We start from the raw sequence: 113028 nt of genomic DNA, 5'->3' as shown, positions 1-113028 counted from the left end.
TCTGGCGGACAAATATAACGCGCTGACCTATTGCGACGAAGTCCATGCCGTCGGCATGTACGGCCCGCGCGGCGGTGGGATCACCGACCGCGACGAAGCCGCGAGCCGGGTGACGATCATCGAGGGCACGCTGGGCAAGGCGTTCGGCGTGATGGGCGGCTATATCGCCGCCGACAAGAATATCATCGACGTCATCCGCAGCTATGCGCCGGGCTTCATCTTCACGACCAGCCTGTCGCCGGTGCTCGTCGCCGGGGTGCTCGCGAGCGTCCGCCACCTGAAAGAATCGAGCGTCGAGCGCGAGGCGCAGCAGGCTGCGGCCGCCTATCTCAAGACGAGCTTCCGCGACGCCGGCCTGCCGGTGATGGATTCGACGACTCACATCGTGCCGCTGATGGTCGGCGACCCGGTGCGCGCCAAGAAGATCAGCGACATATTGCTCGCCGAATATGGCGTGTACGTCCAGCCGATCAATTTCCCGACCGTGCCGCGCGGCACCGAACGGCTGCGCTTCACCCCCGGCCCGGCGCATGACGAGGCGATGATGCGCGAGCTGACCAGCGCGCTCGTCGAAATCTGGGGCCGGCTGGAGCTGGGGCTGCAGAAGGCCGCGTGAGCGAGGCAGTCGGTTTTGACGAGGTCGTGCGCGGGCGCCGCTCGATCCGCGGCTTCCTCGACAAACCTGTCCCCAAAGACCTGATCGCCGAGATCATCGAGGTCGCGATGCGCGCGCCCTCGTCATTCAACAACCAGTGCTGGAATTTCTCGGTCGTCACCGGCGCGCCGCTCGACGCGATCCGCCGCGGCAACACCGACGGCATATTGGCGGGCACGCCCGACAGCCGCGAGTTTCGCCGCTTTACCACGATCCCCGACGAACATCGCGGCCGCCAGATCGAGGTCGCCAAGCAGTTGTTCGGCGCGATGGGCATCGACCGCGACGACAAGGACGGACGGCAGGATTGGGTGCTGCGCGGTTTCCGCCAGTTCGACGCGCCGGTCAGCATCGTCGTGACCTACGACCGCGTCCTGCTGGGTAGCGACATCGCGCCGTTCGATTGCGGCGCCGTCACCAACGCGCTGGTCAACGCCGCCTGGTCGCGCGGGCTGGGCTGCGTCATCAACAGCCAGGGCATCATGCAAAGCCCGGTGGTACGCAAGCACGCCAAAATTCCTGAAGATCAGGTGATCATGATCTGCGTCGCGATGGGTTGGCCCGACGATCGCTTCCCTGCCAATGCGGTGGTGTCGAATCGCAAAAGCGTCGAAGCGGCTGCGCGGTTCGTGGGGTTCGACGACTGATAACCGTCCCCGCGCAATGCGGCCCGTCCCGGGAGGGAAGTGGACGGACCGCACCTGTGCCGGGGGAAGGGGTCAGCCCGGCAGCAACACGCCATCGACGACATGGATCACGCCGTTCGACTGCCGGACATCGGCGATGGTGATCTGGGCCTTGCCGCCTTTGGCGTCGGTGACATACCATTTGCCATCCTTGCCCCACACGGTCAGCGTGGCGCCCTGAACCGTGGTCAGCACGGCCTTGCCACCATTGGCCTTGGCATTGGCGGCCAGATCGGCGGCAGTCAGCGTGCCGGGCACGACATGATAGGTCAGCACCGCGGTCAGCGTGCCCTTGTTCTCGGGCTTCAACAGCGTATCGACGGTGCCGGCGGGCAGCTTGCCGAACGCGGCGTTGGTCGGCGCAAAGACGGTGAACGGACCGGGGCTGGCAAGCGTATCGACCAGCCCGGCGGCCTGCACCGCCGCGACCAATGTGGTGTGATCCTTTGAATTGACGGCATTTTCGACGATGTTCTTGCTTTCGTACATCGCGGCCCCGCCGACCATCGGGTTGGCCAGCGCGGCGCCGCCCCCGGCAACCATTATCAAAACAGCGAGCGACGCGGAGAGTTTGGAAAGTTTCATCATACGATCCTCTGGTTTCTGGCACGCCGGAAATGCGGAGTGCGCCGCAGCTACGGCGGCGCCCCGGCGGCGGATGCAGACCGGCGTCAGATTGTGATGATTTTTCCCGACGCGACCGCGGCGCCGCTGGGTGCTGGATGCGGGGTCTTCGACACCGGCTCCATCGTGATCGCCAGCGTCGCACCTTCGGTCATCAACAGGCGGTGCGGCGGCGGCATCGTCATTTCGGCCTTGCCCGCATGGCCGATCTGCCCAAGCGAGACGGGCGCGCCGCCTTCGGGAATGACCCACAATTCGGGGGCTAACGTGCCGGGCTTAAAGCCATGGATGCGCAGCTGCATCAGCCCGTTGCTCTGGTCATAGCGCGCCAGCACCAGCGGTCCCGCCGCATCGCTTTCGATCCGCGCCACCGCGAGTTGCGGGGCGGCGGGCGCGGGCGTCGGCACCGGCTGGGTGATCAACACAAACGCAAGCGCCGCCGCGACGGCACCCGACAGCAGCGCCCCGGCACGCCAGCGGCGCAGTCGGGTCTCGATTGCCGTAACCTTGTCGGCGGGCGCATCCACCAGCTGCCGTTCGATCCCTGCCCAGACCGCTTCGCCGGGCTCGGCATCAGTCCATTCGCCGTGCAGCGGCGCCAGCTTTGCCTCCCACGCCGCAACCAGCGCCGCGAAGGTGGGATCGCTGAGCGACAGTCGCAGCGCATCGGCGCGCGCCTGCCCTTCGAGCAGGCCGAGCGCCAGTTCGGCGGCGAGCGCGTTGCGATCCTCGGCGGGCGTCAGATGGTCATCCATCGCCAAGACAATCCTTCAGGCGCAGCAACCCGCGCCGTATCCAACTTTTCATCGTCCCCAGCGGCACATTTTCACGTGCCGCCAGCTCGGCATAGGTCGAGCCGTCAAAGAACGCCGATCGGATACACGCGCGCGTGCGATCCTCAAGCTCGCCCAGGCAGCGGTGCAGCCGTTCGCCCTGCTCCGCCGCCACCAGCGACTGGTCGGCGCGCGGGGCATCGTCGGCCACCGCGAAGGCCGCCTGTTCGGGCAAGGTATCGCGTACCGCACGGCCAGCAACCGACCGCCGCCAGTCGATGGCGCCGTTGCGCGCGATCGTCGACAGCCAGGTGATCGGGCTGGCGCGCGTGGCATCGAACTGCCCCGCACGCTCCCACACCTTGATATAGACGGTCTGCAAAACATCCTCCGCGCTGGCCCTCTCGCCACAGATACGAAGGCAGATTCCAAATAGTTTCGCGGCGGTCATGTCATAGACCTCGCGCAGCGCGGCGTGATCGCCGCGCCCGACCGCGGTCAGCGCCGCCACCAGTCGGGTTCGCGCCTCGTCCGCGCTCGATGGCCATTGCATGTCGCTCACGATGCCAAGTCGTAGAGCGGTGACGGGATTATACAAGCCGCGGCCCAGAACCGCGCCGTCACTATCGGCTGCCTAAAGGCTTAGCGCGGGCGCTTTGCAGCCGCAGCGACCAGGCGTAATCGCGATAAAGCCGCGTCACCGCCAGTTGCCCGCCAATGTCGTTCGCGACCTCGCGTGCCGCCTCGACCAGCAACGACCGCGGCGCAACATGAAAACGCGCCAGCCAGCCGAACAATGCAGCGCGAAACCATATGGGCAGTTCGTCTTGCTGGCCGAAATCGACGATGTGCAAGGCGCCCGCTGGCGTCAGGTGACGCACCGCCTCGCGGATTGCGCCCTGCCAGTCGGGGATCATCGACAACGTGTAGCTTTGAAAAATGCGCTCGAAGCCGCCGACACGGAACAGGGCCTGCGGATCGAAGCCCGTCGCATCGCCCGGCGCGACATGAACCCGTCGGTTCAGCCCGGCGCGCGCGATCGCTGCGCGCGCGGTTTTGAGCATCTCTTCGGAAATATCGATGCCATAGAAATGGGCGCCAGGCCAGCAACGCGCCGCGGCGATCAGGTTTCGCCCGGTACCGCAGCCTATCTCGAGGACATGGCCGCCCACCGGCGGCGCCAGTTCATCGATCAGCCGGTCGCGCCCAAGCAGATAATATTTGCGCGTCAGATCATAGATATGCCGCTGCCCGCGGTAGACGCCGTCCATCCGCGCCGCATGCCCCTCCCCCGCCGTCATCGTCAGTCTTTCAGGATGTAGAGGTGAACCCCGCCGTAAATGGCCGACCGGTCGCGGCGCGTGTAGTCCTGCGAGTCGGCGGCGCGATAATCCCACCGCCCCAGCAGGGCATCGGGAAGCCGCCCGGGCAGCAGCGTCGGCTCGGCCGCCGTCCGGAACAGCACGCGCGCGCCGGGCCGCGCCGTCCGGGTAACCTCACTCCACAACCGGATCAGCTGCGCGTCACTCATCCAGTCCTGCGCGTCGAGAAAGATATAGCGGTCAAAGCTCGCCGGTTCGGCTGCGGCCAGCATGTCGGTCATGTTGGCGTGCAGCATCGCCACCCGCCCGGCGCGCGCCTTGACGACTTCATAATTGTCAGCCTGCAGATAAGGCGGCAGCGATGCCGCCCGGCCCTTGCCATAGCCGCGCCCGAACGCCTGCCAGGCGAAATAATTCTCTTCCAGGGGGAAGTCGCAAGCGAGTTTTTCGAGCCGCCCACGCAGCACGTCGGCCATCGGCCTGCCGCCGGCCAACGCATCATATTGCGCCGGCGGAATCCCCAGTCCGAACAGCGATGAACGTTGATCGGTGACCCAGCGAATGAATTTGCGGTCGAAAAAGGGTGCAAATTTCGTCTCGAAGATCGTTCGCTGCTCCTCGATCGTCTTTGCTTCGAGAAATTGCCGCAGGTCGATGCGGTGCATCCGCGCCACCAGATGGGCAAGGCCGATGAAGCTGCCGAGCAGCCCACGCTTGTACAGGCCATGGGCAAAGCCGTTGATCCGGCGCCGCCCGACAAGATCGCGGCCTTCCCAATAGCGCCGGCTGACCTCGTCGAGATGCGGGCGGACATATTCGTGATAGGCGGCAATATTGGCGCTGTTGTCCGCCTCGGCAAAAAATCGGCGAAGGCTGTCGTGGTCGGGAAGCCGCTGGATCGCCGCACGCTTGAGATGATTCAGCGCGACATGCGCGGTGTTTAGGTCAACCGCGACGATCTCGGCAGGTTCCGCGACGAGGTAGGAAAAGACGTTGCAGCCGCCGCTCGCGATGGTGGCGATCCGATTGCCCGGCTCGATCGCCAGCGCCTCCATATCGACCACTGGGTCTTCCCAGATCTGGGCATAGACCAGACCCTTGAACGCAAATGCAAAAGCGCGGTCGAGCAGGCGCTGCTTCTGTTCGGCATCTTCACGGACAACGGCGGCGGCGATCTTGTGATTGGGCTGGCTGGCCATCGGCAGGTCTCCCGGGTCAAGGTGGATCCCGGTCGCCCATGGCAGTGCTTCGTGCGATTTTAGCGAAACATCGGTGACAATCCGACGACAGAGTCAAATAAACCGCCGCCGGATTGCTGCCATCAATCGCGGCAATAGCCTTCGCCATCCTTGACCTTCAGGCAATCCTTTTTGCCCGCCAGATATTCGAGGCCCGTCGCATCGCCGGTCGATGCGGCCAGCGTCAGCGTTTCAGCGCCGCGCTTGAACATGATGCCGCCCTCGCTGTCGCTGCCGTCATAGGTGCCCTTGGTGTCGAGGTCCGACTGCATCTCCAGCTTGTACTTCCCCGGCTCGGCGGTCGTGATCGTGACATACATGCCCTCGACCCCCGTCCATTTGCCCGCCCAGGGGGCGAAGCGATGCGGAGCGATTGCCGCGCCGGCCGTTTCTGTCGGCGTTGATTCGTCGGGCACTTCGGTTGTCGTCGTGTCGGCGGGCGCAGGCGCCTCCGCCTTTTCGCAGCCGCTCAGCAACACCAGTGCCGCGGCGCCGATCAGAAAGCTCTTTTGCATCACGCTTCTCCTTCCCCGTCCCAACGCACCGGCGCCGATAAGTATCCGCTTACCCCGCCAGAATCTCCGCATAATGCTGCGGGTCGACATTGCCGCCCGACAGCGTGACCAAAGTCGCCTCGCCCAGCACAACCTTGCCCGCCAGCACCGCCGCCAGCGCCGCCGCGCCGCCCGGTTCGAGCACCAGATGCAGCCGCTCGAACGCGGCGCGCATCGCATGCCGTACCTCGTCGCGCGTCACCACGACACCGCGCACCCCGCGTGCCTGCAGCACCGCGAAATTGATCGGCCACGTCTGCGGCGTCTGGAGCGCATCGCATTCGGTCGGATAGGCCAGATCCTCGACCGACAGGATTTCGCCCGCGGCCAGACTGCGCGTCACATCGTCCCAGCCCTCGGGCTCGACCGCGATGATCTCGGCATCGCCGCAGGCCAGCGCCAGTCCCGCCGACAGGCCGCCACCGCCGCAACAGGCGATCACTTTATCCGGTCCCGATATGCCGCGCGCCGCCAGCTGCGCCCGCGCTTCGATCCCCGCGCTCCCCTGCCCCTCGATGATCCACGGGTCGCCATAAGCATGGACGAGCGTTCCGCCGCGTTCGTCCAGCAGCTGCGCCGCCACCGCATCGCGCGATTCGGTCACGCGGTCGTACAGCACGACCTCGGCCCCCAGCGCGCGCGTCGCCGCCAGTTTCATCTTGGGCGCGTTGCTGGGCATCACGATCGTCGCGGGAATGCCAAGTCGTTTCGCCGCCCAAGCGACGCCCTGCGCATGATTACCGCTCGACACCCCGACGACGCCCGCCGCCGCCTGCTCGGGCGTCAGGTCGGTCAGCCGGTGCCAAGCGCCGCGAATCTTGAACGCGCCGACGGGTTGCAGGCATTCGGCCTTGCACCAGATCGTCCGTCCGTCGATTTCCATCGGCAGCAGCGGCGTCAGCGGCAGCAGTTCGGCGACCTTGGCGGCGGCGCGTTCGACCCCCGCCAGCGTCGGCGCACGGGCGGGGTTGAGGAGGGGATCGGGGCTTTGCTGTGTCATCGCTTCGTCCTATAGCGCCCGGCATACAAGACAAGGCGGCAAAGGTCCGCGACAGGAGATTTTCGATGAGCAAGGTTCTGGTGATCGGCGCAGGCGGCGTCGGTTCGGTCGCGGTGCACAAAATGGCGATGAACGCCGACATCTTTCCCGACATCACGCTGGCCAGCCGCCGCAAGTTCAAGTGCGACGCGGTCGCCGAATCGGTGAAGGCGCGCACCGGCGTCACGATCAAGACCGCCGAGGTCGACGCCGACCATATCGACGCCACCGCGGCGCTGATCCGCGACATCGGCGCGACGCATGTCGTGAACCTCGCGCTGCCCTATCAGGATTTGACGATCATGGAGGCGTGCCTCTCGACCGGCGCCCATTATATGGACACCGCCAATTACGAACCGCGCGACGAGGCGAAGTTCGAATATCACTGGCAATGGGCGTATCACGATCGCTTCAAGGATGCCGGGCTGATGGCGCTGCTGGGGTCAGGCTTCGACCCCGGCGTCACCAGCGTGTTCACCACCTGGCTGAAAAAACATCATTTCGACCGCATCGACACGCTCGACATTCTCGATTGCAACGGCGGCGATCACGGCCAGCATTTCGCGACCAACTTCAATCCCGAAATCAACATCCGCGAAGTGACCGCGGTCGCGCGCCATTGGGAAAATGGTGACTGGGTCGAAACCCCGCCGATGTCGGTCAAGCAGCAGTTCGACTTCGAAGCCGTCGGGCCAAAGACGATGTACCTCATGTATCATGAGGAGATCGAAAGCCTGAAAACCCACCTGCCCGAAATCAAGCGCATCCGCTTCTGGATGACCTTTGGCGAGGCCTATATCACCCACCTCAACGTACTCCAGAATGTCGGCATGACGCGGATCGACCCGGTGATCTACGAAGGCCGCGAGATCATTCCGCTGCAATTCCTGAAAGCCGTGTTGCCCGAACCGTCGAGCCTGGGCGAGACGACCAAGGGCAAGACCAACATCGGCGTCATCGCGACCGGCCTGGCCAAGGATGGCACCGAAAAGACGCTCTACCTCTACAATATCTGCGACCATGAGGACGCGTTTGCCGAAACCGGCAACCAGGCGGTCAGCTACACCACCGGCGTGCCCGCGATGATCGGCGCCGCGATGATGGTGACGAACACTTGGGTTGGCGACGGGGTGTTCAACATGGAACAGATGAACCCCGATCCCTTCATGGAGATGCTGAACCGGCACGGCCTGCCGTGGCAGGTGAAGGAACTCGACGGGCCGCTGAACTTCTAAAAGTCCCGTGCCCCTGCGAAGGCAGGGGCGCGGCAACCGTTGGTGGGGAGGCGCAATGACCGCCTATCTCGCGCCCATCGCGCTCCTCATCGTCTCGAACATCTTCGTGACCCTCGTCCGATATGGACGTCCCGGTGATATATGCAGCCGCTTTGGCTCGCGGCGCTGATCGCGGCGGGAGCGTTTTTCATCTGCAAGGGACCGATTGCGGCCTGACGATCGCCCCGCTAGCCTTCCGATCAGGAGGATGGGCGATGACAACAGATGACATGGGTATTTCGCGGCGGGCCTTTGGCGCCGGCGCGGCGGGACTGGCTACGCTCGGCGCGGTGCAGGCATCGGCGAAACCTGCAAAATCGAAAGCGATTCCAACCGGTAAGCCCTTCATCCTGACCACTTGGGATTTTGGCCCTGGCGCCAACGCGATCGGCTGGCCGATGCTTGCGGGCGGAGGCTCGGCGCTCGATGTCGTCGAAGCCGCGATCAACCATGTCGAGCTGCTCGGCGACTATTGGGTCGGCGCCGGGGGCGTTCCGAACGAGGTCGGCGAAACGACGCTCGATGCGATGATCATGTGGGGGCCGACTCACGATGCCGGTGCGGTCGGTTGCCTGAAACGCGTCAAGAAAGCGATTTCGGTCGCGCGCAAGGTGATGGAAGAGACGCAGCACAGCCTGATCGTTGGCGACGATGCCACGCGCTTTGCGGCGCGCATGGGGTTCGCCGAAACCTCGCTCACTAGCGTCGTGTCGCAGCAGGCATGGGACAAATGGGCCGCGAAGGGCGAGAAAACGAACGCGTTCGACCCCGAACCGATCGGCAAGGATCCCAAGCTGGCGGGCCATGACACCGTCGGCAGCATCGCGCTCGATGCCGCGGGCAATCTGTGCGTCGGCTGCTCGACCAACGGCCGCGAATTCAAGATTCCGGGCCGCGTCGGCGATTCGCCGATCATCGGCGCGGGCGCCTATGTCGACCAGGCGGTCGGCGCCGCGGTTGCGACCGGCAACGGCGACGTGATGATGCGCTTTCTGCCCACCTATCACACCGTCGAACTGATGCGCGGCGGCATGGAGCCGCAGGCAGCCGCCGAGGCGACGATCAAGCGGATCGCAGACGCGGGTTACAGGATCGACGGCGGCATCGCGGTGATCCGCCGCGACGGCGTGCATGGCGGCGCCAAGACGGGCTGGGCCGACACGCCCTTCAGCTATTCGGTCCACACCGCGGCGGGCAATGTAAAGGTGCCAGTGGCATAGTATCGCGGCTTTAGCGGAGGATTCGGACCGGACCGGCGCCGCCCCCTTCCTTCACAGCCCCAAACCGCCTACATGCGCGCGCATGGAAACCAGAGCCGGCGACCCCGGGGCCTTTGCCCATTTCGACCTCACCCGTGTCCCCTCGCCCGCATTCGTCGTCGATGCGGCAAAGGTACGCGCGAACCTGGCGCTGCTGCGCCACATCGGCGACGCCTCCGGCGCGCGAGTCCTCGCGGCGCTCAAGGCGTTTTCGATGTGGTCGCTGGGGCCGACGGTCGCCGACTATCTCGACGGCGTCTGCGCTTCGGGCCTCTATGAGGCAAAGCTCGGCCGTGAGGAATATGGCGGCCCCGACGGCACCAAAGAGGTCGCCACCTATTGCGCGGGATACAAGGAAGCCGACCTACCCGAAATCGCGCGGCTGTCGGATCATCTGATCTTCAATTCGCCGGGGCAGATCGCCCGCTTTCGCCCGCTGCTCGACGATCTTCGCGCGCAAGGCGTGCCGTTCGACATCGGGCTGCGCATCAACCCGATGCACAGCGAGGGCGAGACCGCGAAATACGATCCCGCCGCGCCGTGCAGTCGCCTCGGCTTTCCGGTTACCCAGCTGTTGCCCGACCATATGGAGGGCATCGACGGCATCCATATGCACAGCCTGTGCGAACAGGATTTCCCGCCGCTGCAGCGGACCTGGGAAGCCGTTCAGCCGATGCTGCGGCCCTTCTTTGGCCAGCTCAAATGGATCAATTTCGGCGGTGGCCACCACGTCACCCGCGCCGACTACCAGATCGATGACCTGATCGCTTTCCTGAAACAGGTGCGCGCCGCGACCGACTGTGACGTGATGATCGAACCCGGCGAAGCGATCGCGCTTGATGCCGGCATTCTCGTCGGCGAAATCCTCGACCTGTTCGACAATGGCATGCCGATCGGTATCACCGACATTTCGGCGACCTGCCACATGCCCGACGTGATCGAGGCGCCCTATCGTCCTGCAATGCTCGATGAGGGCAGCGAAGGCATCACCGTCCGTCTCGGCGGTCCCTCGTGCCTCGCGGGCGACGTCATCGGCGATTATCGCGTGCCCGGCGGCGCACGCATCGGCGAGCGTTTCGCCTTCCTCGATCAGGCGCATTATTCGATGGTCAAGACGAACACATTCAACGGCGTGCCGCTGCCGTCGATCTGGTTATGGGACAGCGAAACCGACGCGCTGGAACTGGTCCGGGCGTTTGGATATGAGGACTTCAAGACGCGGCTGAGCTAAGCGCACGGCACGCCGGGCGAGGGAGATGCACAATTGGAACGGCGATATTTTCTGCGCGCTAGCGCCGGAATCGCCTTGGCGCCGACCATATGGGGCTGCGCTGATGCCGGTAACGGCATGACCAACCCGAACATACGCTATGAAATGCCGCTGGAATCGGATCCGCATGAACGGACGCTCATGCAATGGCCGGTCAATCGGAACATTTATGACCGGCGCTCGCTAGCACGCGTACAACGCGCTATTGCGCGCATTGCCAACCGCATCGCGGAATATGAACCCGTCGCGATGCTGGTTGCGGCGACCGACGCTGCGCATGCACGCACCTTGTTGTCCGGCGACATCGAGCTTTGGGACATTCCGACCGACGATCTATGGTGCCGCGATTCCGGGCCGACCTTTGTCCACGACCCCGCGGGCAAGCTCGCCATCGCCCACATCCGTTTCAATGGCTGGGGGAATAAGCAACCACACGCCAAAGATGCACAAATTGCTGCGCGCGTAGCAGCGCGGCTTGTCCTCCCCCTGATTGATACCGGGCTGGTCGGGGAGCAAGGCGGGGTCGAACATGACGGCGCGGGGACGCTGCTCGCGCACGCCAGCTGCTGGGCAAATGTCAATCGCAACCGGATGAGCCGGGATGAAATCGGCCGAAAGTTGTTGCGGGCGCTGGGCGGCAAGAAGATGATCTGGGCTCCCGGCATCGCAGGGAAAGACATCACCGATTACCATATCGACGCGCTCGCCCGCTTCGTCGGGCCGGGCAAGCTGCTGATCCAGCTGGGCGACACGATCGATCCCGAAGACCCCTGGTCGGTATCGGGGCATGAGACGCTGGACATCTTGCGACAATCGACCGATGCAAGCGGGCGAAAGCTCGAGATCGTTCGCCTGCCCGACCCGGTGGACATCCGGTCTGCCGAACCCGACTTCGTTGCCAGCTATGTCAACTACTATGTCTGCAACGATGCGGTCATCGCGGCCCAGTTCGGCGACCAGACGGCCGACGGCCATGCGCGCGAAATGCTTCAGTCGCTCTATCCCGGGCGGACGGTGGAAATGCTCGAAATCGACGCGATCGGTGAATCGGGTGGCGGCATCCACTGCGCCACGCAGCAACAACCAAAAGCACTCGCAAGATGAGGAACTGGCTCGGCCACCGTTGCGAAGGCTTTGTCGCGGCCTATCCGACCGTCAATTCAACCTCCGCCAGCGCCTGGTGGATGTCGCTGACCACCACCGATCCCTCGCCGACCGACGACGCGACGCGCTTCACCGACCCTTTGCGGACATCGCCGATCGCATAGATGCGCGGCCAGCTGGTTTCATAACGGCTTGGCATGCGGTCGAGCGACCAGCCTGCCTTCACCAGCTCGATCGGTGCGATGTCGGTGCCGGTCTTCACGAAGCCGCGCTCGTCGCACACCATTTCCTTGGGTAGCCAGCCGGTGTTCGGACTGGCGCCCAGAAACAGGAACAGAAAGCGGCAGTCGCAACTGCTTTCGGCCCCTGTGTCGCGGCAGCGATAGGTGATGCCGTCGAGCCAGCCGCCCGCCGCATCGGCGCCGTGCAGCGCGACGACGTCGGTCATCGCGTGCAGTTCGATGTTCGGGTGTTCCTCCAGCCGCTTGACCAGATATTCGGACATCGTTTCGCGCAGCGACGGGCGGCGGAAAACGACATGCACCTTGCGCGCCGCGTTGGCGAGGTAGATCGCCCCCTGCCCCGCCGAATTGCCGGCGCCGACGACGGTCACCTCGGCATTGCCGCACAGCTGCGCCTCCATCGGGGTGGCGCCGTAAAAGATGCCGCGGCCTTCATAATCTTCGATGCCGTCGATCGGCAGCCGTTGATATTGCGCGCCGCTGGCGATCACCACCGCGCGGCTGCGCAATTTGCGGCCGTCGGCAAGCTTCAGGCAATAGGCCTCGCCGTCACGGTCGATCGCCGCGCCGCGCACCGGCGCGACCAGCCGCGCGCCGAATTTCTGCGCCTGCACCGTCGCCCGCCGCGCCAGCTCATTGCCCGAAATGCCGGTCGGAAAGCCCAGGTAGTTTTCGATCTTTGATGACGTCCCCGCCTGTCCGCCCGGCGCGAGCGCGTCGATCGCGATCACCGTCAGCCCTTCGGACGCGGCATAGACCGCCGCCGCCAGCCCGCCGGGGCCGCTGCCGACGACGATGACGTCGGCGGTCGCGCCGTCGGGCAGCAGGTCGAGACCAAGACTGGCGGCAAGCTGTTCGGGAGTCGGCTGAACGAGCACGTCGGCGGCGCCCAGGATCACCGCGGGCAGCTGATCTTCGGCGAGCCCGCGCTCGGTCATCAGATGCGCCGCAACCGGGCCATCGGCGGGATCGAACCAGCGATGCGCGACGCCATGCTTCGCTAGCAGGTCGCGCAGCGCATAAACGCTGCGGTCCATCGCCGCCCCGATCACGATCACCGCCGCAAAGCCGCGACGGCTGCTGAACTCGCGCCGCGCCGCGAAAATGCGGACGAATATGTCCGAATAATGCGAATTGCCCGCGATCAGTCGCTGGAAATCGCCATGCACGATCCGCAAAATCTCGCCATCGACGCCCATTTCGACGCGCGACAGGTGGCGCTGCCCGGTCAGCACCGACAGGTCGCCGGCAAACTGCCCGCGCTCCATCCAGCCAACGCGCTTCGGCCCATCGTCGGTCGATGCGAAAATGTCGGTGTGGCCCGACAGGGTGACGATGCAATCGGGCGCCATCGTCCCTTCGGCGACGAGCAATTCGCCGGCGCGATGCGACTCGACGGTGCCGAAGGCGCGCAGCTCGTCGAGTTCGGCGTCGCTAAACGTGTGATTCACATCGGTGGGAGAGACCATAAATTGCCAGCTTTCACTTCCGCGTCATCCCGGCGAACGCCGGGGTGATGACTCAAATTCGACCCTAGCGCGGCCCCACCACCTTGTCGCGGCCTGCCCCGCTCGGCGCGCATCAGCCCCGCTTTGCCTATAGTGTTACCGCACTATTACAAAATTGCGCGCAAGGGTCTTTACAGGGGGGGCACCCCTCCATATATGCGCTCTCCGCTGCCCCAGGGGGACTTCCAATAACCGCAAGGCAGCCTTGTCGTTTACCGTTATATTTTTGGGGGTCCCTTGCGTTGCACCAGCATCATAGCGCCCACGGGCTGATTCAGGCACTTTCGCCGGTCGAACCTGTTACGCTCGTCCGCCCGCACGCCGCGCGGCGCGCGGCGCGTTTCTTCATCGACCGGTTTCCCGGCACGACCATGTATGCGGTCAAGGCGAATCCGTCGCCCGACCTGCTGCGCGTGCTGTGGGATTCGGGCGTCACCCATTATGACGTCGCCTCGATCGCCGAGGTGCGCCTCGCCGCACGCACGTTGCCCGAAGCGACTTTGTGCTTCATGCATCCGGTGAAGGCCGAGGAAGCGATTTCCGAAGCCTATTGGAAGCATGGCGTCCGCACCTTCTCGCTCGACACGCTCGACGAGCTCGAGAAAATCGTGCGCGCGACCGAAGGCGCGGCCGACCTCAACCTGCTCGTGCGCCTGCGCGTCTCGTCGGACCATTCGAAGCTCAGCCTCGCTGCCAAATTCGGTGCCGAAGCCGACGAGGTCGTCGAATTGCTGATGGCGACCCGCCAAGCGGCCGACGCGCTCGGCATCTGCTTCCATGTCGGCAGCCAGGCGATGACGCCGCACGCTTATGCCCAGGCGATGGAACGCGTCCGCGCCGCGATCGTCGCGGCGTCGGTCACCGTCGACATCGTCGATGTCGGTGGGGGCTTTCCGTCATCCTATCCTGGCATGGAGCCGCCGCCGCTCGATGCCTATTTCGACACGATCCACCGCAGCTTTGAAAGCCTGCCGATCAGCTATTCGGCGGAACTGTGGTGCGAACCCGGCCGCGCGCTGTCGGCCGAGTACAGCTCGCTGATCGTGCGGGTCGAAAAGCGCCGCGGCGAAGAACTGTACATCAACGACGGCGCTTATGGCGCGCTGTTCGACGCCGCGCATGTCGGCTGGCGCTTTCCGGTTTCGCTGCTCCGCGACGGCGGCAGCGATGCCGAACTGGTGCCGTTCAGCTTCTATGGCCCGACCTGCGACGACCTCGACCATATGGCCGGGCCGTTCTTCCTGCCCGCCGACATCAAGGCGGGCGATTTCATCGAAATCGGCATGCTCGGCGCCTATGGCTGCGCGATGCGGACCAAGTTCAACGGCTTTGGCGCCGACGAGACCCATGTCGTCAGCGACGAACCGATGACCAGCCTCTACACCGGCGAAGTCGAACAGGAACGCCGCAGCGCGACGGTGACCAAATTGTTCTGATCGCCACCGATCAGACGGAAAAAAAAGGGTTGGCGCAGCGATGCGACCAGCCCTTTTTCTTTTGCGAGCACAAAGAAGCCCGCCGGGTTGAGCCGACGGGCCTGAAGAGAACAGGATGGTCTTTAACGGACCACCCTGCCCTTGGGTCGCACCCGATCCATGCCCGATACGGCGCGCGCTTTCGCTACCCATCCGGGTAGGGAAACGCATTTTTTGCGCTTTTCAGGCAGGATATTGGTGTATCGCGGTCAAGGTACGGATCGATAAGCCGCCTGCTGGGGAAGCGTGTGCCGAATGATGTTCCGATCTTTGCGCCGGGTCACAACCAACCCGCCGAATGGGAAACGCTGAACGCGCTGATCGGGCTTATCTATGATTCGGTGCTCCAGCCCGAACGGTGGAACGACACGCTCGCCCGCATCACCGGTGCCCTGTGCCCGCTCAGCTGGGAAGCAGCGTTCATCCTGTGGGAGGGCAGCAACCCACCCCGCGCCCGCTTTGTCGCGGCGACCGGGCTCGCCGCCGGGGTGCAGGAAATCTATACCGCGGTCTATGCCGGCAACCATCCCTGGTCGCGCAAGCTGATGCGCTATGGCAATGGCAGCGTCGTCGACAGCAACGACATCATGACCCGCGAGGAGTTTGCTCAGTCGGCCTTTTTCCAGAATTTCCTAGCGCCGTGGGGCATCGACCGGCTGGTCTGCGTCCTGCTCGACCGGCGCGGCGGCGAGCGGCTGGGGCTGATGCTGCCCGGTCCCGGCGACCGCGACGTCGAAACGCTCAAGCGCGGGCTGCGCGTGCTGGCGCCGCATATCCAGCGCGCGATGCGGATCAGCGACCGCATCGCGTCGCTCGAACTTGCTGTCGGCGCGGCGCGTGCGGCGGCCGATGTCGCGCCCTTCGCGATCTTCAGTCTCGACGATCAGCTGAACATCCTCGCTGCGAACAGCCGCGCCGGCCAATATGAGGCGGCGGGAGTGATCCACCTCGCCCAGGACCGCTTCGCCTTTGCCCACCCGGCCAGCCAGAAAAAACTGCTGGGCCTGCTCCACAGCCAGGACTCCGCCGGGCTTGCGTTTCAGGCGGTGGGCAAATCGGGCATCGAATGCCCGGTACTCGTCGCGCGAATATCGCCGCAGGCCGCGCAGCAGATCGGCGGCTTCAGCGCGGGCGCGTCGCTGATCGTCACGCTGGGCAGCGCGCCGGGCGAAACCCCAGTGGTCGAAATCGACCGGGTTGCGCAATGGTTTGCGCTGACCCCGGCGGAAGCACGGCTCGCGGTCGCGCTCGCTGCCGGACAGTCGCTGCAAAGCTATGCGGCGCTGCGCGCGGTCAGCCTGAACGCGGTGCGTTTCCTGCTCAAAGGCATCTTCAGAAAGACCGGCGCGAGCAGCCAGGCGCAGCTGGTCGCACTGCTCGCGCGCCTCCCGGCCGCCGGAGAAAGCTAAATACGCGCCCCGCCGTCTTTTCTGTCCCCACCGTTCATGCTAGCCACCCGCCGGGGCGGCATCGCAACGCACCACGATGTGCGTCAGACAGAATGCCATGGTTATGCAGCCCTTCCACCATCTCCTGGTCAACAACCTCGTCGCCAACATCACCAATTTCACGGTGTGGTTTGCGATCACCTTCTGGATTTTCCTCGAAACCCAGTCGGTGTTCGCGACGGGAATGATCGCGGGCATCTATCTGGTGCTCACCTCGATGCTCGGCATCTGGTTCGGCAGCCTGGTCGATCATCACCGCAAGCGCAGCATGATGCTCGTCTCCAGCCTGGTGTCGCTCGCGATCTACGCCGCCGCGCTGGGCGCCTATGCGCTCGATCCCGCTATCCGTATCGCCACGACCACCAGCCTGACCCTGTGGCTATTCGTCCTGCTGACGATGGTCGGCGTGATCGTCGGCAATATTCGCATGATCGCGCTGCCGACGCTCGTCACCCTGCTGGTGCCCGAAGGTCGCCGTGACAAGGCGAACGGGCTGGTCGGCATGGTCAGCGGCATCGGTTTCCTGACCACCTCGGCAATCAGCGGCTTCCTGGTCGCGTGGGGCGGGATGGTCGCGACCCTGGCGTTCGCGATCCTGTTCTCGCTTCTCGCCGCGCTGCACCTGCTGTTCGTCCCCGTCGATGAGCCGCGCGACATCGGCGAACATGATGCGCCGCGCCGCGTCGACCTCGCCGGCACCTTTCGCATCGTCACCGCGATTCCGGGGCTGTTCGCGCTCATCCTGTTCGCCGCGTTCAACAATCTGCTCGGCGGGGTCTATATGGCGCTGATGGACGCCTATGGCCTCTCGCTGATGAAGGTCGAGCAATGGGGACTGCTCTGGGCCTTTGTCTCCTGCGCCTTCATCCTCTCGGGCCTGGTGATTGCCCGCACGGGGCTGGGCGCCAATCCCGTGCGCACGCTGTTGCTGGTCAATCTGATCTCGTGGGCGGTGGCGGTCGTTTTCACCATCCAGTCGTCGATCATCTTGCTCGCGGTCGGCTGCATCGTCTGGATGTTCTTCGGCCCTTATGCCGAGGCGGCGGAGCAGACGACCCTGCAAAAGGTGGTGCCGTTCGAACGGCAGGGGCGCGTGTTCGGCTTTGCCCAGTCGGTTGAACAGGCCGCCTCACCACTCACCGCTTTCCTCATCGCGCCGCTGACCCAGTTCGTCTTCGTCCCGCTGATGACCGACGGCGCCGGGGCCGACATGATCGGCGACTGGTACGGACGCGGCGCCGAACGCGGCATCGCGATCGTGTTCACGATCACCGGCCTGCTCGGCGTAATCGCCACGCTGGCGGCCCTCCGTTCGCGATCTTATCGCCAGATCTCGGCCGCCTATGCCGCGGGCAACGCCGAAACAGCGGGGAACGCCTCCCCTCAATATTAGCAGGCGATCCCCTCTTCCGTTTCACTTCGAAATCATTCTATCCTTCGCCAAAGCGCAAAGCGCAAAGCGAAGGGATGCCGAATGGCCGTTGTGATTCGTCGAAAAGCGGTAACGCCAGCATGACCATCTTGTCCGGCATTCGCATCATCGACCTGACGACGGTGATTTTCGGCCCCTATGCGACGCAAATGCTCGCCGATCTGGGCGCCGAGGTGATCAAGGTCGAAACCCCCGGGCTCGGCGACATCTCCCGCTATCTGGGCAGCGGGGCACCCGATCCGACGATGGGATCGATCCATCTGACGGTCAATCGCGGCAAACGCTCGATCGCGCTCGACCTGAAGAGGCCCGAAGATGCCGCAGTGCTCCGCGACTTGGTCGCCGGCGCCGACGTGTTTTTCCACAATGTCCGCGGCAAGGCGATCGCCAAGCTGGGGTTCGACTATGCCGGCTGCAAGGCGATCAAGGACGACATCATCTATGTCCATGGCACCGGCTTCGGGCAGGACGGCCCCTACGCCGACCTGCAAGCCTATGACGATGTCATCCAGGCGGCGACCGGCACCACCAGCCTGCTGCCACGTGTCGATGGCGACCCGCGGCCGCGCTATTTCCCGTCGCTGATCGCCGACAAGATCGCGGGCCAGTTCGGCGCGCAGGCGATCCTGGCGGCGCTGATCCACAAACTGCGCACTGGCGAGGGGCAAGCTGTCGAGGTGCCGATGTTCGAATGTTTCGCATCCTTCATGCTGACCGAACATCTGCGCGATGCGGCGCTCGACCCGCCACTCGGCCCCGCCGGCTATCCGCGCCAGCTCGACCCGACCCGCCAGCCCTTCCCGACCCGCGACGGCCATCTGGCGATCGTCCCCTACACCCCCGAATCGACGGCGCGGCTGATGGCGTTGCTCGGCAGCGAGGGGCTGACCGAAACCCCCGAATTCGAAGCCGCCAAGGCGGCGGGGCAGCATATGCCAATCGTATATAGCGAGATCGCCCGCAAGACCCCCGCCAAGACCACCGCCGAATGGCTTGCGCTGTTTGCCGCCAATGACATTCCCGCCATGGCCGCGCGCGACCTGCAAGACGTCAAAGAGGATCCGCATTTCGTCGCGACCGGTTTCTTCCGCCACCGCACCCATCCCGATGTCGGCGCCTTCCACGAAATGCAGCCGCCGGTGAAATATGGCGCCGCGCCCGCGCGCGACCTGGGGTTTGCGCCCAGGGTCGACGGCGACGGCGCCGCGATCCGCGCCGAACTTGCCGAGCGCCGCGGCTGAATATCGATCATTGCATTGTCGTCCGCGCGCCCTAGCATCGCGCGAAAATAAAAAGGGGGAACGCTATGCCTGAAAACCTGCTCGCGCCCGGCGCGGTTCTTGCGCTGTGGACGCTGATCATGCTCATTTGGGTCGCCGCGACGCGCTTTCCGGCGATGGCAAAGGCCGGGATCGACGTGAAGGCCGCGCCGCCGGGCGGCCGCGGCGCCGATCTGGAGGCCGTGCTGCCGCCGCTCACCAACTGGAAATCGCACAATTATACGCATCTGCTCGAACAACCGACCTTGTTCTATGCGATCATCGTCTTTCTGCATCTGTCGGGCGGCAGCACCGATCTGACGCGCGGGCTGGCGTGGACCTATGTCGCGCTGCGCATCGTCCATAGCCTGTGGCAGGCGACGGTGAACCGCGTCCCGGTACGCTTTGCCATTTTCGCGCTCGCGACTTTTTGCCTATTCGCACTGGCGGTGCTGGCGGTAATCGCCACTTTGGGTTGAGGGGGGAAATATCATGGAAACCAATGCTATTCTGGGGCCGGTCGCAACGCTGGCGCTATGGTCGATGATCATTTGGGTGTGGATGTACGCGACGCGCATCCCGGCAATGCAGCGCGCCAAGATCGACGCGGCCAGGATGGTCGGCGGCACCGGCAAGAGCCTCGACGAAGTGCTGCCGCCCGAAGTGCAGTGGAAGGCGCATAATTATAACCATCTGATGGAACAGCCGACGATCTTCTACGCCGTCGCGCTGGCGCTGGCGGTCGGCGGCATGGGCGGCGGGCTGAACACCCAGCTCGCCTGGGCCTATGTCGGCTTGCGGATCCTCCACAGCCTGATCCAGGTGACGGTCAACCGCGTGTTGTGGCGCTTTGGCGTGTTCGCGCTGGCCAGCCTCGCGCTGCTCGCGCTGTGCGTGCATGCGTTCATGGGGTTTGTGCTGCATTGACAAAATGGCGTCGTCCCCGCGAAGGCGGGGGCGACGGCTACCGCGAAAACCGCCCTGCCAGCTCGACATGCGTCGACCAGCGGAACTGCCCGACCGGCTGCACCCAATCGAGCGTGTAACCGCCATCGACCAGCCGCTTCGCATCGCGCGCAAAGCTGGCGGGGTTGCAGCTGACATAGGCGATCACCGGCGCGTCCGAGGCCGCCAATTGCGCCACCTGTTCCTCGGCGCCCGCGCGCGGCGGATCGAGGATCACCGCGCCGAAGCGATTCAATTCCGCCGGGATCAACGGCCGCCGGAACAGGTCGCGATGCTCGGTGGCGACCAGCGCGCGGGCGCGGTTGGCCGCCGCCTTCAGCGCCGCAATCGCATCGCGCGCGCCTTCGGCGGCATAGATTTTCCGCCCCTTCTGAAGCGACAATGCAAACGTCCCGACCCCCGCGAACAGATCGGCAATCGCCCCGGCGTCGCCGACCGCGCGCGTCACGGCGTCGACCAGCGCCGCCTGCCCCGCGGTCGTCGCCTGCAGAAACGAGAATGCCGGCACCTCGACCGTCACATCGCCAAAGCGGACGGTCGGCGGTTCGGGCTGCCACAATGTTTCCAGCCCCTGCCCCTGATCGACGGCAAAGCGTGCCAGCTTATGCGCGCCGGCGAAATCCTGGAGCGCCATCGCAGCGTCGAGCCCCTCTGCCTTGACGCCCTCCAGCACCACCTCGACCCCCTGGTCGAGCATCTGGAGCTTGACCTTCACCGGGCGCCGTTGCTGCGCGATCATCGCCAGCAGCTCGCGCAGCGGCGCGATCAGCGCGAACAGTTCGGGCAGCAGCAGCGGGCATTGCCGCATATCGACGATCTGGTTGCTCTGCGCGGCGTTGAACCCGATGGCGACCTGCTTGCCGGTGCGCAGCGCGGTGAGCGCCGCGCGGCGGCGGCTCTGCGGCGGCGACAACTGGGCGGGCAGCACCGCGACCGCCGCAACATCCTGCGCCGCCAGCGCGCCGAGAACGCGGTCGCGGACAAAGTCGGCGAGCGCGCCTTCGGCGACATGCTGCAATTCACACCCGCCGCATTTGCCGAAATGACGGCACAGCGGCTCGGCGCGGTTCGGCCCCGGGATGATGATCCCGTCCTCGCGCACCCGGTCGCCCGGCACCGCGCCCGCGACATGGCGGCCATCGTCGGTGACACCGTCGCCGCGCGCGGCAATGCGGGTAATCAAGGCGGTTTCGGTCACATCATGCTTTCACGAGATCGTCGACGACCAGATCGTCGGCGACAAGGCCGGGGCCTATACGCGCGGCCTGCGCGATATGCCACCCCACCGCCGCCACCGCGGCGTCAAACGCATCGCCGCCGCGCGCCAGCATCGCCCCGCACGCTCCCGCCAGCACATCGCCCGTCCCCGCGGTCGCCAGCCACGGATTGCCCGGCCAGGCCGCGACGACGCGGCCGTCGGGCGCCGCGATGACGGTATCGGCGCCCTTATAGACGACAACCGCCCCCGTGCGCATCGCTGCCGCCTTCGCCCGGTCGATCTTGCTGCCATATAATTCGGGGAAGGTGTGCGCGAATTCGCCCTCGTGAGGGGTCAGTATTGCCTTGCCCGGCATCTCGCAAAGGCGCGGCAGCGCGGCGGCGATCGCCGCGGCGTCGAGCACCAGTGGCTTGCCCGAATCGAGCGCCGCCTCGACATCGAACAACAGGTCGTCGCTCGCCGGAAAGCCTGGCCCGATCACCACCGCGCCGACGCGCGGGTCGCTCAGCCGCTCGCCGAAACGCGCATCGCTTTCGGTGATGATCGCGGCCAGCGGCGCGCGCGCGCTGCCCTCCAGCACGACATAACCCGCCCCAGCGCGCAGCGCCGCCGCGGCGGCGAGCCCTGCAGCGCCCGGCATCGGCCCGGCGAACACCAGCACCATGCCGCGGCTGAACTTGTGCGCTGCCGCAGAGGGCGTTGCGACTTTCGCCGATGGCAGTGTCCGCATCGTACCGCGCGCGGCAATCCCGATCGGTGCCAGCAGCACGCGGCCGCAGGCGGGCGCGGTCGGCAGCAAGACATGCGCGGGTTTCAGCGCGCCAAGCGCCAGCGTGACGTCGGCGACCAGCGGCGGCTGCCAGTCGGCGCTACCGTCGCTGCCGATCCCGCTCGGCACATCGACCGCCAGCACGCGATGGTCGGCAAACCGCCGCAACGTCAAAGCGAGATCGTCGGCCAGCGGCCGCGACAGCCCCACGCCGAACAACGCATCGACGATCACCGGCGCCGGGGCCAGTCTGGCGTCGATCGGTTCGACCGGCCCGCTCCACCCCGCACGCGCTGCCTTCGCCAGATCGGTGGTGGGCTCGCCCAAAGCCGCCACCCGCACCGCCGCACCGCGGCCCGCCAGCAACCGCGCCGCGACATAGCCGTCGCCGCCATTGTTGCCGGGCCCGCACAGGATCAGCACCGGCGCCCCCGCCGTCATCCGCCACGCGGTGTCGGCCACCGCGGCCCCGGCGCGCTCCATCAATTCGGTGAGCGAAGTTCCCTGCACCGCACAGGCGGCCTCGGCCTCGCGCATCGCGGCGCTGGTCAGGATCGGGGCATCAGCGGGAACGAACATGGCGCTGAGACTATCACGGCCAGTGAAAAAGTCGCGGTGGGAGTGAGAAACCCAGAATCCAGATTCCCAATACCGTTCGTGCTGAGCTTGTCGAAGCACCGTTCTATTTTTGCGACGTCGAAAATGAAGAACGGCCCTTCGACAAGCTCAGGGCGAACGGTGTGGGAGTTGGACCGCTATTTCGCGCCGCCGGTGTTCGCGGGCAACCGATAGCGATCGCTGCCGATCGCGACCTCGATGATCCCGTCGCCAACGATCGTTACTTTCGCCTGCTCGGCCCCGTCGGCCGACACCACGCCGCGCCCGTCGGTCGTGATCTGCAACCGGCGATACCCGACATTGGCGCGCCCGACGACCAGGATCGCGCCGTCCTGGCCGCTCATCTCTTCGACGGTGCAGGTGCGGTCGAACAATTTGGCGCCTTCCAGCGCGCATTCGATACGGCCGTTCTCCGCCGCTTCGCGCGACCCCCGCGCTTCGGCTTCGGCCAGGTCGCCATTGTCGGGTGCGCCGCCGCATGCCGTCAGCAGCAGAAACCCGGCAACACCCCCCAGTCTTTTCATCATTTGCCCTTCAGCTGCGACAGGTCGCGCACCGCGCCTCTGGCGGCACTCGTCGTCATCGCGGCATAGGCCTGAAGTGCTACCGAAATCTTGCGCGGACGCGACTTGGCCGGTTGCCACGCGGCATCGCCCTTGGCTTCCATCGCCGCGCGCCGCCCGGCCAGCTCGGCATCGGGCACGGCAAGGTTGATCGTGCGGTTCGGAATATCGATCTCGATCAGGTCGCCATCCTCGACCAGCCCGATCAAGCCGCCCTCGGCAGCTTCGGGCGAAGCATGGCCGATCGACAGTCCCGACGTGCCGCCCGAGAAACGCCCGTCGGTGACCAGCGCGCACGCCGCGCCCAGTCCTTTCGACTTCAGATAGCTCGTCGGATACAGCATTTCCTGCATCCCCGGCCCGCCTTTCGGTCCTTCGTAACGGATGACCACCACATCGCCCGCGACGACCTGCCCGGTCAGGATGCCCGCAACCGACGCATCCTGGCTTTCGAACACCTTCGCCGGCCCCGAAAATTTCAGGATCGATTCGTCGACCCCCGCGGTCTTCACGATGCAGCCATCGACCGCCAGATTGCCCGACAGCACCGCCAGCCCACCGTCCTGGCTGAACGCATGCGATGCCGACCGGATCACGCCGGTTTCGCGGTCGAGGTCGAGCGAGTCCCAGCGCCGCTCCTGGCTGAACGCAACCTGCGTCGGCACGCCGCCCGGCGCCGCCATGAAGAATTTCTGCACCTCAGGATCGTTGGTCCGCGAAATGTCCCATTTGTTCAGCGCGTCACCCAGCGTCGCGCTGTGGACTGTCGGCAAATGCGCGTGGAGCAGGCCCGCGCGCTCGAGCTGGCCAAGGATCGCCATGATCCCGCCGGCGCGGTGAACATCCTCCATATGGACGTCGCTCTTGGCGGGCGCGACCTTCGACAGGCAGGGCACGCGGCGCGACAAGCGGTCGATGTCGGTCATGGTGAAATCGACCCCGGCCTCGAACGCCGCGGCGAGCAGGTGCAGCACCGTGTTGGTCGATCCGCCCATCGCGATGTCGAGGCTCATCGCATTTTCAAACGCTTCAAAGGTCGCGATATTGCGCGGCAACACGCTGTCATCGTCTTCTTCATAATGGCGGCGGCACATCGCGACGACGATCCGCCCGGCGCGCAGGAACAGCTCCTTGCGGTCGGCGTGGGTCGCGAGCGTCGATCCGTTGCCCGGCAGCGACAGCCCCAGCGCCTCGGTCAGGCAGTTCATCGAATTGGCGGTGAACATCCCCGAGCATGACCCGCAGGTCGGGCACGCCGCCTGCTCGATCGCGGTGACTTCCTCGTCGGTATAGCTTTCGTCGGCGGCGGCGACCATCGCATCGACCAGATCGAGCGCGACCGTCTTGCCCTTCAGCACGACCTTGCCCGCCTCCATCGGTCCGCCCGACACAAAGACGACGGGAATATTGATGCGCAGCGCCGCCATCAGCATCCCCGGTGTGATCTTGTCGCAGTTGGAGATGCACACCATCGCATCGGCGCAATGCGCGTTGACCATATATTCGACGCTGTCGGCGATCAGGTCGCGCGACGGCAGCGAATAGAGCATGCCGTCATGCCCCATCGCGATGCCGTCATCGACCGCGATCGTGTTGAATTCCTTGGCCACCCCGCCGACCGCCTCGATCTCGCGCGCGACCATCTGGCCCAGGTCTTTCAGATGGACGTGACCGGGGACGAACTGGGTAAAGCTGTTGACCACCGCGATGATCGGCTTGCCGAAATCGCTGTCCTTCATCCCCGTCGCGCGCCACAGGCCGCGGGCTCCGGCCATATTGCGGCCGTGGGTGGTGGTGCGCGAACGATATGAAGGCATTCCAAACAGTCCTGATAATTTTATTTCAAAAATAAGCGAAGAGACGCGCCTCTACACGCCTATTTGGCCAGATTCAATGCAACTTTGCTGCACATGCGAGAAAGCCGCTCGGCGAACAGCGCCTGCCCCGCCGCATCGCCGACCAGATCCTGCCGCATCTCGATCCCGACATAGGGAATGCCGCTACCTTCGGCATGGCGGTTCATCGTCGCGTTGAGCAGTTTGCCCGAATAGGGTTGCTGGTCGCCGACGTTCAGCCCCTCGGCTTCCAAAGCCGCAATTGCCGCCTCCGCCAACCGGTCGTCTTCATTATACAGCACCCCGACGTGCCACGGCCGCGCCTGATCGGGATGCGCCGCCAGCGCCGGGGTAAAACTGTGCAGCGACAGGATCATCGCGGGGCGATGCGCCGCGATCGTCGCCGCGATATGCACGTGATAGGGGCGAAAGAACCGTGCCAGCCGTGCCTCGCGGTCTGCATCGTCCAGCGCATTGCCCGGTACCGCATGCCCATCGCTGGCGATTGGCAGCACCCCCGGCGCCTCTTCCTCGCGATTGCAATCGACCACCAGCCGCGACACCCCGCCGAGGATCGCGGCATCGACCGCGCCGTCTTGGACCAGCAGCGCCACGACCTCGGCCACCCCGATGTCGATCGCGATATGATTGGTCAGCAGCGCCGGATCGATGCCAAGGTCGATGTCGGCGGGAACATGGTTCGACGCATGATCGGCGATCAGCAGGATGCCGCCCGCGCGCGGCGTTCCCAGCTGGCGCCACGCTTCACTCATCCCGCTGCTCATCGCAGCGCGCCCGCCAGCTGCCACCAGTGCGGATGGCTTTGCGCCAGGCGCGCCGCCGCCGCGTCGCGTTCGGCCAGCGCGTCGAACAGCGCAAAACACGTCGCCCCCGAACCCGACATCCGCGCCAGCCAGGGGCCGAGCGCGCCCAGTTCGGTCAGGACATCGACGATGGCGGGACATTGCGCGATCGCCGCGCGCTGCAAATCGTTGCGCGCCGCCAGCAGCTGCGCCCGCCCCGCCGGATCGCCATATAGCGGCCCGCGGTCGATCCCGTCCCACGCGGCAAACACCGGTCCCGTCGCGACCGGCTGGCGCGGGTTGACCAGCAGCACCGGGGTGCCCGCCAGCCGCAGGTCGGGCACCGCGCGCAATTCTTCGCCGACCCCGACCCCCAGGCAGGTCGCGCTCGCGACGCACGCGGCAATATCCGCGCCGAGCGGGCTGACGATCCGCGCCAGCGTCGCATCGCCAAGCTCGGGCAGAAAATGGCGCCGCACCAGCCGCGCCGTCGCCGCGGCATCGGCCGACCCGCCGCCGATGCCCGCCGCCACCGGCAACCGCTTGGTCAGCACCGCCGCCAGCGGCGGCACCCGGTCGGCGCCGTAGCGCGCGCGCAGCAGCGCCAGCACTTGCAACACCAGATTGTCGGCGCCCGTGCTCAAGCCCTCGGCGAACTCGCCAACGATCGCCAGGCTGTCCGCGTCGGCGACCTCGGCGACGATGCCGTCGCCGCTGTCGACGAACGCAAACAAGGTTTCGATGTCGTGATAACCGTCGCTGCGCCGACCGCGCACGTGCAGGGCCAGGTTGATCTTGGCCCAGCCGGTTTCCTGTAACGCCTCGGTCATGGCGCAGTCGTCGCCGCGGTCAGCCCGTCGCGCAGCTTCGCCGCCAGCCGCGTCGCCATCTCCGCCTCGGCGAGCAGCGCCGCGGCGCGCCAAGTGTAGCGCGCCTGGAATTTGCGCCCCGCCTGCCAATAGGCGTCGCCCAGATGTTCGACGATCACCGCATTGGCCGGCTCGCCGCGCTGCGCTTTCTCCAGCAGCGCCACCGCATCGTCGGTGCGTCCGGTCAGGAAATAGGCCCAGCCGAGCGAGTCGGTGATGCTGGCATTCTGCGGCTCCTGTGCCCACGCCGCCTCGATCCGCGCCAGCGATTGCTTGACATCCTTGCGCCGTTCGAGCGCCGAATAGCCCGCGAAATTGAGCACCGCCGCGTCGCCCGGCCGCAGCGCCACCGCCTTTTCCATCAGCGGCGCCGCGGCGTCCCATTGATCCGCCTGCAACAGCAATTCGGCGCGCGCGATCAGCAACGTGCCGCGCAGCGCGCGATCGTCGGCACCGTCGGCCAGCGTGCCCTCCAGCCGTTCATAGGCGCGCGCCGCGGCCTTGGGATCGTTCGAGCGCCCCGCGATGCCGGCGAGCCGGACGAGCAGGCTGCGCGGCGCATCGCCCGCGGCCGCTGCCTCTGCCAGCTTCGCGGCGCCCGGCAGGTCGCCGGCATCGGCGACCAGTTCGGCGCGGCGCATCGCCAGCACCGGCGGCAGCGCTGCGCGATCGTTGTCCAGCAGCACCATCGCATCGCCGCGCTGGCCATTGCGATCGAGCGCTTCGACCAGCGTCGCGCGCACCGCCCAATCCTGATCGTTCAGCCAAAAGGCGGCGCGCGAGAACAGCAGCGGCACCTTACTATTGCCGTTCGGGGTACGCGCCAGCCCGTCGGCGAGCAGCCCAAGCCACTGGGCAACCCCCGCACGCGGGGTCGATACCGGCTGGTCGGGTAACAACAGCATCGGATCTTCGCGCTGCCCCGACGCCAGCGCGATCTTGCCGCGCAGCCGGGTGGCAGTATCGCGCTGCCCCGCCCGGTCCAGCGTCGCCGCGAGGCGCAGCCCGACCAGCTGGCTCGTCCGATCGGTCAGCACCGTGTCGTCGGCCAGCGCAACGGCGTGGGCGGTGCGCGCCGTCGCCAGCTGCACCAGCGCCACCTGCAACGCCAGCGCCGGTTCGGGGCGGGTGCGGTTGTTCGCCGCCAGCAAATGCCGTTCGGGCAGCTTTTCGCGCGCCCCGACGTCGATCCACGCATTGCCCGTCGGCAGGATCAGCCGCGCGATCGTGTCGGCGCCGGTCTTGTCGCCGCGCCCCGCCATGATGTCGCGTGCCGCCTTCCAGTCTGATCGCCGCATCGCATCGACCATCAGCACCAGCTGGGCATCGAAACGGCGGTCGCCCGCGGTCCACAGCCGCAGCGCCGCGGTGCGCGCCGCGGCCAGATCGCCGGCCTGGATCGCCTGTTCCAATATCCGCCCGCGCACCCCGGGCAGGCCCGGCGCCAGGCTCGACACATCGGTCAGCGCCGCCAGCGCCGCCGCGGGTTCGCCGCCCTCCTCGGCCAGCCGCGCCCGCACCAGCGCGTTCAGCGCCGCGCCGCCATCGTCGGCAGCCTGCACGGGCGCCGTCGCCGCGAGCGCGCCGACGGCCAGAAAAACCCGCGCGAGCTTACATGTTCGGGTAATTGGGGCCTCCGCCGCCTTCGGGGGTGACCCAGTTGATATTCTGGGTCGGATCCTTGATGTCGCACGTCTTGCAATGGACGCAATTCTGCGCGTTGATCACGAATTTGGGGTCGCCCTCGGCCTCGCCGACGATCTCGTAAACCCCCGCCGGGCAATAGCGCTGCGCGGGCTCGTCATACATTGGCAGGTTGTACGCCACCGGGATCGACGGGTCTTTCAGCTGCAAATGGACCGGCTGATCCTCCTCATGGTTGGTGTTCGACACGAACACCGAGGACAGGCGGTCAAAGGTCAGCACCCCGTCGGGCTTCGGATAATCGGGCTTCGGCATCATGTCGGCGCGGTACAGGCTCTCATTGTCCGGATGATGCTTCATCGTGAACGGAACTTTGATCTTGAGCGTTTCGAGCCACATCGTGATCCCCGACAGGATCGTCCCGCCCAGATCGCCCCATTTTTCGACGAGCGGCAGCACGTTGCGCACCACGCTCAGCTCTTTCTTGACCCAGCTGGCGTCATAGGCCGCCTGATAGGCATCGAGCACATCGCCGCTCCGCCCGGCGATCACCGCCGCAAACGCCGCCTCCGCCGCCATCATCCCCGATTTCATCGCGGTGTGGGTGCCCTTGATCCGCGGGACGTTGAGGAAACCGGCGCTGTCGCCGATCAGCGCGCCACCCGGAAACGTTAGCTTCGGCACCGACTGATAGCCGCCGTCGCTGATCGCGCGCGCGCCATAGGACACGCGCTTGCCGCCCTTCAGGATCGCGGCGATCGCGGGATGGGTCTTCCACTTCTGCATTTCCTGAAACGGCGAGATGTGCGGATTGCGGTAATTGAGCCAGGTGACGAAGCCCAGCGCGACCTGTCCGTTCGCCTGATGATAGAGGAACCCGCCGCCATTGGCGTTCTCGTCGAGCGGCCAGCCCTGGGTGTGGATCACCCGGCCCGGCGCGTGGTTTTCGGGATCGATGTCCCACAATTCCTTGACCCCCAAGCCGTAAACCTGCGGCTCGCAATCACTGTCGAGCGCGAATTGCGGCTTGAGCATCTTGGTCAGGTGCCCGCGCACCCCTTCGCCGAAAAAGGTATATTTTGCATGGAGTTCCAGCCCCGGTGCATAATCGCCCTTGTGGCTGCCGTCGCGCGCGACGCCCATGTCGCCGGTCGCGACGCCTTTGACCGAGCCATCGTCGTTGTAGAGGATTTCGGCCGCCGGGAAGCCGGGGAAAATCTCGACCCCCAGCCCCTCGGCCTGCTCGGCGAGCCAGCGGCACAGATTGCCCAGACTGCCGGTATAGGTGCCGACATTGTGCATGAACGGCGGGGTGATGAATTCGGGCATGCCGAACTTCTTGGTCTTGGTCAGCACCCAATGCTGGTTGTCGTTCACTGGCACCTCGGCCATCGGGCAGCCCTGCGTCCGCCATTCGGGGAGCAGTTCATCGAGCGACTTGGGATCGATCACCGCCCCCGACAGGATATGCGCGCCGACCTCGGACCCTTTTTCCAGGATGCAGACCGACAATTCGCTGCCCGTCTCGTTCGCCAGCTGTTTGAGGCGGATCGCCGCCGAAAGCCCCGCCGGACCTGCGCCGACGATGACCACGTCATAGGGCATCGATTCCCGTTCGCTCACCGCAAATACCTTTCTGCCGTCCCCGCGCCGACGTTCATCGCGTCGGGCGCTCATTCTGTCACGAATTGCGATGCCCGCCAATTGACGGGTCCGTCAACTGCCTGTTTGAAGATTTCATATGGGTGGGTCACAATCAGCCGCGCTGGCGGAAAGCATTTGCGACTGGTGGTCGCTGGCGGGCGTCGATGCGCTGGTCGGCGAGGAACCGGCGGGTTGGCTCGTCCTGCCGCCCGCGAATGACGCCGCGGCACCCAGGCCCAAAACGGCCGCCGCATCCGAACCCGAGCTGGCGCCGCTGCCCGCCGCGCTGCAGCGCAAGGAAGCCCCGCAACCCGCTGAAACGAAAGGCCCCGTGGTCTTTCCCGACGACTGGGACGATTTCCAGCAATGGCTGGCGACCGGCGCCGACGTGCCGGGCAGCCAGTGGGATGCGCGCCGTGTGCTGCCGGTCGGACGGGCGGGCGCCCCGCTGATGCTGCTCACCGCCTGGCCCGAAATCGACGACCAGCGCGATGCCGCGCTGTTCACCGGCGCCGCGGGACAGCTGCTCGACGCAATGCTGCTCGCGATCGGAACCGCGCGCGCCGACTGCTATGTCGCCAGCCTTGCGGTCACCCGCCCCGCGGGCGGCCGCTGCGACGGCGACGAGGCGGCCGAACTCGACCGGTTGCTGTGGCACCATCTGCGGCTGGCGAACCCGGGACGGCTGCTGCTGATCGGCGGCGACATCGTCCGCATGGCCGCAGCAAGCGAATTGCCCGACACGCGCGGGAAGTTACTCGATATTAACCAAGAAGGCGGCAAGGTGGCGACAGTGGCAGTGGCGCATCCCGCGATGCTCCTGGCCCGGCCCGCGCAAAAGGCGGCGGCCTGGGACAGCCTGAAACTGTTCAACCGGGGACGTTGACAGATGAAAATGATGACCAAGACCTTCATTTCAGGCGCGATATTGGCAGCCGCCGTCGGCGCGATGCCCGCATGGGCCGCCGATGCCAGCAGCCGTGATCTGGCGTCGGCGCCACAAACGGTGCCTGACATTTTGTCGTCGAAACAGAAACAGCTTTACACGCAGGTGCTGACCGCGATCCGCGGCCAGCGCTGGACCGACGCAAAGGCGCTGCTCGACGGCGCCGACGCCGACGCAAAGGGGGGCCCGCTTGCCGACTTCCTGCGCGCCGAGCTGCTCACCGCGGCGGGCAGCCCGCGCGCCGAGGTCGCCGACATCGTGCCAATCCTGTCGCGCTCGCCCTATTTGCCGCAGGCCGCACAGCTCGGCCGCCTCGCGGCCAAACGCGGCGCGACCGACCTGCCAAGCCTGCCGCTGCAAGCCCGCCTCGCCTGGGCCGGCAGCGCGCCGCGCCGCCTCGGCGCCGATGCGGTCAGCAGCGACCCTGCCGCCGCAGCGCTCACCCGCACCATCCCCGACCGGATCAAGAACGACGATCCCGCAGGCGCCGAAGCTTTGCTCAATGCGGTCGCCGACCGGCTGACCCCCGAAGCGCGCGACGAATGGCGCCAGAAGGTTGCCTGGTCCTATTATATCGAAAATGACGACGCCAACGCGCTGCGCCTCGCCGCCGAATGTTCGGGCGGCCGCAGCGCCTGGTCGACGCAGGGCGCATGGGTCCAGGGGCTCGCCGCGTGGCGCACCCGCGATTATCGCACTGCGCTGACCGCCTTCGACCGGGTCGCGCGCGAAGCCCCCGACAGCGAATTGCGCGCCGCCGCTTATTATTGGTCGGCGCGCGCCGCGATCGCTGCCGGCGAACCTGCATCGGTGCAATCGCGCCTGCGCGCTGCCGCCGCCAACGAAGAAACCTTCTACGGCCTGCTCGCGGTCGAAACGCTGGGGGTCGAAACGAACAGCCAGCGCGAGAGCCTGCGCGCCGATCGCAGCGCGTGGCGCGCGCTCGCCGACCTGCCGAATGTCCGCACCGCGATGGCGCTGTCGGAAATTGGCGAGGATAAATATGCCGACGCGGTGCTGCGCCATCAGGCGCGGATCGGTGACGCGCGCCAGCACGAGCAATTGCTCGGCATCGCCGGGGCGCTCAGCCTGCCCGAAACCCAGCTCTACCTCGCCCATAACACCCCACAGGGACGCAAGCCCGCGGCGCAGGCGCGCTACCCGCAGCCCAAATGGGAACCCAATGGCGGGTGGAAGGTCGATCCGGCGCTCGTCTTTGCCCACACGCTTCAGGAATCGCGCTTCCAGCGCACCGCGGTCAGCCCGGCGGGCGCCACCGGGCTGATGCAGGTCCGCCCGGGCACCGCATCCGATCTGGCGCGCTGGGGTGGCGACGGACGCGGCCCCGGCGACCTCAAGACCCCCGCGGTCAACATGGATTTCGGCCAGCGCTATCTGCAATATCTCAGCAAGGACAGCTCGACCGGCGGCCAATTGCTCAAGGTCATTGCCGCCTATAACGCCGGCCCGACGCCGATCGCGCGCTGGCAGTCGGAAATCCGCGATGGCGGCGACCCCCTGCTTTACATGGAATCGATCCCTTATTGGGAAACGCGCGGCTATGTCGGCATCGTGCTGCGCAATTACTGGATGTACGAGGCGCAGCAGGGCAAACCGTCGGACAGCCGCGCCGCGCTGGCGCAGGGCAAAATGCCGCGCTTCCCCGACGGCAAGGATCGCATCCGCCTGACCTGGGCGGGCGGCCTCGCCAATGCCGATTGACGAAAGCCTCCCTTTCAAACCAGTTCGCATCGCGCTGCTGACGATTTCGGACAGCCGCAGCGCCGCCGAGGATCGCTCGGGCGACAAGCTCGCAGACCTGCTGACCGCCGCGGGGCATATCCTCGCCGCGCGCGCGATCATCCGCGACGAAACCGACCTGATCGTCTCGCGCCTCCACAACTGGATCGACGATCCCGAGGTTGACGTCGTCATCACCACCGGCGGCACCGGCCTCACTGGCCGCGATGTGACCCCCGAGGCGCTGCACCGGCTCGACGGCAAGGACATTCCGGGGTTCGGCGAACTGTTCCGCTGGCTCAGCTACCAGACGATCGGCACCTCGACGATCCAGTCGCGCGCCTGCGCCATCGTCGCCCGCGGCACCTACATCTTCGCGCTTCCGGGTTCGACCGGGGCGGTGACCGACGCGTGGGAGGGGATACTCTCGACCCAGCTCGACAGCCGCCACAAGCCCTGCAATTTCGTCGAACTGATGCCGCGGTTGATGGAATAATCTTTATATTCGTCATCCCGGCGAAGAATTAATGTTCTTTATTTGTTCCGCTTGGAGGGCTAACACCGCTCGGTGGAACAAGCCAAGCCCCTCCCCCCGATCTCTGGCCGCGGCGCCCCCGCCAACCCGCGCCCGACCCGCACCGGATCGCTCGACCGCGAAGCCGACGGCGACTGGCTCGACACCGCCGAACTGGTCGACGGCGCCCCGCCGCCGCTGCGCACCACGGTCACCGTCGAACACCCCAAGACGATCATCGCGCGCAACAACTCGCCCGACATCGGTTTCGACCGCTCGATCAACCCCTATCGCGGCTGCGAGCATGGCTGCATCTATTGCTACGCGCGCCCGACCCACGCCTTCCACGACCTGTCCCCCGGCCTCGATTTCGAAAGCCGCCTGTTCGCCAAACCCGACGCGGCAAAGCTGCTGCGCGCCGAGCTGGCGAAGCGCGGTTACAGCGCCGCCCCTCTCGCGATCGGCACCAACACCGACGGCTACCAGCCGATCGAGCGCGAATGGGGCATCACCCGGTCGGTGATCGAGGTGCTCGCCGAAACGCGCCACCCGCTGCTCATCACCACCAAATCCGACCGGCTGCTGCGCGACATCGATCTGCTCGCAGCGATGGCGCGCGACAATCTGGTCGGGGTCGCGATTTCGGTCACGACGCTCGACCCCGCCCTCGCGCGCACCCTCGAACCCCGCGCGCCGCACCCCAAACGCCGCCTCGCCGCGATCCGCCAGCTGATCGATGCCGGGGTGCCGACACAGGTCAATATCTCGCCGATCATTCCCGCGATCACCGATCACGAGATTGAAGCGATCATGGCCGGCGCGGCACAGGCCGGCGCGATCCGCGCCTCCTACATCCTGATGCGCCTGCCGTTCGAGGTCGCGCCGCTGTTCCGCGCCTGGCTCGCCGCCCATTATCCCGACCGCGCCGACAAGGTGATGCACATGGTCCAGGACATCCGCCGCGGCCGCGACAATGACGCGGGGTTCTTTACGCGGATGAAGGGCCAGGGCGTCTGGGCCCAGCTGATCCGCACCCGCGTCAAACGCGCCGCAAGCGAACATGGCATGGACCGCCGCTTCCCGCCGCTACGGTCGGATTTGTTCAAACCGCCCGAGCGGGACGGACAGATGGAGCTGTTTTAGGCCTCGGCCAACGACTTCAGCTTATAATCCTTGTAATCATCGCGGATCTGCCGCTTCAAAATCTTGCCTGTCGCGGTGTGCGGCAACTCGTCGACGAACACGACCTCGTCGGGCAGCCACCATTTGGCGATCTTGTCCTTCAGGTATTCGACGACGCTCGCTTCGCTCACCTCGGCGCCCGGTTTCTTGACGATCAGCAGGATCGGCCGTTCGTCCCATTTGGGGTGATAGACCCCGACCGCCGCCGCTTCCTGCACCCCCGGCGCGCCGACCGCGGCATTTTCCAGTTCGATCGAGCTGATCCATTCGCCGCCCGACTTGATCACATCCTTCGCGCGGTCGGTGATCTGCATGACCCCGTCGGGGTGGATTACCGACACGTCGCCGGTGTCGAACCAGCCGTCGGCATCCGCGGCGTCGCTATCCGCCCGGAAATAGCGTTGGATGATCCACGGCCCGCGGCATTGCAGCCGCCCGCTCGTCACCCCGTCGCGCGGCAGTTCATTATCTTCATCATCGACGATGCGCAGCTCGACGCCAAACGGCGGGCATCCCTGCCGCGCGACGACATCGACGCGTTCGTCAAAGCTCATCTCGTCCCAGTTCCACGGGCGCTTGCCCATCGTCCCGATCGGGCTGGTTTCGGTCATCCCCCAGGCATGGCCGACGTCGATCCCGGCGCACATGAAGCGTTCGATCATCGCGCGCGGGCACGCCGACCCACCGATGATGACGCGGTGCAGCTTGCCATAATCGATGCCGGTCGCGTCCATATGCGCGAACATCGCGATCCACACCGTCGGCACCCCGGCGCTGTGCGTCACGCCTTCGCCGTGCATCAGGTCGCACAGCACCGCGGCATCGTTGGTGGCCGAAAAGACCAGCTTCGCCCCCACCGTCGCCGCGGCAAAGGGGATGCCCCAGCTGTTGGCGTGGAACATCGGCACGATCGGCAGGATCACGCTGCGGTTCGACATGTCGAACACGTCGGGCTGAATCTCGGTAATCGCATGGATGACGTTCGAGCGATGCTCGTACAGCACGCCCTTGGGATTGCCCGTCGTGCCGCTGGTGTAGCACAGCCCGACCGGGTCGCGCTCGTCGAGCTCGACCCACTGAAAGCTGCCATCCTCGGCATCGATCAGGTCGCGATACGACTTATAGTCGCCCTGTGCCGGGGCATCGAACAGGATGAAATGCTCGACCGAGGTCAACTCGCCGCGCAGCCGCTCGACGATCGGCAGGAACATCGCGTCGAACAGCAGCACGCGGTCCTCAGCATGGTTGATGATATAGACCAGCTGCTCGTCGAACAATCGCGGGTTCACCGTGTGCAGCACCCCGCCGATGCCCGCGCTGCCGTACCAGCTGACCAGGTGATGGCCGTGGTTCATCGCCAGCGTCGCGATGCGGTCGCCCTTGGTCATGCCCAGCCGCGCCATCGCCGCAGCAAAGCGGCGCGCATCATGCCCGACCTCGCCCCAGTTCGATCGGGTCACGCTGCCGTCGGCCCAGCGCGACACGATTTCGCGTCCCGCATGTTCGCGCGCGGCGTGATCGATCAGGCTGGTGACCAGCAGCGGCTGGCTTTGCATTCCGGACATCTGAACATTCCTCTCATATTTTTTTCGAGGAATAAGGCGAGGAACGCATGTCGCGCAAGCGCGAAGCGGGATTAGCGCGTCCGAAAATCGCGCGGCGTGACCAGTGACAGCGCGGCTTCGGTGATCCCCGCGACCGTCTCGAGCCGCGCGACGACATCGGGGCCCAACGCAAAGCCGCGACCCAGATTGATGCGAATGTCATCACCGGTCGCCGCATCTTCCGTCACGATAATCACCCGTCCGCGCGCGTCGTCGCGCCTTTCCAGCAGGCGCGCCATCTCGGCGATCGCCTCGGGCAGCGCGACGCGGCAGGTCAGCTCCAGCGCTGCGGTCGCCGCAATCTCCGCCAGCGGCTGCGCCCCGCGCACCGTGACGCGCGGCGTTTCTTCGCCTTCGAGCAGGTCGAGCTCGACCGACAGGATCGCGCAGCCGCCATCGACGGCCAGCGTTTCCAGTAACTTGCACGTCTGCTCGTCGAAACAGCTCGACTGAAATTGCCCGCTGCGGTCAGACAGCGTCAGGTTCAGGAACCGGTTGCCGCGCTGCGACACCCGCGCTTTGGCGTTTTCGACCATTCCCGCCATGATCATCGGGATGCGTGTTCCCGGCGACATTTCGACCTGGCTACAGATGTCGCCATAGGTCCGCGCCCCGCGCGCCGCGACGATCGCTTCATATTGCTCGACCGGGTGCGACGAAAAATAGAATCCGAACGCTTCCTTTTCGCGCGTCATCCGCTCGGCCAGCGTCCAGGGCTCGGCGGTCGGCAATTGCAACACCGGCGCGACGTCGACGTCGCCGCCGAACAGCCCGCCCTGCCCGGTCGACCGCTCGTGCGCCGACGAATTGGCGCAGGCGAGCAGGCCTTCGGCCCCGGCATAGGCGCGCGGACGGTTCGGCTCGATCGCGTCGAACGCCCCCGCCCCCGCCAGCGCCTCGATCTGGCGCCGGTTGAGCAGCTTGGGGTCGATCCGGTTCGCAAAGTCATCAAGGCTGGCAAAATCGCCGCGCGCGCGCCGCTCGGCGACCAGCGCTTCCATCGCCCGTTCGCCAACGCCTTTCAACGCCCCGAGCGCGAAGCGCACCGCCAGTTCGTCGCCGCTCTGCCCGACCGAAAAATCGGCCTCGCTCTCGTTGATCGATGGCGGCGCGACCGCGATGCTCGACCGGCGCATGTCGTCGATAAAGATCGACAATTTGTCGGTCTGGTGGCTGTCGAACGACATCGATGCCGCGAAAAACTCGTGCGGATGATGCGCCTTCAACCACGCCGTCTGATACGACAGCAAGGCATAGGCGGCGGCGTGGCTCTTGTTGAAGCCATAGCCTGCGAACTTGTCGATCAAATCGAACAGCTCGTTCGCCACCTTCGCGTCGATCTGGTTATGCTCGCCGCACCCTTTGACAAAGGTGTCGCGCTGCGCGTCCATTTCGGCCTGGACCTTCTTGCCCATCGCGCGGCGCAGCAAGTCGGCGCCGCCGAGGCTGTAGCCGGCCAGGATCTGCGCCGCCTGCATCACCTGTTCCTGATAGACGAAGATGCCATAGGTTTCGGCAAGAATGCCTTCGAGCAGCGGGTGCGGATAGGCGATCGGCTCGCGCCCGTTCTTGCGCGCGCCGAACAGCGGGATATTGTCCATCGGCCCCGGACGGTACAGGGCGACGAGCGCGATGATGTCGCCGAAATTGGTCGGTTTCACCGCCGACAGCGTCCGCCGCATCCCTTCGGATTCCAGCTGGAACACCCCGACCGTCTCACCGCGTTGGAGCAGCTCATAGACCTTCGGCGTCGCCGCCTCATCCTCCCACGGCAGCGCGTCGAGATCGACGTCGATACCGCGCAGCGCGAGCAGCCGCTTCGCCTCCTTCAGCACGGAGAGCGTTTTCAACCCGAGGAAGTCAAACTTCACCAGCCCCGCGGTCTCGACATATTTCATGTCGAACTGCGTCACTGGCATATCCGAGCGCGGGTCGCGATAGAGCGGGACAAGCTGGTCGAGCGGGCGGTCGCCGATCACCACGCCCGCGGCGTGGGTCGAACTGTGGCGTGGCAGGCCTTCCAATTGGCGCGCCATGTCGAACAGGCGGCGCACCCCGTCGTCCTGCTTATATTCGGTCATCAGCTCGCTGACGCCGTTGAGTGCGCGTTCGAGCGTCCACGGATCGGTCGGATGGTTGGGTACCAGCTTCGCCAGCCGGTCGACCTGGCCATAGCTCATCTGCAGCACGCGCCCGGTGTCCTTCAGCACCGCGCGCGCCTTCAGTTTTCCGAAGGTGATGATCTGCGCGACGGTGTCGCGGCCGTATTTTTCCTGCACATAGCGGATCACCTCGCCGCGCCGCGTTTCGCAGAAATCGATGTCGAAGTCGGGCATCGACACGCGCTCGGGATTGAGGAAGCGTTCGAACAGCAGCCCGAGTTTCAGCGGATCGAGGTCGGTGATCGTCAGCGCCCAGGCGACGACGCTGCCCGCGCCCGAACCACGCCCCGGACCGACCGGAATATCGTGCGCCTTCGCCCATTTGATGAAGTCGGCAACGATCAGGAAGTAGCCGGGAAAGCCCATCTGGGTGATGACGTCGACCTCGAAGTCGAGCCGCGCCACATAGGCTTGCCGATCGTCATCGCCTAGGTCCGGATAGAGCGCCAGTCGCGCCGCCAGCCCGGCATGCGCATCGGCCTTCAGCTGCGCCGCCTCACCCTCGCGGTCGCCCGCCAGGCTCGGCAGGATCGGCGCGCGCTTCGGCGCCATGAACGCACAGCGCTGCGCGATGGTCAGGCTGTTGCGCATCGCTTCGGGCAGGTCCGAAAACGCATCCTCCATTGCCTCGGCGGGCTTCAGCCACGCCTCGGGGCTCGACACCCGGCGATCTTCGCTTTCGACATAGGCCGATTGCGCGATGCACAGCATCGCATCATGCGCGGGATGGAATTGCGGCTCGACGAAATTGGCCGGATTGGTCGCAACGATCGGCAACGCACGCGTATAGGCCAGGTCGATCAGCGCATTTTCGGCCGCCATTTCGACCTGATCGCCGCGCCGCGACAATTCGATATAGAGACGCCCGCCGAACAGCGCTTCGAGTTGCTCGACATAATCCTCCGCCGCGCTCTGCTGCTCGCCCGCCAGCAACCGGGCGAGCGCGCCTTCGCCGCCGCCGGTCAGGCAGATCAGCCCGTCGGTCTTGCCCGCCATGTCGGACAGCAATACATGCGGTTCCTGCTCGACCGGCCGCCCGAGATGCGCCGCCGACACCAGGGCACACAGATTATTGTAACCCGCCTCGTCCTGCGCAAACAGCGCCAGCCAGTCGATCAGCGGCGCGCCGTTCGCCAGCCGCTGCCCCGGCCGTGCGACGCTGAGCAGCGCGCCGACGATCGGCTGCACCCCCGCCGCCTTGCACGCCTCGCCAAACGCCATCGCGCCGTACAGCCCGTTGCGGTCGCAGATCGCAATCGCCGGAAACCCACGCTCACGCGCGGCCTTGGCAATCGCTTTCGGCTCGATCGCCCCCTCCAGCATCGTATAGCTGGAAAAGACGCGCAGGGGGACAAAGGGGCTGTAGGCCATGGCGGGGACGCTAGGCATATGTGACGATTCGGGGAAGGCTTCATTACGCCCTCCCCTTCAGGGGAGGGCCGCGAGACTTGGCAGCTTGCTGCTTAGTCGCAGCGGGTGGGGTTTCGCGGCCTTGGGCCAACCCGACAGACCCCACCCCAACCCCTCCCCTGAAGGGGAGGGGCTTTTAGAAATCAACCCAGCAATTCCTCAATCTCTTTCCGCAACTGCTCAGGCTTCGTTGTCGGCGCATGCCGCGACACCACCTTGCCGTCGCGCCCGACCAGGAACTTGGTGAAATTCCACTTGATCCCGCTGCCTAGCAGCCCTGTCTTTTCCTGCTTCAGATGTTTGAAGATCGGGTCGGCGCCGTCGCCATTGACCTCGATCTTCGCCATCACCGGAAAGCTGACGTCATAGGTCAGCGAACAGAAATTCGCGATCTCGGCCGCATCGCCCGGCTCCTGCGCCCCGAACTGGTTGCACGGAAAGGCCAGCACTTCGAACCCGCGATCCTTGTAATCGCGGTATAGCTCCTCCAATCCTTCATATTGCGGCGTAAACCCGCACTTCGACGCGGTGTTGACGATCAGCAGCACCTTGCCGCGATAATCCGCCATCGACTGGCTCGCCCCGCCGGGCAGCGGCGCCGAAAAATCATATATACTCATGGTCGTTTCTCCCCCGCTTTTTGCGGTCTGTAGATAAAATCGAAACTGGTCGCCCATGTCAGGCCATGGTCGGTCGATTGCTCGCCATGCTGGCGCACCGATCCATCGGGCTGCTTGCTATAGGTCATGCGGATCAGCCCGTCCTGCCCCTTGGCGACGACATTCGCCCAATGGCCGGTCAGTATCATCGCGCCGCCCGCCGGGCCGCCATCGAAATCGACCCGCGCGCCGCTGCTGTCGACCCACATCTGGCGCCAGTGCCGCCGCTCGCCGTCATAATGGCTGAACGATCCGCCGCCGCCGCCGTTCAGCGGTTTCCACGTCTCACGGATCGCACAGCCCGTAAACATCGCCTCGATGCTGCTCGTCGCCACCCGCGTTGCGGCACCGTTGGGATAAACGTCCCATTCGCCGACCCAGAAGTCAAACGCACGATACTCCGGCGCTGCGCAGGCCGGCTGCACCGGCGGGGGCGGCGGCGCCATCGGCGGCGGCGGGGGAGGCGCGGGTGACGCCGGCATCGGCAGCGGTGGCGGGGGTGGCGGCGGCGATTGGGCAGACACCGGCGGCGCGGCGACGGTCAGCGACAGCATGATCAGCGAAAACAGTCTGTACCCGATCATGCGCGCTCCCCTGCCCGCGCCCAGCCTACGCCGCTATCCGTCCGTCATGCAAGCGCAGCACGCGGTCCATCCGCGCCGCGAGCCGTTCGTTGTGCGTCGCGACCAGCGCTGCCGATCCATGATCGCGCACCAGCGAAACGAACTGGTCGAACACCCGGTCGGCGGTCGCCTCGTCCAGATTGCCCGTCGGTTCGTCGGCCAGCACCAGCAGCGGCCGGTTCGCCAGCGCGCGCGCCACCGCGACGCGCTGTTGCTCGCCGCCCGACAGCTTGCTCGGCTTGTGATGCAACCGCTCGCCCAGCCCCAGCCGCCCGAGCAGGTCGGCGGCGCGTTCCTCGGCGTCGGCCTGCGCCGTCCCGCGGATCAGCTGCGGCAGCACGACATTCTCGATCGCGTTGAAATCGGGGAGCAGATGGTGGAACTGATAGACGAAGCCGATCTTCTCGCGCCGCGTCCTGGTTCGCTCGCCCTGATCATAATCGGTGACGTCATGGCCGTCGATACGGATGCTGCCCTGAAACCCGCCTTCGAGCAGCCCGACCGCCTGGAGCATCGTCGACTTGCCCGACCCCGACGGGCCGAGCAACGCGACGATCTCGCCGCGTTTCAGGTGGGCGTCGACCCCGCGCAGCACCTCGATCATGATATCGCCCTGCGTAAAACTGCGCTTGAGCGCGGTCAGTTCGAGGATCATGTCACTCATAACGCAGCACCTGCACCGGGTCGGTGTTCGCCGCCTTGAACGCGGGATAGAGCGTCGCGAGGAAGCTGAAAACGATGACCATCGTGGCGATGCCGATAATTTCGAACGGATCCGGCTTTGCTGGCAATTCGGTGAGGAAACGGATCGACGGATCCCAAAGGGGCTGACCCGTGAGATATTCAATTCCGCGCTGCACCGGCTGGCGGAAATAGAGGATCCCGAAACCGAACATCATGCCGACGACGGTTCCGGTCACGCCGATCGATAGCCCGATAGCGATAAATATGCGCATGACTGCATCGCGCGGTGCGCCCATCGTCCGCAATATCGCCATGTCACGCGTCTTGGCGCGAACGAGCATAATCAACGACGAAACGATATTGAAGCTGGCGACGAGGATGATCAGCGACAGGATAAGGAACATTGCCGCGCGCTCGATCGACAGCGCCTCGAACAGCGCACTGTTCATCGACCGCCAGTCGGATACGACCGCCTGCGCCGCAACCTTCTCGGTCAGGGGCCGCAATATCTCGCCGACCCTGTCGGGGTCGGTAACCTTCACCTCGATCATCCCGATCTGGTCACCCGATAGCAGCAGCAATTGCGCATCCTCCATCGGCATTACCACGTACATTTTGTCGAAATCATAGACCCCGATCTCGAATACCGCGGTCACGCGGTAACTGATCTCGCGCGGCACCGTGCCGAACGGCGTCGGCCGCCCTTGCGGATTGATGATCGTCAGGTTCGACCCCACCGACGCGCCGAGGTTGCGCGCGAGTTCGCTGCCGATCGCGACATTGCCGGCATTGGGCGTGAGCGTGTCGAGATTGCCCTGCAACACCTTGCCGCCCAGCGTCTGGTTGTTGCGGATGTCGGGCACCGTCATGCCGCGCACCAATATACCCTCGACCCGCCCGCCAAAGGTCGCGAGCAACGGCTGTTCGATCAGCGGGGTCGCCGACACGACGCCGGGCGTCGCCTTCGCGTGCTTCAGCACATCGCGCCAGTCGTCGAGCCGCCCGCCAAAGCCCTGCACCACCGCATGACCATTAAGCCCGACGATCTTGTCGAACAGGTCGGCGCGCACGCCGTTCATCACGCTCATCACGATCACCAGCGTCGCAACGCCGAGCATGACGGCCGTAAAGCTGAACGCCGCCGCCACGAAGATAAACCCTTCGCCGCGATGGGGCAGCAGATAGCGTTTGAAGATGGTGCGTTCGTAAGGACGCAGGATCATGGGGCGGTGGGCCTTTGCGGCGCATGGGGAATGACACGCATGCCGCCGCTTTACGCAGCACTGACTGCGCTGGCAATGGGCGCGGGCCTGCGCGTTTTTTGCGAGCGAGTCGCAGAATATGTTGCACATCGGCCACAGCGAGGGTCAAAAGCGCCGCCCAATGGCTTGCGCAGCGTGACAAACCGCGCCCTTGCGCCTAGCCCGATGACTTCTGGATCAAGCGGCCCCAAGGCCCGGTTCCAGGGAGTGCAGGCCTTTCGCCGGGCCTGCAACAAAGGGGGATGGCGTGTGTTCGTCACAGGCGCCCGGGTTTCGCAAAGCGAGGCCCGGGCGTTGTGATTCAGGCGCGAAGCGTCGCCCCCCGCGAAGGCGGGGGTCGCTGGAGGCCTGATCCGGTATCGGTAGCGTAAACCGACAGCGGCCGCGTTCAGAGGCACGTGACTCTGAAACGCCCTTCGCGGGGGCGACCTGCCCGCCCTACCCCTCGCTCTCGCTAATATCCTCGAGCATATCGGTATCGAGCACCCGCACCCGCCCCTGCTCGAGCGAGATCACCCCCGATTCCTCCCAGCTGCGCAGCTGGCGGTTGATATGTTCGCGGCTCATCCCCGCAAAATTGCCGAGTTCGGTCTGGCTCAGCTCGACGCGATGCGACGCCTCGACATCCTTGCGGATCAGCCGTTTCAGATAGCGCGCCAGCCGCGGCCCCGACGCATAGGCGCGGTCGCTTTCGATCGTCTGGTCGGCGGTGCGCAGCCGCCGCGCGAGCTGCTGCATCAACGACCAGGCAAATTCGGGATGGCTCGCGGCAAAATCCTTGAGCGCGTTGCGGCCGAGTTGCAGAGCGCTCCCGGCGCTCGTCGCGGTCACCGATGCGGTACGTTCGCCGCCGTCGAGCAGCGCGATCTCGCCCAGCACCGCGCCGGGCTCGGCATAGGCGAGCACGATTTCGCGCCCGCCGCCGGTCAGCATCGACACGCGCGCAGTGCCCTGCGTCAGGATCAACATCATGTCGCCCGGATCGCCCTGGACGAGCAATTCCTTGCCCTTGACGAAATTGACCTGCACCGCGCGGCTGGCGATTTCGGCCCAATCTTCGACCGACAGGCCGGAAAAGATGCTGTCGGGGCCCTGCAACTCGGCGAGTCTTGCGTGATCCATGCCCCTAAACCCCTTTGTCGAACCGTTAAACCAGCCGGCTCTGCTTCACCGCCGCTTCGATGAAACCCGCGAACAAGGGATGCGGGTCGAACGGCTTCGATTTGAGCTCGGGATGGAACTGGACCCCGATAAACCACGGATGGTCGGGCCGCTCAACGATTTCCGGCAGCATGCCGTCGGGCGACATGCCCGAAAACACCAGCCCGCCCTTCTCCAGCCGGTCGCGATAGGCGCCGTTGACCTCGTAACGGTGGCGGTGGCGCTCGCTGATGTCGCTCGCGCCATAGACCGCCGCGACATGGCTGTTCGGCGACAGTTTCGCTTCATAAGCGCCCAGCCGCATCGTGCCGCCCATGTCGGTATCGGCGCCGCGCTTTTGCAGTCCTTCGGCGCTCATCCATTCGGTGATCATGCCGACGACGGGCTCGTCGGTGCGCCCGAATTCGGTGCTCGACGCATCCGCAATGCCGCTGGTGTTCCGCGCGCCCTCGATGCACGCCATCTGCATCCCCAAACAGATGCCAAAGAACGGCACGCCGCGTTCGCGCGCAAAACGCACGCTCGAAATCTTGCCCTCGGACCCGCGCTCGCCGAACCCGCCGGGCACCAAAATGCCGTGCAGCGGCTCGAGGTTCGCGGCCAGATCCTCGTCGCGCTCGAACATTTCGGCATCGAGCCAGCGGATATTGACCTTGACCCGGTGCGCCATGCCGCCGTGGACCAGCGCCTCGTTCAGCGACTTATAGGCATCGGGCAACGACACATATTTGCCGACGACGCCGATCGTGACCTCGCCCTCGGGATGCTGCTTGCGGTCCATGATGTCGTACCAGCGCGACAGGTCGGGCGCGGGGGCGTCGTGGATGCCGAAATGCCGCAACACTTCATTGTCGAGCCCTTCGCCATGATATTGCACGGGCACCGAATAGATGCTGTCGGCGTCGAGCGCCGGGATCACCGCTTCTTTGCGCACGTTGCAGAATTGCGCAATCTTGGCGCGCTCGCCCTCGGGCAGCGGCCGTTCGCAGCGGCAGAGCAGGATCTCGGGCTGCACGCCCAGCGAGGCGAGTTCGCGCACGCTATGCTGGGTCGGCTTGGTCTTCAATTCACCCGCCGCCGCGATATAGGGCACCAAAGTGACGTGGACCGACAAGGTCTTGTCGCGCCCCTCTTCGTTACGCAGCTGGCGGATCGCCTCGATGAACGGCAGCGATTCGATGTCGCCCACCGTGCCGCCGATTTCGCACAGCACGAAATCCAGGTCGTCGAGTTCGGCGCGCGCGAATGCCTTGATCGCGTCGGTGACGTGCGGGACGACCTGCACCGTCGCGCCCAGATAATCGCCGCGGCGTTCCTTGGTGATGATCTGCTGATAGATGCGGCCGGAGGTGATGTTGTCGCTCTGCCGCGCCGCAACCCCGGTAAACCGTTCGTAATGGCCCAGATCAAGGTCGGTTTCGGCGCCGTCGTCGGTCACATAGACCTCGCCATGCTGGTACGGCGACATCGTGCCGGGGTCGACGTTCAGATAGGGATCGAACTTGCGGATACGGACACGATAGCCACGCGCCTGCAACAAGGCCGCGAGGCTAGCCGCCATCAAACCTTTGCCAAGCGAGGAGACCACGCCGCCGGTGATAAAAATGAACCGCGCCATGGGAGGAAAGACTTACTCAACGGGAGGGGGACGGCGCAAGCCGTCGAATCGCTTGCCGCGGAATTTATTTCCGCAGCGCGGGCTGCTGTATCGACCGGGGCCGAGGGTTATTTTTTGGCGGGCGCCTGCGCCGGTGCCGGAGCGGCTTCCTGCGTCGCGGCTGCCGCGGCCGCTGCCGCCAGCGGATCGTCGCTCGCGGGCGCCGGTGCGGCGGTCGCGGGCGCCTGACCGCTGGGCGCAGGCTGCGCCGGGCCGGTCAGCGACGAGGTCGGCGCGGCGCCGCTGGTCTGTGCGGTCTTCGACAGCGAGGTGTCGATCGTCGAACCGCTGCGGCCGACCGAGGCCATCGCCGCAAGGACGATCGACAGGCCGACGAACAGCGTCGCCAGAATGGTGGTCGCCCGGGTCATGAAATCCGCTGCGCCGCGCGCCGAGAGCAACCCCGCGGGGCTGCCGCCGACGCCAAGACCGCCACCTTCGGACTTCTGCATCAAGATGACGCCGATCATCGCCGCGGCAACCAGCGCCTGCAGGACGAGGATGAAGGTGAAAAGGCTGGACATCATATTTTCCCGAACTTGCGCGGCCTCACACGGACCGCGCCCGCGGCGCACATAGAGACGAAGCGGCTTAGCTTCAAGCCATACATGGCTTGATGCGACCTACGATCCCCGTTCGTGTCGAGCGAAGACCGCTATCGCCGCGAGCCCCACCCGTCGCCCCCGCGAAGGCGGGGGCCGTTGGCGCCCTTGTCCAGCGCAGCTGCGTAAACCTCCAGCGGCCCCCGCCTTCGCGGGGGCGACGGATCACAGCGCCGCAGCAGCAGCCACGATCGGCACAAATTTCGCCGCCGTCAGGCTCGCGCCGCCGACCAGCGCGCCATCGACGTCGCCCGCATCGAGCAACTCGGCGGCGTTGTCACCATTGACCGACCCGCCGTACAGGATTCGCATATCCTGCGCCGCCCCTCCGAACCGCACCGCCAACGCACCGCGGATCGCGCCGTGCATCGCCGCGACATCGGCGACCGTCGGCACCAGCCCGGTGCCGATCGCCCAGATCGGTTCATACGCAATCGCCAGCCGGTCGGCGGCAAAATCATCGGGCACCGATCCCGCAATCTGCGCCAGCACATAATCGATTGCGCCGCCCGATTCGCGCACTTCGTGCGGTTCGCCGACGCACAGGATGACCGCCAGCCTCGCGGCCAGCGCCGCCTCGGCCTTGGCGCGGACATCGGCATCGCTCTCGCCGCATCCTTCGCGCCGCTCGCTATGCCCGACGATCACCAGCGTCGCACCGGCATCGGCCAGCATCGGCGCCGCGACCGACCCGGTAAACGCGCCCGATGCGGCGCTATGGCAATCCTGCCCGCCGACCGCCGCGCCCGGCGCCGCGGCGACCAGCGCACCGATCAGCGTGAACGGCGGACAGATCGCGACATCGACCCCGCCATGATCCGCCGCGGCCGCAAAAATCGCCTGGGCATCGGCGACCGCCGCCGACAGCCCGTTCATTTTCCAGTTGCCCACCACATATTTGCGCCGTGCCATTGCCGCGTCTCTCCCAATGTTCGAACATTGGGTTTGCCCTAGCGGCGGGCGGGGGCGATAGGCAAGCCGCCTCGCGCCGCCATCAAAAGCCCGTTTCGCGCCTTGATGCACCGCCGCCGCGCCTCTAAAGCATCGCCGAGCCGCGCATCCCCGCGCCCCGCCGAAAGACTGACCATTTCATGATCACCGCCATCCGCCGCATGTTTTCCTCGACGCTCGGCAAGATCCTCGCGCTCGGCTTTGTTGCCTTTATCGGCGTGGCTTTTGCGCTGAGCGACGTCACCGGAAATTCGACCTTTGGCGGCATCGGCGGCGCCAATGTCGCGAAAGTCGGCGGCGAGGAAATCGGCGTCGGCGAGCTGCGCGATCGCGTTCGCATGGCCTATAACCAGGCGCGGCAGAACCAGCCGGGGATGACGATGGCGGCGTTCGTCGAATCGGGCGGTCTCGACCAGGTGCTCGACCAGTTGGTCGAGGGGCTGGCGTTCGAACAGTTCGCGACCGAAATGGGTTTTGGCGTCAGCAAGCGGCTGGTCGATGGCCGCATCGCCGACATCCCCGCCTTTGCCGGCGTGTCGGGCAGTTTTGACCAGACGGCGTTCGAGCGGTTCCTGCGCGATAACGGGATGACCGAGACCCAGCTGCGCCGCGACCTTCGGCAACAGCTGCTGATCGAACAGATTGCGGCGCCGATCGCGACGATGCCGCGCGTCGGGCTTGGCATGGCCCAGCCCTATGCCGCGCTGCTGCTCGAACAGCGCCGCGGTCAGGCGACCTTCATCCCCGCCAGCCCCTTTGCGCCGACCGCCGACCCCGGCGACGCCGCGCTCCAGACCTATCTGACCCAGAATGTCGCGCGCTTCACCATCCCCGAACGGCGCGTCATCCAATATGCGCTGTTCGATCGCACCGCGGTGCCGGTCCCCGCGGTCACCGACGCCGAAATCGCCAAAATCTATAAGGACAATGCCGCGCGCTACGCCGCCAGCGAGACGCGCCGCTTTGCGCAGGTGATCGTCCCCGATCAGGCCACCGCCAACAGCCTGGCCGCCAAGGTGCGCAGCGGCACCGCGCTCACCGCCGCGGCGCAGGCCGCGGGTCTGTCGGCATCGACCACCGGCGACCTTACCCAGTCGGCCTATGCCGCCACTAGCACCGCCGCCGCCGCCAAGGCCGCCTTTGCCGCCAAACGCGGCGACCTGATCGGACCGATCCAGACCGGCCTTGGCTGGACCGTCGCGCGCGTCGAGGACGTCACCACGCGTCCGGCCCAAAGCCTCGCCGACGCCAGCGCCGAAATCCGCACCGAACTTGCGAAGAACAAGGCGAACGAGTCGATCGTCGATTATTACAATGCGATTCAGGACGCGGTGAACGGCGGCGCGTCGATCGACGAAATCGCCGCCGACCGCAAACTCGCGCTCGCCACGACCCCGGCCTTGCTGCCCAGCGGCCGCGTCCCCGGCCAGCCCGCCTATGCGCTGGCGCCCGAGCTCGCACCGCTGGTCGCGCAGGCGTTCCAGGGTGGGTCCGAAGGCGAAGGCCAGCTCGCGACACTCGTCGAGAACGAGAAATTCGCCGTCTATGCGGTGAAATCGATCATCGCCGCGGCGCCGCCGCCACTGGCGCAGATCCGCGGCGACCTGCTCGGCGACTGGCGCCTCGCGCAGGGTCAGAAAATCGCCCGCGACAAGGCGCGCGCGATCGCCAAGGCGGTCGAAACCGGCAAGAGCCTGGCCGACGCGGTCGCCGCCGCCGGCCCGAACATCGGCAACGTCCAGACGATCGGCGGCCGCCGCGCCGAACTCGGCGCCGGGGGCAAGCCCGTGCCCCCCGAACTCGCCCTGCTATTTTCGATGGCCAAGAACAGTGTCAAGACGCTCGAAATCCCCGGCAATCGCGGCTGGATGGTGATCGCGCTCGCCGACGTCCAGCGCCCCGATCCCAAGACGATCGAACCCGCTCGCGTTGCCGGCATCGCGCAGCCGCTCGCGCCCGCCTTTGGCAACGAGCTGATCGAACAGCTGTCGGCCGAGGCGAAGCGCCGCGTCGGGGTGACGATCAACAAGGAACTGGTCGAACAGCTTCGCAAAGAACTCACCGGCACCGCGCCGGTCGCCGAATAGGGGTGAGCCTGGAGGGCAGAGCTGCGGCGCTCGAGGCGCTGGCGCAGGGGCGCGGCGCTGTCGTCTGGCAGCGGCTGATTGCCGACGTCGAAACGCCGGTATCGGCGGCGCTCAAACTGATGGAGCCGGGGCGCGGCGACTGGGTGCTCGAATCGGTCGAAAGCGGCGAAACGCGCGGGCGCTACAGCCTGCTCGGGCTCGACCCCGACCTGATGTTCGAGGTGACCGGCGACGCGGCGCGGATCAATCGGCGCTGGCAGCATGATCGCGCGGCATTCCAGCCGCTCGAAACCGGCGCATTGCAGGCGCTGCGCGATCTCGTCGCCGAATGCCGCTTCGACGTGCCCGACGGGCTGCCCAAGGCGCTGGCGACGCTCGTCGGCTTTTTCGCTTATGAAACGATCGGGCTGGTCGAACGCATCCCGCGCGCGCCGGGCGCCGGGCTCGGCCTGCCCGACATGGTGTTCGTGCGCCCGACGACAATCCTGGTGTTCGACCGCCTCGCCGACGAACTGTTCCTCATCGCGCCGATCTGGCCCGATCCCGATGGCGCGATCGACCGCATGCTGGGCGATGCGCAGGATCGGCTCGATACCATCGCCGCGCGCCTGGCGCGTAGCAGCGCGCACCCCGACCGCGCGGTCACCGCGGCGCTGCCCACCGACGTCGGCCCCAATGCCGCGACAACCCCTGCGCAATTCGCCGCGATGGTCGCCGCGGCGAAAGATTATATCGCGGCGGGCGACATTTTTCAGGTCGTGCTGTCGCAACGCTTCTCGACCCCCTTCGACCTGCCGCCCTTTGACCTTTATCGCGCGCTGCGCCGCATCAACCCGTCGCCCTTTCTCTATTTCCTCGACCTCCCCGGCTTTGCGCTGATCGGTTCGTCGCCCGAAATATTGGTGCGTGTGCGCGACGGCGAAATCACCATCCGCCCCATCGCCGGCACCCGTCCGCGCGGCCGCACCAGCGCCGAGGATGTCGAGAACCGCGACAGCCTGCTCGCCGATCCCAAGGAACGCGCTGAACATCTGATGCTGCTCGACCTCGGCCGCAACGACGTCGGCCGCGCCGCGGTGGGTGGCAGCGTCACCGTCACCGACAGCTATACGGTCGAATTTTACAGCCACGTCATGCACATCGTGTCGAACGTCATCGGCCGCATCGCGCCCGGCAAGGACGCGATCGACGCGCTGTTTGCGGGCTTCCCCGCCGGCACCGTCAGCGGCGCGCCCAAGGTCCGCGCCTGCCAGATCATCGCCGAACTTGAGGCCGATGCGCGCGGGCCGTACGCGGGCGGCGTCGGCTATTTTGCGCCCGACGGCAATATGGACAGCTGCATCGTGCTGCGCACCGCGATCGTCAAGGACGGCGAAATGCACGTCCAGGCCGGCGCCGGCATCGTCGCCGACAGCGACCCCGCCTATGAACAGCGCGAGTGCGAGGCGAAGGCCGGGGCGCTGTTTGCCGCGGCGCGCGAGGCAGTGCGACTGGCGGGCACGCCGGGCTACGGGCAATAGCACTTAAAACCCCTCCCCTTCAGGGGAGGGGCAGCGAGACTTGCGAACTTGTTCGCTAGTCGCAGCGGGGTGGGCTTCAAAGCCTGCGCCAGACTGATGGCCCCACCCCAACCCCTCCCCTGGAGGGGAGGGGCTTATCACCGCACAACAAACCCGCTAGCGTCGCGTCATGCGCAAAACCCTTGCCCCGCTCGCCCTGCTGCTCGCCAGCATCAGCCCTGCCCACGCCCAGGCACCGGTCCCCGCAGGCGCAACCGAAGCCGACGCGATCCTCAAAGATTTCACCTTCGCGACCGGCGAAAAACTGCCCGAACTCAAGCTGCATTATACAACGCTCGGCACGCCGCAGCGCGATAAAAAGGGCCATGTCACCAACGCGGTGATGATCCTCCACGGCACCGGCGGCACCGGGAAGCAATTCTTCCAGCCGCAATTTGCCAGCGAATTATTCGGTCCCGGCCAGCTGCTCGATACCGCGAAATATTACATCATCTTGCCCGACAATATCGGTCATGGCGGCTCGTCGAAACCCAGCGACGGCCTCCGGATGAAATTCCCCCAATATGATTATGACGACATGGTCAGCGCGCAGCACCGAATGCTCACCGAAAAGCTGGGGGTGCACAAACTCAAGCTGATCCTCGGCACCTCGATGGGCTGCATGCATGCCTTCATCTGGGGCACCAAGCGCCCCGGCTTTGCCGAAAAGCTCGCGCCTTTCGCCTGCCTGCCGGTCGAGATCGCGGGGCAGAACCGGATGTGGCGCACCCTGACGATCGACGCGATCAAGGCCGACCCGCTGTGGCTGGACGGCAATTACGCCACCCCGCCCGCCGCGGGCCTGCGCACCGCCGCCTCGCTCAGCATGATCGCGGGCGCCAACCCCTATGCGCTGCAGGCCCAATATCCGACCCGCGCCGCCGCCGAGAAATTCAAGGACGAGGCCTTCGCCCGCATGTTCGGCCGCAACGACGCCAATGACACGATTTATCAAATCGATAGCTCGCGAACCTATAATCCGTGGCCGCTACTCGAAAAGATAGACGTGCCGACCCTGTGGATCAACAGCGCCGACGATTTCATCAACCCGCCCGCTTACGGCATCACCGAAAAGGCCGCGGCGCGGATGAAGACGACGAAATTCATCCTGATCGCCGCCAGCCCCGAAACCAAGGGTCACAGCACCCACACCTGGGCGAAATTCTGGAAAGACGATCTGGCAAAGCTGATGGCGGAGTGACCGACATGCAGGCCTTTCTTCTCAACCGTTACGGCGGCCCCGAGGCGACCGAGCTTGCCGACGTGCCGCGTCCCGTGCCCGGCCCCGACGACGTGCTCGTCCGCGTCCATGCCGCGGGGCTCAACCCGGTCGATTTCAAAACGCGCGATGGCATGCTCAAGGTCGTTCAGCGCTATGACCTGCCTGTCATCATGGGCAATGAGCTCGCCGGCACAGTCGAAAGCTGCGGCGCGAACGTGACGGCGTTCAAGTCCGGCGACCGCATCTTTGCGCGCGTGCCGAAGGATCGCATGGGCGCTTTCGCCGAATATGCGGCGGTGCCCGCCCGCCATATCGCGGTCCTGCCGCCGTCACTCGATTTCGAAACCGCGGCGGGCGTGCCGCTTGCGGGACTCACCGCGCTTCAGGCGCTCCGCGACGAACTGCAGCTGAAACCCGGCAGCCGCGTCTTCATCCCGGGCGGCGCGGGCGGCGTGGGCACCTTCGCGATCCAGATCGCAAAATGGCTGGGGGCCGACGTCACAACGACCGCGTCGCCGCGCGGCCGCGCCCTCGTCGAACGGCTCGGTGCCGACCGCGTGATCGACTATATGACGCAGCGCTTCGAGGATGAAGTGCGCGATATGGACGGCGCCTTCGACCTGATTGGCGGCGACACGCTCGAAAAATGCTTCGGCGTGGTGAAGCCGGGCGCGACGGTGGTGTCGGTGGCCGGGATGCCGGAACCGTTGACCGCCCGAAAGGATCTCAGCCGCGGCCCGCTGCTTGCCGCAATCTTCTGGCTCGCGAGCTTCGGATTGCGCGCCAAGGCGCGTCGGCACGGCGTCACCTACCGCTATCTCTTCATGCACCCCAGCGGCAGCGAACTGGCCGAACTTGCACAGCTGATCGAAGACAAGAGGCTCGAACCGGTGATCGACCGAATTTTCCCCTTTTCCGAGATCGGCGAAGCGATCGCCTATCTCGAATCCGGCCGCGCAAAGGGCAAGGTCATCGTGCGCATGGCACGCTAGCGATCGCAAAAGCCTGTATTGCCCGCCCGATAGCTTCTATCCCTTCCCCAATCTTCGCAAAACCGATAGTGGGCCGCCATGATCCTCGTCATCGACAATTATGACAGCTTCACCTTCAACCTCGTTCATTATCTGATCGAGCTGGGTGCCGACGTGCGCGTCGAGCGCAACGACGCGCTGACCGCTGCCGAGGCGCTGGCGACCGGCGCCGATGCCATCCTCATCTCGCCCGGTCCGTGCACCCCGAACGAGGCCGGGATCAGTCTCGATCTCGTCGCTGCCTGCGCCGACGCGCGGCGGCCGCTGCTCGGGGTGTGCCTCGGCCATCAGGCGATCGGTCAGCATTTCGGCGGCACCGTCCAGCGCGGCCATCTGATGCATGGCAAGACCTCGCCGGTGTGCCACGACGGCACCGGGCTGTACGCCGGCCTGCCCTCGCCGTTCCAGGCGACGCGTTATCACAGCCTCGAGGTCGTCGACATTCCCGCCAGCCTGGTCATCAACGCGACCAGCGACGACGGCGCGGTCATGGGCTTCCGCCATGTCGACCTGCCGATCCACGGCGTGCAATTCCACCCCGAAAGCATCGCAACCGAACATGGTCATGCGATGCTCGCCAATTTCATGGCGGTCGCCGGGCTCGCGGTCGGCACGCGGCAGGCGGCATGAGCCGATTCGGGCCGCTTCCCGATCCGGCCGGCCGGCTGGACCATGACGAGGCCGCCGCGGCCTTTGCAACGATGCTCGACGGCGGCGCCAGCGATGACAATATCGCCGAATTTCTGACCGCGCTGTCCGATCGCGGCGAAACGATGGTCGAAATCGCCGCCGCGGCGCAGGCGATGCGCGACCGGCTGATCCCGATCGATGCCCCCGCGGGCGCCATCGATGTCTGCGGCACCGGCGGCGACGGCCATCACACGCTCAACGTCTCGACCGCGGTCGCGATCGTCGTCGCGGCGTGCGAGGTTCCGGTCGCAAAGCACGGAAATCGTGCAGCTTCTTCCAAATCCGGTGCCGCCGATACGCTCGAAGTCCTCGGCCTCGACATGGAGCGCGCCGGGCGCCTCGCCGAAGCGACGCTGGCCGATCTTGGCATCTGCTTCCTGTTCGCCGCCAACCATCACCCGGCGATGAAGCGGATCCAGCCGATCCGGACGCGGCTGGGCCGTCGCACGATCTTCAACCTGATGGGGCCGCTCGCCAACCCCGCGCGCGTCACCCGCCAATTGATCGGCATCGCGCGGCCCGCCTATGTCCCCGTCTATGCCGAGGCGCTGCACCGGCTCGGCACCGACCATTCGCGCGTGATTTCGGGCGACGAGGGCATCGATGAACTCTCGCTTGCGGGCGGCAACGAGGTCGCCGTCGTCACCCCCGACGGCGTGCTGATGCAGCGCAGCGTCGCCGCCGACGCGGGGCTCCCCACCCACCCGATCGCGGCGATCCGCGGCGGCGATGCCGCGCACAACGCCCGCGCGCTGCAAGCGCTGCTCCAGGGCGAACCGGGCGCGTATCGCGATGCGGTGCTCTACAACACCGCCGCGGCGCTGATGGTCGCCGGCGCCGCCGCGACGCTGGCCGAGGGGGTCGAGGAGGCCGCAGAGGCGATCGACAAGGGACTCGCCAACGCGCTGCTCAACTGCTGGATCGCCTATCAATGAACAAGCTGACCCAAATCCTGGCCACCAAGGCCGACGAAGTGACGGCCCGCCGCGCCTTGCGCTCGCTCGCCGACCTCGACGCCATCGATGCCGGGCCGGTGCGCGGTTTCCACGCCGCATTGCAGGCAAAGATCACCGCGGGCGGTTTCGCCCTGATTGCCGAAATCAAGAAAGCGTCGCCGTCCAAGGGATTGATAAGGGAAGATTTTGATCCCGCCGATCACGCCCGCGCCTATGCCGCGGGCGGCGCGGCGTGCCTGTCGGTGCTGACCGACGCGCCCTGGTTTCAGGGGCATGAGGATTATCTGATCGCCGCGCGCGCCGCCTGCCCGCTGCCCGCGCTGCGTAAGGATTTCATGGTCGACCCCTGGCAGGTCGCCGAAGCACGCGCGATCGGCGCCGACGCGATCCTGATCATCGTCGCCGCGCTCGACGACGGCGCGATGCAAGAGATCGAGGCCGCGGCGATCGAGCGCGCCATGGACGTGCTGGTCGAGGTCCACGACGAGGCCGAACTCGACCGCGCGCTGACCAGGCTGAAATCGCGCCTGATCGGGGTCAACAACCGCGACCTTCGCACCTTCGAGACCGATCTCGGCGTCACGCAGCGCCTTGCAAAGCTTGTTCCCGCCGACACCTTGCTGGTCGGCGAAAGCGGCATCGCCACCCACGCCGACTGCGAAAAACTCGCCCAAAGCGGCGTTCGCGCCTTCCTCGTCGGCGAAAGCCTGATGCGCCAGACCGACGTCACGGCGGCAACGCGGGCTTTGCTCGAAGGCTGATGCACTTCTGGCCTTTCAGTCCGCCGCGGCAAAATGCGCCATCTGATCCGCGTGCGCCTTCACAAACGCAGGGCGAGTAACAGCGCGGGATAGATAATCTCTGCACGCGGGATACTCTGCCAGTCCATCGAAGCGATCGACGAGGCGCAAAACATCCGACATGGCAATATCGGCGATGGAGAAGACCGCGGCCAGCCATTCACGCGCAGATAGGACGCCGTCCATATGCCGAAGCCTTGATTGCAGAAACCCGTCCAGCATCTGTCGGCCCGGCGTATCGGCGTTGTCGCCGGAAAATTTGAAGAGCGACCACGGCACACTCGGCATCTCAACGGAATTCAGCGCCGCGAACAGCCACTCGATGGCCTCGATGCGCCCTAGCGGATCTGCCGGGATCAGCGCTTCACTGCGCTCTCCCAGGTAAAGTAGGATCGCACCGCTTTCAAAGATCGTGACGTCACCGTCGGTCAGCCACGGCACCTGCCCAAACGGATGACGCGAAAAATGCCCCGCATCCCGATTGCGGAAGGGCGTCGTATCGACCCGATAGGAGAACCCCGCTTCCTCAAGTGCCCAGCGTATGCGCAAGTCGCGCACAAAACCCCGCGGAATTTCAGGAACCCAGTCATAGGTCGTGAGAGTAAATTCGGTCATTACAATGTCCTTCATGGCGATCGAAATATGTGACGCTTCGGTCATGCGGGGAAGTACGTCACAGGTAATGATACGATCGGCCTGCCCCTTCATGTCCGGGATTCGCCGAAAAAGGAGGGGCGATCGCCCTCATTGCTTGCCTTTCTCCGTCGCCCTTGCTTGGCTCGCGCGATGACCCTCAAACCGACTCATCTCGACGACACCGGCGCCGCGCATATGGTCGACGTCGGCGCCAAACCCGCCACCCAGCGCCGCGCGGTCGCCACTGGCCGCATCACCATGTCCGCGGGCGCGCTTAAAGCCATCCGCAGCGGCAATGCCCCCAAGGGCGACGTCCTCTCGACCGCGCGGATCGCCGGGATCATGGCGGCCAAGCGCACGGCGGACCTCATCCCGCTCTGCCATCCGCTCGCGCTGACCAAGGTCGGCGTGGACTTTGAATGGGAAGACAATGGCATCGCGGTCACCGCCACCGCCGCGACTACCGGGCCGACCGGGGTCGAGATGGAGGCGCTGACCGCGGCGTCGGTCGCGCTGCTCACCCTTTACGACATGGCCAAGGCGCTCGACCGCGCGATGATACTCGGCGACATTCGCCTGCTCGAAAAAAGCGGCGGCCGTTCGGGCGACTGGCGCGCCTGATGGCGGCGCTGCTGCCGGTCGAGGAGGCGCAGGCCCGACTACTGGCGCTGCGCGACCCGTTGCCTTCCGAAAATACTGCCTTTTCCGAATGTTTTGGTCGCTACCTTTCAGACGACATCGTTGCGCAACGCAATCAGCCCGCCGCGCCGCTGTCGGCGATGGACGGCTATGCTATTCGGTTCGGCGACCTGCCCGGGCCGTGGACCATCGTCGGCGAAAGCGCCGCCGGTGCCGCGCCCGATCGCGCGATCGGCGCGGGCGAGGCGATGCGGATTTTCACCGGCGCGATCGTTCCCGCGGGCGCCGATACCGTCATCGTGCAGGAGGATGTCGTCGCCATCGGGACTGCGCTCACGCTGACCGGCGACGGGCCCGGCGCGCGCGGCCGCCATATCCGCGGCCGTGCCGGCGATTTCGCCGCGGGCGATCGCCTGCTGCCCGCGGGGACGCGCCTGACCCCCGGCGCAATCGCCGCCGCGGCGATGAGCGGCGCCGGCCAGCTCGCGGTCGGGCGCCGCCCGCGCGTCGCGATCCTGACCACCGGCGACGAACTCGTCCAGGCGGGGCGCGCCCTCGCCGCCGGGCAGATCCCCGACAGCAACAGCCCGATGCTGACCGCGATGCTCGCAGCCGAGCCCGCGCTGGTCAGCCTGCCGCATCATGTCCGCGATGATCGAGAGATACTTGGCAAGCTTTTGAAGGATTTGGCGCGACGTCACGACGTCATCGTCACCGTCGGCGGCGCCTCGGTCGGCGACCATGACCATGTCCGCGGCGCGCTTGCCGACGCTGGGGGCCAAATCGATTTCTGGAAAATCGCGATGCGTCCGGGCAAGCCGCTGATCGCCGGGACGATCGGCGACGCGATCTTGCTCGGCCTGCCCGGCAATCCCTCATCGGCGTTCGTCACCGCGACCCTGTTCCTGCTCCCGCTCGTCCGTCACCTTGCCGGCGCGCGCGCGCCGCTGCCGCCGGTTCATCAGGCACCGCTCGCAACCGCGCTGGACGGCGGCGGCGGGCGCCGCGACTATCTGCGCGCGCGACTCGAAAACGGGCGCTTGACCCCGCTGATCGGGCAGGACAGCGGCATGACGATGCCGCTTGCCGCGGCGAACGCGCTGCTGATCCGCGAGATCGGCGCCCCGCCGCGCGCCGTGGGGGCAATCGCCGACTATATCGTCATCGCTTGACAAGTTCCGCTCTGTTCCACTATCGTTCTCATTATGTCCGGTTCTGGTCCTGACGGAGGATGATCGATGTTGACCGCCAAGCAGCATGAACTGCTTCACTTCATTCAGCAAAAGCTCGACGCCAGCGGCATTTCGCCGTCGTTCGAGGAGATGAAGGAAGCGCTGGGGCTGAAATCGAAATCGGGCATCCACCGCCTGATAAGCGCCCTGGAAGAAAGAGGCTTCCTCCGCCGCCTGCCCAACCGCGCGCGCGCGCTCGAAGTCATCAAGGTGCCCGAGGCCGCGAAGTCCGCGGTGCGCAATGATCGCGACAATGTCGTCCCGCTGCGCAAGCCCGCTCCCGCGATGCGGCCGATTGCCGCGAACGACATCATCGAGGTGCCGCTGCACGGCAAGATCGCCGCTGGTGTGCCGATCGAAGCGTTCGAGGAGCATAACAACCTCGCCGTCCCCGCGGCGTTGCTCGGTTCGGGCGAACATTATGCGCTCGAAGTGTCCGGCGACTCGATGGTCGAGGCGGGCATTTTCGACGGCGATTATGCGCTGATCCAGAAAGCCAGCACCGCGCGCGAGGGCGACATTGTCGTCGCGCTCGTCGACGGGCAGGACGCGACGCTCAAATATTTCCGCCGCGAAGGCCCGATGATCCGGCTCGATCCCGCGAACAGCGCTTATGAGCCGCAGCGCTACCCTGCCGACCGCGTCATCGTGCAAGGGCGCCTGTCGGGATTGCTTCGTCGTTACCACTAAGCTGCTGCGGCTGCCGCCACGGATGCGCGTCCCCAGCGCGCAGCGTGGCGACCGCCGCGGGCCGCTCGCCCAGATAGAGCGCCAGCCCGCCGGTTTCGGCCAGGGTGTCGCGATCGATCGTCAGCCAGCGCCCGGCGCATTCGCGCGGTAACCAGCGGTCGCTGATCACGACATCGGCGGCGGCGCAGGCGGCGGCCATATCGCTGCCCTCGATCCGGTCCCGCCCGCGCGACGCCAGAATGATCCGGCGGGCGCCCCCTTGGCCATGGCTCCAGCGACAAAAATCGCGGTTGCATTCGACATGGTCGAGCCCGGCGAGCGCCGCCAGCGGGGTATCGACGCCCGCGGCTTCGGATAGCGTATCGCGGATATAATCGCCCGCGCGGTCGCGCAGCAGCGCATAGCTGCCATCGGGCATTGCCGCGGCGATATGGCGGCCATCGCCGGTCACCAATAGGTCGGGGCGCGGCTGGGCGAGCAGCGCGGCCATGCCGACGGCCAGCGGCACCGCCCCCAGACGGCGCCAGCGCGTCTGCCACAGCAGGAGCCACAACCCGCCGAATATCGCCAGAGCAAAGCCCCAGCGCGGAAACACCGGCAACGTCGCGACCGCGCCGGGCGCATCGGCAACCGCATGCGCCAGCGCAATCAGCCCCTTCAGCGCCTGTTCGGCGACCCACCAGAAGGGCGCGCCCAGTCCGACCGAATCGAACAGCAATGCCAGCGCCTCCATCGGCATGATCACAAAAGTGGTCAGCGGGATCGCGACGACATTGGCGAGCGCCCCGTACAAGCCTGCCTTGTGGAAGTGAAACAATGCGATCGGCGCCAGCGCGACCTCGACGACCAGCCCCGTCGCCAGCAACCCTACGATCGCGCGCCCGAACCGGAACACCCACGGCTCCTCCCGCCGCGCCAGAAAAGCGCGCATCGGGCGGCTTTCGTGCAGCGCGATGATCGCGGTGATCGCGGCGAAGCTCAGCTGGAAACTCGGCCCGGCGAGCGATTCGGGCCGCCACAACAGCACGATCAACGCCCCCGCGGCGACCAGCCGCAGCGTCAGCGCCTCGCGCCCCATCAAAAACGCCACCAGCACCAGCAGCGCCGCGATGAAAGAACGCAGCGTCGGCACCTCGGCGCCGGCGAGCAGCGTGTAGGCGCCCCCGGCGATCGCCCCCGCCGCCGCGGCAAGCGGCAGGACCGTGCCCGCCAACGCGATCCGGCGGCTCAGCGCGAACAGCCGCGCCGTCAGCAAAAACGCAAAGCCGACCACCGCGGTCACATGCAGCCCGCTGATCGACAACAGATGCGCCAGGCCGCTGCGCCGCATCGCCTCCTCGTCGGCTTCGCTGATCGCGCCGCGGTCGCCGGTGACCAGCGCCGCCGCGATGCCCCCCGCCGATCCGTCGACCTGCCCGTGAATATGCGCGCTCAGCCGCGCGCGCAGCGGCGGTGCGGCATCCCCGGCGCCCGGCGCGCGCGACACCTCGCCCAGCACCGTGCCGACCGCGCCGATGCGGTCGAACCATGCGCGCTGCGCAAAATCATAGCCGCCGGGCAGACTCGCGGTCGGCGGCGGCATCAACCGCGCCCGCACCCCGATCGTCTCGCCCCCGGCGAGCCCCGCCGCCTGTTCGCTGCGCAAGGTCAGGCGGACCCGCGGCGGCAGGTCGGCGCGCTGTTGCGGCTGCGCGATGATGCGCACCTGTCCTTTCGCGGGCAGTGCCTCGACGCGCTCGATCACTGCCGCAAAGCTGGTGCTGACCGGCGCGGCGAGTACCGGCGCCGCGACCCACAACGCCCGCGCCCAGATCAGCAGCATCCCCGCGGCCATCACCGCGCACCCGATTGCGGCCATGCGCCCGATCCGGCTGTGCCAGCCGATCAGCAACCCGGCGAGCAATCCTCCCGCCAGCAGTAGCAGCAGGCCGATCCAGTATGTCGCGGCGGGCAGCGCAAACCACGCGGCAATCCCGGCGCCGAGCGCAACCGGCAGCCATAGCCCGATCCGCTCGCGCTCGCCCTCCAGCCGCACGTCCAACGCAGCGGCCAGCCCGCGCGCAAGCCGCGCCCAGCGCCCGGAAATCGGCGTTTGAAGCTGCCTTGTCGCCATGCTAGGGGCTGCCCCCGATCCCCGTCCCGCCAGCCTTTGCTGGCGCCGGCAAGTTGAGTGAAAGAGGCCTTGGTGGCAACCGATATTGAAACCAGTTTGACCGCAGCGACCGCCGAAGCGACGGGCGCCGCCGTGGTGACACGCTTTGCCCCCTCGCCGACCGGTTTCCTGCACATCGGCGGCGCGCGCACCGCGCTGTTCAACTGGCTATTCGCGCGCCATCACGGCGGCAAATTCCTGCTGCGGATCGAGGATACCGACCGCGCGCGGTCGACCGACGCCGCGATCGACGCGATTATCGACGGCATGCGCTGGCTCGATCTCGACTGGGACAGCGAAACGGTGTTCCAGTTCGCCCGCGCCGATCGCCACGCCGCGGTCGCGGCCGAGCTGTTGGCCAAGGGCGAGGCCTATCGCTGCTATCTGACCCAGGACGAACTCGCCGCAATGCGTGCCGAGGCGCAGGAAAAGCGCCTGCCCTTCCGCGTTCGCAGCCCCTGGCGCGACCGAAATGACGGCGACCCGGCCGCCCCGCACGTCGTCCGCCTGCGCGCGCCGCAGGATGGCGCCGCGACGATCACCGACAAGGTGCAGGGCGACGTCACCGTCCAGAATGCCGAACTCGATGATTTCGTCCTGCTGCGCAGCGACGGCACGCCGACCTATATGCTCAGCGTCGTCGTCGACGATAACGACATGGGCGTCACCCACGTGATCCGCGGCGACGACCATCTCAACAACGCCTTTCGCCAACTCGCGCTCATCCGTTCGATGAACTGGCGCGAGCCGGTCTATGCCCATGTCCCGCTGATCCATGGTGCCGACGGCGCAAAACTGTCGAAACGCCACGGCGCGCTCGGTGTCGACGCGTACCGCGACGAAATGGGGTATCTGCCCGAAGCGGTGAACAATTATCTGCTCCGCCTCGGCTGGGGCCACGGCGACGACGAAATCATCAGCCGCGCGCAGGCGACCGAGTGGTTCGACCTTGCCCATGTCGGGCGCTCGCCGTCGCGTTTCGACTTCAAAAAGCTCGAAAATCTCAACGGCCATTATCTCCGCGAAGCCGATGATGCGCGGCTCGCCGGTCTGGTCGCGCCGCGCGTCGAAACGCTCGTCGGCCGCGCCCTCAGCGATACCGAACACGCCACGCTGACGCGCGCGATGGAATCGCTCAAACCCCGCGCCAAGACGCTGGACGAAATCGCCGACGGCGCGATGTTCCTGTTCCAGGCCGATCCGTTGCCGGTGGACGAAAAGGCTGCCGAGGTGCTAAAGGCCGCACCCGAAGGCTTGCTGGCTGCCGTGACGCAGCGGCTGCGCGGGCTGGACCAATGGACGATAGAAGAGCTGGACGCCGCCGTGCGGGCCGAGGCCGAAGCCGCCGAACTGGGGCTCGGCAAATTGGCCGGGCCGCTACGCGCTGCGCTAACCGGCCGAACCGTTTCCCCAGGGATTTTCGACGTGCTGTTATTGCTCGGGCGTGATGTCAGTCTGGCCCGACTTGACGCAGCGCAACATTATCCGGCAGGGGCGTAGCCACGCTCTCTCCTCGCCGCCAGAACAGGGAAAAATATATGACCGACCAGCCCGCAAAAATCACCCTGGGCGACAAGACTGTCGAAAGTCCCATTTTGTCGGGCACCGTCGGTCCCGACGTTGTCGACATCCGCAAATTCTATGCCCAGACGGGCGCCTTCACCTACGATCCGGGCTTCACCTCGACCGCAAGCTGCGAATCGCAGATCACCTATATCGACGGCGACGAGGGCGTACTGCTCCACCGCGGCTATGCGATCGGCGACCTCGCCGAAAATTCCAGCTTCATGGAAACCTGCTACTTGCTGCTCAACGGCGAACTGCCGAACGCCGCCGAACTCGCCGATTTCGACAACACGATCACCCGCCACACGATGCTGCACGAACAGCTCGCGACCTTTTACCGCGGCTTCCGCCGCGACGCGCATCCGATGGCGATCATGTGCGGTGTCGTCGGCGCGCTCAGCGCCTTCTACCATGATTCGACCGAGATCCACGATCCGCACCAGCGGATGATCGCCAGCCACCGGCTGATCGCGAAGATGCCGACGATCGCGGCGATGGCGTATAAATATTCGGTGGGTCAGCCGTTCGTCTATCCCGACAATTCGTTGAGCTACACCGGCAATTTCCTGCGCATGACCTTTGGCGTGCCGGCCGAGCCCTATGAGGTGAACCCGGTCGTCGAACGCGCGCTCGACCGCATTTTCATCCTCCACGCCGATCACGAACAGAACGCGTCGACCTCGACCGTCCGCCTCGCCGGTTCGTCGGGCGCCAATCCGTTCGCGTGCATCGCGGCGGGCATCGCCTGCCTGTGGGGCCCGGCGCATGGCGGCGCCAACGAAGCGGCGCTCAACATGCTGCGCGAAATCGGCCGTCCCGAACGCATTCCCGAATATATCGCGCGCGCCAAGGACAAGGATGATCCGTTCCGCCTGATGGGCTTTGGCCACCGCGTCTATAAAAACTACGACCCGCGCGCGACGGTGATGCAGAAAACCGTCCGCGAAGTGTTCGACGCGCTCAAGGTCAACGACCCGGTGTTCGAAGTCGCGCTCCAACTGGAAGAAATGGCGCTCAGCGACCCCTATTTCGTCGAGAAAAAGCTGTTCCCGAACGTCGATTTCTATTCGGGCGTTATCCTGTCGGCGATCGGCTTCCCGACGACGATGTTCACCGCCCTGTTCGCTCTCGCGCGCACCGTCGGCTGGGTGGCGCAGTGGAACGAAATGATCTCCGACCCCGCGCAAAAGATCGGCCGCCCGCGCCAGCTGTACACCGGCCCAACGCAGCGCGACTATGTGCCGGTGGCGAAGCGCTGATCGGCCCCCAAGACTAAGAACGAAAAAGGGGCTCTAAACAGCCCCTTTTTTGTTGGCCGGTTACGACCGAAACTAGACGTCGCCCCCGCGAAGGCGGGGGCCGCCGTCGGTTTACGCTTCGCCGCTGTGTAAGGCGGCCAGCGGCCCCCGCCTTCGCGGGGGCGACGGATGTGGAAACGTCCGCTTCCCACCCCAAAGCAGACACCGCCGCCTACCCAACATCCCGCGCCGGCAAACTCAGCGTAAACCGCGCGCCCTGCCCCGGGGCGCTGTCGACGGTCAGGTCGCCGTCCATCGCTCGCGCCAGTCGCCGTGCGATATACAGCCCGAGGCCCGAACCGCCGCTGTCGGTGCGGCCCAGCCGCTCGAATTTCTCGAACACCACCGCCTGTTGTTCGGCGTCGATCCCCTGCCCCTGGTCGGCGACGGTTACCATCGCCCGGTCATCTTCGCGATCGACGCGGATCCAGATTTGCGAATTGTCGGGCGAATAGCGGATCGCATTGCCCAGCAGGTTGAGCAGCACCTGCAACACGCGGCGGAACTCGCCCGTCGCGGGCGCCTTGTCGTCGGTGCGCGGGGCGTCAATGCGGATGCCCTTTTCCTCGGCCTTCATGCCGAGCAGGCCGACCGCGCGGCGCGCCAGGTCGCCCAGGTCGATTTCGTCGGCGGCCGCCTTGAACCCCGGCCGCTCGATATTCTGCAGATCGGCCAGATCGTCGACCAGCCCCAGCAAATGCCGCCCGGCATGCGCGATGTCGCCGGCATAGCGCGCGTAATCGGCACGGATCGGGCCGTCGAACTGGCCCGAAATCGTCTCGGCGGTCGCGATGATCCGGCTGAGCGGGCCGCGCAGCGCCCCGTCGATCCGCCGCCCGAATTGCGGGTCGGACAGCGGCAGCGACCCGAACGCGGGATCGACCAGCGTCGCCGCGGGGATGGAATCGGCGGCCGCGTCGTCCTCCGCCACCGCGGCCGAACCGCGAAACCCGGTAAAGCGCCCGACCGCGTCGAACAGCGCGTCGCCCGACAGCGTCATCGCCAATCGCCCGGCGGCGACCCCCGCCTGGACGTGCTGGCCCTCAAAGCGCGATTGCCGTGCCAGCGCGCGCAGCACCGGAAAACGGCCGTCGCCATCGGGTTGCAGCTCGAACAATTCGGACAGCGAGCGCCCTTCCCAATCGGCCGGAACTGGCGGCGCATCGGCCGCCGCGCGCAGCGCCACCATCCGCAACTGCTGGTCGCACTCCCACGTCCAGCCGTGCGGCACCATGATATTGTCGGCGATCGCCGGAATCTGCGGCGGCACGATCGGCCGGGTGCGCCAGTCGCTGATCTCCAGACTGGCGCCATCGGCGTCGGGGATGATCCGCACCAGCGCGTGAATGTCGCTATGATCGTCGGCGGCGTGCAGCGGCCGGCTGATGTCGCGGTGCAGCCGCTGCGCCAGCGCGACCAGCCGCGCCAGATGCGGCAGCGCCAGTGGTTTGCCCAGCCCCGCGCCCGCGCGCTGTTGCAAACGCAGCAGCGGCGCATCGGCGCTGACCAGCGCGCCCGACCGGTCGATCCGGCCGCGGACGATCCGGTCGCTCATTGCGCCTCGCGCCCCTGCCCCGATAGCGTGCCGTGGTCGCGCGCACCGTCGCCCGCGACCGCCCGCGACGGCAGCATCGCCAGCGACGCCTCCAGCGGCGCCAACGCGGTGCGATCGAGGTGCAGCGGCGCGAGCAGCGGCGGCAGCGCCGCGGTCTCGGCGGTGAGCAGCGCCAGCGCCATATCGTCATAGCTGCGGCGATGCGCGGCGGCGGCGAGCGCGATCAGCGTCGGCCAGTCGTGCCGCGCGATCGCCTGCCCCGCCGCCTCGGGCAGCGCCGCACCCAACAGGTCGTGATACGCCGTCCCGGCTTGCGCGATGCCTGTTTCACCAGCGTGGCGCTCGGTCGCCCGCCGCACCGCCTCGCCCAGTTCGGCGGCACGCGCCTGATCCTGACTGACTTCGGCCAGCCGCCATGCGGCAATGTCGAACAGCAGGGCGCGAAAGACGTCGCCGTCCAGATCGGCGACTGCGAGCGCGGGATGTCCCAGCACGTCGAAGCGGCGGCGATCGGCGATCTGCAGCGCCAGATAGGCGCGGTCGATGGTGGACAGCGGCGCGCTGACCGTCGGCGCTTCGGCGTCCGCCTGATCGGTTTCGGGCAGGATCGGCGGCGGGCTGCTGCGCTGCGCCGACAGGTCGCGCCAGCGATGCTCCTCGGCGCGAACGAAACAGAGGCGCGCCAGCCGTTCGGCGCCCGGCAAACCGCCGCGCAGCCATTCGCGCCACAATGCGTCGGTATCGATGCCGCGATCGAGCCGCCCCGCGACATCGGCGACCAGCCGCCGCGCGATCCCCAGCGACAGCGCGCGCTGCTCCTCGGTCAGCCGCGCGATCGCGGGCGCCGCCAGATAATCGGCAAGCTCGCGCAAACGCGCGGACAGCGGATCGATGCCGGACGAGGAGGCGGAGTCAGTCATGCACGATCGCGGATAGCAGGATGGCGTTAATACGCGCTAAACCTTGAAGCGCTTTGTATTAGCGCGCTTCCGGGCGCCGCGCCAAGCGCAGCCAGAGCAGAATCTGGAGCAGCGCGAGCAGCGGCAGGACCGCGAACATCAACGACGCAAAATCGAACAGCAACGCCGGCGCCAGCATGATCCACGCCTGGTCGGCGTCGGGCAGCAGCCAGTGAAAGCGCCGCCGCTCGCCCGAATCCTCGTACAGCGACCGCGCGAGCAGGATCGTCGCGGCCAGGCACGGCGCCAGCGCGGCTTCGGAAAACAGCGGCATCCGATGCCCCGGCCCCGCCAGCGCAACCAACCACGGGAAAACCGCGAGCAACACCCATGCAAAGGTGCGGATCACGTCGCGCACCCGGTCCTGCGCCGCGCTTTCGGCGCGAAAGGCCGACAGAAAACGCATCGCGGTCAGCCCCAGCCCGCCGAGGATCGCGACCAGCGCCCCCGCCGCCGCCAGCCCGCTCGCCGCCAGCGCCGCCACCGCGATCCACAGCGAAGCCGTGACATAAGGCAAGGTGCGCGCCGTCGTCGGCGATTTGACCAGCAACGGCCCCGCGAGCCGGATCATCGGCATCATGATCGCCGACCGGCCGAATCCCATGCCGCCATATTCGACCTGCTGCAGGCTCGATTGCTCGATCAGCGCCGCGGTCGGTCGGTCGGTGACGATCGCGATCTCGCCCTGTTCGAACAGCGCCGGTTCGCAATAGAGCCGCCGCGCCCCCGACTGCACCGCCAGCCGCAACAGGGTGAGCATCATGTCCCATTCGCCCGGCATCGCCGCGAGTTCGGCGACCATCGGCTCCGAAATGCTCGCCAGCCCGCCCCAGCGCCGCGTCGCGTCGATGCGCTCGAACCCCTGCGTCAGCGGCGTGTCGCCGGTGACCAGGATCGCGGGCGCCCCGGGCTTGGCGATCGCGGCATAATGCGTCCCGCCGGCGCGCAGCCCGTCGGCGACCAGGATGATGCGGTCGTCGCCCTGCACCAGCCCCATCAGGTCGGCGGCGGCGCGCACCGGGGTGACTTTCAGCCCGCGGCGGCGGATCCGGTCGCACGTCGCCAGCAGATCGGCGGGGACCGCCGCGACCGCCACCGCGATATGCGTCACCCCCACGTCCGCCAGCCGAGCCGCCTGCCGCTCGATCAGCGTTTCGCCGGCGACGGTCACGAGCGCGCGCAGCCCGCCGTCGGACAAGACTTCGCTGGCGCCGATCAGCGCGATCAGAGCCATCGGCGGGCACGAAGAAGCGATATGGTCACGGCCCACCGTCATATGGCGCCGCACCGGTTTGGCAAGCATCGCTTGTCGCGCCGCGGCGGCGCATGATAATCCGCCCGCGTGACAGATCGCGGATCGGCCATCATCATCGGCGCTTCGGGCGGGATCGGCGCCGCGCTCGCCGATGCGCTGCACGCCGATGGACGCCATGACGTCATCCACCGTTTTGCCCGCGCATTCCCCGCCCCGCATCATATCGACGTTACCGACGAAGCATCGGTCGCCGCCGCCGCTGCCCTCGTGCGCGACGGCGACCAGCCGCCGCGGCTGGTGATCGTCGCCACCGGCCTGCTCCACGCGGAGGAGCATCAGCCCGAGCGAAAACTTGCCGACATTGATCCCGACTGGATGGCGCGCAATTTCGCCGTCAATGCGATCGGCCCTGCGCTGATCGCCAAATATTTCCTGCCGCTGCTGCCGCGCCGCGGGCGCACCGTTTTCGCGATGCTGTCGGCGCGCGTCGGCAGCATCGGCGATAACCGCAGCGGCGGCTGGTACAGCTACCGCGCCTCGAAAGCCGCGCTCAACCAGCTCGCGCGCGGCTTCGCGATTGCCGAGGCGCGCCGCAACCCCGACGCATTGGTCGTCGCGCTGCACCCCGGTACCGTCGATACCGGCCTATCGGCGCCGTTCCAGCGCGGCGTACCCGCCGAAAGCCTGACCGCGCCGCCCGCCGCGGCAGCCAATCTGCTGCGTGTGTTGGGCACGCTGACGCCCGCCCAAACCGGCCGGATTTTCGCGTGGGACGGCAGCGAAATCATTCCCTGAAAACCCACCGAATCGCTGGCATTTCCCGCCACCGTCGGCTAGGTAAAAGCCACCTCCCGAAAAGCAGAAAAAAGGCCGGGTCTTGACCGAAGAAAATACGCCGACGCCGCCGTCCGAGGACGGCATTTCGCCGATCAACATCGTCGACGAAATGAAGACCAGCTACCTCGATTACGCGATGAGCGTGATCGTCAGCCGCGCGCTGCCCGACGTGCGCGACGGCCTGAAACCCGTGCACCGCCGCATCCTCTATTCGGCGTTCGAAAGCGGCTATGTCGCGGGCCGCCCTTACCGCAAATCGGCGCGTATCGTCGGCGACGTCATGGGTAAATATCACCCGCACGGCGACAGCTCGATCTACGACGCGCTCGCGCGCATGACGCAGGACTGGTCGATGAGCGTCCCGCTCGTCGACGGTCAGGGCAATTTCGGATCGATGGATCCCGATCCGCCGGCGGCGATGCGCTACACCGAATCGCGTCTGGCCAAGGTCGCGAACACCCTGCTCGGCGATCTCGACAAGGACACCGTCGATTTCCAGCCCAACTATGACGGCTCCGAATCCGAGCCCACCGTCCTGCCCGCGCGCTACCCCAATCTGCTCGTCAACGGCGCCGGCGGCATCGCGGTCGGCATGGCGACCAATATTCCGCCGCACAACCTCGGCGAAGTGATCAACGCGACGCTCGCGACGATCGACAATCCCGAAATTACCCTCGACGAACTGATGGCGATCATCCCCGGCCCCGATTTCCCGACCGGCGCGCTGATGCTGGGCCAGGGCGGCGCGCGCAACGCCTATGCCACCGGCCGCGGTTCGATCATGATGCGCGCGACGCACATCATCGAAGAAGGCAGGAACGATCGCCAGTCGATTGTATTGACGTCGATTCCTTTCCAGGTCGGCAAGTCGGGCCTGGTCGAGAAGATCGCCGAAGCGGCGCGGGACAAACGCATCGAAGGCGTGTCCGACATCCGCGACGAATCGAACCGCGAGGGCGTCCGCGTCGTCATCGAGCTGAAGCGCGACGCGACCGCAGAGGTCGTGCTCAACCAGTTGTGGCGCCACACCCCGGCGCAGTCGAGCTTCCCCGCCAACATGCTCGCGATCCGCGGCGGCCGCCCCGAAATGATGGGGCTCAAGACGATCCTGTCGGCGTTCATCGACTTCCGCGAGGAAGTGATCACCCGCCGCTGCAAGTTCGAGCTCGGCAAGGCGCGCGACCGCGCTCACATCTTGCTCGGCCTCGTCGTCGCGGTCAGCAATCTCGACGAAGTCGTCCGCATCATCCGCGGCTCGTCCAGCCCCGCGGCGGCGCGCGAAGCGCTGCTCGCGCGCGAATGGCCGATCGGCGACATCGCGCCCTATATCCGCCTGGTCGAAGCGATCGACGGCGAGATGGACGACAGTTCGAGCTACCGCCTGTCCGAAGTGCAGGTAAAGGCGATCCTCGACCTCCGCCTGCACCGCCTGACCGCACTCGGCCGCGATGAAATCGGCAAGGAACTCAAGGAGCTGGCGGACGAGATTGAGGAGCTGCTGAGCATCCTCGCCAACCGCGACAAGCTGATTGCCGTCATGCGCGAAGAGCTGATCGCGGTGCGCGACGAATTCGCCAAGCCGCGCCGCACCCTCCTCGCCCCCGCCGCCGACGGCATCGACGACGAGGATCTGATCGAGCGCGAAGAGATGGTCGTGACCGTCACCATGGACGGTTATATCAAGCGCACCACCCTCGACACCTTCCGCGCCCAGCGCCGCGGCGGCAAGGGCCGCGCCGGCATGGCGACCAAGGACGAGGATGTCGTCACCGAAATGTTCGTCACCTCGACGCACACCCCGGTGCTGTTCTTCTCGACCCTCGGCAAGGTGTACCGCATGAAGGTATGGCGCCTACCCGAAGGCGGCCCCGCCACCCGCGGCCGCCCGATGGTCAATCTGTTGCCGCTGGGCGCGGGCGAGACGATCTCGACCGTCCTGCCGCTGCCCGAAGACGAAACCGAATGGGGCAAGCTGCACGTCATGTTCGCCACGGCGAAGGGCAGCGTGCGCCGCAACAGCATGGATGCGTTCACCAACGTGCCCTCGAACGGCAAGATCGCGATGAAGTTCGAGGGTGAGGACGAAGACGACCGGTTGATCGGGGTCGCGTTGCTCGACGAAAGCGACGATGTGCTGCTCGCCACGCGCCAGGGCAAGGCGATCCGCTTTGCCGGTGACGATGTCCGCGAATTCCAGAGCCGCAATTCGACCGGGGTGCGCGGGATGCGCCTGACGGACGGCGACGAGGTGATCTCGCTGTCGATCCTCCACAAGGTCGGCACGACCAGCGACGAACGCGAAGCCTATCTGCGCGCCGCGCCGTGGAAGGATAATGAAAACGAGCCGACCCTCCTCGCCGACCGCATGGACGAATTGGCGGCGCGCGAGGAATTCATCCTGACCGTGTGCGCCAACGGCTATGGCAAGCTGTCGTCGGCCTATGAATATCGCCGCACCGGCCGCGGTGGTCAGGGGATCACCAATATCGACAATATCGCGCGCAACGGCCTGGTCGTCGCCAGCTTCCCCGCCACCAAGGCGCATCAGTTGATGCTGGTCACCGACCAGGCGAAACTGATCCGCATGGGGCTCGATTCGATGCGCGTCATCGGCCGCGGCTCGGCGGGCGTCCGCCTGTTCGACGTCGCCAAGGACGAGCATGTCGTGTCGGCGGCGCTGATCGAGGACGGCGACGAGGAAGAGGCCGAAGGCGAAGCCGCGGCCGCCGCAGCCCCGGAAACGGAAGCCCCCTCGGAATGACCGCGTCGACCGCCTTCAAGGTGCTGACCCAGCAGCAATGGGCCGATTTCGAACGCGAACGCGTCTTCCGCGGCGCCCCGGTCGACATCGCCGACGGCTATATCCACCTGTCGACCGGCGAGCAGCTCGAAAGCACGATCGCCAAGCATTTCGCGGGCCAGTCGCAGCTGATGATCGCCGAGGTCGACCTGCTCCTGCTCGGCGACGCGATCCGCTGGGAAGCCGCGCGCGGCGGCGACCTGTTCCCGCATCTTTATGCCGAACTGCCGATCCATGCGGTGGTGAGCTTGCAGAAGCGGGATTGACCAAAATCCGATCTTCTTCGTCACCCCGGGCTTGACCCGGGGCCTGCCTTATTCCTCATCCAATACTGGAAACAATAAGAGCGGATCCCGGGTCAAGCCCGGGATGACGGTCGTAAAGTCCGCTGCCGGTCGGAACCCGATCAGCGGCGCTTCGCCTTCCACGCGCGCACCGCTGCCATCGTCCGTTCGACATGCGCCTGCGGCTTGGGGTCGGTGTAGCTCAGCAATATGGTGCCGTTCGGCGCGATGACATAGGACGTCCGGCTCGACAGCATGGCCTGGTTGGCGCCGCGCACCGCGGTGTCATATTTTGCCGCAACCCTGGCGCCGGGGTCGGCCGCCACGGCAAATTTGTCGCGGCATTCGGACTTGGAGAATTCGGCTACGCGGTCGATATTGCCCGCGGTCACCCCGACGACGCGCGCGCCCAGCCGGCCGAAATCGTCGCTCGCTTCGGCGAACAGATGCGCTTCCAGCGTGCAGCCGGGGGTGAAGGCGGCGGGGAAGAAATAGAGGACGACCGGCCCCTTCTTCAGCGTCTGTTTCAGCGACAGGCTGAACGGCTTGCCGCCCTGCGCGGCGTTCAGCGTGAAATCGGGCGCCTTCGCACCTTGTTGCAGCGCGGCGATTCCCGGGACCGAGAGCGACGCGAGCAACAGGCCAACGCCCAGCGGCATCGCAATCTTGATCAGGCTTTTCATCGTCTGTCCTCCACGCGGTGAGCCACCAGAATGAGGAAAAAAGCGGGGCGCGTCTAGGGCCAGTACCGCATTGCCGCAATTGACGCCGCCGCCCAACCGGCGCAGCATCTCGTCATGACCCTCGCCATCACCCCCAGCGGCCAATCCTGCGGCGCGCGCGTCACCGGCGTCGACCTCACCCGGCCGCTCGCCCCCGAAACCATCGTCACCATCCGCGCCGCGTGGCTCGACCACCACGTCCTCGCCTTCCCCGATCAAAAGCTGAGCGACGATGATCTTGAGCGCTTCACCCAATATTTCGGCGGTTTCGGCGACGATCCGTTCATCCGCCCGATCCCCGGCCGCGATCATATCATCGCGGTCAGGCGCCGCGCCGACGAAACCGCGCCGCTGTTCGCCGAAAACTGGCACAGCGACTGGAGTTTTCAGGCGCGGCCGCCCGCGGGCACCTGTCTTTACGGCATCACCATCCCGCCCGTCGGCGGCAACACCGAATTTGCCAACCAGCACGCCGCGCTCGACGCGATGCCGGATGCGCTCAGGGCGAAAATCGACGGTCGCAACGCGATCCACAGCGCGCGTGGCGGCTATGCGCCCTCGGGCATGTATGGCGCGAACGACAAGGATCGCAGCATGGACATCCGCTCGGGTGACGAAGCGCTCGCCACCCAGACCCATGCCTTCATCCGTCGCCACCCCGAAACCGGCCGCGAAGGCCTGTTCGGCTGCGCCGGTTACATCATGGGTATCGAGGGCATGGACGATGCCGAGGCGCTGCCGCTGCTCTATGAACTGCTGCAATGGCAGGGCCGCGAGGAATTCCGCTACAGCCATGTTTGGGAGCCCGACATGCTGATCCTGTGGGACAATCGCTCGCTGCTCCACCGCGCCACCGGCGGCTACGACGGCCACGACCGCCTGCTTCACCGCACGACGATCGCGGCGTGGGACGGGTAAGGGTCGACCGGTGAAGCGGCTGCTTTGGGGGTGGGAAGCGGACGTAGCGAAACAATCGCGCCCTCTCCTTCAGGGGAGGGCAGCGAGACTTACGAACTTGTTCGTTAGTCGCAGCGGGTGGGGGCCAGCGGCCTTGCGCAAGGCCGCTGGCCCCCACCCCAACCCCTCCCCTGAAGGGGAGGGGCTTACCGACCAATTCCGGTCGCTACCCGCCAAACCTACCCCAGCACCCAGCTCCGCCGCGGATACCCCTGCGCCCACAGCAGCGCAGTCAAATCATGGTGCCGCACCACCGCCGCCGCCGCCTCGCCCGCCGCGGGGTGCGGGTAATAGCCGATCCCCAGCCCGGCCGCGGTGATCATCGGGATGTCGTTGGCGCCGTCGCCGACCGCCAGCGTCTCGGCCAGCGGCAGGCCATGCTTCGCGGCCTCGGCCTTCAGCGTTTCCAGCTTGGCGTGGCTGTCGACGATCGGCTCGATCACCTTGCCGGTCAGCTTGCCGCCTTTGATCTCCAGTTCGTTCGCCAATATCCTGTCGAACCCGATCGCCTCGCCGACCGGCCCGGCGAACGGCATAAAGCCCCCCGATACCAGCACCGAAAACGCGCCATGCGCCTTCATCGTCTGTACCAGCGTGCGCGCGCCGCGCGTCAGCTTCACGCGCTCCATCCGGCAATCGACCAGCGTCGCTTCGGGCATCCCGGCCAGCAAGGCGACGCGCTCGATCAGCGCGGCGCGGAAATCGAGTTCGCCGCGCATCGCGCGTTCGGTGATCGCCGCGATCTCGGGCTTCAGCCCCGCATAATCCGCCAGTTCGTCGATACACTCGACGGTGATCATCGTCGAATCCATGTCGGCGATGATCAGTTTTTTGGTCCGGTCGCCCAGCGGCTGGACGATCGTGTCGAGCGCGCCATGGTCCATCAGCGCCAATTCCTTGCGCGCACTGACCAGGCTGCCGTGAAAGACGATGTCGGCGGCGTCGCCGACATCCAGCCAGTGCGGTGCGCCGACATCATGCCCCGTCGCGTCGAGCCGGTCGATCGCTTCGCGAACCACCTCGTCGGTCAGCTTTCCGGCTGCTATCAGCGTCGCGACGAACATGGCATCTCCTTCATCATCCTTTCGGCGCCCACCTTTTCCGGCACGCCCGCCTGTCGCACTTATTGCTGGCCCCACCGCCAGCGGCAAGAGTGCATTGGCGGTACGGCTGGCAAAAGCGCTCGGCAACGCGCGGGTCGTCAACGCCGACGCCAGCCAGGTCTATGCCGACCTTGCTATCCTGTCGGCGCGCCCGACCGCTGCCGAGATGGACGGCGTCCCCCACCGATTATTTGGCCATATCGACGCGGCGGAGGCGCATAACGCCGCACGCTGGGCCGATGAAGCGCGCGCCGCGATCGCCGCCGCGCACGCCGCGGGCGACGTCCCGGTCCTGGTCGGCGGCACCGGCCTCTACATCCGCACCTTGTTGTACGGCATCGCCCCGGTGCCCGACATCGCCCCCGATATTCGCGCCGCGGTTCGCGCGCTGCCCGTCGCCGATGCCCATGCCGCGCTGACCCGCGCCGATCCCGCGGCGGCGGCGCGGCTCAACCCCGCCGATGCGACCCGCGTCTCGCGCGCGCTCGAGGTGATCCGCGCGACCGGCCGCCCGCTTAGCCACTGGCAGGAATCGCGCCAAGGCAGCATCGCCGACGCCATCACCCTCGCCCCCTTGGTCCTCCTCCCGCCGCGCGAGTGGCTGCGCGATCGCTGCGACGAGCGCCTTGTTCAGATGTTCGATGGCGGCGGCGTCGAAGAGACCGCAACCTTGCTCGCGCGCCATCTCGACCCCGATCTTCCCGCGATGCGCGCGATCGGCGTGCCGCAGATCGCGCAATATCTGTCGGGCACCATCGATCGCGCGGCGGCACTCACCCTCGCGCAGGCAGCCACCCGCCAATATGCCAAGCGCCAATTTACGTGGTTTCGTCACCAGCCCCCCGCCGATTGGCCGCGCCACACCGAGTCACTAAACAACGATTCTGTTGATGAATTAGCAATAATATTACGTGAAAGACTGTTGACAGGATAGAATCATATACCTATTGCCCGCAACCCTGTTGCAGCGCACAAGCGCCGCAATCGCGATAAGTGAAAGGAGTTTCGTCGTGACGGAAATGAGTGGTGCCGACATGGTGGTTCAGGCGCTGGTCGACCTTGGGGTCGACACGGTGTTCGGCTATCCGGGCGGTGCGGTCCTTCCGATCTATGACGCGCTCTATAAGCACCCGACGATCAAGCATATTCTGGTGCGCCACGAACAGGCGGCAACCCACGCGGCCGAGGGCTATGCCCGCGCGACCGGCAAGCCCGGCGTCGTGCTCGTCACCTCGGGCCCCGGGGCGACCAACGCGGTCACCGGCATCACCGATGCCCTGATGGATTCGATCCCGATGGTCGTCCTGACCGGGCAGGTGCCGACGACGCTGATCGGCACCGATGCGTTCCAGGAATGCGACACCGTCGGCATCACGCGCCACTGCACCAAGCATAATTATCTGGTCATGGATCCCGCCCGCCTCGGCGCGATCATGCACGAGGCCTTTTATATCGCCACCAACGGCCGCCCCGGCCCGGTGGTCATCGACATCCCCAAAAATGTTCAGGTCGCCACCGGCACCTACAGCGTGCCCGAAATGATCGAGCATAAAAGCTATCGCCCGCAGGTCGAACCCGACGCCGACGCGATTGCTGCCGCCGTCGCGATGATCGCCGCGGCCGAGCGGCCGATCTTCTATACCGGCGGCGGCGTCATCAACGCCGGCCCCGACGCGAGTGCCGCTTTGCGCCAGCTCGTCGCGCTCACCGGCGCGCCGGTCACCTCGACCCTCATGGGCCTCGGCGCTTTCCCCGCCGACAATGACAAATGGCTCGGCATGCTCGGCATGCACGGCACGTTCGAGGCCAATATGGCGATGAACCGCGCCGATCTGATCATCGCGGTCGGCGCGCGCTTCGACGACCGTGTCACCGGCCGCCTCGACGCCTTCTCGCCCGATTCCAAAAAGATCCACATCGACATCGACCGCAGCTCGATCAACAAGATCATCCCCGTCGACCTCGCCATCGTCGGCGACGCCGGGCGCGCGCTCGACGCGATCATCGCGGGGTGGCAGGACGCGGGGCACACGCCGCGCGATCTGGGCGAATGGTGGCGCCGCGTCGACGGCTGGCGCGCGACGCGCTGCCTCGACTTCCCCGAAAAGAAAGAGGACGGCGCCGAAATCATGCCGCAGCGCGCGGTCAAGGCGCTGTTCGACGCGACCCGCGGCATGGACCCGATCATCACGACCGAGGTCGGCCAGCACCAGATGTGGGCGGCGCAGCATTTCCATTTCGACAGCCCCAACCGCTGGCTGACCAGCGGCGGGCTCGGCACGATGGGCTATGGCTTTCCCGCCGCGGTCGGCGCGCAGATCGCCAAGCCCGACCGCCTCGTCATCTGCATCGCGGGCGAAGCCTCGCTCCAGATGAACATCCAGGAAATGGGCACCGTCGCGCAATATCGCCTGCCGGTGAAGATCTTCATCCTCAACAACCAGTGGATGGGGATGGTCCGCCAGTGGCAGGAACTGACCTACGAAAGCCGCTATTCGAACAGCTATTCGGACAGCCTGCCCGATTTCGTGAAGCTCGCCGACGCCTATGGCTGGACCGGCCTGCGCATTGACACGCTGGGCCAGCTCGAGGGCGGCATTGCCAAGATGATCGAAACCCCCGGCCCGGTGATCGTCGACTGCCGCGTCGCGCAGCTCGCCAATTGCTTCCCGATGATCCCCTCGGGCGCCGCGCACACCGACATGATCCTCCAGCCGAACGACATCACCGGCACGATGGACGACGAAGCCAAGGCCCTGGTGTGATGCGGCATTTCGGACAAATCTTCTCCCCCCCGGCGGGGGAGAAAAGACTTGGCTTGGCGGCTTGCCGCCTAGCAGGTCTTAGGGAGGGGGAGCGGCCCCGCGGGCCGCGCGCGCCGATGGCGCGCATACCCCTCACCCAGCTTCGACTAGGCAGCAAGCTGCCAAGTCTTCACATCCCTCTCCCGCAAGGGGAGAGGGGAAGGTTTGCAACATGAAAATCAAAACCGAAGCAGGCGAGCGCCACGTGCTCGCCGTCACCGTCGATAACGAGGCGGGCATTCTCGCCAAGATCACCGGGCTGTTCTCGGCGCGCGGCTATAATATCGAAAGCCTGACCGTCGCCGACATCAGCGCCGATCATGCCTTGAGCCGCATCACCATCGTCACCAACGGTCCGCCGCCGGTGATCGACCAGATCATCGCGCAGCTCGACCGGCTCGTGCCCGTGCACTCGGTCACCGACCTTGCCGACGGCGGCGCGCATGTCGAACGCGAGATCGCGCTGGTCAAGGTCGCGGGCACCGGCGACAAGCGCATCGAGGCGCTGCGCATGGCCGACGTCTTTCGCGCCAAGGTCGTCGACACGACGCTCACCAGCTTCATCTTCGAAATCACCGGGACGAGCGACAAGGTCGACCGCTTCATCGCGCTGATGCGCGAATGCGGGCTGGTCGAGGTCGGCCGCACCGGCGTCGTCGCCATCGGCCGCGGGCCGGAGGCGGTATGATCGGCATGCTGCTCCCGATAGCGCTGGCTGTGGCGCCGGTCGCTGCTGACCGCCCCGATTTAAGCCGGATCGCCAGCACGACGACGCTGCAAGGCACCTGCCAAAAGCTGATCCTTCCGGGCGGCGGTGACAACACCGCGCGCTGCGCCGACAAGATCGCCCACATCGAGTATCGCGACGGGCGCTCCAGCTTCCGCATAGCGGTGGCCGGCAATATTTTGATCGGCTTTTACGGCAATGAGGGGGCGGCAACCGGCGACACCGCAACGCTGGCCGTCACCAAGATCCTTGTCACCCCGCCCTTTGCCAAGGGCGCCGATGTCCTCAACGCAGAAGGCGAGTGCCGCTTCACCGCCCCCGGTGCCGGCCCCGCTCATGTCGAGTGCAAGGCGACGCGACCGGGTGAAGTTTACGAGCTTTCATTCGCATCCGACGGCAAACCGCCAACGGTAGAGCGGTTCTAGCCTTTCTGGTTCTTCACAGCTTTGCCTCCGGGCAGTTCACACCAAGGAAATGACATATCATGCAAGTCTATTACGATCGCGACGCCGACCAGGATCTGATCAAGGGCAAGAAGGTTGCCGTCATCGGCTATGGCAGCCAAGGCCACGCCCACGCGCAGAACCTGCGCGACAGCGGCGTCGCCGACGTCGCGATCGCGCTCCGCCCCGGTTCGGCGACCGCCAAAAAGGCCGAAGCCGCGGGCTTCAAGGTGCTGACTAACAAGGAAGCCGCCGCGTGGGCCGACGTCATCATGGTCGTCGCCCCCGACGAGCATCAGGCAAAAATCTACGCCGACGACCTGGCCGAGAACATGAAGCCCGGCGCCGCGCTCGCCTTCGCCCACGGCCTCAACATCCACTTCGGCCTCATTGAAGCCCGCCCCGACATCGACGTGTTCATGGTCGCGCCCAAGGGCCCCGGCCACACGGTGCGCAGCGAATATCAGCGCGGCGGCGGCGTCCCCTGCCTGATCGCTGTCGCCCAGGAGGCCGCGGGCAACAGCGGCAACGGCTATGCCAAGGCACTCGCCCTCAGCTATGCCTCGGCCGTTGGCGGCGGGCGCAGCGGCGTCATCGAAACCACCTTCAAGGAAGAATGCGAAACCGACCTGTTCGGCGAACAGGCGGTGCTCTGCGGCGGCATCACCCACCTCATCCAAGCGGGTTTCGAAACCTTGGTCGAGGCGGGCTACGCCCCCGAAATGGCCTATTTCGAATGCCTCCACGAAACCAAGCTGATCGTCGACCTCCTCTATGAAGGCGGCATCGCCAACATGCGCTATTCGATCTCGAACACCGCCGAATATGGCGACATCAAGACCGGCCCGCGCATCATCACCGACGAAACGAAGAAGGAAATGAAGCGCGTCCTCGCCGACATCCAGTCGGGCCGCTTCGTCAAGGATTTCGTCCTCGACAACCAGGCCGGCCAGCCCGAGCTGAAAGCCAGCCGCAAGGCCGCCGCGGCGCATCCGATCGAACAGGTCGGCGGCGAGCTGCGCGCGATGATGCCGTGGATCGCCAAGAACCAGCTGGTGGACAAGGCAAAGAACTGACGGCTTTCGCAATCGCGGGCAAGGAGCTAGGGCGAGGCGATGACCTCCGACCTCTCCTTCGCCTGCGACTGCGGGACCGTTTCCGGAACACTGCTGGGCGTCGGCCCGGATCAGGGCGATCATGTCATATGCCATTGCACCGATTGTCAGGATCTCACGCACCATCTTGGCCATGCCGACCGGGTGCTCGACGCGCATGGCGGTTCGTCGCTGTATCAGTCGCGCTGCGCGCGCCTGCGGATCACGTCGGGCCGCGACCAGCTTGCCTGCGTCCATTTGACCGAAAAGCCGACGCTGCGCTGGTACGCGAAATGCTGCGGCATGCCGTTGTTCAACACTTACGCAAACGGCAAGCTGCCGTACATCACGACACAGCTGAGCGCTTGCGATCCCGCCCGGCGGGCCGAACTGGTGGGTCCGCCGCGCGGCCACCTCTTCACGCAGGACGGCGTTGGCGACGCCGGCCATTTGCCCAAGATGAGCATGTCCGGACTGATGCGGCGTTTTTTCCCGCGCATGATCAAGGACTTGATCTCGGGCGATCGGCGGCGGTGCGAACTGTTCGATCCCGTAACGCTCGAACCGATCGTCAAGCCGCACCGACTGACCAGCGCAGAACGGCAGGCGCTCCGGCGCAGCTGACCGGTAATCAATCTTAGGACATGTCGATGCCGGACCTCTCCCCCTTCGACACCCACCGCGCCGACCTTGAAGCGCTGGCGCTCCAAAGCAGCCGCCGCGCGCTCGCACCGCGCGCCGGGCGCGATTTCGCCTCGAACGACTATCTCGGCCTCGCCGATAGCGATGCGCTGCGCGCCGCCCTCACCGCGGGCATCGAGCGCGGCCTCCCTGCCGGGTCGGGCGGCTCGCGCCTGCTGCGCGGCAACCATCCCGAACATGAAGCGCTCGAAGCCCATGCGGCGCGCCATTATGGCAGCGAGGCGGCGCTATTCTTCCCCACCGGTTTCGCCGCCAACACCGCGCTCTTCGCCACCCTGCCGCAGCGCGGCGACCTTGTCGTCCATGACGAGCTGATCCACGCCAGCGCCCACGATGGCATGAAGCTCGGCCGTGCCGGGACCGTCGCCGCGGCGCATAACGACGCCCAGGCCTTCGACGACCTCATCACCCGCTGGCGCACCGGCGGCGGCGCGGGGACGCCGTGGATCGCGGTCGAAAGCCTCTACAGCATGGACGGCGACCGCGCCCCGCTGACCGATCTCGCCGCGGTCGCCGACCGCCACGACGCCATATTGGTCGTCGACGAAGCGCATGCGACCGGAGTGTTCGGCCCCGGCGGCGCCGGGCTCGCGCGCACCCTCGCCCGCCGCGACAATCTCGTCACCCTCCACACCTGCGGTAAGGCGCTGGGGGCCGAGGGCGCGCTCCTCTGCGCCCCCGCGATCGCCGCCGACTTCATCGTCAACCGCGGCCGCCCCTTCATCTTCTCGACCGCGCCGTCGCCGCTGATGGCGTGGCTCGTCCGCCAGGCGATCGAGATCGTCGCCAACCAGCCCGAACGGCAGGCGCGCCTCCACACCGTCGTCCGCCACGCCGCCGAACGCCTCGTGCCGCTGGGCATTCCGGCCAGCGGCACCCAGATCCTGCCGGTCGTCATCGGCGACAACCAGCGCACGATGCGCATCGCCGGGGCGCTGCAACAGGCCGGGTTCGACATTCGCGGCATCCGCCCGCCCACCGTCCCCCACGGCACCGCGCGCCTCCGCATCGCGATCACCCTCAACGTCGACGAAGCCGACATCGACGCGATGGCCGACGCATTGAAGCAGGCGATGGCCGCCGCATGACGCGCTTCGTCGTCACCGGCACCGACACCGGCATCGGCAAAACGATCTTTTCGGCCGCGCTCGCGGGTGCGACCGGCGCGCCCTATTGGAAACCGATCCAGTCGGGCCTCGACGACGAAACCGACAGCGCGGTCGTCGCGCGCCTCGCAGGCGTCCCAATCCTCCCCGAAGCCTATCGCCTCAACACCCCCGCCTCGCCGCATATCGCCGCCGAGATCGACGGCATCGCCATCGACCTCGCCGCGCTCACCCCGCCCCCCGGCAACCTCATCGTCGAAGGCGCGGGCGGCGCGCTCGTCCCGGTCACCCGCACCACCCTTTACGCTGACCTCTTCGCGCGCTGGCAAATCCCCGTCATCGTCTGCGCCCGCACCGCGCTCGGCACGATCAACCACAGCTTGCTGACGATCGAAGCGCTGCGCGCGCGCGGGGTGCCCATCCACGGCGTCGCCTTTCTCGGCGACGCGGTGGAGGACAGCGAAGCGATCATCGCCGCAATCAGCGGCATGCGGCGTCTGGGGCGGCTGCCCATCGTCGATCCGCTGACGAGCGAAACGCTCGCCGCCGCATTCAGCGCGAGCTTCAATTTGGCCGACTTCGTTTGACTTTTACGTCATCCCCGCGAAGGCGGGGATCCCGCTTTTCTTCGAGCGGATGGCCAAGAAGCGGGATTCCCGCCTTCGCGGGAATGACGAGGTAAAAGATGACGCAAAGCCCCACCTCCCCCGTCTGGCACCCCTTCACCCAGCACGGCCTCGGCGACCCGATCCCGCTGATCGCCCGCGGCGAAGGCGCCCGTCTCTACGCCGCCGACGGCCAAAGCTGGATCGACGCCATCTCCAGCTGGTGGGTCACCACCCACGGTCACGCCCACCCGCGCATCATGGCCGCGATCCGCGCCCAGTCCGAACGGCTCGACCAGCTCATCTTCGCCGGCTGGACGCACGAACCCGCCGAGACGCTTGCCGCCGAACTGATCCGCATCACCCCCGATCCGCTCACCCGCGTCTTCTTCTCGGACTCGGGTTCGACCAGCGTCGAGGTCGCGCTGAAAATGGCGCTCGGCTATTGGTATAACATCGGCGAACCACGCCACCGCATCCTCGTCCTCGAACACAGCTATCATGGCGACACGATCGGCTCGATGTCGGTCGGCGAGCGCGGCGTCTACAACCGCGCCTGGCAGCCCCTGCTGTTCGACGTCGACACCATCCCCTTCCCCCACGAAGGACAGGAGCAGAGCGCGCTCGACGCGCTCGAAGCCGCCTGCGCTCCCCAAAAAACCGGCAACCCGCCCGCCGCCTTCATCGTCGAACCTTTGATCCTCGGCGCGGGCGGTATGCTCATCTATCCCGCGTGGGTGCTCGCCGAGATGCGCAGCATTTGCGCCCGCCACGGCGTCCTCTTCATCGCCGACGAGGTGATGACCGGCTGGGGCCGCACCGGCACCCGCTTCGCTTGCGATCAGGCCGGGGTCATCCCCGACATCGTCTGCCTGTCGAAAGGCCTCACCGGCGGCGCGCTCCCGCTCGCGGTGACGCTCTGCATCGAGCCGATCTTCGAGGCGCACGTATCCACCGACCGCAGCAAAACCTTCTATCATTCGTCAAGCTACACCGCGAACCCGATCGCCTGCGCCGCCGCGAACGCAAACCTCGAAATCTGGCGCGACGAGCCGGTGCAGCAACGCATCGACACCCTCGCCGACGCACAGGCCGCGCATCTGTCGCTGCTCAGCCACGACCCGCGCGTCGCCAATCCGCGCCGCCTCGGCACCATCGCCGCGCTCGACATCACCGTCCCCGACAGCGGCTATCTCTCAAACCTCGCCCCCCGCCTGATCGCCTTTTACCGCGACCACGGCGTCCTCCTCCGCCCACTCGGCAACACGGTGTATGTGATGCCGCCCTATTGCATCACGCCCGACGAGCTGGCGCAGGTGTGGGGGGCAGTCGGGGCGTCGCTGAACGCGATTTAAGAATGGCCCCGAACGACCGGAAGTGGATGGTAAGCCCCTCCCCTTCAGGGGAGGGGTTGGGGTTGGGTCCAGCGGCCTTGCGCAAGGCCGCTGGACCCCACCCCAAAGCAGACGCCCACCGTCACCCCCCAAATTTCGCATCCGCCGGCACCACCGCCCAATTCTTCTCCGCCGCCGCAATATAGCCCGCGCGGTCCAGATCCCACTGCGCCTTCACCTCCTGATTGAAGTTCAGATACAGCTTGCCGCCCACCACCGCATAAGCCAGCGGGTCGCCCGGCGCGAGATAGCCGCGCGACATCGCCCACGCGCAATGCCCGCCATAGCGCGGCATGAACGCTTCGGGATTGGCGGCAAAGCGCGCCGCATTGGCGCCATTGGCAAAATGATAGACCGCACCGTCATGCGCGACCGCGAAATCCGCGACGCCCTTCACCGGCGTGCCGTCGCCGTCGAAATAGCTCACCGCATCATAACCGCTGACCGCGATATTGCCGCCCTCGACCCCGACATAGACCGGCGCGGCATAGGCGTGCGGGGTAAAGGCCGCGAAGGACAGCGGCGCGACCGCCGCCGCGAGCAGCATGAACAGGGCTTGGTTTTTCACGATCAATCTCCATCTCGGCCGGATCGGCCCGATGCCGCGGCCTCCTCACCCCAATTCGCAGCCACAGCGCAAAGGGTTACGCGGGCAGGTTCGGCTTAGGTTCATCTCGACGCTTCATGCTGATCCATGGGGTAGCTGGGCTAAGGCAAACGGGGTTTGGGAACGCGATCTGAGATGATGAACCAAGCCGGCCTCCTCCTCCCCCTGTTCGCGGCGCTCGCCCTCGCCGCGCCCGCCGCCGCGCAGGACGACGGCTCGCTCGCCCAGTCGGGCCAGCCGCCGCAGCGCACCTCGGTCCTCTACACCTATGGCGACGAGCCCTGCCCCGAACCGGTCGGCGACGAGATCATCGTCTGCGCGCAGCAGCCCGAATCCGAACGCTACCGCGTCCCCAAGGAGCTGCGCGAAGAATTGAAAGACGACGCTCCCGCCGGCGGCGGCAGCTGGGCGTCAAAGGTCGAGGGCTACGACAATATCGCCCGCGCCACCCGCCCGAACAGCTGCTCGCCGGTCGGGTCTTACGGCTTCACCGGCTGCGCCGCCGCCGCGCTGCGCCAATGGTTCGAGGCACGCCGCGCCCGCTGACGGAAGCACGGCACGAAACATTGCGTTTCCTGTGCGCTGATTGACGCGGCCCTGTCCGCGCGCTTAGGGTCCGTACTCAATTACAGCGCCGTCGAGGCGCCCAAATGGCGAACAGCTCGGGCCGAAAGACGCGCCGGGAAGGCTGGTTGCCTTTCCAAGCGGCTTTCGGATCGAGATGGAAGCCATTTAGGCGTCCCGCAGGGATTTGACCAAAATGGCCCAGTGCCGCGTCGAGAAGTCTCGAAATTTCGACATATGTCGTCGCCTTCTCTCCTCGCACCGGGCCATTTTGCTTCAAACCTCGACGGCGCTGTAATTGAGTACGGACCCTTAGCCTGCACGCCCCCAACAGGAGACCCAATCCATGCGCCGCATCGCTCCCCTCGCCGCCCTTGCCGCCCTCATCGTCGCGGTTCCCGTCGTCATCGCCCAGAACGCGCCCACCGTCCCCGGCGCGCCCGACAAGGCGCGCGTCGCCGCGGGTACCTATGCCGCCGACGCAGGGCACACGATGGTCGTGTGGGAAGTCGATCATTTCGGTTTCAGCAAATACACGGGCATCTTCGGCGAGGTGACCGGCACCCTCGTCATCGACCCCGCCAATCCCGCCGCGGCCCGGGTCGATGTGACGATCCCCGTCGCCAAGGTCACCACCGCCAGCAGCGGCCTGACCGGCCACCTGCTCCGCGCGGGCAAGGACGGCGCCAAGCCCGACTTCTTCGGCCCCGTCCCCGCCGACGCCAAATTCGTCTCGACCAGCGTTGTCCTCGATGACGACGGCGACGAAGCCAAGGTCACCGGCAACCTGACCCTCAACGGCGTCACCAAAGCCGTCACCCTCGACGTCGATTTCCACGGCGCCGGCACCAATCCCTATAACAAGAAGGCCACCGTCGGATTCGAGGCTGAAACCACGATCCGCCGCAGCGATTTCGGCATCGCCTACGGCATCCCCGCGGTCAGCGACGCGGTCGAACTCGAAATCCACGCCGCGTTCGAGAAACAATAACGCGCCTGCTCGAAGGGCGCATAGCCGCACCCCAATCTGTCACACGCACCGCGTAAACACCGGGGCGGGATCTCACCGGTCCCGCCCCTTTTTGCGAGGAGTCCGTGTGATGAGCGAACTGGTACGCGAAATTGTCGACGTGAACGCCTTCATCGGCGGCGACGAGGAAAATCCGCTGCTGACCGTCGAGGTCGAGGGCCTGACCCCGACCGCGGGCTGGGCCAACGTCCGGCTCGACCCGCATGTCTATAGCACCCCGCCCGAGGACGGCGTCCAGGACTTCGACCTCGTCGGCGACCGTCCCGCAGGCAGCGACGCCGGCAGCGACGAGGGCGAGCTCACCGCGGTCGAGGCCGCGTGGGAAGGCCCGCTCGCCGACTGGCTGATCGCCGTGCGCGTCCACGCCATCGACAATATGATCGAGGACGAGGTGTTCGAGCCGTGGGACGAGGACGACGCGGAGAGCGAAGCCGCCTGACGCTCGCCCCTTCCGACCGAGTCTGACAGTCCCCTGCCTGCGCCGGATCGCGGCCCGCCCGCGATCCGGCGCCATTTTTTGCGGTTCATCGCCCAGCCAGCAAGCCCGGCCTAACCTCTCCGCATCAAAGGGAGGACCATCATGCGTATCCTGCTGCTCGCCGCCGCGCTCACCGCCGCCCCCGCGCTCGCCCAAAATGCCGCGGCGCCCAATCCGCAAATCGACTATCCCGGCTTCCAGACACTCACCGCCAGCGTCGCGCCGAAGCGCGCCGCCCGTCTGCTCGCCTTCACCGCCTTCAAGGCCGAGGCGGCAAAGCCCGATGTGCTGCTCCTCGACGCCCGCTCGGCCGACGCCTTCCAGCGCGGGCATATCAAGGGCGCGGTCAACCTGCCGCTGACCGATTTCACCGCGGACAGCCTCGCGGCGGTCATCGGCGCCAACCCCGACCGCGCCATCCTCATCTATTGCAACAATAATTTCCGCAACGACGCCGCCCCGGTGCGGATGAAGGCGGCGCCGCTCGCGCTCAATATCCAGACCTTCATCAACCTCGTCGGCTATGGCTACCCCAATGTGTACGAGCTGGCCGATGTGGTGGATTTCAACGACCCGCGGGTCGAGTGGGTGAAGGGCTGAGCCTCATTACCGTCATCCCAGCGAAGGCCGGGATGACGAATGGGGGCAAATCGCGCAATTTTCACACTCCCCCCTTGCCAAGCGCGACATTTTCCATCACTAGAGCCGCCATGCGCGGCAACGCCCTCCTGCTTCTGCGACTTACACGCCCTTGGGCGTGACGATGCCGCTGCGCCCATGGTGGCGCGCGACCGCCCAAGGGTAACTGGCCACATCCTCCCTTCTCGCAGAAGACCCGAAACCATGACCATGCTCCGCGACCCTTCGGTCAAATATAGTCCTTTCCCGCAGGTTCCGCTGACCCAGCGCGACTGGCCCACCCGCGTCACCACCGCCGCCCCGATCTGGCTGTCCACCGACATGCGCGACGGGAATCAGGCGCTGATCGACCCGATGGACGCCGAAAAAAAAGCGCGCTTCTTCGACCTCCTCGTCCGCGTCGGGCTGAAAGAGATCGAGGTCGGCTTCCCCAGCGCCGGCGCGACCGAATTCGACTTCATCTCCGGCCTCGTCCAATCGGGCCGCATCCCCGATGACGTCACCCCGCAAGTCCTGACCCAAAGCCGCGCCGACCTCATCCGCACCAGCTTCGACAGCCTCGCGGGCGCCAAAACCGCGATCGTCCACGTCTATAACGCCGTCAGCCCCGCGTGGCGCCGCATCGTGTTCGGCCTCGACATGCCCGAAATCAAGGCGATTGCGATCGACGGCGCAAAGCAGTTGCGCGACAATGCCGCGCGCCTGCCCGGCACCGACTGGCGTTTCCAGTACAGCCCCGAAACCTTTTCGACCGCCGAACTCGATTTCAGCATCGAATGCTGCGCCGCGGTGATGGACATTCTCCAGCCGACGACCGAAAATCCGATCATCCTCAACCTGCCTGCGACGGTCGAGGCGTCGACCCCCAATATCTACGCCGACCAGATCGAATATTTCGCCAAGCACTTGCCGAACCGCGACCGCGCGATCATCAGCCTGCACACCCACAACGACCGCGGCACCGGCGTCGCCGCTGCCGAACTCGGCCTGCTCGCGGGCGCCGACCGCGTCGAGGGCTGCCTGTTCGGCAATGGCGAGCGCACCGGCAACTCGTGCCTCGTCACCATCGCGCTCAACATGTACACGCAGGGCATCGACCCCGGCCTCGACTTTTCGAACATCGACGAAGTGATCGCGACGGTCGAATATTGCAACCAGCTCCCCGTCCACCCGCGCCACCCCTATGGCGGCGAGCTAGTCTATACCGCCTTTTCGGGCAGCCATCAGGACGCGATCAAGAAAGGCTTCGCCGCCCGCGAGCGCCAGAATGACGAACGCTGGGAAGTCCCGTACCTCCCCATCGACCCCGCCGATCTCGGCCGCAGCTATGAAGCGGTGATCCGCGTCAACAGCCAGTCGGGCAAGGGCGGCGTCGCCTGGGTGCTCGAACAGGACAAGGGCCTGAAACTGCCCAAAAAAATGCAGGCCAGCTTCAGCCATGTCGTCCAGGCGCTGGCCGACCAGACCAGCCGCGAACTGACCGCCGACGACATCTGGGGCGCCTTCGACACCGCCTATCTCAAGGTCGAGGACAAACGCTTCCAGCTCGTCGACTGGCATGAAACGCACAGCGGCCCCGACCGCATCTTCGCCGGCAAGCTCACCATCGACGGCACCGCGCGCAGCGTCAGCGGCCGCGGCAACGGCCTGATGAGCAGCGTCATCGCCGCGCTCGCCGAAAGCGGCGGCCCGGTGATGGACATCGTCGATTACAGCGAACATGCGATCGGCCAGGGCAGCACGGTGCAGGCGGCCGCCTATGTCGAATGCCGCACCGCGGACGGCAAAAGCGTCTTCGGCTGCGGCCTCGACACCGACGTCGCCACCGCCAGCGTACGGGCGATCCTGAGCGCCGCCAACGGCGCCTGACCGCGCGATGACGCTCAGCCACCGCCTCGCACAGCCGTCGGACCTCGATGCGCTGCGCGCGGTGATGGCGCTTGCGATCGCCGAACTGCAAAAGGGCTTCCTCGATGACGCCCAGATCGCCGCCAGCCAGGCCGTCATGGGCCTCGATACCCAGCTGATCGCCGACGGCACCTATTTCGTCATCGAGGCCGCAGGCGAGATCGCCGGCTGCGGCGGCTGGTCGCACCGCGCGACGCTCTACGGCGGCGACCACGCCGCGAACTTGCGCGACCCCGCCCCGCTCGACCCCGCCACCGACGCCGCGCGCATCCGCGCCATGTACACCCACCCCGCCTTCGCACGGCAAGGCGTCGGCCGCATGGTGATGGCGCTCTGCGAAGCCGCCGCGCAGCAGGCGGGCTTCACCCGCACCGAGCTGATGGCCACCCTATCCGGCGAACCCCTCTACCGCGCCTGCGGCTACACCCCGATCGAGCATGTCCAAGCGCCCGGGCCGAACGGCGCGAGCGTCCCACTGATCCGCATGGGTAAGCGGTTCGGCGGCGGCTGAACCGCGACAGCGCCTTACAATCACCCCGGCGCATCCCATATCAGCATCATCGCGGCACGCCTTTGGATGAGCCGCCGCGGCTGAGAGACCTGCGCGCTCCCGCTTACCCCAACAGGAGCCGCGCCCGATGAACAGCCGAGCCAAACCCGTCAATCCGCCCGGCCGCAAGGCAGCCGCTGCGGCCCCGGCCGCCAGTGCCGCCGCCAACAGTGCACCAGCCGACCCCGCGGCGCCCGTCCGCGCGCGCACCAACAGTCATTTCCGCAAGAACCGCACGCCGCTGCCGCGCGACGATGCCAAGCGGCAGGGCGACATCAGCCAGTTCGCGTTCCTGACCATGGGCGGCCGCGATCCGGCGGTCGAATTCCTCAACAGCGACAATGCGCAGCTTGGCGGCCGCCCGCTCGCGCTCGCCACCGCCAGCGCCGAAGGTTATGAACAGGTCGCCGCCGCGATCCGCGCCATGGCGCCCGGCGGCGCCGCGTCATGAGCCGCGCGATGAACGTCACGCTGGCCGAAGCCGATGTCATCGCGCTGTGCCTGTCGGCGGGGGTCGCGATCAGCGCAATCGAGCCTTTGCCCGATGGCGGTACCCGCCTCGTCTGCGTCTCGCCCAACGGCGCCGACACGATGCGCAAGAAGCTGAAGAACAGCCTGATCGACGGCGCGGTGCCCCGCCACCGCTTCTACCGCGCGCCGGGGTCCGAAAGGGGCTATTAACAATCGGCGGCGCGTGACAACAGAAAGTCGCGTTCGCGGTCATTGCCCGCCAGCGCCGCCGCGGCTTCGAACTGCGCCTTCGCCTCGGCGCGGCGCCCGGCGCGGAGCAGGAAGTCGCCGCGCGCCGCGGGCAAAGGCGCATAGTGGTGCAGCGCGGCGTCATCGGCGATTTGGTCGACCAGCGCCAGCCCGGCCTCGGGGCCGAACGCCATGCTGTGCGCGACCGCGCGATTGAGGTCGACGATCGGCGATGGCAGCACCTGCCGCAACCGGTCGTACAGCGCGGCGATGCGCCGCCAGTCGGTGTCGTCGGCGCGCCGCGCCCGGGCGTGGCACGCCGCCAGCGCCGCCTGCAGTGCATAGGGGCCGTCGGCGCCGCCCAGCGCCTCGGCCCGGTCCAGCGCGTTCAGCCCGCGGCGGATCAGCAACTGGTCCCATCGGGCGCGGTTCTGCTCGGTCAGCGGCACGAACTTTCCATCCGGCCCGGCGCGCGCCGCCAGCCGCGACGCCTGGATTTCCATCAGCGCGAGCAGCCCCAGCACCTCGGGCTGCTCGGGCATCAGTCCGGCCAGGATGCGCCCCAGCCGCTGCGCCTCGCTGCACAACGGTGGGCGCACCAGCGAAGGCCCCGCGGTCGCCGCATAGCCTTCGTTGAAGATCAGATAGACGATTTCGAGCACCGACGGCAGCCGCGCCGCCAGCTCGGCACCGCGGGGCACCTCGAACTGGACCCCGGCCTTGGCGATGGCTTTCTTGGCCCGGGTAATCCGCGCTGCGATCGCCGCTTCATTGGAAAGGAACGCCCGTGCAATCTCCTGGACCGTCAGCCCGCCGACCAGCCGCAGCGTCAGCGCGGCGCGCCCTTCGGCGCCGATCACCGGGTGGCACGCAGCAAAGATCAGGCCGAGCAGCTCGTCGCCCAGCGGATCGTCCAGCGCGGCTTCGACGGCCTCGGCGCTCATGCCCTGCTCCTCGTCCAGTTCGCGGGCCATTTCGGCATGTTTGCGCGTCTGCATCGCCGCGTGCCGGATGCCGTCGATGGCGCGCCGCTTGGCCGCCGCCATCAACCAGGCGCCCGGATTGGCGGGCACCCCGGCGGCGGGCCATTCGGTCAGCGCCACGATCAGCGCGTCCTGCGCCAGTTCCTCGGCGCGGTCGACGTCGCGGGTCAGCCGCGCCAACCCGGCAATCAGCCGCGCCCGCTCGATCCGAAAGACTGCTTCGATTGCCCGGTGGGTGGGGTCCGCCGCCATGCCCGTCTTGTCCGCGAAGTTCGTCGGCAAGGCAAGGCGGGCGGCGGACATGGCGGCTTAATCGCCGGCGATCCGGTCGCGCAGCGCCTGTTCATGCGCCGCGATTTCGGGGGTCACCGCATCGCCGAAATCGTCCATTTCATAGAAAGGTCGGATTTCCAGATCGCTCGGCCCGCGCATCGGATTGGGGCAACGCTTGGCCCAGGCGACCGCCTCGTCCATGTCCTTCACCTCCCAGATCCAATAACCGGCGACCAGCTCGCGCGCTTCGGCGAACGGGCCGTCGATCACGGTGCGGTTCGGGCCGTCGAAATGGATCCGCTTGCCATGCGACGACGGCTTCAGCCCGTCGCCCGCAACCATCACCCCGGCATTGACCAGTTCCTCGTTGAACTTGCCCATCGCCTCGAACATTTCGGTCATTTCCTCGCTCGGGGGAAGGCCCTGCTCGCTGTCGTCGGTCGCTTTCACAAACACCATCACACGCATTTTCTGTCTCCTCAAAAACCGGGCCACGATCGGCCTCGTATCTCCATGACGAACGAGCTTCCCCGAAATCGACACATGGCCCGAAAAAATTTCGGTGGCGAATATCTGGGACGTAAGGGGCGGGGCGGACGGCGCGGTTCAGGCGACCTCGGCCAAGGATTGCGGGGTGGCGAAGCGCTGGCGATATTCGTGCGGCGACAGCCCGATGATGCGGTGGAACAATTTGCGGAACGCCGCGGCATCCTCATATCCGACGCCCCAGGCGATCTGGTCGACGGTGCGGCGGGTAAATTCCAGCAGCTCGCGGGCTTTGCCCACGCGCAGATGCTGGACATATTCGACCGGGGTCATGCCGGTGGCGGCCTTGAAGCGGCGCTGGAAGGTGCGTTCCTCCATCCCCGCCTCGCTCGCCATGGCGGGGACCGCAACCGGCCCGGCGCCGCGCGCCTGCAACCAATGCTGGACGCGCAAAATCGCCTCGTCGCCATGCGTCAGCTTCGGCGCAAAGCTGGCATAATTTTTCTGCTCACGGCCGCTGGGGTCGATCAGCAGGAATCGCGCCGTCTCCATCATCACCGTCGGCCCCAGCAACCGCTCGACGATCCGCAGCCCCAGGTCGGTCCACGCCATCAACCCGCCCGCGGTAACGATGTCGCCGTCGTCGATCACCATCCGGTCGGCCTCCAGCCGCACGTCGGGAAAGCGGGCGCGGAACTGTTCGGCAAAGAACCAGTGCGTCGTCGCCGGCCGCCCCGCCAGCAGCCCGGTGGCGGCCAAAGCAAAGGCCCCGCCGCAATTCGACGCCAGCACCGTGCCCTGGGCATGGCGGTCGAGCAGCCAGCGGGCATAGGGCTCGACCTCACCGGGTTCGAGCAGCTTGTGCAAACTGCCGGGCGCAATCAGCACCGCGGGCGAATTGGTAGCGGGCTGGTCGGGGTGGCTGTCGTAACACCGCACAAAGCCACCGCCGTCCTGCAACCGCCAGTGGCTGGCGCGGATCGGCCGGCGACCATGGTCGACCGCAAAGCGCCCGGCGATGTCGAACAGGTCGGTGATGCCGTGCACCATGCCGATCTGGCAATCGGGGTAGGTCATCATGCCGACCTCGATCAGCGGCATCGTCGCGGCGTCCGCCACCTTCAGCTTGGGCATATCGGTTCCCCGTCGTTCGCTTTGTCGGATTTGACCCGCATAATGTCGCGTCCGCCAATCCCATGCAAGCCCGGCCCGGCCTAAATCCATGTCATCGGGACGGACAGCTCCGTCCCTCCAGACTGAAAGGAACCACGCCATGACCACGATCACCACCACCGACGGCACGCACATCTTCTACAAGGACTGGGGTCCGAAGGATGGCCAGCCGATCATTTTTTCGCACGGCTGGCCGCTCAGCGCCGACGCCTGGGACGCCCAGCTGGTCTATTTCGCCAATCAGGGTTTCCGTACCATCGCCCACGACCGCCGCAGCCACGGCCGTTCGGACCAGGTCTGGGAGGGTAACAATATGGATCAGTACGCCGACGACCTCGCCGAACTGATCGAACAGCTGGACCTGAAAGACGTCATCCTCGTCGGCCACTCGACCGGCGGCGGCGAAGTCACCCGCTATATCGGCCGGCACGGCACGGCGCGGGTCGCCAAAATCGCGCTGATCGGGGCGGTGCCGCCGCTGATGCTCAAGACCGAAGCCAATCCGGGCGGTCTGCCGATCGACGTCTTCGACGGCATCCGCCAGGGCACCTTCGACAACCGGCCGCAGTTCTTCAAGGATCTGACCCTTCCCTTCTACGGCTATAACCGCGACGGCGCGGTGATCAGCGAAGCGGTGCGCGACGACTTTGTGCGGCAGGGCATGATGGGCGGCCTCAAAGGCCAGCTCGACAGCATCCGCGCCTTTTCGGAAAGCGACTTCAACGCCGATCTGACGAAATTCGACGTCCCGACGCTCGTCCTCCACGGCGACGACGACCAGATCGTTCCCGTCGATGCCTCGGCCCGGTCGACCGTGAAGATCGTCAAACAGGCGGTGCTGAAAATCTACGAAGGCGCCGACCATGGCCTGACGGTCACCCACCAGGACCGGTTCAACGCCGACCTTCTGGATTTCATCAACAACTGATAAGGTCGAGGCGCGGTCCGGGGGGACTGCGCCTCCTCCACGCAAAGGAGACGTCAGATGACCAAGCAAAGCTTCCTGATCACCGGCGCATCGGACGGCATCGGCGCCGTCTATGCCGACCGCCTCGCCCGCCGCGGCCATAATATGATCCTCGTCGCCCGCCGCGCCGACAAGCTGGCCGACCTCGCCGACCAGCTGCGCCGCGACACCGGCGTCACGGTCGATATCATTGCCGCCGACCTTGCCCAGCCCGACGACCTGGCCCGCATCGAAGCGCGCCTCCGCGACGACGACGCCATTACCGGGCTGATCAACAACGCCGGGATCGCGGGCGAGACCAGCTTTGCCCAGGCCGACCCCGCATATCTCACCGGAATGATCGACCTCAACATCCTGGCGGTCACACGCCTTTCGGCGGCGATCGCGCCGCGGCTGGCGGCCAATGGCGCGGGCGCGATCGTCAACATCACCTCGGTCACCGCGCTGATGCCCGACGGCTTCACCGCCGTCTATCCCGCCAGCAAGGCCTATGTCCTCGCCTTTACCGAGGCGTTGCAGGTCGAGCTCGGCGCCAAAGGCGTACGCGTCCAGGCCGTGCTACCCGGCATCACCCGCACCCCGATCTGGGACGAAGCGCAGCTGGCGAATATCCCCGCTGACATGGTGATGGACGTGGACGACATGGTCGACGCGGCGCTCGCCGGTTTCGATGCGGGCGAGGTCGTTACCATCCCGGCGCTCCCCGACATGGCCGACTATGACGCCTATATCGCGGCGCGCGCGGCGCTCCGCCCCAACCTCTCGCGCTCGCGCCCCGCGCCGCGCTATCTGTAAAGGAGACGTGCCATGATCCTCGGTCTGACCATCCCGCAATTCACCGCGCTCCACGTTGCGATCAGCCTTGTCGGCATCGCGGCCGGCCTGATCGCTCTCCCCGCCTTCGCCCGCGGCCTCATCCTACCCCGCACGACCGGCATCTTCCTGTGGACGACCTTGCTCACCAGCCTGACAGGGTTTCTTTTCCCGATCGTCGCTTTCACCCCGGCGCTTGGCGTCGGCATCCTCTCGACGCTGATCCTGATCGTCGCCTTTGCCGCCTATTATCGCGGCAAGCTCGCCGGGCGCGCGGCAACCGCCTATGCGATCACCGCCACCCTCGCGCTCTATCTCAACCTGTTCGTGCTGGTCGTGCAGTCGTTCCTGAAAGTCCCCGCGCTCAACGCGCTGGCCCCGACGGGAACCGAACCGCCCTTCGCCATCGCCCAGGGCGCGTTGCTCATCGCATCGATCGCGTTCGGCTACACCGCGTTCAAGGCGGCGCGGCGGCGATCCACCGCCGCCTGATCGCAAGCGGCGCGAAGGGCAAGGGCGGTTTCGGCCGCCTTTGCCTGTTTTGACCTCGCCAACCCCTCTTGCACGACCTTCCGTTTACGTTAAGGTTAGTTTCAAACTGCTACCGGAGAGTGATTCATGGCCTTGCCCCCGATTTTCGACCGCCTGCGCCTGCCCGTCATCGGCTCGCCGCTGTTCATCGTGTCGGGGCCCGAGCTTGTCATCGCGCAGTGCAAGGCGGGTGTGGTCGGCAGCTTCCCGGCGCTCAACGCACGCCCCCAGACGTTGCTCGACGAATGGCTGCACCAGATCACCGAGGAACTCGCGGCGTGGGACCGCGACAATCCCGACCGGCTGTCGGCGCCCTATGCGGTCAACCAGATCGTCCATAAATCGAACGATCGGCTTGAGGCGGACATCGCGACCTGCGCCAAATGGAAAGTGCCGATCACCATCACCTCGCTCGGCGCGCGCGAGGAACTCAATCAGGCGGTCCACAGCTGGGGCGGCATCACGCTGCACGACATCATCGACGATCGCTTTGCGCGCAAGGCGATCGAAAAGGGCGCCGACGGCCTGATCCCCGTCGCGGCAGGCGCGGGCGGCCACGCTGGCCGTCAGTCGCCGTTCGCGCTGGTGCAGGAAATCCGCGAATGGTTCGACGGCCCGATCGCACTGTCAGGCGCCATCGGCCACGGCCGCTCGGTACTCGCCGCACAGGCATGCGGCGCCGACCTTGCCTATATCGGCAGCGCCTTCATCGCCACCGCCGAGGCCAACGCCGACGAGGGATATAAGAATGGTATCGTCGAGGGCCGCGCGGGTGACATCGTCTATTCGAACCTGTTTACCGGGGTGCACGGCAATTACCTCCGCCAATCGATCGCCGCCGCGGGCATGGACCCCGACAACCTGCCCGAGGGCGACCTCAAGACGATGAACTTCGGCTCGGGCGGCAACACCAAGGTCAAGGCGTGGAAGGACATCTGGGGATCGGGCCAGGGCATCGGCCCGGTCAGCGCGGTGCGCCCCGTCGCCGAATTTGTCGCCGAACTCGAAGCGCAATATCTGGCGGCACGCCGCGAACTGGAGGCAAAGGTCCGGCTTTAGGGCCGCGCCACTTGCATTTCCCACGCTTCCCCGCTAAGCGCCGCCGCTTCCGACCATGGTCATCCCTGGAGGCGTGGCGGACTTTGAAACTATTCTCGGAGAAAAATGATGAGCGACCAGCTGGTGCTGTCGGCCGAGACGCGTGATCGGGGAGGCAAGGGAGCCTCGCGTGAACTGCGTCGTGAAGGCCGTGTCCCCGCCGTTGTCTATGGCGGCAAAGAAGAACCCCTGATGATCCACGTCGAAGAAAAGCTGCTGATGAAGCAGCTGATGACGGGTCACTTCATGAACTCGGTCGTGATGATCGACGTCGGCGGCAAGCAGATCCGCACGCTGCCCAAGGACGTCGCGTTCCACCCGGTCAAGGATCGTCCGATCCACGCCGACTTCCTGCGCATTGCCAAGGACGCCAAGGTCCAGGTTGCGGTGCCGGTCGTCTTCCAGAACGAAGAAGCCTCGCCGGGTCTGAAGCGCGGCGGCGTGCTCAACATCGTTCGCCACGAACTCGAACTGGTGTGCGACGCGGACAAGATCCCCGACGACATCGCGATCGACGTGACCGGTTTTGACGTCGGCGATTCGATCCACATCAGCAACGTCACCCTGCCCAAGGGCGTCGAAAGCGCGATCACCGATCGCGACTTCACCATCGCTACCATCGTCGCTCCGTCGGCGATGAAGTCGAGCGAAGGCGACACGACGAAGGACGAAGGCGAAGCTGCCGAAGGCGGCGACGAAGCCTAAAAGTTGCGGAGCGCCCCTTCCCTTGCGGAAGGGGCGTTTCCCCCAGACCCAGGAAAGGCACCGCCATGCAGCTCTGGGTCGGCCTCGGAAATCCCGGGCCCCAATATGCGATGCACCGTCACAATGTCGGCTTCATGGCCGCCGATGTCATCGCCGACGTCCATGACTTTCCGGCGCCCGCGAAAAAATTCCAGGGCTGGCTTCAGGACGGCCGCATCGGATCGACGCGCATCCTGTTGCTCAAACCCGGCACCTTCATGAACGAAAGCGGCCGCAGCGTGCGCGCCGCGCTCGACTTCTACAAATTGACGACGCAGGACGTCACCGTCTTCTACGACGAACTCGACCTGATCCCGATGCAGGTCAAGGTCAAGCGCGGCGGCGGCGCCGCGGGCCACAATGGCATTCGTTCGATGATCCAGCATATCGGCGAGGATTTTCGCCGCGTCCGCATCGGCATCGGTCATCCGGGACACAAGGACCGCGTCACCGGCCATGTGCTGGGCAATTACCATAAGAGCGAGATGGAGCCGCTGATCGACCTGCTCGGCGCGATCGCGGCCGAAGCGCCGTGGCTCGCCGAGGGCAATGACGTCCGCTTTCAAAGCGATCTCGCGCTGCGCTTGCAGGGCTGACGCTGTGCAACGGGTGCTGGTTATCGGCCCCTGCGGCGCTGGGAAATCGACGCTGGCCGCGCAGCTGGGCCAGACGCTCGACCTGCCGGTCTTTCACATGGACCAGCTCAACTGGCGCCCGGGCTGGGTCGAAAGCAGCAAGGATGACATACGTGCGCGGCTGGCGGCCATTACGACCGGCGAGCGGTGGCTGATCGACGGCAATTATGGCGGCACGCTGGACGCGCGACTGGCGCGCGCCGATACCGTCGTCTATCTCGATTTTCCGATCCATTTATGTGCCTGGCGCGTGCTCCGCCGGATCTGGGCCTATCGCGGACGCTCCCGACCCGACATGACCGAAGGCTGCCCCGAGCGCTTCGATCTTGAATTTTTCCTCTATCTGCTGGCGTGGAACAGCGGCCCGCGCCCGCGCACCGAAGAAAAGCTGCGCGATTATCATGGGACGCTGGTGCGGCTCAAAAATCCGCGTGCGCTGCAGGAATGGCGCGCCTCGCTGGACAAACAGCCCGCCTGACCCCGGTTTGGCGTCGGTGTAAAATTCGGGCATGATGGCCTCCGAGAGGAGCCTGCCATGCCCACCCCTTCCCGTCCCAGCCGCCGCGAGTTGATCGCCGGAGCCGCCGCGCTGACCGCCGCCACCCCTGCCCTTTTGCAAGCCGCGATCCCCGCTGCCGGGCCTTCGCTCAAAGGCCGCACCATTCTCATTACCGGCGCTTCGAGCGGGTTTGGGCGGGTGGGGGCGCTGCACTATGCGCGGCTTGGCGCCAAGGTGATTGCCACGATGCGCGGGCTGCCCCGTGCCGAGGCCGAAACGCTCACCGCCGAGGCCGCGAAGGAAAAGCTCGACCTGCATATCTTCGAAATCGATGTGACCGACGATGACTCGGTCAAGAACGGCGTTGCCGACGCGCTCGAACTGACCGGCGGGCGGATCGACACGCTGATCAACAATGCCGGGATCGGCATCACCGGCCCGGTCGAGGTCCAGGACATGGCAGCGACGCAACTGATCTTCGACACCAATGTATTTGGCATCCAGCGGATGCTGCGCGCGCTGTTGCCGCAGATGCGCGCGGCGAAGGGCGGGCAGATCTTCAACATCTCGTCGCAGCTCGGGCGCGTTATCGTCCCCGGCGGCGGCCATTATTCGGCGACCAAATTCGCGGTCGAGGCCCTGTCCGAACAGCTCGCCTATGAACTGGTGCCGCATGGTATCGAGGTGACGGTGATTCAGCCCGGCGGCTATCCGACCAAGGTTTGGGTGAACCGCAACGCCTATACCGGCGCGCTGAAGGCGCGCAGCGATGCCGCGCTGCTCGCCGCCTATGCACCCTTCACCCGCGGCATGGGGACCGAGGACGGCAGTGGACGCAGCGCCGACCCGCTGGACGTACCGATGGCGATTGCCGAGATCATGGCGATGCCGGCGGGCAAGCGCCCGCTGCGCCGCGCGGTCCATCCCGGCAACAAGCCGCAGGAAGCGATCAATCGCGTGTCCGCCGAGGTGCAGGTGGCGTGGCTTGGCGGCGGCGCGCTGGGACCGCTGGTCAAGGCGGTTCACGACTGACCCCCGCTATGTCATTAGAGTGTCATGCAAATCCTGCCTTTCTGACTTGGTGAAGCCATTTAGCTGACACCTCCCGCTGCCATCGGTGCGCCACCTCATTCCGGACAAGCCAGTCCGGAGGCTCAACCGAAAACAGGGGGACTGCATGTCACATCTTACCGACGACGCTCGCGCGCCTTATCGCGGCGACACCATCCGCGATCACACGCCCGACAGTCTGGAGGCGATCGTAGCCGCCAATCCGACGCGGCGTTCGCTGCTCAAGAATGGCCTGCTTGGGCTTTCGGTACTGCCGACAATGGCGCTGGCAGCATGCGGCGACACCAGCGGCGACCCGGCGGTGACGCTGCCCCCGACCGGGGGACCTAGCCCGACGCCGACCCCGACCCCGCCGCCGGCAAGCTTTGCGGTGACCTTTGCCGCGGTCGCGGCGAACCAGAATGACGCGGTAACGGTACCCGCGGGCTACACCGTCGATGTGCTGCTGAAGGCCGGCGATTCGGTCGAGAGCGGCGCCGCCTATACCGGCAGCTTCCCGACCCCGGCGGTTGCCGAGAAATGGGCCGGCGGCAACCATGATGGGATGGAATATTTCGCCTTTCCGGGAGTCGATGCCAATGTTCGCGGACTGCTCGCGATCAATCACGAATATCCCGATCTCAACATCCTGATGTCGGGCAGCTACAATGCAGCAACCGCCACCGCCGACCAGAAGGCGCTCGCGCTGTCGGCCGTCGGCATCAGCGTCGTCGAAATCGCCAAGGGCAGCGACGGCAAATGGGCGGTGCAGGCCGGATCGACCTATAATCGCCGCTATACCGGCAACAGCAGCTACCGCGTTGGCGGCCCTGCCGCGAGCGTGATCGCCGCGCCGATCAAGGGTATGCTGAACAATTGCGCGAGCGGTCGCACCCCGTGGGGAACGTACCTGACCTGCGAAGAGACGACCGACAATTATCTCGATCCAACGCAGCCCGCTAACGGCTATGGCTGGGTCATCGAAATTGATCCGCGGCGCGAGCTCGCGCAACCGACGAAGCGCACCGCGATGGGCCGCTTCGACCATGAAAATGTGGCGTTCATAGAGAATAGCGACCGCCGCACCGCCTTTTATATGGGCGACGATTCCACCCCGGGCTGCATTTATAAATTCGTCCCCGACCGCGCCTATAGCGCGACGAACCGGGCGGCCAACACCGACCTGCTCGATACGGGAACGCTGTATGTCGCGCGCTTCAACGGCGACGGCACAGGCGAATGGCGCGCTCTGGTCGTAGGGCAGAATGGCCTGACCGCAGGCGCTTCGGACCCTGGAAACAACAGTCAGAGCACGACCCCGCCCGCCCCGACGACGGTCAATTTCAACAATCAGACGGATGTGCTGATCAACTGCAAATCGGCGGCGCGTGTCGCGGGCGGCACCGTGATGGACCGTCCCGAATGGATCACCGTCGCGCCCGACAACAGCGCGGTTTTCGTCACGCTGACCAACAACAGCGGACGCCGCGTCACCAACCCGATGAACCCGCGCACGACGAACCTGCACGGTCATATCATCAAGTTCAGCGAACAGGGCAATTCGCCGCTGGCGACGACCTTCCGCTGGGAAATCTTCCTGCTCGCGGGCGATCCGTCGCTGGCGTCGGGGGGCAGCAACCTGACCGGCAATATCAACGGCGACACCTTCTCCAGCCCCGACGGCATCGCCATCGACCCGCAAGGGCGCCTGTGGGTGCAGACCGACCATAGCGTTCCGGGCAATTCGGGCGTCGCAGGCCGGTCGATTGATCAGGCGTTCGGGCACAATGCCATGTTCTATGTCGATCAGGTCACCAAGCAGTCGAAACGCTTTCTGGTCGGCCCGCTCGGCTCCGAGATCACCGGGCTGACTTATACCCCGGACCTGCGCACCTTCTTCGTCAATATCCAGCATCCAACAGGCAATTGGCCGGTGGCGGGCCAGCAGCCGCGGTCATCGACGATCGTCGTGCGCCGCACCGACAACCAGCCGGTCGGCAACTGAACCAGGCGCCGCCCGCTCCCTGCATCGGTCGGGAGCGGGCGGTAGCCGGCATACCGGTGCACACGACTGATTTGTGATCGCAACCGTTCATGGCATGACGGGTCGCTGAAAGGGATGCGCTTGGGTTGCACTCGCGCTCGCCCCGCCCAGGAGATGTCGATGCTAGTCCTGCGAACCGCATTATTGGCGCTGGCGATCGGCGCGATCGGCCACGGCGAACTGGCCGAAGCCAAACCGGCCGCGGCGCGATCGGAAAAGCGATGCGGGTGGATCGACAATCCGACCCCCGCCAATTGGTGGCTTACCGACGGCACGGGCCGGTGGACCATCGGCCTGCAGGGCGGCCATCAGGCACCGGGTTTGAACAGCCTGCCCGACATGCGGGCGAAGGGATGGGTCGCGACCAACGGTTCCTATGGTTATGGTTGCGGCTGTATGCAGGTGACGACCGACAAAAGCACCGCACGGGTCACGCGTATCTATTCGGCGACGCCGCTCCCGATCAACCGCTGCATCGCCGACAAGAAATTGCCGCGCCGCGATCGGTGATACCTCAGCGCGGCGGCGCGGTCGGCGTCCGTCTCGGCGGCGGCGGCGGCGATCCGTCGGCGGTCTGCGACATCAGGGTCACGCACATCGTGCGGTGCACGCGGTGCGGGCCGCAGGCGACGCCGGCGTAGCGGTGCGTCGGGCGCAGCAGGCTGTGGCGATGACCGCGGTCGGGGACGCCATCGTCGATCAGCAATTGCTGGACCACCCCCGCCGGGCTGTGGTGGCCATAGGTGATGACTTCATTGACATAGGGGCCGCCGCCGCGCGCCTTCATCCGTTCGCCGGGACCGCGTCCGCGGGTGTAATGGCCGACGGCACCCGATCGCGATTGGGCCGCAACATGATCGGCCGCTGCGGATGCCAGGATTTCGCTCTGCTGCAATCGCTGCAAAGGCCTTTCGCGGCGCAGGTCGCGGATCGCTTCGTCGACCGCGGCGACGCCTTCGTTGGTCATGATGTCGATTTCGCTATCGTCGTCGGCGAGCAAGAGTCGACCGTCGAAGCGATCGCGATAATCGCGCAGGACTTCGGTATAGCCCGCGGGATCGCTGCGAAAGCGATTGAGTTCGGCGAGCACGCCGGCTTCGAACCGGCTGGGCGCGGCGCTGGCGGCGACCGCGCCAAGGCCCAGCACCAGCGCGGCGGTCGTCCATCGAGGGATATTCGTCATGGCGCCCGCGATAAAACCGCAAGGCTGAACCTGCCGCAACGATATTCTGCCGCTCTTCAAAAGCTGGCATCGGCGGCCACTTGGCGCTAGGGGCGCTGCAACACCGGCCTCACGCCGGTCACACGGAGTTTTTATGGGTTTCAAATGCGGGATCGTCGGCCTGCCCAACGTCGGCAAGTCCACCCTGTTCAACGCGCTGACCGAAACGGCGGCGGCGCAGGCGGCCAACTACCCCTTTTGCACGATCGAACCGAACATCGGCAACGTCGCGGTGCCCGACGCGCGGCTGGAAAAGCTGGCCGCGATCGCCAGCAGTAAAAAGATCATCGCGACCCAGCTTGCCTTCGTCGACATCGCGGGCCTCGTCCGCGGCGCGTCGAAGGGCGAAGGGCTCGGCAACCAGTTCCTCGGCAACATCCGCGAAGTCGATGCGATCGTCCATGTCCTGCGTTGTTTCGAGGATGACGACATCCAGCATGTCGAAAACAAGGTCGATCCGGTCGCCGACGCCGAGACGGTCGAGACCGAGCTGCTGCTCGCCGACCTTGAAAGCCTGGAAAAGCGCGTCCCCGCCTTTGTCAAAAAGGCGTCGCAGGGCGACAAGGAAGCCAAGATCGCCGCGTCGGTTCTGGGCCAGGCGCTCGACCTGCTGCGCGAAGGCAAGCCCGCGCGGTTGACCGACCCCAAGGATGACGAGGAAGCCCGCGTGCTACGCACCGCGCAGTTGCTGACGTCGAAGCCTGTACTCTATGTCTGCAACGTCGATGAAGCCAGCGCCGCCAACGGCAACGGCTTCTCCGAAAAGGTTTTCGCCAAGGCCGCCGCCGAAGGCGCGCAGGCGGTGGTCGTCTCCGCCGCGATCGAAAGCGAGCTGGTGACGATGGACATGGCCGACCGGCTCGAGTTCCTCGAAGAAATGGGGCTCCACGAAACCGGCCTCGCGCGCGTCATCCGCGCCGGATACGAGCTGCTCCACCTGATCACCTTCTTCACCGTCGGCCCGCAGGAAGCGCGCGCGTGGACCGTCCACACCGGCGCCACCGCGCCGGAGGCCGCGGGCGAGATCCACAGCGATTTCCAGAAGGGCTTCATCCGCGCCGAAACGATCGCCTATGACGATTATGTAACGCTGGGCGGCGAAGCACGGGCGCGCGAGGCAGGCAAGCTGCGCGCCGAGGGCAAGGCGTATGTCGTGCATGACGGCGACGTTATGCACTTCCTGCACAGCTGAACCGACGACGTCATCGCGAGGCTGATCGTCGGCATTGGGGTAGGGAGCGGACGTTCCTAGTTTGCGCGCGCCTCCAGCGAAAGCGGACCCTAGCGAGCTGGCTTAGAGTCCGTTAGGTCAACCGGATGTCCTTTAGTTATCGCGTCTCGCTGCAAGTCCGACATCCTTACGCTGATCCACAGCGTATTATAAAAGGCATAGGGTTGCCGCCTGTTCGTTCCTGGGCAGCCGGGGAGCGGCGTGCGACGCCAAAGGGAACATTGCTGCCGGGAGCCTACACAGAAAGCTACTGCGCGTTCGACATCGGTGCGGGCGATGACGGCGAGCTTGCTGATTTCCTACGCCGGACCCTGACGCGGATTGATCCATCGGCTGCATTCATTGCCGAACTTCGCCAGACTGGCGGGAAACTCAATTTTTTAATCACGTGGACGCCGGGTGAAAGAGGAGAGGTTTTCGACGTGAACTTGCTCATGGACATGGCCCGCCTCGGTATCGATCTCGGTATTGAACCATTAGCTTCGACCTAGTCCGCTTACGGTCGCTTCCCCGTAGCTGCCAGCGTCCGCAACCGGTCGTTAGCTGCCGCTGTTACCATGATTACGCGGGACGCTAAGGCTCGAACGCCGCCAGGATCGGACATGGCCCCTTGTCGCTGGCTGCGCACTGATCAGCCAGCCGTGCCAGCGCGGCGCGGGTTTCGGTCATCTGGGCGATCTTGGCATCGAGCGCGTCGATCCGCTGGCGCGCCAGTCCGCGCACGCGCACCCGGTCGTCGCTTTTTTCCAGCGCGAGCAGTTCCGAAATTTCGTCGAGGGTGAAACCCGACGCCTGCGCCGACCGAATGAATTTCAGGCGCCGCACATCGTCCGCATCGTAGCGGCGTACCCCGCCGCCCCAGCCGCGGCCGCCGCTGCGCGCCGGAGTGCCCATCAAACCGCGGCGCTGGTAATAGCGGACGGTTTCGACCCCGACGCCGCCCGCTTGTGCCAGTTTTCCGATGGTAAGCTGCATCGCTTGACTCCGTACTATGGTACGGACGCTATAGGACGTGCATGACACAACAAACAAGCACCGCGACGCTCTATCGCATGGTGATGCCGGGGCATATCTGCCCCTATGGGCTGAAAGCAAAGCATCTGCTCAACCGCCGCGGCTTTGCGGTCGACGACCGCTGGCTGACGACGCGAGCCGAGGTTGACGCGTTCAAGGCCGAACATGGCGTCCAGACGACGCCGCAGACCTTTATCGATGGCGTTCGCATCGGCGGCTATGACGATCTGCGCCGCCATTTCGGCGTGACCGTCGCCCCCCCCGACGCGGTCAGCTATCGCCCCGTAATCGCGCTGTTCGCGATGACCGCGCTGATGGCATTGGCGGCAAGTTTCGCTGCATTCGGCAATGCGTTCACGATGCAGGCGGGCGCGTGGTTCATATCGTTCAGCATGATCGTGCTGGCGCTACTCAAGCTGCAGGACATCGACAAATTCGCGACGATGTTCCTGAATTACGACCTGCTGGCGCGCCGCTGGGTGCCGTATGCCACTATCTATCCCTTTGCCGAGGGGCTGGCGGGCGCGTTGATGACCGCCCACGCGCTGCCGTGGCTGTCGATTCCCGTTGCGCTATTTATCGGCGGCATCGGCGCAGTGTCGGTGGTCAAAGCGGTCTATATCGACAGGCGCGACCTGAAATGCGCCTGTGTCGGGGGCAGCAGCCGGGTGCCGCTGGGCTTTGTGTCGCTCACCGAAAATCTGGCGATGGTCGGCATGGCATTTTGGATGCTATGGATGCTGGCGTGACGATGTTCCGCCATCTCGTGCTCGCGCTGTTCCTGATCGGCCTGTCGCTATCGTCGGTGACCGCGCCCGTACAGGCCGAAACGGCGGTGACCGATTGTCACGGCGCGACGCCGGTCGATACGCCGCACCACCAACCCGATGGCGATGCTGCCAAGGCCGCCAGCCATGTGTGCATCGGGTGCGTCGCCAGCATCCCGGCTGACGCCGTGGCGGCGCCGATCGCCCTGCCCGCGCTGTTGCCGCCGGTGCAGCCGATGGCGGCGCTTGCGGGCGCCAATGCGCCGCCCAGCATACCGCCTCCACGACCCTGACAGGCGCAAAACCGAACCCCGATTTTTACGATCCTGTCAGGACGATGATATGTTGAAAACGCCACTTCTGGCGGGCGCTGCCGCGCTCGCTCTCTTTCCGCTATCTGCCGCCGCGCAAGACCATAGCGGCGCCGATCCCCACGCGGGGCATCAGATGCCCGCCGCCGACCCGAAATCCGCCGAGCCGGTCGATCATGCTGCGATGGGTCATGCCACCACGGACCATGGCGCCATGAATCACGGCCCCGCGACCACCCCCGCCGAAGGCTCCGGCACCGCGCGTTTGCCCGCCAAGGAGGGCGGCCATAGCGGTCTGCACATCGACGCGGGGAACGACTGGATGATGATGGCGCACGGCTTTGCCTGGGGCGTCTATACCGACCAGTCGGGCCCGCGCGGCGACGACAAGGCCTATGTCCAGTCGATGTTGATGCTGTCGGGCGAAAAGCAGACCGATTGGGGCCGTATCCAGCTGAAATCGATGATGAGCCTCGAGCCGCTGATGTCCAATTTCGGCTATCCCAACCTGTTCGCCAGCGGCGAGACGGCGGGCGGCGAGCCGCTGGTCGATCGCCAGCATCCGCACGACCTGTTCATGGAACTGGCGGCGCGCGTTGACGTCAATGTCGGTGAGGATGCACGGATGTTCGTCTATGGGGGTCCGGTCGGCGAACCCGCGATCGGCCCCAGCGCCTTCATGCACCGCGGCAGCGCGCGGCTGAATCCCGAGGCACCGATCACCCATCATTGGTTCGATTCGACGCACATCACCTATGGCGTCGCGACGCTGGGATTTGCGACGCCGGCCATCCAGCTTGAGGGATCGATCTTCACCGGCCGCGAACCCGACGAGAAACGGTGGAACATCGAAAGCCCGCGGTTCGACAGCTGGGCGCTGCGCGGCACCTGGACCCCCTCGCCCGCCTGGGCGCTGCAAATCAGCCACGCGCGGCTGAAGGAACCCGAAGCGCAGCATCCGGGCGAAAACGAGCATCGCACCACCGCCAGCATCCAATATGCCAACGGCCGCGGCCTGTCGGCGACCGCCGCGTACAGCGCCAAGAACCGCGACCCCGGCGACACGCTCTCCGCCTGGCTGGCCGAGGTGAACTGGGATCTCGACGATCATCACACGCTGTTCGGGCGGGTGGAAAACGTGAAGAATGACGAGCTGTTCAGCGACCATGACGATCCGCTGCACGACCGGCCGTTTCGGGTGACCAAATTTCAGGCAGGCTATGCTTACCGGCTGCCGATCAGCGGGCCGCTGAACCTGGCGCTCGGCGGTAGCATCGCGGCGTTCGCCAAGCCGCGCGCGCTCGATGCGGCCTATGGCAATAACCCGATTGGCGCGACGGTGTTTGCGCGGCTGAGCATCGGTCATTGATGTAACGCATGGCTGGGCTATCGAAGGGCAGCGATTCGCGCGCCAACGGAGCCCAGCCATGTACAACCGCCGCCACTTCCTTGCCGGGGCGACCCTCGCCGGCCTTGCCGCGCCGGCGATCGTCCGCGCGCAGGGTATATTGCGCGATTTTCCGTTCAAGCTGGGCGTCGCGGCGGGCGATCCCGCCAGCGACGGTTTCGTCATCTGGACGCGGTTGGCGCCCGAACCGATGGAGCGGCACGGCGGCATGCCACTGACCAATGTGCCGGTCGAATGGGAAGTCGCCAGCGACAGCGGCTTTCGCACCATCGCGGCAAAGGGCACCGAACTGGCGCGCCCCGAACTGGGCCATAGCGTCCATGTCGAGGTCGCCGGATTGCAACCCGATCGCCCCTATTATTACCGCTTCACCGCCGCCGGCGAACGCAGCCTGCGCGGCCGCGCGCGTACCCTGCCTGCCCCCGGCACCAAGGTCGAGGCGCTGAAATTCGGGGTTGCCGGGTGCCAGCATTTCGAGTCCGGATTTTACGGCGCCTATCGTCATCTGGCGCGCGAAGACCTGGCGTTCGTCTATCATTATGGCGACTTCATTTACGAGTATCAGCAGAATTATCTGTACGACAGTGGCCTGCCGATCTTTCCGGTGCGCCGTTACGACCATCGCGCGCTGATCGACCTCACCGATTTCCGCGGCGCTTATGCGCAGACCTTGATGGACATCGACCAGCAGGCGGTCCGTTCGGCCCACGCCGTCCTGTCGACCATCGACGACCATGAAGTCGTCAACGATTGGGTATCCGACGTCGATAACTGGTCGCTTGAGCTACCCGGCAACGATCCCGATGCAGCGCCGCCCGAGGTCTTCATGCTGAAAAAACAGGCAGCGATGCAGGCGTGGTACGAACATATGCCGGTGCGAAGGGCGCTGCTGCCGCGCGGCGGCATGGTCGCGCTGAACCGCGAGTTTCGCTATGGCGATTTGATGGCGATGCAGCTGCTCGACACCCGCCAGTACCGCGACGATCAGCCGTGCGAAGATGGTTTCAAACCGGCGTGCCCCGAGGTGTTTGCCAAGGATGCCCAGGTGCTGGGCCGCGCGCAGGAAGACTGGCTGAACCGGAATCTGGCCAAAGGCGGCGCGACGTGGAACGCGCTGGCGCAGCAGGTAACCATGATGTCGCTCGACCGGCGGCGCAAACCCGATGAACCCAAGAAGATCGTCAACCTCGACAGCTGGGCGGGCTATGAAGCGCCGCGCGAGCGCATGTTGGCGCGGCTGAGCGGGCTGGACAATTGCATCGTGCTAACCGGCGACGAGCATCAGAATTTCTGTGGCGATCTGGTGTTGAAGGACAAGATCGTCGGCGCCGAATTTGTCGCGACCTCGATCTCCAGCGGCGGCGACGGCAGCGACAAGCGCAACGGCACCGACGATTTTCTCAAGCTGAACCCCGAACTGAAATTCGCCAACGACCAGCGCGGCTATCTGGTGTGCGACGTTAATCGCGAGGCGTGGCAGACGCATTTCATGGTCGTCGACAAGGTGACGACACCGGTGAACAATCTGTCGAAGCGCGCGACCGGGGTGGTCGAAAATCGTGTCGCCGGGATCAAGATGGCGTGAGCTGTCGCCGGTCCGTCATCGACCGGTCCTAGCGGAGCGGACATGCCCCGGTTGCTCATCCTGCTGCTGCTTTGCCTGCTGTCCTTTGCCACGCACGCAGGGGACGGGCATGCGCGCGCCCCCGCCACGATCCTGATCTCGATCGACGGGTTCCGCGCCGATTACCTGGACCGCGGGATCACGCCCAACCTGTCGCGGCTTGCCGCAAATGGCGCGCGCGGCAAACTGCGCCCGTCTTTCCCGACCAAAACCTTCCCCAACCATTATGCGATGGTGACCGGCAAGCGCCCCGACAACCATGGCATCGTTGGCAACAATATGATCGACCCGCGGCGACCGGGCGAGAAGTTCAGCTTGGGCGATCCGAAACAATCGCTCGATCCCTTCTGGTGGGACGAGGCTGAACCGGCGTGGGTTACCGCGGGCAAAGCAGGGGTGCGCAGCGCGACGATGTTCTGGCCGGGCAGCGAAGTCGCGATCGGCGCGGCGCGTCCCGCCGATTGGCTGCGTTATGACCGGCATATCGGTTATGCGCAGCGGATCGACACGATCCTCGACTGGATGCGCCGCCCCGCCGCGATCCGCCCGGCGTTTGTTACGCTCTATTTCGAAGCGGTCGACGACGCAGGCCACCGCTTTGGTCCGGGCAGCGCCGAAGTGAACGCCGCGATCACCGACGTCGATAGCCGAATCGGTGCGCTGGTCGCCGGGCTGGCGGACCTCGGCCAGCCCGCGCGGCTGCTGATCGTCGCCGACCATGGCATGCGCGCAACCGACGAAAGCCGGGTGATCCAGCTTGCCGACCTGATCGACCTCGCCAGCATCGTCGCGGTCGAGGTTGGCCCCTATGCCGCGATCGAACCCGCGGCGGGAACCGACGACCGGGTCGCGCAGGCGCTGCTGAAGCCGCATGATCATATGACGTGCCACCGCCGCGAAGACCTGCCCGCGCGGCTCCATTATGGCCGCAATCCGCGCGTCGCGGCGATCATCTGCATTGCCGAGCCCGGCTGGTCGATCTTTGCGGGCGATCCCCCGTGGCCGGTGACCGGCGGCGCGCACGGTTATGACAATAGCGACCCCGAGATGCTGGCGCTGTTCATCGCGCATAACGGCGGACTGACCGGCGACGTCGGCACGGTCGACAATATCGAGGTTTATCCGCTGCTGATGCGCCTGATCGGCGTGGCGCCGCTGGCGAGCGACGCGACGGGCGTGTTTGTCGCGAAATTGCCTTAGGCGGTATCGGCACCGCCGATAGCCTGCCTATTTCCGCCCGAACAGCCGTTCGACATCGTCCATCGCCAGTTTGACCCAGGTCGGGCGGCCATGGTTGCATTGCCCCGAATGCGGCGTCACCTCCATCGTGCGCAGCAGCGCGTTCATTTCGGCGACGCTGAGGGTGCGACCGGCGCGGACCGAGCCGTGGCAGGCCATCGTCGCGGCGACCAGTTCGAGCTTTTCGTTGAGCCCCAGCGCGGCGTCATAGCCCGCAAGATCGTCGGCGATGTCGGTGACGAGTTTGCGGCAATCGATCGCGCCGAGCATCGCCGGGGTCGCGCGAACCATCACTGCGGCGGGGCCGAAGCGTTCGAGTTCGACCCCGAGCGTGGCAAGCTGCGCCGCCGCGGCTTCGAGGCGGTCGCACGCGGGTTCGTCGAGTTCGACGACTTCGGGGAGCAGTAAGCCTTGCGACGGCACCGCCTGCCCGCCCATGCCGCGGCGCAATTGTTCGAGAACGAGGCGTTCGTGCGCGGCATGCTGATCGACGATGACCAGGCCATCCTCGGCCTCCGCGACGATATAGGTGCGCGCGATCTGTCCGCGCGCGATGCCCAGCGGATGCGCGTCGCCCTGCGGCACCGGCGCGGTCGCCGCTTCGGCGCGGCCCATCGGCATCGCGGTTGGCGGCGGCGCGAAATTGACGATGCGGTCGCGGAGCAGCGCGTGGGTGGCGGGATCGTCGTCGGCGCCGAACAAATGCGTCGCTGGCGCATGCGGATAGGGCAAATGCGCCGCGAACAGCGTCTGGACCGGCGCGGGCGGCGCGACCGGTTCCTGCTGCCACGCCGCCAGCGCCGCTTCGGCGGGGCGCTGGACGCTGCGGAAGCCTTGGTCGTCGAGCGCGCGGCGCAGCCCGCCGACGATCATGCCGCGGATCAGCTGCGGGTCGCGAAAACGCACCTCAGTCTTGGCCGGGTGGACGTTGACATCGACCTCACCGGTGGGGACGTCGAGGAACAGCGCGACAACCGGATGGCGATCGCGCGCGAGCAGGTCGGCATAGGCGCCGCGCAGCGCCCCGACGAGCAGGCGGTCCTTCACCGGGCGGCCGTTGACGAACAGATATTGATGATCGGCAATGCCGCGATTGTACGTCGGCAGGCTGATGACGCCGCCGATATGGACGTCGCCGCGATCGAGATCGACGCCGATGCTGTTGGCGGCAAGGTCGCGCTGTGTCAGCGCGGCGACGCGGCTCAACTGATCCTGCCCGCCCTGCACGTCGAGTACCCGGCGCCCGTCATGCTCGACGGTGAAACCGACGTCGGGGCGCGCCATCGCGAGCCGTTTTACGACGTCGAGGCAGGCGGCATATTCGCTGCGCCCACTGCGCAGGAATTTGCGCCGCGCGGGGACGCGCGCAAACAGATCTTCGACGACGACGCGGGTGCCGTTCGCGAGCGCCGCCGGCCCCTCGGCCACCACCACGCCGTTGTCGACAACGCGGCGCCAACCGTCGCCGCCCGCCACCCGGCTTTCGAGCATCAGCCGCGCCACGCTGGCGATCGACGGCAGCGCTTCGCCGCGAAACCCCAGCGTCCGGACATCCTCTATCGCATCATCGGGCAGCTTTGACGTCGCATGGCGTTCCAGCGCCAGCGCCATGTCGGCGGCGGTCATGCCGCAGCCGTCATCCTCGACCTCGAGCCGCGAAATTCCGCCGTCGGCGATTCGCACCGAAATGCGAGTCGCACCGGCGTCGATGGCGTTTTCGACCAGTTCTTTCAGCGCTGCGGCGGGTCTTTCGACCACTTCACCGGCTGCGATCCGATTTACGAGCGTTTCGGGCAGGCGACGTATTGACATGGGGCCTGTCCTAGCGCAGTCGGACGCAAATCGCGACCCACCCGCACAGCCTTGATCATATTGTCCAGCCAGCCCCCCATAGCCGAGCCGGAATCTCTCCCTGATTGGTCCTGTCGCCGGCCGGGCGCGCGGGTTCGACGACGACGGCACGGTCCCCCGGTGCCGATGACAGGGAAGCAGTATCGATGTCCTTCTTTTCTCGCTGGTTCAAATTCAATTCCCAAGACATGGCAATCGACCTCGGCACCGCCAAAACGGTCGTTTATGTGCGCGGCAAGGGCATCGTGCTGAATGAACCTTCGGTGGTCGCGGTCGAGACGATCAACGGGATCAAGCGGGTCAAGGCGGTCGGCGACGACGCCAAGCTGATGATGGGCAAAACCCCCGACAGCATCGAGGCGATCCGTCCGCTGCGCGACGGCGTGATCGCCGACATCGATGTCGCCGAACAGATGATCAAGCACTTCATTACCAAGGTGCACGGCGGCAAGCCCAACGCGTTCCGCAGCCCCGAAATCGTGATCTGCGTCCCCTCGGGCTCGACCAGCGTCGAGCGCCGCGCGATCCGCGACGCCGCATCGAACGCGGGCGCCAGCGAAGTGTGGCTGATCGAGGAGCCGATGGCCGCCGCGATCGGTGCCGACATGCCCGTCACCGAACCGATCGGTTCGATGGTCGTCGACATCGGCGGCGGCACGACCGAAGTCGCGGTGCTGTCGCTCCGCGGCCTCGCCTACACCACCTCGGTGCGTGCGGGCGGTGACAAGATGGACGAAGCGATCGTCTCCTATGTCCGCCGCCACCATAATCTGCTGATCGGCGAAGCAACCGCCGAGCGGATCAAGAAGGATTTCGGCATCGCGCGCATTCCTGCGGATGGGGTTGGCCTGACCATCCACATCAAGGGCCGTGATCTGGTCAACGGCGTGCCCAAGGAAATCTCGATCAACCAGGCGCAGATCGCCGAGGCGCTGTCCGAACCGATCGGGACGATCGTCGAGGGCGTGCGCATCGCGCTGGAAAATACCGCCCCCGAACTCGCCGCCGACATCGTCGATCAGGGTATCGTCCTGACCGGCGGCGGCGCGCTGATCGCCGAACTCGACGAACTGCTGCGCGATGCGACCGGCCTGCCGGTGACGGTGGCCGAAGATCCGCTGACCTGTGTCGCGATCGGCACCGGCCGCGCGATGGAAGACCCCGCCTTCCGCGGCGTGCTCCAGCAAGCCTGATCGGGTAAAGGCGTTTCATGGTCCGCCCGGCACATCGGCGTCCGGGGCAATCCCGAAAGGCCCAGTACAGCCTGTTCGTGGCCTATGTCATCGCGGTGACGGGCGCGGTCGCGGGGCTGTTGCTGGCGATCCTGTCGGTCGTTGACCCCGTCGGCTTTGCCCAATTGCGTGTGGCGAGCCAGGAAATCACCGCGCCCGTCGCGCGCGTGTCGCGGTCGGTGATCGGATCGATTTCGGGCATCG

107 protein-coding genes and 1 pseudogene (2 of these 108 running past the window's edge) are annotated in these 113028 nt (G+C 66.1%); 68 read left to right on the top strand and 40 right to left on the bottom strand.

All coding sequences use genetic code 11. The features are described 5' to 3' along the window. Together hemA and ACTIFP_RS04600 are read left to right on the top strand one after the other, a co-directional pair. Positions 1–616 carry the 3' portion of a 5-aminolevulinate synthase gene (gene hemA / locus ACTIFP_RS04605; RefSeq protein WP_439567537.1) on the top strand. The gene continues 605 nt to the left of window position 1, outside the view, so only the last 616 of its 1221 coding nucleotides appear in the window; its start codon lies off the left edge, out of view; it ends in the stop codon at positions 614–616. Then, positions 613–1302 carry a nitroreductase gene (locus ACTIFP_RS04600; protein WP_439567536.1) on the top strand — a complete coding sequence of 230 codons (690 nt, stop codon included), beginning with the start codon at positions 613–615 and terminating at the stop codon, positions 1300–1302. Before hemA ends, ACTIFP_RS04600 begins: the two co-directional genes overlap by 4 nt. A gap of 72 nt (positions 1303–1374) precedes the next feature. Here ACTIFP_RS04600 and ACTIFP_RS04595 read toward each other — a convergent pair whose 3' ends face one another. The 7 genes from ACTIFP_RS04595 to ACTIFP_RS04565 form a co-directional block, all read right to left on the bottom strand. Further along, positions 1375–1884, bottom strand: coding sequence for a fasciclin domain-containing protein (locus ACTIFP_RS04595; RefSeq protein ID WP_439567535.1), 510 nt, complete (start codon positions 1882–1884; stop codon positions 1375–1377). Between the two features lie 128 nt (positions 1885–2012). Beyond that, on the bottom strand, positions 2013–2720 hold the full coding sequence (locus ACTIFP_RS04590; protein WP_439567534.1) for an anti-sigma factor: 708 nt from the start codon (positions 2718–2720) through the stop codon (positions 2013–2015). Then, positions 2713–3291 carry a sigma-70 family RNA polymerase sigma factor gene (locus tag ACTIFP_RS04585; protein ID WP_439567805.1) on the bottom strand — a complete coding sequence of 193 codons (579 nt, stop codon included), beginning with the start codon at positions 3289–3291 and terminating at the stop codon, positions 2713–2715. The genes ACTIFP_RS04590 and ACTIFP_RS04585 overlap by 8 nt, the downstream gene beginning before the upstream one ends. 70 nt (positions 3292–3361) lie before the next feature. After that, positions 3362–4039 (bottom strand): class I SAM-dependent methyltransferase, encoded by a 678-nt coding sequence (locus ACTIFP_RS04580; RefSeq protein ID WP_439567533.1) that lies wholly within the window; start codon positions 4037–4039, stop codon positions 3362–3364. A gap of 2 nt (positions 4040–4041) precedes the next feature. After that, entirely contained in the window at positions 4042–5259 is a 1218-nt protein-coding gene (locus tag ACTIFP_RS04575) for a DUF3419 family protein (protein ID WP_439567532.1), read from the bottom strand. Positions 5260–5381: 122 nt separating this feature from the next. Beyond that, on the bottom strand, positions 5382–5813 hold the full coding sequence (locus ACTIFP_RS04570) for a hypothetical protein (protein ID WP_439567531.1): 432 nt from the start codon (positions 5811–5813) through the stop codon (positions 5382–5384). 49 nt (positions 5814–5862) lie between these two features. Next, positions 5863–6852 carry a threonine ammonia-lyase gene (locus ACTIFP_RS04565; RefSeq protein ID WP_439567530.1) on the bottom strand — a complete coding sequence of 330 codons (990 nt, stop codon included), beginning with the start codon at positions 6850–6852 and terminating at the stop codon, positions 5863–5865. Positions 6853–6917: 65 nt separating this feature from the next. On the opposite strand from ACTIFP_RS04565, the gene ACTIFP_RS04560 reads away from it, so the two are divergent. The 4 genes from ACTIFP_RS04560 (at position 6918) to ACTIFP_RS04545 (ending at position 11798) form a co-directional block, all read left to right on the top strand. Beyond that, complete coding sequence (locus ACTIFP_RS04560) at positions 6918–8126, top strand: saccharopine dehydrogenase family protein (RefSeq protein ID WP_439567529.1); 1209 nt, start codon at positions 6918–6920, stop codon at positions 8124–8126. A gap of 254 nt (positions 8127–8380) precedes the next feature. Then, on the top strand, positions 8381–9385 hold the full coding sequence (locus ACTIFP_RS04555; RefSeq protein ID WP_439567528.1) for a N(4)-(beta-N-acetylglucosaminyl)-L-asparaginase: 1005 nt from the start codon (positions 8381–8383) through the stop codon (positions 9383–9385). 82 nt (positions 9386–9467) lie between these two features. Further along, positions 9468–10655 (top strand): carboxynorspermidine decarboxylase, encoded by a 1188-nt coding sequence (locus ACTIFP_RS04550; protein WP_439567527.1) that lies wholly within the window; start codon positions 9468–9470, stop codon positions 10653–10655. A 117-nt stretch (positions 10656–10772) separates the two neighbouring features. Continuing rightward, positions 10773–11798, top strand: coding sequence for an agmatine deiminase family protein (locus ACTIFP_RS04545; RefSeq protein ID WP_439567526.1), 1026 nt, complete (start codon positions 10773–10775; stop codon positions 11796–11798). A 40-nt stretch (positions 11799–11838) separates the two neighbouring features. Here ACTIFP_RS04545 and ACTIFP_RS04540 read toward each other — a convergent pair whose 3' ends face one another. Further along, positions 11839–13491, bottom strand: a complete 1653-nt coding sequence (locus tag ACTIFP_RS04540) for an FAD-dependent oxidoreductase (RefSeq protein WP_439567525.1) — start codon at positions 13489–13491, stop codon at positions 11839–11841. A 299-nt stretch (positions 13492–13790) separates the two neighbouring features. Between ACTIFP_RS04540 and ACTIFP_RS04535 the strand changes: the two genes are divergently transcribed. The 6 genes from ACTIFP_RS04535 (at position 13791) to ACTIFP_RS04510 (ending at position 20089) form a co-directional block, all read left to right on the top strand. After that, the gene (locus tag ACTIFP_RS04535; protein ID WP_439567524.1) at positions 13791–14984 is read left to right on the top strand and encodes a type III PLP-dependent enzyme; all 1194 of its coding nucleotides are present in this window, start codon (positions 13791–13793) and stop codon (positions 14982–14984) included. A 287-nt stretch (positions 14985–15271) separates the two neighbouring features. Further along, on the top strand, positions 15272–16432 hold the full coding sequence (locus ACTIFP_RS04530) for a helix-turn-helix transcriptional regulator (protein WP_439567523.1): 1161 nt from the start codon (positions 15272–15274) through the stop codon (positions 16430–16432). Between the two features lie 97 nt (positions 16433–16529). After that, positions 16530–17864 carry an MFS transporter gene (locus tag ACTIFP_RS04525; protein ID WP_439567522.1) on the top strand — a complete coding sequence of 445 codons (1335 nt, stop codon included), beginning with the start codon at positions 16530–16532 and terminating at the stop codon, positions 17862–17864. A gap of 119 nt (positions 17865–17983) precedes the next feature. Next, positions 17984–19144, top strand: a complete 1161-nt coding sequence (locus ACTIFP_RS04520) for a CaiB/BaiF CoA transferase family protein (protein ID WP_439567521.1) — start codon at positions 17984–17986, stop codon at positions 19142–19144. Positions 19145–19209: 65 nt separating this feature from the next. Next, positions 19210–19641, top strand: a complete 432-nt coding sequence (locus ACTIFP_RS04515; RefSeq protein WP_439567520.1) for an MAPEG family protein — start codon at positions 19210–19212, stop codon at positions 19639–19641. A gap of 13 nt (positions 19642–19654) precedes the next feature. Next, positions 19655–20089, top strand: coding sequence for an MAPEG family protein (locus ACTIFP_RS04510; RefSeq protein WP_439567519.1), 435 nt, complete (start codon positions 19655–19657; stop codon positions 20087–20089). Between the two features lie 37 nt (positions 20090–20126). Here ACTIFP_RS04510 and ACTIFP_RS04505 read toward each other — a convergent pair whose 3' ends face one another. The 8 genes from ACTIFP_RS04505 to ACTIFP_RS04470 all read right to left on the bottom strand — a co-directional run bounded on the left by ACTIFP_RS04505 (position 20127) and on the right by ACTIFP_RS04470 (position 30071). Further along, the gene (locus tag ACTIFP_RS04505; protein WP_439567518.1) at positions 20127–21326 is read right to left on the bottom strand and encodes a class I SAM-dependent RNA methyltransferase; all 1200 of its coding nucleotides are present in this window, start codon (positions 21324–21326) and stop codon (positions 20127–20129) included. A gap of 1 nt (position 21327) precedes the next feature. Next, a complete protein-coding gene (locus tag ACTIFP_RS04500; RefSeq protein WP_439567517.1) occupies positions 21328–22695 on the bottom strand; it encodes an NAD(P)H-hydrate dehydratase in 1368 nt (455 codons plus the stop codon). Between the two features lie 176 nt (positions 22696–22871). After that, the gene (locus ACTIFP_RS04495) at positions 22872–23258 is read right to left on the bottom strand and encodes a hypothetical protein (RefSeq protein ID WP_439567516.1); all 387 of its coding nucleotides are present in this window, start codon (positions 23256–23258) and stop codon (positions 22872–22874) included. After that, on the bottom strand, positions 23258–25114 hold the full coding sequence (gene ilvD, locus ACTIFP_RS04490; RefSeq protein ID WP_439567515.1) for a dihydroxy-acid dehydratase: 1857 nt from the start codon (positions 25112–25114) through the stop codon (positions 23258–23260). The genes ACTIFP_RS04495 and ilvD overlap by 1 nt, the downstream gene beginning before the upstream one ends. Before the next feature lie 59 nt (positions 25115–25173). Continuing rightward, entirely contained in the window at positions 25174–25905 is a 732-nt protein-coding gene (locus ACTIFP_RS04485; RefSeq protein WP_439567514.1) for an N-formylglutamate amidohydrolase, read from the bottom strand. A gap of 8 nt (positions 25906–25913) precedes the next feature. After that, on the bottom strand, positions 25914–26765 hold the full coding sequence (locus ACTIFP_RS04480) for a 4-(cytidine 5'-diphospho)-2-C-methyl-D-erythritol kinase (protein ID WP_439567513.1): 852 nt from the start codon (positions 26763–26765) through the stop codon (positions 25914–25916). Further along, positions 26762–28366, bottom strand: coding sequence for a tetratricopeptide repeat protein (locus ACTIFP_RS04475; protein WP_439567512.1), 1605 nt, complete (start codon positions 28364–28366; stop codon positions 26762–26764). The genes ACTIFP_RS04480 and ACTIFP_RS04475 overlap by 4 nt, the downstream gene beginning before the upstream one ends. Positions 28367–28415: 49 nt before the next feature. Continuing rightward, entirely contained in the window at positions 28416–30071 is a 1656-nt protein-coding gene (locus ACTIFP_RS04470; protein ID WP_439567511.1) for an electron transfer flavoprotein-ubiquinone oxidoreductase, read from the bottom strand. Between the two features lie 118 nt (positions 30072–30189). On the opposite strand from ACTIFP_RS04470, the gene ACTIFP_RS04465 reads away from it, so the two are divergent. The 4 genes from ACTIFP_RS04465 (at position 30190) to ACTIFP_RS04450 (ending at position 34435) form a co-directional block, all read left to right on the top strand. Beyond that, entirely contained in the window at positions 30190–30978 is a 789-nt protein-coding gene (locus ACTIFP_RS04465; RefSeq protein WP_439567510.1) for a uracil-DNA glycosylase family protein, read from the top strand. 3 nt (positions 30979–30981) lie between these two features. Next, a complete protein-coding gene (locus tag ACTIFP_RS04460; protein WP_439567509.1) occupies positions 30982–32760 on the top strand; it encodes a transglycosylase SLT domain-containing protein in 1779 nt (592 codons plus the stop codon). Beyond that, positions 32750–33274, top strand: coding sequence for a molybdenum cofactor biosynthesis protein B (gene moaB, locus ACTIFP_RS04455; RefSeq protein ID WP_439567508.1), 525 nt, complete (start codon positions 32750–32752; stop codon positions 33272–33274). The genes ACTIFP_RS04460 and moaB overlap by 11 nt, the downstream gene beginning before the upstream one ends. Positions 33275–33346: 72 nt before the next feature. Continuing rightward, complete coding sequence (locus ACTIFP_RS04450; protein ID WP_439567507.1) at positions 33347–34435, top strand: PA0069 family radical SAM protein; 1089 nt, start codon at positions 33347–33349, stop codon at positions 34433–34435. On the opposite strand, the gene ACTIFP_RS04445 is transcribed toward ACTIFP_RS04450, so the two are convergent. The 10 genes from ACTIFP_RS04445 to tpiA all read right to left on the bottom strand — a co-directional run bounded on the left by ACTIFP_RS04445 (position 34432) and on the right by tpiA (position 47210). After that, a complete protein-coding gene (locus ACTIFP_RS04445) occupies positions 34432–36030 on the bottom strand; it encodes a long-chain fatty acid--CoA ligase (protein ID WP_439567804.1) in 1599 nt (532 codons plus the stop codon). The two genes, ACTIFP_RS04450 and ACTIFP_RS04445, sit on opposite strands and share 4 nt — an antisense overlap. A gap of 80 nt (positions 36031–36110) precedes the next feature. Further along, complete coding sequence (gene dnaE / locus ACTIFP_RS04440; RefSeq protein ID WP_439567506.1) at positions 36111–39611, bottom strand: DNA polymerase III subunit alpha; 3501 nt, start codon at positions 39609–39611, stop codon at positions 36111–36113. Positions 39612–39793: 182 nt separating this feature from the next. Further along, entirely contained in the window at positions 39794–40270 is a 477-nt protein-coding gene (locus ACTIFP_RS04435; RefSeq protein WP_439567505.1) for a glutathione peroxidase, read from the bottom strand. Further along, entirely contained in the window at positions 40267–40893 is a 627-nt protein-coding gene (locus ACTIFP_RS04430; RefSeq protein ID WP_439567504.1) for a hypothetical protein, read from the bottom strand. The genes ACTIFP_RS04435 and ACTIFP_RS04430 overlap by 4 nt, the downstream gene beginning before the upstream one ends. A gap of 25 nt (positions 40894–40918) precedes the next feature. Continuing rightward, entirely contained in the window at positions 40919–41596 is a 678-nt protein-coding gene (locus tag ACTIFP_RS04425; protein WP_439567503.1) for an ABC transporter ATP-binding protein, read from the bottom strand. Then, on the bottom strand, positions 41589–42839 hold the full coding sequence (locus ACTIFP_RS04420) for a lipoprotein-releasing ABC transporter permease subunit (protein WP_439567502.1): 1251 nt from the start codon (positions 42837–42839) through the stop codon (positions 41589–41591). The genes ACTIFP_RS04425 and ACTIFP_RS04420 overlap by 8 nt, the downstream gene beginning before the upstream one ends. A gap of 477 nt (positions 42840–43316) precedes the next feature. Beyond that, entirely contained in the window at positions 43317–44000 is a 684-nt protein-coding gene (locus ACTIFP_RS04415) for a Crp/Fnr family transcriptional regulator (protein WP_439567501.1), read from the bottom strand. Positions 44001–44025: 25 nt separating this feature from the next. Next, positions 44026–45657, bottom strand: a complete 1632-nt coding sequence (locus ACTIFP_RS04410) for a CTP synthase (protein ID WP_439567500.1) — start codon at positions 45655–45657, stop codon at positions 44026–44028. A 107-nt stretch (positions 45658–45764) separates the two neighbouring features. After that, positions 45765–46223 carry a preprotein translocase subunit SecG gene (gene secG, locus ACTIFP_RS04405; RefSeq protein ID WP_439567499.1) on the bottom strand — a complete coding sequence of 153 codons (459 nt, stop codon included), beginning with the start codon at positions 46221–46223 and terminating at the stop codon, positions 45765–45767. A gap of 240 nt (positions 46224–46463) precedes the next feature. Then, complete coding sequence (gene tpiA, locus ACTIFP_RS04400; protein ID WP_439567498.1) at positions 46464–47210, bottom strand: triose-phosphate isomerase; 747 nt, start codon at positions 47208–47210, stop codon at positions 46464–46466. 179 nt (positions 47211–47389) lie between these two features. Between tpiA and ACTIFP_RS04395 the strand changes: the two genes are divergently transcribed. The 7 genes from ACTIFP_RS04395 to trpC all read left to right on the top strand — a co-directional run bounded on the left by ACTIFP_RS04395 (position 47390) and on the right by trpC (position 55555). Further along, positions 47390–49336 (top strand): SurA N-terminal domain-containing protein, encoded by a 1947-nt coding sequence (locus ACTIFP_RS04395; protein ID WP_439567497.1) that lies wholly within the window; start codon positions 47390–47392, stop codon positions 49334–49336. A 2-nt stretch (positions 49337–49338) separates the two neighbouring features. After that, the gene (locus tag ACTIFP_RS04390) at positions 49339–50856 is read left to right on the top strand and encodes an anthranilate synthase component I family protein (RefSeq protein WP_439567496.1); all 1518 of its coding nucleotides are present in this window, start codon (positions 49339–49341) and stop codon (positions 50854–50856) included. 169 nt (positions 50857–51025) lie between these two features. Continuing rightward, a complete protein-coding gene (locus tag ACTIFP_RS04385; protein WP_439567495.1) occupies positions 51026–52096 on the top strand; it encodes an alpha/beta fold hydrolase in 1071 nt (356 codons plus the stop codon). A 5-nt stretch (positions 52097–52101) separates the two neighbouring features. After that, positions 52102–53109: an NADP-dependent oxidoreductase gene (locus tag ACTIFP_RS04380; protein ID WP_439567494.1), complete on the top strand. Its 1008-nt coding sequence runs from the start codon at positions 52102–52104 to the stop codon at positions 53107–53109. A 78-nt stretch (positions 53110–53187) separates the two neighbouring features. Continuing rightward, complete coding sequence (locus tag ACTIFP_RS04375; RefSeq protein ID WP_439567493.1) at positions 53188–53778, top strand: anthranilate synthase component II; 591 nt, start codon at positions 53188–53190, stop codon at positions 53776–53778. Continuing rightward, complete coding sequence (gene trpD / locus ACTIFP_RS04370; protein WP_439567492.1) at positions 53775–54773, top strand: anthranilate phosphoribosyltransferase; 999 nt, start codon at positions 53775–53777, stop codon at positions 54771–54773. The genes ACTIFP_RS04375 and trpD overlap by 4 nt, the downstream gene beginning before the upstream one ends. Beyond that, positions 54770–55555, top strand: a complete 786-nt coding sequence (gene trpC, locus ACTIFP_RS04365) for an indole-3-glycerol phosphate synthase TrpC (protein ID WP_439567491.1) — start codon at positions 54770–54772, stop codon at positions 55553–55555. Before trpD ends, trpC begins: the two co-directional genes overlap by 4 nt. A 15-nt stretch (positions 55556–55570) precedes the next feature. Here trpC and ACTIFP_RS04360 read toward each other — a convergent pair whose 3' ends face one another. Continuing rightward, a complete protein-coding gene (locus ACTIFP_RS04360; protein WP_439567490.1) occupies positions 55571–56302 on the bottom strand; it encodes a glutathione S-transferase family protein in 732 nt (243 codons plus the stop codon). Positions 56303–56380: 78 nt separating this feature from the next. Between ACTIFP_RS04360 and moaC the strand changes: the two genes are divergently transcribed. The 3 genes from moaC (at position 56381) to lexA (ending at position 58791) form a co-directional block, all read left to right on the top strand. Continuing rightward, positions 56381–56851, top strand: coding sequence for a cyclic pyranopterin monophosphate synthase MoaC (gene moaC / locus ACTIFP_RS04355; RefSeq protein WP_439567489.1), 471 nt, complete (start codon positions 56381–56383; stop codon positions 56849–56851). Continuing rightward, positions 56851–58041: a molybdopterin molybdotransferase MoeA gene (locus ACTIFP_RS04350; protein ID WP_439567488.1), complete on the top strand. Its 1191-nt coding sequence runs from the start codon at positions 56851–56853 to the stop codon at positions 58039–58041. The genes moaC and ACTIFP_RS04350 overlap by 1 nt, the downstream gene beginning before the upstream one ends. A 66-nt stretch (positions 58042–58107) precedes the next feature. Then, positions 58108–58791, top strand: a complete 684-nt coding sequence (lexA, locus tag ACTIFP_RS04345; RefSeq protein ID WP_439567487.1) for a transcriptional repressor LexA — start codon at positions 58108–58110, stop codon at positions 58789–58791. On the opposite strand, the gene ACTIFP_RS04340 is transcribed toward lexA, so the two are convergent. Then, on the bottom strand, positions 58745–60904 hold the full coding sequence (locus tag ACTIFP_RS04340; protein WP_439567486.1) for a ComEC/Rec2 family competence protein: 2160 nt from the start codon (positions 60902–60904) through the stop codon (positions 58745–58747). The genes lexA and ACTIFP_RS04340 overlap by 47 nt on opposite strands. A 72-nt stretch (positions 60905–60976) precedes the next feature. On the opposite strand from ACTIFP_RS04340, the gene gltX reads away from it, so the two are divergent. Together gltX and ACTIFP_RS04330 are read left to right on the top strand one after the other, a co-directional pair. Continuing rightward, positions 60977–62443, top strand: a complete 1467-nt coding sequence (gene gltX / locus ACTIFP_RS04335) for a glutamate--tRNA ligase (protein WP_439567485.1) — start codon at positions 60977–60979, stop codon at positions 62441–62443. A 38-nt stretch (positions 62444–62481) separates the two neighbouring features. After that, entirely contained in the window at positions 62482–63768 is a 1287-nt protein-coding gene (locus tag ACTIFP_RS04330) for a citrate synthase (RefSeq protein ID WP_439567484.1), read from the top strand. 211 nt (positions 63769–63979) lie between these two features. Here ACTIFP_RS04330 and ACTIFP_RS04325 read toward each other — a convergent pair whose 3' ends face one another. The 3 genes from ACTIFP_RS04325 to ACTIFP_RS04315 are packed head-to-tail and all read right to left on the bottom strand — an operon-like array spanning position 63980 to position 67597. Continuing rightward, positions 63980–65362: a sensor histidine kinase gene (locus ACTIFP_RS04325; RefSeq protein ID WP_439567483.1), complete on the bottom strand. Its 1383-nt coding sequence runs from the start codon at positions 65360–65362 to the stop codon at positions 63980–63982. Beyond that, a complete protein-coding gene (locus ACTIFP_RS04320; protein ID WP_439567482.1) occupies positions 65359–66282 on the bottom strand; it encodes a hypothetical protein in 924 nt (307 codons plus the stop codon). Before ACTIFP_RS04320 ends, ACTIFP_RS04325 begins: the two co-directional genes overlap by 4 nt. Before the next feature lie 58 nt (positions 66283–66340). Then, positions 66341–67597, bottom strand: a complete 1257-nt coding sequence (locus ACTIFP_RS04315) for a hypothetical protein (protein WP_439567481.1) — start codon at positions 67595–67597, stop codon at positions 66341–66343. 66 nt (positions 67598–67663) lie between these two features. Here ACTIFP_RS04315 and ACTIFP_RS04310 point away from each other — a divergent pair, with 66 nt between their 5' ends. The 3 genes from ACTIFP_RS04310 to ACTIFP_RS04300 all read left to right on the top strand — a co-directional run bounded on the left by ACTIFP_RS04310 (position 67664) and on the right by ACTIFP_RS04300 (position 71479). Beyond that, a complete protein-coding gene (locus tag ACTIFP_RS04310) occupies positions 67664–68371 on the top strand; it encodes an SDR family NAD(P)-dependent oxidoreductase (RefSeq protein WP_439567480.1) in 708 nt (235 codons plus the stop codon). 151 nt (positions 68372–68522) lie between these two features. Next, positions 68523–71174, top strand: coding sequence for a DNA gyrase subunit A (gyrA, locus tag ACTIFP_RS04305; protein WP_439567803.1), 2652 nt, complete (start codon positions 68523–68525; stop codon positions 71172–71174). Next, positions 71171–71479, top strand: a complete 309-nt coding sequence (locus ACTIFP_RS04300) for a DUF952 domain-containing protein (RefSeq protein ID WP_439567479.1) — start codon at positions 71171–71173, stop codon at positions 71477–71479. The genes gyrA and ACTIFP_RS04300 overlap by 4 nt, the downstream gene beginning before the upstream one ends. 140 nt (positions 71480–71619) lie before the next feature. On the opposite strand, the gene ACTIFP_RS04295 is transcribed toward ACTIFP_RS04300, so the two are convergent. Beyond that, positions 71620–72180 carry a peroxiredoxin gene (locus ACTIFP_RS04295; RefSeq protein ID WP_439567478.1) on the bottom strand — a complete coding sequence of 187 codons (561 nt, stop codon included), beginning with the start codon at positions 72178–72180 and terminating at the stop codon, positions 71620–71622. A gap of 114 nt (positions 72181–72294) precedes the next feature. On the opposite strand from ACTIFP_RS04295, the gene ACTIFP_RS04290 reads away from it, so the two are divergent. Then, a complete protein-coding gene (locus tag ACTIFP_RS04290; RefSeq protein WP_439567477.1) occupies positions 72295–73137 on the top strand; it encodes a TauD/TfdA dioxygenase family protein in 843 nt (280 codons plus the stop codon). A 218-nt stretch (positions 73138–73355) separates the two neighbouring features. Here ACTIFP_RS04290 and serB read toward each other — a convergent pair whose 3' ends face one another. Next, the gene (serB, locus tag ACTIFP_RS04285) at positions 73356–74240 is read right to left on the bottom strand and encodes a phosphoserine phosphatase SerB (protein ID WP_439567476.1); all 885 of its coding nucleotides are present in this window, start codon (positions 74238–74240) and stop codon (positions 73356–73358) included. Between serB and miaA the strand changes: the two genes are divergently transcribed. The 9 genes from miaA (at position 74239) to ACTIFP_RS04240 (ending at position 83115) form a co-directional block, all read left to right on the top strand. Continuing rightward, positions 74239–75213: a tRNA (adenosine(37)-N6)-dimethylallyltransferase MiaA gene (miaA, locus tag ACTIFP_RS04280; RefSeq protein ID WP_439567475.1), complete on the top strand. Its 975-nt coding sequence runs from the start codon at positions 74239–74241 to the stop codon at positions 75211–75213. The two genes, serB and miaA, sit on opposite strands and share 2 nt — an antisense overlap. A 76-nt stretch (positions 75214–75289) precedes the next feature. Further along, positions 75290–77044 carry a biosynthetic-type acetolactate synthase large subunit gene (gene ilvB, locus ACTIFP_RS04275; protein WP_439567474.1) on the top strand — a complete coding sequence of 585 codons (1755 nt, stop codon included), beginning with the start codon at positions 75290–75292 and terminating at the stop codon, positions 77042–77044. A 211-nt stretch (positions 77045–77255) separates the two neighbouring features. After that, a complete protein-coding gene (ilvN, locus tag ACTIFP_RS04270) occupies positions 77256–77771 on the top strand; it encodes an acetolactate synthase small subunit (protein WP_439567473.1) in 516 nt (171 codons plus the stop codon). A 5-nt stretch (positions 77772–77776) separates the two neighbouring features. Beyond that, the gene (locus ACTIFP_RS04265) at positions 77777–78235 is read left to right on the top strand and encodes a hypothetical protein (RefSeq protein WP_439567472.1); all 459 of its coding nucleotides are present in this window, start codon (positions 77777–77779) and stop codon (positions 78233–78235) included. A gap of 59 nt (positions 78236–78294) precedes the next feature. Continuing rightward, positions 78295–79329 carry a ketol-acid reductoisomerase gene (gene ilvC / locus ACTIFP_RS04260; RefSeq protein ID WP_439567471.1) on the top strand — a complete coding sequence of 345 codons (1035 nt, stop codon included), beginning with the start codon at positions 78295–78297 and terminating at the stop codon, positions 79327–79329. A gap of 39 nt (positions 79330–79368) precedes the next feature. Further along, the gene (locus ACTIFP_RS04255; RefSeq protein WP_439567470.1) at positions 79369–79971 is read left to right on the top strand and encodes a DUF6151 family protein; all 603 of its coding nucleotides are present in this window, start codon (positions 79369–79371) and stop codon (positions 79969–79971) included. A 26-nt stretch (positions 79972–79997) separates the two neighbouring features. Then, positions 79998–81137: an 8-amino-7-oxononanoate synthase gene (locus tag ACTIFP_RS04250; RefSeq protein ID WP_439567469.1), complete on the top strand. Its 1140-nt coding sequence runs from the start codon at positions 79998–80000 to the stop codon at positions 81135–81137. Further along, entirely contained in the window at positions 81134–81742 is a 609-nt protein-coding gene (gene bioD / locus ACTIFP_RS04245; protein WP_439567468.1) for a dethiobiotin synthase, read from the top strand. The genes ACTIFP_RS04250 and bioD overlap by 4 nt, the downstream gene beginning before the upstream one ends. 98 nt (positions 81743–81840) lie before the next feature. Then, complete coding sequence (locus ACTIFP_RS04240) at positions 81841–83115, top strand: adenosylmethionine--8-amino-7-oxononanoate transaminase (protein WP_439567467.1); 1275 nt, start codon at positions 81841–81843, stop codon at positions 83113–83115. Positions 83116–83236: 121 nt separating this feature from the next. Here the strand turns inward: ACTIFP_RS04240 and ACTIFP_RS04235 are convergent, their stop codons facing one another. Continuing rightward, complete coding sequence (locus ACTIFP_RS04235) at positions 83237–83722, bottom strand: YHS domain-containing (seleno)protein (RefSeq protein WP_439567466.1); 486 nt, start codon at positions 83720–83722, stop codon at positions 83237–83239. Positions 83723–83896: 174 nt separating this feature from the next. Between ACTIFP_RS04235 and ACTIFP_RS04230 the strand changes: the two genes are divergently transcribed. The 8 genes from ACTIFP_RS04230 to ACTIFP_RS04195 all read left to right on the top strand — a co-directional run bounded on the left by ACTIFP_RS04230 (position 83897) and on the right by ACTIFP_RS04195 (position 89611). After that, positions 83897–84307 (top strand): hypothetical protein, encoded by a 411-nt coding sequence (locus ACTIFP_RS04230; RefSeq protein WP_439567465.1) that lies wholly within the window; start codon positions 83897–83899, stop codon positions 84305–84307. A 364-nt stretch (positions 84308–84671) separates the two neighbouring features. Beyond that, positions 84672–85316, top strand: a complete 645-nt coding sequence (locus ACTIFP_RS04225; RefSeq protein ID WP_439567464.1) for a YceI family protein — start codon at positions 84672–84674, stop codon at positions 85314–85316. Positions 85317–85425: 109 nt separating this feature from the next. Then, on the top strand, positions 85426–85794 hold the full coding sequence (locus ACTIFP_RS04220) for a hypothetical protein (RefSeq protein WP_439567463.1): 369 nt from the start codon (positions 85426–85428) through the stop codon (positions 85792–85794). A gap of 141 nt (positions 85795–85935) precedes the next feature. After that, positions 85936–86433 carry a rhodanese-like domain-containing protein gene (locus ACTIFP_RS04215; RefSeq protein WP_439567462.1) on the top strand — a complete coding sequence of 166 codons (498 nt, stop codon included), beginning with the start codon at positions 85936–85938 and terminating at the stop codon, positions 86431–86433. A gap of 243 nt (positions 86434–86676) precedes the next feature. Beyond that, positions 86677–88341 carry a 2-isopropylmalate synthase gene (leuA, locus tag ACTIFP_RS04210; RefSeq protein ID WP_439567461.1) on the top strand — a complete coding sequence of 555 codons (1665 nt, stop codon included), beginning with the start codon at positions 86677–86679 and terminating at the stop codon, positions 88339–88341. A gap of 7 nt (positions 88342–88348) precedes the next feature. After that, complete coding sequence (locus ACTIFP_RS04205) at positions 88349–88891, top strand: GNAT family N-acetyltransferase (protein WP_439567460.1); 543 nt, start codon at positions 88349–88351, stop codon at positions 88889–88891. Positions 88892–89018: 127 nt separating this feature from the next. Next, positions 89019–89381: a hypothetical protein gene (locus tag ACTIFP_RS04200; RefSeq protein ID WP_439567459.1), complete on the top strand. Its 363-nt coding sequence runs from the start codon at positions 89019–89021 to the stop codon at positions 89379–89381. Beyond that, on the top strand, positions 89378–89611 hold the full coding sequence (locus ACTIFP_RS04195; protein ID WP_439567458.1) for a hypothetical protein: 234 nt from the start codon (positions 89378–89380) through the stop codon (positions 89609–89611). Before ACTIFP_RS04200 ends, ACTIFP_RS04195 begins: the two co-directional genes overlap by 4 nt. On the opposite strand, the gene ACTIFP_RS04190 is transcribed toward ACTIFP_RS04195, so the two are convergent. From ACTIFP_RS04190 to ACTIFP_RS04180, 3 genes and pseudogenes are all read right to left on the bottom strand, one after another. Next, complete coding sequence (locus ACTIFP_RS04190; protein ID WP_439567457.1) at positions 89608–90864, bottom strand: RNA polymerase sigma factor; 1257 nt, start codon at positions 90862–90864, stop codon at positions 89608–89610. The two genes, ACTIFP_RS04195 and ACTIFP_RS04190, sit on opposite strands and share 4 nt — an antisense overlap. A gap of 135 nt (positions 90865–90999) precedes the next feature. After that, positions 91000–91353, bottom strand: a pseudogene (locus tag ACTIFP_RS04185) (YciI family protein); the annotation flags it as partial. A 138-nt stretch (positions 91354–91491) separates the two neighbouring features. Beyond that, complete coding sequence (locus ACTIFP_RS04180; protein ID WP_439567456.1) at positions 91492–92505, bottom strand: GlxA family transcriptional regulator; 1014 nt, start codon at positions 92503–92505, stop codon at positions 91492–91494. A gap of 139 nt (positions 92506–92644) precedes the next feature. On the opposite strand from ACTIFP_RS04180, the gene ACTIFP_RS04175 reads away from it, so the two are divergent. The 10 genes from ACTIFP_RS04175 (at position 92645) to ACTIFP_RS04130 (ending at position 101435) form a co-directional block, all read left to right on the top strand. Next, positions 92645–93472 carry an alpha/beta fold hydrolase gene (locus ACTIFP_RS04175; RefSeq protein WP_439567455.1) on the top strand — a complete coding sequence of 276 codons (828 nt, stop codon included), beginning with the start codon at positions 92645–92647 and terminating at the stop codon, positions 93470–93472. 57 nt (positions 93473–93529) lie between these two features. Next, positions 93530–94306 (top strand): SDR family NAD(P)-dependent oxidoreductase, encoded by a 777-nt coding sequence (locus ACTIFP_RS04170; protein WP_439567454.1) that lies wholly within the window; start codon positions 93530–93532, stop codon positions 94304–94306. A gap of 12 nt (positions 94307–94318) precedes the next feature. Then, positions 94319–94816, top strand: coding sequence for a hypothetical protein (locus ACTIFP_RS04165; protein ID WP_439567453.1), 498 nt, complete (start codon positions 94319–94321; stop codon positions 94814–94816). Between the two features lie 126 nt (positions 94817–94942). Next, the gene (locus ACTIFP_RS04160; RefSeq protein ID WP_439567452.1) at positions 94943–95914 is read left to right on the top strand and encodes an NAD(P)H-dependent flavin oxidoreductase; all 972 of its coding nucleotides are present in this window, start codon (positions 94943–94945) and stop codon (positions 95912–95914) included. Positions 95915–96022: 108 nt separating this feature from the next. Then, positions 96023–96658, top strand: coding sequence for a 50S ribosomal protein L25/general stress protein Ctc (locus ACTIFP_RS04155; protein WP_439567451.1), 636 nt, complete (start codon positions 96023–96025; stop codon positions 96656–96658). A gap of 65 nt (positions 96659–96723) precedes the next feature. Continuing rightward, the gene (gene pth, locus ACTIFP_RS04150; protein WP_439567450.1) at positions 96724–97293 is read left to right on the top strand and encodes an aminoacyl-tRNA hydrolase; all 570 of its coding nucleotides are present in this window, start codon (positions 96724–96726) and stop codon (positions 97291–97293) included. Between the two features lie 4 nt (positions 97294–97297). Continuing rightward, on the top strand, positions 97298–97810 hold the full coding sequence (locus tag ACTIFP_RS04145) for an AAA family ATPase (protein ID WP_439567449.1): 513 nt from the start codon (positions 97298–97300) through the stop codon (positions 97808–97810). A 57-nt stretch (positions 97811–97867) separates the two neighbouring features. Next, complete coding sequence (locus ACTIFP_RS04140) at positions 97868–98863, top strand: SDR family oxidoreductase (RefSeq protein WP_439567448.1); 996 nt, start codon at positions 97868–97870, stop codon at positions 98861–98863. A 145-nt stretch (positions 98864–99008) separates the two neighbouring features. Then, a complete protein-coding gene (locus ACTIFP_RS04135; RefSeq protein ID WP_439567447.1) occupies positions 99009–100886 on the top strand; it encodes a PhoX family protein in 1878 nt (625 codons plus the stop codon). 159 nt (positions 100887–101045) lie between these two features. Next, a complete protein-coding gene (locus tag ACTIFP_RS04130) occupies positions 101046–101435 on the top strand; it encodes a DUF4087 domain-containing protein (protein WP_439567446.1) in 390 nt (129 codons plus the stop codon). A 4-nt stretch (positions 101436–101439) separates the two neighbouring features. On the opposite strand, the gene ACTIFP_RS04125 is transcribed toward ACTIFP_RS04130, so the two are convergent. Then, entirely contained in the window at positions 101440–102108 is a 669-nt protein-coding gene (locus tag ACTIFP_RS04125) for a CAP domain-containing protein (protein ID WP_439567445.1), read from the bottom strand. A 133-nt stretch (positions 102109–102241) separates the two neighbouring features. Between ACTIFP_RS04125 and ychF the strand changes: the two genes are divergently transcribed. Next, positions 102242–103339, top strand: a complete 1098-nt coding sequence (gene ychF, locus ACTIFP_RS04120; protein WP_439567444.1) for a redox-regulated ATPase YchF — start codon at positions 102242–102244, stop codon at positions 103337–103339. A 125-nt stretch (positions 103340–103464) separates the two neighbouring features. Further along, entirely contained in the window at positions 103465–103869 is a 405-nt protein-coding gene (locus ACTIFP_RS04115; protein ID WP_439567443.1) for a hypothetical protein, read from the top strand. An 82-nt stretch (positions 103870–103951) separates the two neighbouring features. On the opposite strand, the gene ACTIFP_RS04110 is transcribed toward ACTIFP_RS04115, so the two are convergent. Then, the gene (locus ACTIFP_RS04110) at positions 103952–104353 is read right to left on the bottom strand and encodes a MerR family DNA-binding protein (RefSeq protein ID WP_439567442.1); all 402 of its coding nucleotides are present in this window, start codon (positions 104351–104353) and stop codon (positions 103952–103954) included. 41 nt (positions 104354–104394) lie between these two features. Here ACTIFP_RS04110 and ACTIFP_RS04105 point away from each other — a divergent pair, with 41 nt between their 5' ends. Genes ACTIFP_RS04105 through ACTIFP_RS04085 form a run of 5 tightly spaced genes read left to right on the top strand, consistent with a single transcriptional unit; the run spans position 104395 to position 109702 of the window. After that, positions 104395–105141 (top strand): MauE/DoxX family redox-associated membrane protein, encoded by a 747-nt coding sequence (locus ACTIFP_RS04105; RefSeq protein ID WP_439567441.1) that lies wholly within the window; start codon positions 104395–104397, stop codon positions 105139–105141. After that, positions 105138–105452, top strand: coding sequence for a hypothetical protein (locus tag ACTIFP_RS04100; protein WP_439567440.1), 315 nt, complete (start codon positions 105138–105140; stop codon positions 105450–105452). Before ACTIFP_RS04105 ends, ACTIFP_RS04100 begins: the two co-directional genes overlap by 4 nt. Positions 105453–105501: 49 nt before the next feature. Then, positions 105502–106839 (top strand): hypothetical protein, encoded by a 1338-nt coding sequence (locus ACTIFP_RS04095; protein ID WP_439567439.1) that lies wholly within the window; start codon positions 105502–105504, stop codon positions 106837–106839. Positions 106840–106897: 58 nt separating this feature from the next. Beyond that, positions 106898–108463, top strand: a complete 1566-nt coding sequence (locus tag ACTIFP_RS04090) for an alkaline phosphatase D family protein (RefSeq protein ID WP_439567438.1) — start codon at positions 106898–106900, stop codon at positions 108461–108463. Positions 108464–108505: 42 nt separating this feature from the next. Then, positions 108506–109702: an alkaline phosphatase family protein gene (locus ACTIFP_RS04085; RefSeq protein ID WP_439567437.1), complete on the top strand. Its 1197-nt coding sequence runs from the start codon at positions 108506–108508 to the stop codon at positions 109700–109702. 27 nt (positions 109703–109729) lie between these two features. On the opposite strand, the gene mutL is transcribed toward ACTIFP_RS04085, so the two are convergent. Next, a complete protein-coding gene (mutL, locus tag ACTIFP_RS04080; RefSeq protein WP_439567436.1) occupies positions 109730–111553 on the bottom strand; it encodes a DNA mismatch repair endonuclease MutL in 1824 nt (607 codons plus the stop codon). A gap of 185 nt (positions 111554–111738) precedes the next feature. Between mutL and ACTIFP_RS04075 the strand changes: the two genes are divergently transcribed. After that, positions 111739–112785 (top strand): rod shape-determining protein, encoded by a 1047-nt coding sequence (locus ACTIFP_RS04075; RefSeq protein ID WP_439567435.1) that lies wholly within the window; start codon positions 111739–111741, stop codon positions 112783–112785. Positions 112786–112802: 17 nt separating this feature from the next. After that, a protein-coding gene (gene mreC / locus ACTIFP_RS04070; RefSeq protein WP_439567434.1) for a rod shape-determining protein MreC crosses the window boundary here: on the top strand, positions 112803–113028 show its 5' end (the start). 674 nt of this gene lie beyond the right edge of the window; the window shows 226 of its 900 coding nt (coding positions 1–226); its start codon is at positions 112803–112805; its stop codon lies beyond the right edge, outside the window.

Source organism: Sphingopyxis sp. (assembly GCF_051861155.1).
In the GTDB taxonomy this organism is placed as follows: domain Bacteria; phylum Pseudomonadota; class Alphaproteobacteria; order Sphingomonadales; family Sphingomonadaceae; genus Sphingopyxis.
The sequence above is the reverse complement of the archived record's forward strand: the minus strand, read 5'-3'. Positions and strand labels throughout refer to the sequence as shown.

What these genes read in the sequence shown, in the direction of transcription:
- ACTIFP_RS04340 (WP_439567486.1), bottom strand. Translation starts at nt 60,904, where the DNA reads ATGGCGACAAGGCAGCTTCAAACGCCGATTTCCGGGCGCTGGGCGCGG.
- ACTIFP_RS04580 (WP_439567533.1), bottom strand. Translation starts at nt 4,039, where the DNA reads ATGACGGCGGGGGAGGGGCATGCGGCGCGGATGGACGGCGTCTACCGC.
- ACTIFP_RS04420 (WP_439567502.1), bottom strand. Translation starts at nt 42,839, where the DNA reads ATGATCCTGCGTCCTTACGAACGCACCATCTTCAAACGCTATCTGCTG.
- ACTIFP_RS04095 (WP_439567439.1), top strand. Translation starts at nt 105,502, where the DNA reads ATGTTGAAAACGCCACTTCTGGCGGGCGCTGCCGCGCTCGCTCTCTTT.
- ACTIFP_RS04515 (WP_439567520.1), top strand. Translation starts at nt 19,210, where the DNA reads ATGCCTGAAAACCTGCTCGCGCCCGGCGCGGTTCTTGCGCTGTGGACG.
- ACTIFP_RS04300 (WP_439567479.1), top strand. Translation starts at nt 71,171, where the DNA reads ATGACCGCGTCGACCGCCTTCAAGGTGCTGACCCAGCAGCAATGGGCC.
- ACTIFP_RS04495 (WP_439567516.1), bottom strand. Translation starts at nt 23,258, where the DNA reads ATGAAAAGACTGGGGGGTGTTGCCGGGTTTCTGCTGCTGACGGCATGC.
- ACTIFP_RS04385 (WP_439567495.1), top strand. Translation starts at nt 51,026, where the DNA reads ATGCGCAAAACCCTTGCCCCGCTCGCCCTGCTGCTCGCCAGCATCAGC.
- bioD (WP_439567468.1), top strand. Translation starts at nt 81,134, where the DNA reads ATGACGCGCTTCGTCGTCACCGGCACCGACACCGGCATCGGCAAAACG.
- ACTIFP_RS04315 (WP_439567481.1), bottom strand. Translation starts at nt 67,597, where the DNA reads ATGACGGTGGGCCGTGACCATATCGCTTCTTCGTGCCCGCCGATGGCT.
- ACTIFP_RS04325 (WP_439567483.1), bottom strand. Translation starts at nt 65,362, where the DNA reads ATGAGCGACCGGATCGTCCGCGGCCGGATCGACCGGTCGGGCGCGCTG.
- trpD (WP_439567492.1), top strand. Translation starts at nt 53,775, where the DNA reads ATGAGCCGATTCGGGCCGCTTCCCGATCCGGCCGGCCGGCTGGACCAT.
- ACTIFP_RS04550 (WP_439567527.1), top strand. Translation starts at nt 9,468, where the DNA reads ATGGAAACCAGAGCCGGCGACCCCGGGGCCTTTGCCCATTTCGACCTC.
- ACTIFP_RS04585 (WP_439567805.1), bottom strand. Translation starts at nt 3,291, where the DNA reads ATGCAATGGCCATCGAGCGCGGACGAGGCGCGAACCCGACTGGTGGCG.
- ACTIFP_RS04480 (WP_439567513.1), bottom strand. Translation starts at nt 26,765, where the DNA reads ATGACCGAGGCGTTACAGGAAACCGGCTGGGCCAAGATCAACCTGGCC.
- moaC (WP_439567489.1), top strand. Translation starts at nt 56,381, where the DNA reads ATGACCCTCAAACCGACTCATCTCGACGACACCGGCGCCGCGCATATG.
- trpC (WP_439567491.1), top strand. Translation starts at nt 54,770, where the DNA reads ATGAACAAGCTGACCCAAATCCTGGCCACCAAGGCCGACGAAGTGACG.
- ACTIFP_RS04105 (WP_439567441.1), top strand. Translation starts at nt 104,395, where the DNA reads ATGACACAACAAACAAGCACCGCGACGCTCTATCGCATGGTGATGCCG.
- ilvC (WP_439567471.1), top strand. Translation starts at nt 78,295, where the DNA reads ATGCAAGTCTATTACGATCGCGACGCCGACCAGGATCTGATCAAGGGC.
- ilvN (WP_439567473.1), top strand. Translation starts at nt 77,256, where the DNA reads ATGAAAATCAAAACCGAAGCAGGCGAGCGCCACGTGCTCGCCGTCACC.
- secG (WP_439567499.1), bottom strand. Translation starts at nt 46,223, where the DNA reads ATGATGTCCAGCCTTTTCACCTTCATCCTCGTCCTGCAGGCGCTGGTT.
- ACTIFP_RS04425 (WP_439567503.1), bottom strand. Translation starts at nt 41,596, where the DNA reads ATGAGTGACATGATCCTCGAACTGACCGCGCTCAAGCGCAGTTTTACG.
- ACTIFP_RS04170 (WP_439567454.1), top strand. Translation starts at nt 93,530, where the DNA reads ATGACCAAGCAAAGCTTCCTGATCACCGGCGCATCGGACGGCATCGGC.
- ACTIFP_RS04465 (WP_439567510.1), top strand. Translation starts at nt 30,190, where the DNA reads ATGGGTGGGTCACAATCAGCCGCGCTGGCGGAAAGCATTTGCGACTGG.
- ACTIFP_RS04295 (WP_439567478.1), bottom strand. Translation starts at nt 72,180, where the DNA reads ATGAAAAGCCTGATCAAGATTGCGATGCCGCTGGGCGTTGGCCTGTTG.
- ACTIFP_RS04435 (WP_439567505.1), bottom strand. Translation starts at nt 40,270, where the DNA reads ATGAGTATATATGATTTTTCGGCGCCGCTGCCCGGCGGGGCGAGCCAG.
- ACTIFP_RS04255 (WP_439567470.1), top strand. Translation starts at nt 79,369, where the DNA reads ATGACCTCCGACCTCTCCTTCGCCTGCGACTGCGGGACCGTTTCCGGA.
- ACTIFP_RS04230 (WP_439567465.1), top strand. Translation starts at nt 83,897, where the DNA reads ATGATGAACCAAGCCGGCCTCCTCCTCCCCCTGTTCGCGGCGCTCGCC.
- ACTIFP_RS04180 (WP_439567456.1), bottom strand. Translation starts at nt 92,505, where the DNA reads ATGCCCAAGCTGAAGGTGGCGGACGCCGCGACGATGCCGCTGATCGAG.
- mutL (WP_439567436.1), bottom strand. Translation starts at nt 111,553, where the DNA reads ATGTCAATACGTCGCCTGCCCGAAACGCTCGTAAATCGGATCGCAGCC.
- ACTIFP_RS04590 (WP_439567534.1), bottom strand. Translation starts at nt 2,720, where the DNA reads ATGGATGACCATCTGACGCCCGCCGAGGATCGCAACGCGCTCGCCGCC.
- ACTIFP_RS04555 (WP_439567528.1), top strand. Translation starts at nt 8,381, where the DNA reads ATGACAACAGATGACATGGGTATTTCGCGGCGGGCCTTTGGCGCCGGC.
- ACTIFP_RS04200 (WP_439567459.1), top strand. Translation starts at nt 89,019, where the DNA reads ATGAACAGCCGAGCCAAACCCGTCAATCCGCCCGGCCGCAAGGCAGCC.
- ACTIFP_RS04525 (WP_439567522.1), top strand. Translation starts at nt 16,530, where the DNA reads ATGGTTATGCAGCCCTTCCACCATCTCCTGGTCAACAACCTCGTCGCC.
- ACTIFP_RS04395 (WP_439567497.1), top strand. Translation starts at nt 47,390, where the DNA reads ATGATCACCGCCATCCGCCGCATGTTTTCCTCGACGCTCGGCAAGATC.
- ACTIFP_RS04110 (WP_439567442.1), bottom strand. Translation starts at nt 104,353, where the DNA reads ATGCAGCTTACCATCGGAAAACTGGCACAAGCGGGCGGCGTCGGGGTC.
- ACTIFP_RS04575 (WP_439567532.1), bottom strand. Translation starts at nt 5,259, where the DNA reads ATGGCCAGCCAGCCCAATCACAAGATCGCCGCCGCCGTTGTCCGTGAA.
- ACTIFP_RS04190 (WP_439567457.1), bottom strand. Translation starts at nt 90,864, where the DNA reads ATGGCGGCGGACCCCACCCACCGGGCAATCGAAGCAGTCTTTCGGATC.
- ACTIFP_RS04075 (WP_439567435.1), top strand. Translation starts at nt 111,739, where the DNA reads ATGTCCTTCTTTTCTCGCTGGTTCAAATTCAATTCCCAAGACATGGCA.
- ACTIFP_RS04460 (WP_439567509.1), top strand. Translation starts at nt 30,982, where the DNA reads ATGAAAATGATGACCAAGACCTTCATTTCAGGCGCGATATTGGCAGCC.
- ACTIFP_RS04225 (WP_439567464.1), top strand. Translation starts at nt 84,672, where the DNA reads ATGCGCCGCATCGCTCCCCTCGCCGCCCTTGCCGCCCTCATCGTCGCG.
- leuA (WP_439567461.1), top strand. Translation starts at nt 86,677, where the DNA reads ATGACCATGCTCCGCGACCCTTCGGTCAAATATAGTCCTTTCCCGCAG.
- ACTIFP_RS04415 (WP_439567501.1), bottom strand. Translation starts at nt 44,000, where the DNA reads ATGGATCACGCAAGACTCGCCGAGTTGCAGGGCCCCGACAGCATCTTT.
- ACTIFP_RS04595 (WP_439567535.1), bottom strand. Translation starts at nt 1,884, where the DNA reads ATGGTTGCCGGGGGCGGCGCCGCGCTGGCCAACCCGATGGTCGGCGGG.
- ACTIFP_RS04520 (WP_439567521.1), top strand. Translation starts at nt 17,984, where the DNA reads ATGACCATCTTGTCCGGCATTCGCATCATCGACCTGACGACGGTGATT.
- ACTIFP_RS04430 (WP_439567504.1), bottom strand. Translation starts at nt 40,893, where the DNA reads ATGATCGGGTACAGACTGTTTTCGCTGATCATGCTGTCGCTGACCGTC.
- ACTIFP_RS04085 (WP_439567437.1), top strand. Translation starts at nt 108,506, where the DNA reads ATGCCCCGGTTGCTCATCCTGCTGCTGCTTTGCCTGCTGTCCTTTGCC.
- lexA (WP_439567487.1), top strand. Translation starts at nt 58,108, where the DNA reads ATGTTGACCGCCAAGCAGCATGAACTGCTTCACTTCATTCAGCAAAAG.
- ACTIFP_RS04160 (WP_439567452.1), top strand. Translation starts at nt 94,943, where the DNA reads ATGGCCTTGCCCCCGATTTTCGACCGCCTGCGCCTGCCCGTCATCGGC.
- ACTIFP_RS04410 (WP_439567500.1), bottom strand. Translation starts at nt 45,657, where the DNA reads ATGGCGCGGTTCATTTTTATCACCGGCGGCGTGGTCTCCTCGCTTGGC.
- ychF (WP_439567444.1), top strand. Translation starts at nt 102,242, where the DNA reads ATGGGTTTCAAATGCGGGATCGTCGGCCTGCCCAACGTCGGCAAGTCC.
- ACTIFP_RS04570 (WP_439567531.1), bottom strand. Translation starts at nt 5,813, where the DNA reads ATGCAAAAGAGCTTTCTGATCGGCGCCGCGGCACTGGTGTTGCTGAGC.
- ACTIFP_RS04165 (WP_439567453.1), top strand. Translation starts at nt 94,319, where the DNA reads ATGATCCTCGGTCTGACCATCCCGCAATTCACCGCGCTCCACGTTGCG.
- ACTIFP_RS04090 (WP_439567438.1), top strand. Translation starts at nt 106,898, where the DNA reads ATGTACAACCGCCGCCACTTCCTTGCCGGGGCGACCCTCGCCGGCCTT.
- ACTIFP_RS04375 (WP_439567493.1), top strand. Translation starts at nt 53,188, where the DNA reads ATGATCCTCGTCATCGACAATTATGACAGCTTCACCTTCAACCTCGTT.
- ACTIFP_RS04195 (WP_439567458.1), top strand. Translation starts at nt 89,378, where the DNA reads ATGAGCCGCGCGATGAACGTCACGCTGGCCGAAGCCGATGTCATCGCG.
- miaA (WP_439567475.1), top strand. Translation starts at nt 74,239, where the DNA reads ATGGCATCTCCTTCATCATCCTTTCGGCGCCCACCTTTTCCGGCACGC.
- ACTIFP_RS04485 (WP_439567514.1), bottom strand. Translation starts at nt 25,905, where the DNA reads ATGAGTGAAGCGTGGCGCCAGCTGGGAACGCCGCGCGCGGGCGGCATC.
- ACTIFP_RS04560 (WP_439567529.1), top strand. Translation starts at nt 6,918, where the DNA reads ATGAGCAAGGTTCTGGTGATCGGCGCAGGCGGCGTCGGTTCGGTCGCG.
- ilvD (WP_439567515.1), bottom strand. Translation starts at nt 25,114, where the DNA reads ATGCCTTCATATCGTTCGCGCACCACCACCCACGGCCGCAATATGGCC.
- serB (WP_439567476.1), bottom strand. Translation starts at nt 74,240, where the DNA reads ATGTTCGTCGCGACGCTGATAGCAGCCGGAAAGCTGACCGACGAGGTG.
- ACTIFP_RS04215 (WP_439567462.1), top strand. Translation starts at nt 85,936, where the DNA reads ATGCGTATCCTGCTGCTCGCCGCCGCGCTCACCGCCGCCCCCGCGCTC.
- tpiA (WP_439567498.1), bottom strand. Translation starts at nt 47,210, where the DNA reads ATGGCACGGCGCAAATATGTGGTGGGCAACTGGAAAATGAACGGGCTG.
- ACTIFP_RS04240 (WP_439567467.1), top strand. Translation starts at nt 81,841, where the DNA reads ATGACGCAAAGCCCCACCTCCCCCGTCTGGCACCCCTTCACCCAGCAC.
- ACTIFP_RS04135 (WP_439567447.1), top strand. Translation starts at nt 99,009, where the DNA reads ATGTCACATCTTACCGACGACGCTCGCGCGCCTTATCGCGGCGACACC.
- gyrA (WP_439567803.1), top strand. Translation starts at nt 68,523, where the DNA reads ATGAAGACCAGCTACCTCGATTACGCGATGAGCGTGATCGTCAGCCGC.
- ACTIFP_RS04130 (WP_439567446.1), top strand. Translation starts at nt 101,046, where the DNA reads ATGCTAGTCCTGCGAACCGCATTATTGGCGCTGGCGATCGGCGCGATC.
- moaB (WP_439567508.1), top strand. Translation starts at nt 32,750, where the DNA reads ATGCCGATTGACGAAAGCCTCCCTTTCAAACCAGTTCGCATCGCGCTG.
- ACTIFP_RS04360 (WP_439567490.1), bottom strand. Translation starts at nt 56,302, where the DNA reads ATGAAGGGGCAGGCCGATCGTATCATTACCTGTGACGTACTTCCCCGC.
- ACTIFP_RS04330 (WP_439567484.1), top strand. Translation starts at nt 62,482, where the DNA reads ATGACCGACCAGCCCGCAAAAATCACCCTGGGCGACAAGACTGTCGAA.
- ACTIFP_RS04205 (WP_439567460.1), top strand. Translation starts at nt 88,349, where the DNA reads ATGACGCTCAGCCACCGCCTCGCACAGCCGTCGGACCTCGATGCGCTG.
- ACTIFP_RS04140 (WP_439567448.1), top strand. Translation starts at nt 97,868, where the DNA reads ATGCCCACCCCTTCCCGTCCCAGCCGCCGCGAGTTGATCGCCGGAGCC.
- ACTIFP_RS04265 (WP_439567472.1), top strand. Translation starts at nt 77,777, where the DNA reads ATGCTGCTCCCGATAGCGCTGGCTGTGGCGCCGGTCGCTGCTGACCGC.
- ACTIFP_RS04565 (WP_439567530.1), bottom strand. Translation starts at nt 6,852, where the DNA reads ATGACACAGCAAAGCCCCGATCCCCTCCTCAACCCCGCCCGTGCGCCG.
- ACTIFP_RS04545 (WP_439567526.1), top strand. Translation starts at nt 10,773, where the DNA reads ATGACCAACCCGAACATACGCTATGAAATGCCGCTGGAATCGGATCCG.
- ACTIFP_RS04175 (WP_439567455.1), top strand. Translation starts at nt 92,645, where the DNA reads ATGACCACGATCACCACCACCGACGGCACGCACATCTTCTACAAGGAC.
- ACTIFP_RS04350 (WP_439567488.1), top strand. Translation starts at nt 56,851, where the DNA reads ATGGCGGCGCTGCTGCCGGTCGAGGAGGCGCAGGCCCGACTACTGGCG.
- ACTIFP_RS04500 (WP_439567517.1), bottom strand. Translation starts at nt 22,695, where the DNA reads ATGTTCGTTCCCGCTGATGCCCCGATCCTGACCAGCGCCGCGATGCGC.
- ACTIFP_RS04155 (WP_439567451.1), top strand. Translation starts at nt 96,023, where the DNA reads ATGAGCGACCAGCTGGTGCTGTCGGCCGAGACGCGTGATCGGGGAGGC.
- ACTIFP_RS04445 (WP_439567804.1), bottom strand. Translation starts at nt 36,030, where the DNA reads ATGCAAAGCCAGCCGCTGCTGGTCACCAGCCTGATCGATCACGCCGCG.
- ACTIFP_RS04115 (WP_439567443.1), top strand. Translation starts at nt 103,465, where the DNA reads ATGTCCTTTAGTTATCGCGTCTCGCTGCAAGTCCGACATCCTTACGCT.
- ACTIFP_RS04250 (WP_439567469.1), top strand. Translation starts at nt 79,998, where the DNA reads ATGCCGGACCTCTCCCCCTTCGACACCCACCGCGCCGACCTTGAAGCG.
- ACTIFP_RS04220 (WP_439567463.1), top strand. Translation starts at nt 85,426, where the DNA reads ATGAGCGAACTGGTACGCGAAATTGTCGACGTGAACGCCTTCATCGGC.
- ACTIFP_RS04290 (WP_439567477.1), top strand. Translation starts at nt 72,295, where the DNA reads ATGACCCTCGCCATCACCCCCAGCGGCCAATCCTGCGGCGCGCGCGTC.
- ACTIFP_RS04320 (WP_439567482.1), bottom strand. Translation starts at nt 66,282, where the DNA reads ATGACTGACTCCGCCTCCTCGTCCGGCATCGATCCGCTGTCCGCGCGT.
- ACTIFP_RS04510 (WP_439567519.1), top strand. Translation starts at nt 19,655, where the DNA reads ATGGAAACCAATGCTATTCTGGGGCCGGTCGCAACGCTGGCGCTATGG.
- dnaE (WP_439567506.1), bottom strand. Translation starts at nt 39,611, where the DNA reads ATGGCCTACAGCCCCTTTGTCCCCCTGCGCGTCTTTTCCAGCTATACG.
- pth (WP_439567450.1), top strand. Translation starts at nt 96,724, where the DNA reads ATGCAGCTCTGGGTCGGCCTCGGAAATCCCGGGCCCCAATATGCGATG.
- ACTIFP_RS04380 (WP_439567494.1), top strand. Translation starts at nt 52,102, where the DNA reads ATGCAGGCCTTTCTTCTCAACCGTTACGGCGGCCCCGAGGCGACCGAG.
- ACTIFP_RS04125 (WP_439567445.1), bottom strand. Translation starts at nt 102,108, where the DNA reads ATGACGAATATCCCTCGATGGACGACCGCCGCGCTGGTGCTGGGCCTT.